The organism is Mesorhizobium sp. Root695, assembly GCF_001428185.1.
In the GTDB taxonomy this organism is placed as follows: Bacteria; Pseudomonadota; Alphaproteobacteria; order Rhizobiales; family Rhizobiaceae; genus Mesorhizobium.
On sequence record NZ_LMHO01000004.1, the window covers coordinates 1 to 115343 of the forward strand.

Annotated in this window: 102 protein-coding genes and 3 pseudogenes (1 of these 105 running past the window's edge); 42 read left to right on the forward strand and 63 right to left on the reverse strand. The window is 62.9% G+C overall.

The genetic code is table 11. The features are described from left to right. Positions 1-834 (forward strand): IS481 family transposase (locus ASD99_RS05850; RefSeq protein ID WP_057143089.1); only part of this gene is annotated, 834 nt, incomplete at both ends. A gap of 1 nt (position 835) precedes the next feature. Continuing rightward, positions 836-1097: pseudogene (locus ASD99_RS33130) on the forward strand (integrase core domain-containing protein); the annotation flags it as partial. A gap of 62 nt (positions 1098-1159) precedes the next feature. Here ASD99_RS33130 and ASD99_RS05855 read toward each other — a convergent pair. After that, positions 1160-2062, reverse strand: coding sequence for a GNAT family N-acetyltransferase (locus ASD99_RS05855; protein ID WP_057142999.1), 903 nt, complete (start codon positions 2060-2062; stop codon positions 1160-1162). Between the two features lie 240 nt (positions 2063-2302). On the opposite strand from ASD99_RS05855, the gene argE reads away from it, so the two are divergent. The 6 genes from argE (at position 2303) to ASD99_RS05885 (ending at position 8880) form a co-directional block, all read left to right on the forward strand. Beyond that, positions 2303-3427 carry an acetylornithine deacetylase gene (gene argE / locus ASD99_RS05860; RefSeq protein ID WP_057143000.1) on the forward strand — a complete coding sequence of 375 codons (1125 nt, stop codon included), beginning with the start codon at positions 2303-2305 and terminating at the stop codon, positions 3425-3427. An 11-nt stretch (positions 3428-3438) separates the two neighbouring features. After that, a complete protein-coding gene (locus tag ASD99_RS05865) occupies positions 3439-4362 on the forward strand; it encodes a 2-hydroxyacid dehydrogenase (RefSeq protein ID WP_057143001.1) in 924 nt (307 codons plus the stop codon). 22 nt (positions 4363-4384) lie between these two features. Then, on the forward strand, positions 4385-4738 hold the full coding sequence (locus ASD99_RS05870; RefSeq protein ID WP_057143090.1) for a cupin domain-containing protein: 354 nt from the start codon (positions 4385-4387) through the stop codon (positions 4736-4738). Positions 4739-4887: 149 nt separating this feature from the next. Beyond that, positions 4888-6351, forward strand: coding sequence for an aldehyde dehydrogenase family protein (locus ASD99_RS05875; RefSeq protein WP_056582418.1), 1464 nt, complete (start codon positions 4888-4890; stop codon positions 6349-6351). 10 nt (positions 6352-6361) lie between these two features. Beyond that, a complete protein-coding gene (locus ASD99_RS05880; protein ID WP_056582729.1) occupies positions 6362-7405 on the forward strand; it encodes a tartrate dehydrogenase in 1044 nt (347 codons plus the stop codon). A gap of 17 nt (positions 7406-7422) precedes the next feature. After that, positions 7423-8880: an NAD-dependent succinate-semialdehyde dehydrogenase gene (locus ASD99_RS05885; RefSeq protein WP_057143002.1), complete on the forward strand. Its 1458-nt coding sequence runs from the start codon at positions 7423-7425 to the stop codon at positions 8878-8880. 38 nt (positions 8881-8918) lie between these two features. Here ASD99_RS05885 and ASD99_RS05890 read toward each other — a convergent pair whose 3' ends face one another. Together ASD99_RS05890 and ASD99_RS05895 are read right to left on the reverse strand one after the other, a co-directional pair. Beyond that, positions 8919-10193 (reverse strand): NAD(P)/FAD-dependent oxidoreductase, encoded by a 1275-nt coding sequence (locus ASD99_RS05890; RefSeq protein WP_056582422.1) that lies wholly within the window; start codon positions 10191-10193, stop codon positions 8919-8921. A 16-nt stretch (positions 10194-10209) separates the two neighbouring features. Next, positions 10210-10878, reverse strand: a complete 669-nt coding sequence (locus ASD99_RS05895; RefSeq protein WP_056582424.1) for a haloacid dehalogenase type II — start codon at positions 10876-10878, stop codon at positions 10210-10212. Between the two features lie 319 nt (positions 10879-11197). Between ASD99_RS05895 and ASD99_RS05905 the strand changes: the two genes are divergently transcribed. The 7 genes from ASD99_RS05905 (at position 11198) to ASD99_RS05935 (ending at position 19596) form a co-directional block, all read left to right on the forward strand. Further along, positions 11198-12037, forward strand: coding sequence for a GNAT family N-acetyltransferase (locus ASD99_RS05905; protein ID WP_057143091.1), 840 nt, complete (start codon positions 11198-11200; stop codon positions 12035-12037). Positions 12038-12051: 14 nt separating this feature from the next. Continuing rightward, positions 12052-13425 (forward strand): aspartate aminotransferase family protein, encoded by a 1374-nt coding sequence (locus ASD99_RS05910; RefSeq protein WP_057143003.1) that lies wholly within the window; start codon positions 12052-12054, stop codon positions 13423-13425. A 267-nt stretch (positions 13426-13692) separates the two neighbouring features. Then, complete coding sequence (locus tag ASD99_RS05915; RefSeq protein WP_413813918.1) at positions 13693-14385, forward strand: HAD-IA family hydrolase; 693 nt, start codon at positions 13693-13695, stop codon at positions 14383-14385. 63 nt (positions 14386-14448) lie between these two features. Beyond that, complete coding sequence (locus ASD99_RS05920; protein WP_057143005.1) at positions 14449-16059, forward strand: ABC transporter substrate-binding protein; 1611 nt, start codon at positions 14449-14451, stop codon at positions 16057-16059. Positions 16060-16145: 86 nt separating this feature from the next. Then, entirely contained in the window at positions 16146-17096 is a 951-nt protein-coding gene (locus tag ASD99_RS05925) for an ABC transporter permease (protein ID WP_056582436.1), read from the forward strand. A 2-nt stretch (positions 17097-17098) separates the two neighbouring features. Then, entirely contained in the window at positions 17099-17944 is an 846-nt protein-coding gene (locus ASD99_RS05930; RefSeq protein ID WP_200950969.1) for an ABC transporter permease, read from the forward strand. Further along, complete coding sequence (locus tag ASD99_RS05935) at positions 17941-19596, forward strand: ABC transporter ATP-binding protein (protein ID WP_057143006.1); 1656 nt, start codon at positions 17941-17943, stop codon at positions 19594-19596. The genes ASD99_RS05930 and ASD99_RS05935 overlap by 4 nt, the downstream gene beginning before the upstream one ends. A 15-nt stretch (positions 19597-19611) precedes the next feature. On the opposite strand, the gene ASD99_RS05940 is transcribed toward ASD99_RS05935, so the two are convergent. Beyond that, the gene (locus ASD99_RS05940; protein ID WP_056582439.1) at positions 19612-20088 is read right to left on the reverse strand and encodes an Lrp/AsnC family transcriptional regulator; all 477 of its coding nucleotides are present in this window, start codon (positions 20086-20088) and stop codon (positions 19612-19614) included. A gap of 224 nt (positions 20089-20312) precedes the next feature. Here ASD99_RS05940 and ASD99_RS05945 point away from each other — a divergent pair, with 224 nt between their 5' ends. Then, entirely contained in the window at positions 20313-21638 is a 1326-nt protein-coding gene (locus ASD99_RS05945) for an NAD(P)/FAD-dependent oxidoreductase (protein WP_057143007.1), read from the forward strand. A gap of 44 nt (positions 21639-21682) precedes the next feature. Here the strand turns inward: ASD99_RS05945 and ASD99_RS05950 are convergent, their stop codons facing one another. The 5 genes from ASD99_RS05950 to ASD99_RS05970 form a co-directional block, all read right to left on the reverse strand. Next, the gene (locus ASD99_RS05950) at positions 21683-23050 is read right to left on the reverse strand and encodes an NAD(P)/FAD-dependent oxidoreductase (protein WP_057143008.1); all 1368 of its coding nucleotides are present in this window, start codon (positions 23048-23050) and stop codon (positions 21683-21685) included. Then, positions 23047-23349 (reverse strand): (2Fe-2S)-binding protein, encoded by a 303-nt coding sequence (locus ASD99_RS05955; protein ID WP_056582442.1) that lies wholly within the window; start codon positions 23347-23349, stop codon positions 23047-23049. Before ASD99_RS05955 ends, ASD99_RS05950 begins: the two co-directional genes overlap by 4 nt. Further along, positions 23346-25331: a hydantoinase B/oxoprolinase family protein gene (locus ASD99_RS05960; RefSeq protein ID WP_057143092.1), complete on the reverse strand. Its 1986-nt coding sequence runs from the start codon at positions 25329-25331 to the stop codon at positions 23346-23348. The genes ASD99_RS05955 and ASD99_RS05960 overlap by 4 nt, the downstream gene beginning before the upstream one ends. Before the next feature lie 5 nt (positions 25332-25336). Beyond that, complete coding sequence (locus ASD99_RS05965; RefSeq protein WP_057143009.1) at positions 25337-27415, reverse strand: hydantoinase/oxoprolinase family protein; 2079 nt, start codon at positions 27413-27415, stop codon at positions 25337-25339. A gap of 89 nt (positions 27416-27504) precedes the next feature. Continuing rightward, positions 27505-28410, reverse strand: coding sequence for a LysR family transcriptional regulator (locus ASD99_RS05970; RefSeq protein WP_057143010.1), 906 nt, complete (start codon positions 28408-28410; stop codon positions 27505-27507). A gap of 103 nt (positions 28411-28513) precedes the next feature. Here ASD99_RS05970 and ASD99_RS05975 point away from each other — a divergent pair, with 103 nt between their 5' ends. From ASD99_RS05975 to ASD99_RS33135, 4 genes are all read left to right on the forward strand, one after another. Further along, positions 28514-29632, forward strand: a complete 1119-nt coding sequence (locus ASD99_RS05975; RefSeq protein ID WP_057143011.1) for an NAD(P)/FAD-dependent oxidoreductase — start codon at positions 28514-28516, stop codon at positions 29630-29632. A gap of 578 nt (positions 29633-30210) precedes the next feature. Beyond that, a complete protein-coding gene (locus tag ASD99_RS05980; protein WP_056582447.1) occupies positions 30211-30744 on the forward strand; it encodes a sigma-70 family RNA polymerase sigma factor in 534 nt (177 codons plus the stop codon). Continuing rightward, positions 30731-31516: an anti-sigma factor family protein gene (locus tag ASD99_RS05985; protein ID WP_057143012.1), complete on the forward strand. Its 786-nt coding sequence runs from the start codon at positions 30731-30733 to the stop codon at positions 31514-31516. Before ASD99_RS05980 ends, ASD99_RS05985 begins: the two co-directional genes overlap by 14 nt. 905 nt (positions 31517-32421) lie before the next feature. Continuing rightward, positions 32422-32649, forward strand: coding sequence for a hypothetical protein (locus ASD99_RS33135; RefSeq protein WP_156388931.1), 228 nt, complete (start codon positions 32422-32424; stop codon positions 32647-32649). A gap of 270 nt (positions 32650-32919) precedes the next feature. Here the strand turns inward: ASD99_RS33135 and ASD99_RS05995 are convergent. Beyond that, a pseudogene (locus tag ASD99_RS05995) lies at positions 32920-34192 on the reverse strand (chloride channel protein). A 228-nt stretch (positions 34193-34420) separates the two neighbouring features. Here ASD99_RS05995 and ASD99_RS34565 point away from each other — a divergent pair. The 6 genes from ASD99_RS34565 (at position 34421) to ASD99_RS31865 (ending at position 39747) form a co-directional block, all read left to right on the forward strand. Continuing rightward, entirely contained in the window at positions 34421-34879 is a 459-nt protein-coding gene (locus tag ASD99_RS34565; RefSeq protein WP_244497630.1) for an FAD-dependent monooxygenase, read from the forward strand. Continuing rightward, positions 34876-35253 carry a hypothetical protein gene (locus ASD99_RS34570; RefSeq protein WP_244497632.1) on the forward strand — a complete coding sequence of 126 codons (378 nt, stop codon included), beginning with the start codon at positions 34876-34878 and terminating at the stop codon, positions 35251-35253. The genes ASD99_RS34565 and ASD99_RS34570 overlap by 4 nt, the downstream gene beginning before the upstream one ends. 1008 nt (positions 35254-36261) lie before the next feature. Beyond that, positions 36262-36750, forward strand: coding sequence for an invasion associated locus B family protein (locus tag ASD99_RS06010; protein WP_156388932.1), 489 nt, complete (start codon positions 36262-36264; stop codon positions 36748-36750). A gap of 822 nt (positions 36751-37572) precedes the next feature. Beyond that, positions 37573-37998, forward strand: a complete 426-nt coding sequence (locus ASD99_RS06015; RefSeq protein WP_057143015.1) for a hypothetical protein — start codon at positions 37573-37575, stop codon at positions 37996-37998. A gap of 325 nt (positions 37999-38323) precedes the next feature. Next, entirely contained in the window at positions 38324-38731 is a 408-nt protein-coding gene (locus ASD99_RS06020) for an SH3 domain-containing protein (protein WP_244482736.1), read from the forward strand. A 533-nt stretch (positions 38732-39264) separates the two neighbouring features. Continuing rightward, positions 39265-39747 carry a hypothetical protein gene (locus ASD99_RS31865; protein ID WP_244497634.1) on the forward strand — a complete coding sequence of 161 codons (483 nt, stop codon included), beginning with the start codon at positions 39265-39267 and terminating at the stop codon, positions 39745-39747. A 79-nt stretch (positions 39748-39826) separates the two neighbouring features. Here ASD99_RS31865 and ASD99_RS06025 read toward each other — a convergent pair whose 3' ends face one another. Next, positions 39827-40297, reverse strand: a complete 471-nt coding sequence (locus tag ASD99_RS06025; RefSeq protein ID WP_057143017.1) for a cupin domain-containing protein — start codon at positions 40295-40297, stop codon at positions 39827-39829. A 114-nt stretch (positions 40298-40411) separates the two neighbouring features. Between ASD99_RS06025 and ASD99_RS06030 the strand changes: the two genes are divergently transcribed. Further along, a complete protein-coding gene (locus tag ASD99_RS06030; RefSeq protein ID WP_244497637.1) occupies positions 40412-41974 on the forward strand; it encodes a winged helix-turn-helix domain-containing protein in 1563 nt (520 codons plus the stop codon). Between the two features lie 321 nt (positions 41975-42295). On the opposite strand, the pseudogene ASD99_RS31870 reads toward ASD99_RS06030, so the two are convergent. After that, positions 42296-42475, reverse strand: a pseudogene (locus ASD99_RS31870) (PDZ domain-containing protein); the annotation flags it as partial. 283 nt (positions 42476-42758) lie between these two features. Between ASD99_RS31870 and ASD99_RS06035 the strand changes: the two are divergent. The 5 genes from ASD99_RS06035 (at position 42759) to ASD99_RS06055 (ending at position 45146) form a co-directional block, all read left to right on the forward strand. Beyond that, positions 42759-43193, forward strand: a complete 435-nt coding sequence (locus ASD99_RS06035; protein ID WP_056582453.1) for an EF-hand domain-containing protein — start codon at positions 42759-42761, stop codon at positions 43191-43193. Positions 43194-43240: 47 nt separating this feature from the next. Beyond that, positions 43241-43624 carry a hypothetical protein gene (locus ASD99_RS06040; protein ID WP_057143018.1) on the forward strand — a complete coding sequence of 128 codons (384 nt, stop codon included), beginning with the start codon at positions 43241-43243 and terminating at the stop codon, positions 43622-43624. Positions 43625-43732: 108 nt separating this feature from the next. Beyond that, positions 43733-44317, forward strand: coding sequence for an RNA polymerase sigma factor (locus ASD99_RS06045; protein WP_056582455.1), 585 nt, complete (start codon positions 43733-43735; stop codon positions 44315-44317). After that, positions 44314-44748 carry a hypothetical protein gene (locus tag ASD99_RS06050; protein WP_056582456.1) on the forward strand — a complete coding sequence of 145 codons (435 nt, stop codon included), beginning with the start codon at positions 44314-44316 and terminating at the stop codon, positions 44746-44748. Before ASD99_RS06045 ends, ASD99_RS06050 begins: the two co-directional genes overlap by 4 nt. Then, the gene (locus ASD99_RS06055) at positions 44745-45146 is read left to right on the forward strand and encodes a periplasmic heavy metal sensor (protein ID WP_056582457.1); all 402 of its coding nucleotides are present in this window, start codon (positions 44745-44747) and stop codon (positions 45144-45146) included. The genes ASD99_RS06050 and ASD99_RS06055 overlap by 4 nt, the downstream gene beginning before the upstream one ends. Before the next feature lie 72 nt (positions 45147-45218). Here ASD99_RS06055 and ASD99_RS06060 read toward each other — a convergent pair whose 3' ends face one another. From ASD99_RS06060 to ASD99_RS06100, 9 genes are all read right to left on the reverse strand, one after another. Further along, positions 45219-46610: a family 16 glycosylhydrolase gene (locus ASD99_RS06060; RefSeq protein WP_057143019.1), complete on the reverse strand. Its 1392-nt coding sequence runs from the start codon at positions 46608-46610 to the stop codon at positions 45219-45221. Positions 46611-46786: 176 nt separating this feature from the next. Further along, complete coding sequence (locus ASD99_RS06065) at positions 46787-47623, reverse strand: sulfite exporter TauE/SafE family protein (RefSeq protein WP_082583163.1); 837 nt, start codon at positions 47621-47623, stop codon at positions 46787-46789. A gap of 127 nt (positions 47624-47750) precedes the next feature. Continuing rightward, positions 47751-48497 carry a pyridoxal 4-dehydrogenase, SDR-type gene (pldH, locus tag ASD99_RS06070; protein ID WP_056582459.1) on the reverse strand — a complete coding sequence of 249 codons (747 nt, stop codon included), beginning with the start codon at positions 48495-48497 and terminating at the stop codon, positions 47751-47753. A 38-nt stretch (positions 48498-48535) separates the two neighbouring features. Next, positions 48536-49714 (reverse strand): pyridoxamine--pyruvate transaminase, encoded by a 1179-nt coding sequence (gene ppaT / locus ASD99_RS06075; RefSeq protein ID WP_057143096.1) that lies wholly within the window; start codon positions 49712-49714, stop codon positions 48536-48538. A gap of 26 nt (positions 49715-49740) precedes the next feature. Next, the gene (gene pldA / locus ASD99_RS06080; RefSeq protein ID WP_056582461.1) at positions 49741-50547 is read right to left on the reverse strand and encodes a 4-pyridoxolactonase; all 807 of its coding nucleotides are present in this window, start codon (positions 50545-50547) and stop codon (positions 49741-49743) included. A gap of 47 nt (positions 50548-50594) precedes the next feature. After that, the gene (locus ASD99_RS06085; protein ID WP_056582462.1) at positions 50595-51530 is read right to left on the reverse strand and encodes a putative B6 ABC transporter permease subunit 1; all 936 of its coding nucleotides are present in this window, start codon (positions 51528-51530) and stop codon (positions 50595-50597) included. 3 nt (positions 51531-51533) lie between these two features. Continuing rightward, entirely contained in the window at positions 51534-52631 is a 1098-nt protein-coding gene (locus ASD99_RS06090; RefSeq protein ID WP_057143020.1) for a putative B6 ABC transporter permease subunit 2, read from the reverse strand. Further along, entirely contained in the window at positions 52628-54196 is a 1569-nt protein-coding gene (locus tag ASD99_RS06095) for a putative B6 ABC transporter ATP-binding protein (RefSeq protein WP_057143021.1), read from the reverse strand. Before ASD99_RS06095 ends, ASD99_RS06090 begins: the two co-directional genes overlap by 4 nt. 77 nt (positions 54197-54273) lie before the next feature. Next, the gene (locus ASD99_RS06100) at positions 54274-55302 is read right to left on the reverse strand and encodes a putative B6 ABC transporter substrate-binding protein (RefSeq protein ID WP_056582467.1); all 1029 of its coding nucleotides are present in this window, start codon (positions 55300-55302) and stop codon (positions 54274-54276) included. A 98-nt stretch (positions 55303-55400) separates the two neighbouring features. On the opposite strand from ASD99_RS06100, the gene ASD99_RS06105 reads away from it, so the two are divergent. After that, on the forward strand, positions 55401-55826 hold the full coding sequence (locus ASD99_RS06105) for a hypothetical protein (RefSeq protein WP_056582469.1): 426 nt from the start codon (positions 55401-55403) through the stop codon (positions 55824-55826). A gap of 37 nt (positions 55827-55863) precedes the next feature. Here the strand turns inward: ASD99_RS06105 and ASD99_RS06110 are convergent, their stop codons facing one another. From ASD99_RS06110 to ASD99_RS06150, 9 genes are all read right to left on the reverse strand, one after another. Continuing rightward, complete coding sequence (locus ASD99_RS06110) at positions 55864-56874, reverse strand: ABC transporter substrate-binding protein (RefSeq protein ID WP_056582470.1); 1011 nt, start codon at positions 56872-56874, stop codon at positions 55864-55866. A 39-nt stretch (positions 56875-56913) separates the two neighbouring features. Continuing rightward, positions 56914-57729, reverse strand: coding sequence for an ABC transporter permease (locus tag ASD99_RS06115; RefSeq protein ID WP_057143022.1), 816 nt, complete (start codon positions 57727-57729; stop codon positions 56914-56916). Next, the gene (locus ASD99_RS06120) at positions 57726-58556 is read right to left on the reverse strand and encodes an ABC transporter ATP-binding protein (RefSeq protein WP_057143023.1); all 831 of its coding nucleotides are present in this window, start codon (positions 58554-58556) and stop codon (positions 57726-57728) included. Before ASD99_RS06120 ends, ASD99_RS06115 begins: the two co-directional genes overlap by 4 nt. A 130-nt stretch (positions 58557-58686) precedes the next feature. Further along, positions 58687-59616, reverse strand: a complete 930-nt coding sequence (gene fhmpcd1, locus ASD99_RS06125; protein WP_056582741.1) for a 5-formyl-3-hydroxy-2-methylpyridine 4-carboxylate 5-dehydrogenase — start codon at positions 59614-59616, stop codon at positions 58687-58689. After that, positions 59616-60236: a glutathione S-transferase family protein gene (locus ASD99_RS06130; protein WP_057143024.1), complete on the reverse strand. Its 621-nt coding sequence runs from the start codon at positions 60234-60236 to the stop codon at positions 59616-59618. The genes fhmpcd1 and ASD99_RS06130 overlap by 1 nt, the downstream gene beginning before the upstream one ends. 26 nt (positions 60237-60262) lie before the next feature. Next, positions 60263-60670 carry a RidA family protein gene (locus ASD99_RS06135; protein WP_056582478.1) on the reverse strand — a complete coding sequence of 136 codons (408 nt, stop codon included), beginning with the start codon at positions 60668-60670 and terminating at the stop codon, positions 60263-60265. Between the two features lie 9 nt (positions 60671-60679). After that, the gene (locus ASD99_RS06140; RefSeq protein WP_057143025.1) at positions 60680-61837 is read right to left on the reverse strand and encodes an LVIVD repeat-containing protein; all 1158 of its coding nucleotides are present in this window, start codon (positions 61835-61837) and stop codon (positions 60680-60682) included. 54 nt (positions 61838-61891) lie between these two features. Continuing rightward, entirely contained in the window at positions 61892-63043 is a 1152-nt protein-coding gene (locus ASD99_RS06145; protein WP_056582481.1) for a cupin domain-containing protein, read from the reverse strand. A 290-nt stretch (positions 63044-63333) separates the two neighbouring features. Further along, positions 63334-64962 (reverse strand): GMC family oxidoreductase, encoded by a 1629-nt coding sequence (locus ASD99_RS06150; RefSeq protein ID WP_057143026.1) that lies wholly within the window; start codon positions 64960-64962, stop codon positions 63334-63336. Between the two features lie 204 nt (positions 64963-65166). Between ASD99_RS06150 and ASD99_RS06155 the strand changes: the two genes are divergently transcribed. Then, the gene (locus tag ASD99_RS06155; RefSeq protein WP_056582484.1) at positions 65167-65844 is read left to right on the forward strand and encodes a FadR/GntR family transcriptional regulator; all 678 of its coding nucleotides are present in this window, start codon (positions 65167-65169) and stop codon (positions 65842-65844) included. A 43-nt stretch (positions 65845-65887) separates the two neighbouring features. Then, positions 65888-67465, forward strand: a complete 1578-nt coding sequence (locus ASD99_RS06160; protein ID WP_057143027.1) for a GMC family oxidoreductase — start codon at positions 65888-65890, stop codon at positions 67463-67465. Between the two features lie 29 nt (positions 67466-67494). Here the strand turns inward: ASD99_RS06160 and ASD99_RS06165 are convergent, their stop codons facing one another. The 8 genes from ASD99_RS06165 to ASD99_RS33845 all read right to left on the reverse strand — a co-directional run bounded on the left by ASD99_RS06165 (position 67495) and on the right by ASD99_RS33845 (position 75901). Next, complete coding sequence (locus ASD99_RS06165; RefSeq protein ID WP_082525253.1) at positions 67495-68247, reverse strand: GGDEF domain-containing protein; 753 nt, start codon at positions 68245-68247, stop codon at positions 67495-67497. Positions 68248-68544: 297 nt separating this feature from the next. Then, entirely contained in the window at positions 68545-69216 is a 672-nt protein-coding gene (locus tag ASD99_RS06170) for a thermonuclease family protein (RefSeq protein ID WP_244497645.1), read from the reverse strand. A 66-nt stretch (positions 69217-69282) separates the two neighbouring features. Beyond that, entirely contained in the window at positions 69283-70482 is a 1200-nt protein-coding gene (locus tag ASD99_RS06175; RefSeq protein WP_057143029.1) for an ABC transporter substrate-binding protein, read from the reverse strand. 92 nt (positions 70483-70574) lie between these two features. Continuing rightward, positions 70575-71312, reverse strand: a complete 738-nt coding sequence (locus tag ASD99_RS06180; RefSeq protein WP_413813917.1) for a lytic transglycosylase domain-containing protein — start codon at positions 71310-71312, stop codon at positions 70575-70577. Between the two features lie 53 nt (positions 71313-71365). After that, positions 71366-71737 (reverse strand): hypothetical protein, encoded by a 372-nt coding sequence (locus ASD99_RS06185; RefSeq protein WP_057143031.1) that lies wholly within the window; start codon positions 71735-71737, stop codon positions 71366-71368. A 60-nt stretch (positions 71738-71797) separates the two neighbouring features. Next, positions 71798-73282, reverse strand: coding sequence for a type I secretion C-terminal target domain-containing protein (locus tag ASD99_RS33835; RefSeq protein ID WP_057143032.1), 1485 nt, complete (start codon positions 73280-73282; stop codon positions 71798-71800). After that, positions 73275-74030: a VCBS domain-containing protein gene (locus tag ASD99_RS33840; protein ID WP_057143033.1), complete on the reverse strand. Its 756-nt coding sequence runs from the start codon at positions 74028-74030 to the stop codon at positions 73275-73277. The genes ASD99_RS33835 and ASD99_RS33840 overlap by 8 nt, the downstream gene beginning before the upstream one ends. Next, on the reverse strand, positions 73982-75901 hold the full coding sequence (locus ASD99_RS33845) for a VCBS domain-containing protein (RefSeq protein WP_057143034.1): 1920 nt from the start codon (positions 75899-75901) through the stop codon (positions 73982-73984). The genes ASD99_RS33840 and ASD99_RS33845 overlap by 49 nt, the downstream gene beginning before the upstream one ends. 324 nt (positions 75902-76225) lie before the next feature. On the opposite strand from ASD99_RS33845, the gene ASD99_RS06205 reads away from it, so the two are divergent. Then, complete coding sequence (locus ASD99_RS06205; RefSeq protein WP_057143035.1) at positions 76226-77167, forward strand: transglutaminase-like cysteine peptidase; 942 nt, start codon at positions 76226-76228, stop codon at positions 77165-77167. Between the two features lie 25 nt (positions 77168-77192). On the opposite strand, the gene ASD99_RS06210 is transcribed toward ASD99_RS06205, so the two are convergent. From ASD99_RS06210 to ASD99_RS06265, 12 genes are all read right to left on the reverse strand, one after another. After that, positions 77193-77840 (reverse strand): ribbon-helix-helix domain-containing protein, encoded by a 648-nt coding sequence (locus ASD99_RS06210; RefSeq protein WP_057143036.1) that lies wholly within the window; start codon positions 77838-77840, stop codon positions 77193-77195. Then, entirely contained in the window at positions 77830-79119 is a 1290-nt protein-coding gene (locus ASD99_RS06215) for an HlyD family type I secretion periplasmic adaptor subunit (protein WP_056582501.1), read from the reverse strand. The genes ASD99_RS06210 and ASD99_RS06215 overlap by 11 nt, the downstream gene beginning before the upstream one ends. A 42-nt stretch (positions 79120-79161) precedes the next feature. Beyond that, on the reverse strand, positions 79162-81294 hold the full coding sequence (locus tag ASD99_RS06220) for a type I secretion system permease/ATPase (RefSeq protein ID WP_082525255.1): 2133 nt from the start codon (positions 81292-81294) through the stop codon (positions 79162-79164). Positions 81295-81333: 39 nt separating this feature from the next. After that, positions 81334-82782: a TolC family outer membrane protein gene (locus ASD99_RS06225; RefSeq protein ID WP_056582503.1), complete on the reverse strand. Its 1449-nt coding sequence runs from the start codon at positions 82780-82782 to the stop codon at positions 81334-81336. Positions 82783-83255: 473 nt separating this feature from the next. Then, positions 83256-83819 carry an invasion associated locus B family protein gene (locus ASD99_RS06230; protein ID WP_200950970.1) on the reverse strand — a complete coding sequence of 188 codons (564 nt, stop codon included), beginning with the start codon at positions 83817-83819 and terminating at the stop codon, positions 83256-83258. After that, complete coding sequence (locus ASD99_RS06235; RefSeq protein WP_056582507.1) at positions 83789-84250, reverse strand: DUF4189 domain-containing protein; 462 nt, start codon at positions 84248-84250, stop codon at positions 83789-83791. Before ASD99_RS06235 ends, ASD99_RS06230 begins: the two co-directional genes overlap by 31 nt. Before the next feature lie 37 nt (positions 84251-84287). After that, positions 84288-84953 (reverse strand): hypothetical protein, encoded by a 666-nt coding sequence (locus ASD99_RS06240; RefSeq protein WP_057143038.1) that lies wholly within the window; start codon positions 84951-84953, stop codon positions 84288-84290. A 13-nt stretch (positions 84954-84966) separates the two neighbouring features. Next, positions 84967-85524: an invasion associated locus B family protein gene (locus ASD99_RS06245; RefSeq protein ID WP_056582511.1), complete on the reverse strand. Its 558-nt coding sequence runs from the start codon at positions 85522-85524 to the stop codon at positions 84967-84969. 7 nt (positions 85525-85531) lie between these two features. After that, the gene (locus ASD99_RS06250; protein ID WP_057143039.1) at positions 85532-89725 is read right to left on the reverse strand and encodes a YadA-like family protein; all 4194 of its coding nucleotides are present in this window, start codon (positions 89723-89725) and stop codon (positions 85532-85534) included. A gap of 196 nt (positions 89726-89921) precedes the next feature. Continuing rightward, the gene (locus tag ASD99_RS06255) at positions 89922-90440 is read right to left on the reverse strand and encodes an AraC family transcriptional regulator (protein ID WP_056582515.1); all 519 of its coding nucleotides are present in this window, start codon (positions 90438-90440) and stop codon (positions 89922-89924) included. A gap of 223 nt (positions 90441-90663) precedes the next feature. Beyond that, positions 90664-91569: a helix-turn-helix transcriptional regulator gene (locus ASD99_RS06260; protein ID WP_057143040.1), complete on the reverse strand. Its 906-nt coding sequence runs from the start codon at positions 91567-91569 to the stop codon at positions 90664-90666. A 281-nt stretch (positions 91570-91850) separates the two neighbouring features. Then, positions 91851-92054 (reverse strand): hypothetical protein, encoded by a 204-nt coding sequence (locus tag ASD99_RS06265; protein WP_057143041.1) that lies wholly within the window; start codon positions 92052-92054, stop codon positions 91851-91853. A gap of 262 nt (positions 92055-92316) precedes the next feature. Between ASD99_RS06265 and ASD99_RS06270 the strand changes: the two genes are divergently transcribed. From ASD99_RS06270 to ASD99_RS06280, 3 genes are all read left to right on the forward strand, one after another. Next, on the forward strand, positions 92317-93780 hold the full coding sequence (locus ASD99_RS06270) for a phospholipase D-like domain-containing protein (protein WP_057143042.1): 1464 nt from the start codon (positions 92317-92319) through the stop codon (positions 93778-93780). Between the two features lie 112 nt (positions 93781-93892). Next, positions 93893-94741 carry an endonuclease/exonuclease/phosphatase family protein gene (locus ASD99_RS06275; RefSeq protein WP_082583164.1) on the forward strand — a complete coding sequence of 283 codons (849 nt, stop codon included), beginning with the start codon at positions 93893-93895 and terminating at the stop codon, positions 94739-94741. Positions 94742-94815: 74 nt separating this feature from the next. Then, positions 94816-95151, forward strand: coding sequence for a hypothetical protein (locus ASD99_RS06280; RefSeq protein WP_056582522.1), 336 nt, complete (start codon positions 94816-94818; stop codon positions 95149-95151). A 53-nt stretch (positions 95152-95204) separates the two neighbouring features. Here ASD99_RS06280 and ASD99_RS06285 read toward each other — a convergent pair whose 3' ends face one another. Next, the gene (locus tag ASD99_RS06285; protein ID WP_057143043.1) at positions 95205-95387 is read right to left on the reverse strand and encodes a hypothetical protein; all 183 of its coding nucleotides are present in this window, start codon (positions 95385-95387) and stop codon (positions 95205-95207) included. A gap of 250 nt (positions 95388-95637) precedes the next feature. On the opposite strand from ASD99_RS06285, the gene ASD99_RS06290 reads away from it, so the two are divergent. Together ASD99_RS06290 and ASD99_RS06295 are read left to right on the forward strand one after the other, a co-directional pair. Next, complete coding sequence (locus ASD99_RS06290; RefSeq protein WP_082583168.1) at positions 95638-96012, forward strand: hypothetical protein; 375 nt, start codon at positions 95638-95640, stop codon at positions 96010-96012. Between the two features lie 264 nt (positions 96013-96276). Continuing rightward, entirely contained in the window at positions 96277-97134 is an 858-nt protein-coding gene (locus ASD99_RS06295; protein ID WP_057143045.1) for a hypothetical protein, read from the forward strand. Positions 97135-97425: 291 nt separating this feature from the next. Here ASD99_RS06295 and ASD99_RS06300 read toward each other — a convergent pair whose 3' ends face one another. The 10 genes from ASD99_RS06300 to ASD99_RS06340 form a co-directional block, all read right to left on the reverse strand. Then, positions 97426-98940 carry an aldehyde dehydrogenase family protein gene (locus tag ASD99_RS06300; protein WP_057143046.1) on the reverse strand — a complete coding sequence of 505 codons (1515 nt, stop codon included), beginning with the start codon at positions 98938-98940 and terminating at the stop codon, positions 97426-97428. 185 nt (positions 98941-99125) lie between these two features. Further along, entirely contained in the window at positions 99126-100400 is a 1275-nt protein-coding gene (locus ASD99_RS06305; protein WP_056582535.1) for an RNA polymerase sigma factor, read from the reverse strand. Beyond that, positions 100397-100771 (reverse strand): YciI family protein, encoded by a 375-nt coding sequence (locus ASD99_RS06310; protein ID WP_056582537.1) that lies wholly within the window; start codon positions 100769-100771, stop codon positions 100397-100399. The genes ASD99_RS06305 and ASD99_RS06310 overlap by 4 nt, the downstream gene beginning before the upstream one ends. A 108-nt stretch (positions 100772-100879) precedes the next feature. Then, a complete protein-coding gene (locus ASD99_RS06315) occupies positions 100880-101986 on the reverse strand; it encodes a DNA topoisomerase IB (RefSeq protein ID WP_057143047.1) in 1107 nt (368 codons plus the stop codon). A 111-nt stretch (positions 101987-102097) separates the two neighbouring features. After that, complete coding sequence (locus ASD99_RS34575; protein WP_244482744.1) at positions 102098-102469, reverse strand: hypothetical protein; 372 nt, start codon at positions 102467-102469, stop codon at positions 102098-102100. After that, positions 102469-103035, reverse strand: coding sequence for a glycosyltransferase family 2 protein (locus ASD99_RS34580; RefSeq protein WP_244497639.1), 567 nt, complete (start codon positions 103033-103035; stop codon positions 102469-102471). The genes ASD99_RS34575 and ASD99_RS34580 overlap by 1 nt, the downstream gene beginning before the upstream one ends. Before the next feature lie 120 nt (positions 103036-103155). Next, positions 103156-104040: a transglutaminase family protein gene (locus ASD99_RS06325; RefSeq protein ID WP_057143048.1), complete on the reverse strand. Its 885-nt coding sequence runs from the start codon at positions 104038-104040 to the stop codon at positions 103156-103158. Between the two features lie 3 nt (positions 104041-104043). Then, positions 104044-106455: a circularly permuted type 2 ATP-grasp protein gene (locus ASD99_RS06330; protein ID WP_057143049.1), complete on the reverse strand. Its 2412-nt coding sequence runs from the start codon at positions 106453-106455 to the stop codon at positions 104044-104046. A 6-nt stretch (positions 106456-106461) separates the two neighbouring features. Beyond that, complete coding sequence (locus ASD99_RS06335) at positions 106462-109821, reverse strand: DUF2126 domain-containing protein (RefSeq protein WP_057143050.1); 3360 nt, start codon at positions 109819-109821, stop codon at positions 106462-106464. A 109-nt stretch (positions 109822-109930) separates the two neighbouring features. Further along, on the reverse strand, positions 109931-111127 hold the full coding sequence (locus ASD99_RS06340; RefSeq protein ID WP_057143098.1) for an acyl-CoA dehydrogenase: 1197 nt from the start codon (positions 111125-111127) through the stop codon (positions 109931-109933). 151 nt (positions 111128-111278) lie between these two features. On the opposite strand from ASD99_RS06340, the gene ASD99_RS06345 reads away from it, so the two are divergent. Then, on the forward strand, positions 111279-112190 hold the full coding sequence (locus ASD99_RS06345) for a LysR family transcriptional regulator (RefSeq protein ID WP_057143051.1): 912 nt from the start codon (positions 111279-111281) through the stop codon (positions 112188-112190). Here ASD99_RS06345 and ASD99_RS06350 read toward each other — a convergent pair whose 3' ends face one another. Then, complete coding sequence (locus ASD99_RS06350; protein WP_057143052.1) at positions 112191-114509, reverse strand: Tex family protein; 2319 nt, start codon at positions 114507-114509, stop codon at positions 112191-112193. A 128-nt stretch (positions 114510-114637) separates the two neighbouring features. Then, a protein-coding gene (locus ASD99_RS06355; RefSeq protein ID WP_057143053.1) for a serine hydrolase domain-containing protein crosses the window boundary here: on the reverse strand, positions 114638-115343 show its 3' portion. 476 nt of this gene lie beyond the right edge of the window; the window shows 706 of its 1182 coding nt (coding positions 477-1182); the start codon falls outside the window, past its right edge — the gene reads right to left on this strand; the stop codon is at positions 114638-114640.

Consider the following 115343-nt stretch of genomic DNA (forward strand, 5'->3'; position numbering starts at 1 on the left):
AGCGCCACGACGACAGAGGCAGTCCGTCGAGCAATACAGAATAGTGAAGAGAGCCTGAGAGCGCTTTCGAAGCGCTACGGCATCAATCAGAAGACCGTTGCCAAATGGAARAAGCGCACGTCCGTTGCGGATCTTCCGACTGGCCCGAAAGATCCGAAATCAACGGTCCTGTCGCTTGAGGAAGAAGCAGTCATCGTGGCTTTTCGGAAGCACACACTCTTGCCGCTCGATGATTGCCTTTATGCCCTCCAGCCGACCATCCCGAACCTGACACGCTCGTCGCTGCACCGCTGCCTGCAGCGCCATGGCATTGGACGCCTGCCGGATGTCGAGGGCGACAAGCCTGCAAAGAAGACATTCAAATCCTACCCGATCGGCTATTTTCACATCGACATTGCTGAAGTCCAGACCGCCGAAGGCAAGCTCTATCTCTTCGTTGCGATCGACCGGACATCAAAGTTCGCCTATGTCGAACTGCACGAGAAGGCGGGCAAGATGGCTGCGGCACAGTTCCTGCGCAATCTCATCGCAACCCTTCCCTATGCCATCCACACAGTGCTGACGGACAACGGCATCCAGTTCACCAACCAGGAACGGCATCGCTATGCCTTCGTCCACATCTTCGACCGTGTCTGCAACGAACATGAGATCGACCACAGGCTCACGAAGATCAAGCATCCCTGGACCAACGGCCAGGTCGAGCGCATGAACCGAACCATCAAGGAAGCGACCGTCAAACGCTTCCACTACGACGATCACGATCAACTGCGCAGACACCTGAATGACTTCGTAGCAGCCTACAATTTTGCTCGCCGCCTCAAGACCCTAAAGGGCNCCGACAGGCACAGCGAGCATAACGGCCAGGTCGAGCGCATGAACCGAACCATCAAGGAAGCGACCGTCAAACGCTTCCACTACGACGATCACGATCAACTGCGCAGACACCTGAATGACTTCGTAGCAGCCTACAATTTTGCTCGCCGCCTCAAGACCCTAAAGGGCTCACGCCTTACGAGTTCATATGCAAATCATGGACAAATGACCCGCAACGGTTCACCCTAAACCCGATCCAGCAAATGCCGGGACTGAACACTTAGGTTCTCCTTGCGCCACAAGAGTGCCTGTGATGGGCTGAATAGCCGCGCCTGCCTAGACTCGACTACCCGAGTGTTTGACTGGCAAGCGCATAGGTCACCGGTCCAGCTGAGCCGCCGACGGCAAACTCGTTGAGGGGCTTGCCCATCGACATGGTGAGCACCGTGTCGAAAACCGGCATTCCGCTGTGCGACAGAAAGGCTGCGAACTCGCCATTGTCCATATGGGTGTCGATGCGCAGGAAAGACCCCGAATGGTCGGCCACGTGCGGCCGGACGATCGCCACGGCGTCGGCGTCGCTTTCCGCCACGACCGGCCCCACGACATAGCCCCGCCCGAACGGCCGACAAAGCGCGAACGCGTTCAGCTTGTCACCCTTGAAAAGACCATAGCCGGCCGAGTGCGCGAAAAGTCTTTCGATGAGCGCCGCCCGCCTCACGCCAAATCCTGCCGCGTCGAGCGCGATTGCCGCGGGAATATCCCTTGCGTCCAAAGTCCGGACATCGCCTCGAATATCGGCCGGCCCAGCCATCGTCTGCATCCGGGCGATGCCCTGGCATTGATAAACGGTCTTCTCCGGCTGGAAGTCGAGCGAGAGATAGAGCCGTCTTGCCGCGCGCGTTGCATTAAGGCGCAAATCGTGCCCGGCGACCCTGTCGAAGACCCGCTTCATCAGCCATTGCCCCGCTCCCAGCGTCTGGAGTCGCGGCGAGGTGATGACCATCCCCACGGTGGCGAAATCGGCACCATGCGCGAACCACATAGCAGAACCGAGAACCCGGCCGATCTCGTCTAGCGCCACGAACCCCTCTCCCGATTCGCGCAGGAATTGCCAATCCTCGGCGCGATGCGGCCATCCCACGGAGAGCGAGAGTGCATGCAACCGGTCCAGCTCGACGCCTTCGATGTCGCCGATACGCATCGAGAAGGTATCGATTTTCAAGTTTCCGGACGGCTTCAAGTCCATGCCTCTGAAATATCCCGCAAATCGACCGGCAACACGCCGCAGCCGCCGTCTGTCAACCAACGCTAAACAAACAGGCCCGTACGATTTGCTCGAAAGCCCCCTGCCAACGCAAGATTCAACTGAAACATTTCCGCTTTCGGCACGCAATCGCGGGAGAACGCAGACATTCTCTGCGGAAATGTAGCAGCACACAATCGTCGGCATCGATCCCGGCGATCCCGATATGCTTTGAGGGCTGGAATGGACGTCTTCGACATCCTCGACCGTCTCGTCGCCTTCCCATCGGTCGCCGGCAAGCCGAACGGTGACATCGCCGACTGGATCGAGGCCTATCTCGCTGGGCACGGCGCGCAGGTCACGGTGCTGCCGGGGCCGGAAGGCGACCGTTCCAATCTTTTCGCGACGATCGGCCCTGTCGATGTCCCGGGCTACATCCTGTCCGGCCACATGGACGTCGTCCCCGCCGGCGAACCGCAGTGGAGCTCGGCCCCTTTTGCGCTGCGCCGGGAGGGCGAGCGGCTCTATGGACGCGGCACCACGGACATGAAGGGGTTTCTGGCTGCGGTGCTCGCGGCCGTGCCCACGCTGACGAAGCTGCGCCTTGCCAGGCCAATCCATTTCGCCTTCTCCTATGACGAAGAGCTGGGATGCCGCGGCGTGCCGCATTTGATCGCCCGCCTTGCCGAACTTTGCGCCAAGCCGCTCGGCGTGATCGTCGGCGAGCCAAGTGGCTTGCGCGCCGTACGCGGCCACAAGGGCAAGGCAGCCGCCCGCGTGACGATCAACGGGCGCTCCGGCCATTCCTCGCGGCCCGACATCGGCCTCAACGCCATCCACGCCATGGCCGAAACGCTGGCTGCGGTCGTGAGCGAAGCCGAGCGGCTGACGCATGGCCCGTTCGACCCGGCCTTCGCGCCGCCCTATTCCTCGCTGCAGGCTGGCGTGATCAAGGGCGGACAGTCGGTCAACATCATTCCCGACAGCTGCACGCTGGAGCTGGAGGCGCGCGCCATTCCGGGCGTTGACCCGGCCAGCCTGCTTGCACCGGTAAGGGCGAAGGCAGAGGCCTGTGAGGCCGACGGCTTTCGGGTCGAATGGACGCAGCTCAGCGCCTATCCGGCGCTGTCGCTGCCACAGGACGCGCCGGTGGCGGCGCTGCTGCAAGAGCTAACCGGCGAAACGCCGATCGCCGCCGTCAGCTACGGAACCGAGGCCGGACTCTACCAAGCCGCTGGCTTCGACGCAATCATCTGCGGCCCCGGCGACATCGGCCGTGCCCACAAGCCGGATGAGTACATTCTCACCAGCGAACTCATCGCCTGCCAGCGATTGGTCGAGGCGCTGGGCGCCCGCTGCGCGGCTTGAAGGGAATCGGAATGACATTCCTGTTCAATTCCGATGCGCGGCGCGGGGCGATCTTCGCCGAAGCCTTCGCCAAAGAACTGCCGGACGTCCGCTTTACCATCGATGCCACAACGGTCGATCCCGACGCGGTACGCTATCTCATTACCTGGACCGCGCCAGAAGACCTCGCCCGCTACCGGAACCTGGAGATCCTGTTTTCCCTGGGCGCAGGCGTTGACCAATTTCGCTTCGATGCCGTGCCGGCGAAGGCGAAGATCGTGCGGACGATCGAGGAAGGCATCGTGCGCATGATGCAGGAGTATGTGACGCTTGCCGTGCTCGCCCTGCATCGCAACGTGCCCGCCTATCTGGCGCAACAGCGCGCCGGCCAATGGCGCGACATCGGGCAACTCCAAGCCGGGTCGCGCCGGATCGGCGTGCTCGGCCTCGGGCAACTCGGCCAGGCCGTCCTCGATCGCCTGAAGCCCTTCGGCTTTCCGCTCGCCGGCTGGAGCCGCTCGCCGCGGCAGATCGAAGGCGTGACCTGTCATCATGGCGAACCTGGACTGGAGGAGATGCTCGTGGCCAGCGACATACTGGTCTGCCTGCTGCCATTGACGGAGGAAACGCGCGGTTTCCTCGATGCCGCCCTGTTCGCGAAGCTGCCCAAGGGCGCGGCGCTCATCCACACCGGCCGGGGGGCACAGCTCGATCATGAAGCACTTGCCGCCGCGCTCGACAGCGGCCACCTTTCGGCGGCGATGATCGATGTGACCGATCCCGAACCGCTGCCCGCGGGTCATCCTTTCTGGTCGCATCCGAAGATCATCCTGACCCCGCATGTCGCGAGCGTCACCCAGCCCGCGACCGCTGCGCGCGCCGTCATTGAAAACATCCGACGCCACCGCGCCGGCCTCGACCCCATTGGGCTCGTCGACCGGTCGCGCGGCTATTGAAGTCCAACTGAAAGGCCATCCCTTGTCCCTGCTCAAGACCGTCGAAACCAGCCCTGCCTTCCCGCCGCGCGAATCCAGGGCGCTGCCCGAACGGCTGATAGCCGGCGAGCCTGCTTTCAAGACCTGGGCGCAGGACGCGGCCAAGGGCGATCTCGTCCATACCGGCGTCTGGGAAGCGACGCCGGGCGAGACGCGCTCGATCAAGGGGGAGACTTTCGAGTTCTGCCATATCCTCACTGGCGCGATTGAAATCACGCCCGATGGCGGCGAGGCGGTGACCTACCGCGCCGGCGACAGCTTCGTTATGAAGCCTGGCTTCACCGGTGTCTGGAAGACCATTGAAACGGTGCGCAAGATCTACGTGACGGTAGGGTAATGGCGTGCGAGCGAGGTGCTGGCCCCGCAACAGATTTTGCCGTCCCTCATCGCCAGCACGCAACAATCATCCGCGACTGATCGTCGAACGGTGCATGCTGCGCTCCTGCTCGCGCTAGGCTCCCGCAGAATGCTGCAAGGTGGTCGCCTATGAAGTTGAGCTTCGATCCGGATACCGTGTCCCTTCCCATCGGCCATTTCATCGGCGGAGAGCTCATCGCGGCCGAGGGTGCGATCGAGATGCGCCGACCCTCGGATGGCAAGGCATACGCCGCCAGCCCCGTAGCCGACCTCGATATGGTCGACCGTGCGGTGGAGAGCGCCAAGGCGGCGTTGAAGGCCAGCAACTGGGGCGGCGTCCGGCCACGCGAGCGCACTCGGGCACTCCAGGCCTGGGCCGACCTGATCGAGGCGGAAGCCGAAACGCTGGCAAAAATCGAGGCGCTGTGCTCGACGCGGCCCGTCGGCCAGCTCGTTGCCGGCGACATCGCCGTGACCGCCGAGCAGATCCGCTTCTTTGCCGAATTCGCCGACAAGGAAGGCAGCGAACTGGTGCCCACGGACGATGCCACCCTTGGCATGATCATGAGCGAACCTTATGGCGTGGTAGGCGCGATCACGCCCTGGAATTTTCCTATCTCGATGGCCGGCTGGAAACTTGGTCCGGCACTGGCCGCGGGCAATGCGGTGGTGCTGAAGCCGTCGGAAATGACACCTTTCTCGGCCGTCTACATGGCAGAGCTCGCCGTCAGGGCTGGCCTGCCCGCCGGGCTGATCAACGTGGTGCTCGGCGACGGTCCGACGACCGGCACGGCGCTGACCGGTCATCCCGAGATCGCCAAGGTCAGCTTCACCGGCTCGACCCGCGCCGGCTCGGCCATCATGGAGAACATCGCCCGCACCGGCGTCAAGCCGATGACGCTGGAACTCGGCGGCAAGAGCCCGCAGATCGTCTTTGCCGATGCCGATCTGGAGAGGGCGGCGACAGCCATCGCCGGCAGCGTCACCTTCAACGCCGGCCAGGCCTGCGTCGCCGGCACGCGCCTGATTGTCGAGAGGAATGTGGCCCACAGGCTGACGGCCGCCATCCTGGACAAGATGAAGGCGGTGCGGCCCGGCCCCACCTGGAACGAGGCGACGCAGTATTCGCCGATCATCTCGGAACGGCAGCGAGCCCGTGTCGATAGCATCGTGCGGGCCTCCGTCGCGATCGGCGGCGAGTGCCTGACCGGCGGCGGCGCCATGGTCAGCCCCGGCTATTTCTACGAGCCGACACTGATCGCCAATGTCGACCAGGCCAACCCGGCGATCGTCGAGGAAATCTTCGGCCCGGTCCTGACCATCCAGACTTTCGAGACCGAGGAAGAGGCGCTGACGCTGTCCAGCCATCCGACCTACGGGCTGGCTTCCGGCCTGTTCACCTCCGACCTGTCCCGTACGATCCGCCTGGCACGCAAGCTCGAAGCGGGCACCGTCTGGATCAACCGCTACAGCCGCTCGCGCGACCATATCCTGCCAACTGGCGGCTACAAGCGCTCCGGTATCGGCAAGGATCTCGGCCGCGAGGCCTATCTCGCCAACCGCAGGACCAAGAGCGTCCTGATCAGCCTCTAGAGGGATGCCGATGAAGTCCTACTCGATCGCTTTGATCCCCGGTGACGGCATCGGCCGCGATGTGACCGCCGCCGCCTGGAGGGTGCTGGAAGCCACGGCCAAGAACTTCGGCTTTGCCCTGACGCGAACCGAGCTCCACTGGTCCTGCCGCTACTTCAAGGAAACCGGCCGCATGATGCCCGAGGACGGCATCGAGACCTTGCGCGGCTTCGACGCCATTCTTCTGGGCGCCGTCGGCTGGCCGGCGGAGGTGCCGGATTCGGTCTCCCTGCACGGCCTGCTGCTGCCGATCCGCAAGGCATTCTTGCAATACGCCAACATAAGGCCGCACCGCCTGCTGCCGGGCGTCACCGGACCGCTGCGGGCGGAAAACTTCGACATCCTCTGCATCCGCGAGAACACCGAGGGCGAATATTCGGGCGCGGGCGGACGCGTCCATCAGGGCACGCTGGACGAAGTTGCCGTGGAGACCTCGATCTTCACCCGCGCCGGCGTCGAGCGCATCCTGCGCTTCGGCTTCGAGCAGGCGCGGTCGCGCCGGCGCAAGCTGGCCTCGGTCACCAAGTCCAACGCGCAGAAATATTCGATGGTGTTCTGGGACGACATCACGCGAAAGCTGGCCGCGGATTATCCGGACGTCGACGTGACCAGCTATCATGTCGATGCGCTCGCCGCGCGCATGATCATGGCGCCGGAGAGCCTTGACGTCGTCGTCGCCTCCAACCTGTTCGGCGACATACTGACCGACATCGGCGCGGCGATCCAGGGCGGGCTCGGCTACGCCGCTTCCGCTAACATCAATCCCGACCGCTCGGCGCCGTCCATGTTCGAGCCTGTGCACGGCTCCGCGCCCGACATCGCCCATCTGGGCATCGCCAATCCGATCGCCACCATATGGTCCGGCGCCATGATGCTCGACCATCTCGGCGAAGCGGCCGCCGCCGGCCGGGTCATGCAAGCGGTCGAAGCGACAACCGCGCACGGCATTGGAACCACTCCTGGCAAAGACAGAACGGAGGCCATCACGGCCGCCGTCGTCGCAGCGCTCTCCTGATTGCAAGGTCGTTTTCGATGAAAAATCTCAAAGACAAAAGTCTGTTCCGCGAGGCCGGCCTGATCGGCGGCAAATGGGTCGCGGCCTCTTCCGCAAAGACGGTCGATGTCGTCGATCCGGCGACCCAGGCAACGATCGGCACGGTGCCCGACATGGCCGGTCCGGAGACTCGCGCAGCGATAGACGCCGCGGCTTCCGCCTATGGCGATTGGAAGAAGAAGACCAACGCCGAGCGCTCGGGCCTCCTGGAGACCTGGCATGGCCTGATGCTCGCGCATCTGGACGATCTCGCGCTGATCTTGACGACGGAACAGGGCAAGCCGCTGGACGAGGCCAAAGGCGAGATCCGTTACGGCGCGTCCTTCGTCAAATGGTTCGCAGAGGAGGCACGCCGCATCAATGGCCACACCATCCCCTCGCCCACGCCGGACCGGCGCATCATCGTGCAGAAGGAACCGGTCGGGGTGTGCGGCATCATCACGCCGTGGAACTTCCCCAACGCGATGATCACCCGCAAGGTCGCGCCGGCGCTGGCCGCCGGCTGCACGGTGGTGATCAAGCCATCCGAGTTCACCCCCTATTCGGCGCTCGCGCTCGGCGTGCTTGCCGAACGCGCGGGCATCCCCGCCGGCGTCATCAACATCGTCACCGGCATGCCGGCCGAGATCGGCAAAGAGATCATGGCGAACGAGACCGTGCGCAAGATCTCTTTCACCGGCTCGACGCGGGTCGGTTCGCTGCTGATGCGCGGAGCGGCCGATACCGTGAAACGGCTCAGCCTCGAACTCGGCGGCAACGCGCCCCTCATCGTCTTCGACGACGCCGATCTCGATCTCGCCGTCGAGGGCGCGCTTGTCTCGAAGTTCCGCAACGGCGGCCAGACCTGCGTCTGCGCCAACCGCATCCTCGTCCAGGCCGGAGTCTACGAAACCTTCGCCGCGAAGCTTTCCGCCCGCGTCAACGCCATGAAGGTGGGGCCGGGCACAGAACCCGGTGTCGTCATCGGGCCGATGATCAACATGGCGGCGGTCGAGAAGATCAACCGCCACGTCGAGGATGCGCTCGCCAAAGGAGCGGCGATCATCACCGAAAAGCCGGCGCTGCCGGAGGGCCCTCAGTATGTCGCGCCGCTGGTGCTGACCGGCGCCACAAAAGACATGCAACTCGCCGGCGAGGAAACGTTCGGCCCGGTCGCGCCGCTTTTCCGCTTCGAGACGGAAGAGGAGGCGATCGCGCTCGCCAACGGCACACCCTACGGCCTTGCCTCCTACTTCTACACAGAGAACCTGAAGCGCGCCTGGCGCGTCGGCGAGGCGTTGGAGTTCGGCATGGTGGGGCTCAACACCGGCTCGGTCTCGATGGAAGTCGCCCCCTTCGGCGGCGTCAAGCAGTCGGGCCTCGGCCGTGAGGGTGCGCAGGCCGGTATCGAGGAATATCTCGAGATGAAGAGCTTCCACATGGGCGGGCTCAGTTGAGGCAATTTGGCTGAAGCCCGACTACAACGGATCGACGATCACTGAATCCGATCGAGCGCCTTGTAGTAGAGGCCGACCATCGGAAGGAACCACGGCTTGCCGGAATAGCCGGGAATGGCAGGCCACTCGAACCCCTTCATCGGATTGCGATCCTCGCGACCGAGCATTGCATCGGCCATGATCATGCCGAGATGGGTGGAAAGCTGCGCGCCGTGACCGGAATAGCCCATCGCGTACCAGACACCGTCATGGTAGCCGGCCCGCGGAAAACGGTCCTTGGTCATGTCGACCAACCCACCCCAGCAATAGTCAATCTCGACCTTGGCGAGCTGCGGGAAGATAGCCGCGAGGCCGGCCCGCAATATCTGTCCGCTCCTGGCATCGGAGCGCTGGTCCGATGTCGCCGAAAAGCGCGCGCGACCGCCGAAGATCAGTCGCCTGTCCGGTGAAAGCCGGAAGTAGTTGCCGATGTTCATCGAGGTCACGCATGTCCGGTTGCCGGGCATGGTCGCGGCGATCTCGGCGTCGCTCAATGGCCGCGTGGCGATGATGAAGCTGCCGACGGAGATGATCCTGCGGCGAAAATAGCCGAAATTCGGCGTGGTATAGGCGCCGGTCGCTACCAGCACATTGTCGGCCTTGATCCGGCCGCGGGAGGTCGTCAGCTCATGCCTGCCACCGACCTGCTTGCGGTCGGTCACCGCTGCGTTCTCGTGGATGATGGCGCCGTGGCGGGCGGCGGCCGTGGCCAGGCCTGCCACATAGCGGCCCATATGCATCATGGCGCTCTTCTTCGACAGCATCGCGCCGTGGAAGGGCGAGCCGATCTCGGATTTGAGGTCGGCCGCCGACAGCAGCGCCGTATCCGGATCCACTTCCGCATGGAGGGCTTCGAAGTTGCGGGCGATCGCTTCGAAATGCTGCGGCTTGGAGGCGAGCTTCAGCTTGCCGGCGCGGCGGAAATTACAGTCGATGCCCTCTTCGGCAACCAGCGCCTCGATGGTGTCGACGGAGTCGTCGAGCGCGCGGTAGAGCGCGATTGCCCGTTCCTTCCCAAGCTCCGCCTTGGCCGAAAGATAGCTATGCGCGAGGCCGTTGTTCAGGTGCCCGCCATTGCGACCGGATGCGCCCCAGCCCACCCGCTCCGCCTCCAGCACCGCCACCTTCGCGCCGGCCTTCGCCAGTTGGCGCGCCGCGGCGAGACCAGTGAAGCCGCCACCGACGATGACGGCGTCATAGTGCCCCTCGACCGGGCCTTGCGCTCCGCCGGAAAAGACAGGGGCGGTATCGTGCCAGTAGGAGATCAGTTTCATCGGCAATCCGCCTGTTTCAAAGCCCGACCACGCCCGGAAGACCGGAAATGTCTGATATCTCGACATAGCCATAGTAAGGGTTTGCCGGTTCGTGGCCGCGATTGACCCAGACCTTGTTCTTGATGCCGAGATCGTGCGCCGACATCAGGTCGTAGCGGAACGAGGACGAGCAGTGAAGAATATCTTCCGGCCCGCAACCCAGCATGTCGAGCATGTACTCGAACCCCTTGAACCGGGGCTTGTAGGCCTGCGCCTGCTCGGCCGTATAGACGGCATGGAACGGCGCGCCGAGCTTCTCGACATTGGACATGATCTGCGCGTTCATGGCGTTGGACAGGATGACAAGCGGAATTTCCTTGGCGACCTTCGCCAGGCCTGCCGGGACATCTGCATGGGGCCCCCAGGTCGGGACACGTTCATAGACCATCCTGGCGTCGTCGGGGCTGAAGGCGACGCCGTTGCGCTTGCAGGAGCGTTCAAGCGCGTTGTGGACAACCTCGGCATAGGGCTTCCAGTCGCCCATGATCTCGTCGAGCCGATACGCGGCGAAGTTCTTGATGAACTCCTGCATGCGCGCCTCGTCCAGCCGGCTGCCGTAAAGGTCGCGCGCCGCTTCCGCCATCTGGAAATTGGTCAACGTGCCATAGCAGTCGAAGGTGATGTATTTGGGCCGGAAAGAAGCCATGTCTGTCGATCTCCCGTGGAAGCACACAAGCTTTGCGATGCACTTCATCATAAGTCGCCAGGCGACGAGCCACCTGACCGAAATGGGCCTCCCGAAAGCAGAAAGTTCCGTATCCGCCATCCGGTTTGGCACGCAGTGGCATCTTGACGGCCAATGAGAGTGCCTTTCGCGACCTAAGGCGCACTCATCGCGGAGGCCGCCAGCACAAGATGCGGCGCATCCCTTGCGCTACGGCGAAAGATACTGCCCAAGCCAGGACCTTCAGACGATCTGCGACGCGCCGATGGCCGAGACTGGCGTCAGACGGAAGGGATGCCTCATGCAGCTGAGCGAGATCCAACTCCAGGCGTTCGGGCCGGAACATATCGAGGGCGCAGTGGCGCTATCTCGCCAGGAGAACTGGCCGCATCGCCCGCAGGACTGGCAGATGGCGCTGCGGCTCTCAAGCGGCGCGGTCGCGCTCGACGACCAGGGCCGCGTCACCGGAACCATTCTGGTAACGCCCTACGGCGCGGCTTGCGCCATGATCAACATGGTGATCGTGGACAAGAACGTGCGAGGCAAGGGGCTTGGGCGCCGGCTCATGGATCAGGCCCTCGCTCTTGCCGGCGACCGTCCGCTGCGGCTCGTCGCGACGACGGCCGGCATGCAGCTCTATGAGAAGCTTGGCTTCGTGCCGTCTGGCACGATCCTGCAGCATCAGGGCAACGTTACAGAGCTTGGCGCGCCCGAGGGCGTGGACGCAGCGGGTGCCGATGATCTACCGACGATCAAAGCGATGGACCGCGACGCCTATGGCGCCAACCGTGAAGCTCTGATCGATGCGCTGGCCGAGCGCGGCCAATTCGCGATCATCCGCCGCAACGGCGCCATCGAGGCCTATGCGGCGATCCGCCCGTTTGGACGCGGCGAGGTGATCGGCCCGGTCATCGCCGGAAATGTCGAGGACGCCAAGGCACTCATCAGATTCTTCGCCACATCGCGCCCCGGCGCCTTCCTGCGTGTGGATACCGACAGCAGGGCCGGCATCGCCGACTGGCTCGGGGAGATTGGCCTCGCACATGTCGGCGGCGGCGTGACCATGGACCGTCCGTCCAGGAAGGACGCGGCACAGGCCCGGCCAAAAGTATACGCCCTCGCCAACCAGGCGCTCGGTTAATCCGGAGGACAACCATGCTCGCCAATTCCCTGATCGAACTGGACCGCGCCCATCTCATCCATCCGGTCTCGTCCTATCGCGGCCATGAGACGCTCGGTGTGCGCGTCTTGAAATCGGCGAAGGGCGCGACCGTGACCGACGCGTCCGGCAAGCAACTCGTAGACGGTTTCGCCGGCCTGTGGTGCGTCAACGCCGGCTATGGCCACGACAGCATCGTCGAGGCCGCAGCCCGGCAGATGCGTGAGCTTCCCTATGCCACCGCCTATTTCGATCTCGGCTCGGAGCCGGCCATCCGGCTCGCCTCGGAACTGGCCGAGCGCGCTCCCGGAGATCTCAACCACGTCTTTTTCACGCTCGGGGGGTCGGACGCGGTCGACAGCACGATCCGTTTCGTCCGCTACTACTGGAATGCCAGGGGCGAGCCGCAACGCGACCAGTTCATTTCCATAGAGCAGGGTTATCACGGATCGTCGGTGGTCGGCGCGGGCCTCACCGCGCTGCCCGCCTTTCACGCCGGTTTCGGCATTCCCTTCGAATGGCAGCACAAGATCCCTTCTCCCTATCCCTATCGCAACCCGGTGGGCGAGGACGGCAACGCGATCATCGTCGCATCGCTCGGCGCGCTGAAGGCCAAGATCGAGGAGATCGGACCGGAGCGGGTCGCTGCCTTCTATGCCGAGCCGATCCAGGGCTCGGGCGGCGTCATCGTCCCGCCGAAGGGCTGGATCAAGGCGGTGCGCGAGCTCTGCAGGGAGTACGGCATCCTGTTCATCGCCGACGAGGTGATCACCGGTTTCGGCCGCACCGGACCCCTGTTCGCCTGCACGGATGAGGACATCGTTCCCGATTTCATGACGACCGCCAAAGGGCTGACGTCGGGCTATGTGCCAATGGGCGCCGTATTCATGTCCGATCATGTCTACGGCGTCATCGCCGATGGCGCGGGCGCTTCTTCGGTCGGCCACGGCTACACCTACTCCGCCCATCCCGTCAGCGCCGCCGTCGCGCTCGAAGTGTTGAGGCTCTACGAAGACGGCCTTCTGGAGAATGGCATCAAGGCCGGCGCCCGCCTGATGGCGGGGCTGGCAGGCCTGAGCGACCACCCTCTCGTCGGCGATGTGCGCGGTCGCGGCATGCTTGCTGCGATTGAACTGGTGGTCGACAAGCAGAAGAAAACACCGCTTCCGGCGTCAGCCATGCCGGCGCGGCGCGTCTTCGACAGGGCGTGGGAAAACGGTCTGATCATCCGTGCCTTTGCCAACGGGGTTCTCGGCTACGCTCCCCCGCTCTGCTGCACTGACGACGACATCGATGCGATCATCGAGCGCACGCGCCGGACGCTCGACCAGACGCTGGCCGATCCCGATGTCCGCCAGGCTCTGGTATGACGGGCGACGAATACCGCGCGTTTCGAAATAGCGCCGGGGCAGACGATTTCGCAATTTTGTGCCGCCCCCTCACGCCTTTTCGGCGAATTCGGCGCGGGGGAAGTGCCAGACTGCAGTTAAGACAAGGCCAGAAAGCTCGGATCTCCGGGCCTTTGAAAAAGGCCGACGCCCCGGACAGCACGGAATTTTGTTCTGTTCAGCACATGCAATCCGGCCGCGCGCAGAGGAGAGCCAGTCTTGCCCAGGGGCTTTAGCGAATTCGAATACATGACCTTCGATGTCGTCGGCACGCTGATCGACTTCGAAGGCGGCATCACGACCTGCCTGGCCGGGATTGCAGCCGACGCTGGCGTTTCCATCGATGGCGAAGCCGCATTGGCCTTGTACCGGCAGGCCCGCTACATGCCAGATGCGGGCCTGTTTCCCGACGATCTCGTACGTGTCTATATGGTCATCGCGCCGCGGCTCGGCCTGCCGGCCGAGGAGAAATACGGCGCCCGCCTGCGGGACTCCGCCAGCGCCTGGCAAGGTTTCCCCGACAGCGCAGCGGCATTGGCCGAGCTTGCGAAATCCCACAAGCTGATTGCCATGACCAATGCCCGGCGATGGGCGCTCGATCATTTCGAGAAGCGCCTCGGATTGCCCTTCTTCGCTACCTTCACCGCTGACGATACCGGCACGGAAAAACCGGACCCGGCCTTTTTCCAGAAGGTCTTCGATTTCGTAGCCTCAAGGGGCGACAGCAAGGACGACATCCTGCACGTCGCGCAAAGCCAGTATCACGATATCGGCATATCCCGGGCGCTTGGCTTGACCAACTGCTGGATCGAGCGCCGGCATGCCCAGAAGGGCTGTGGCGGCACGATCGAGCCCGAGCGCTTCACCGTGCCGGACCACCACTTCACGTCGATGGCGGCCTTGGCGGCGGCCGTGCGGGAAAGCCTGAAGGAACGAACCTGAGCCCAAGCCCGGAAAGCCGCGTCAAGACGAGCAACCCGGAAAACAAACAGAAAGGGGAATGATATGACAGACAAGATCACGAACTGGACCAGCGCAGATGATGCCATGGTCGAAAATGCCATTCGGCGGGGCGCGAGCCGCCGCGAACTCCTCAAGATGCTGTTGGCCGGCGGCGCCGCGGTTGCCGCGGGCAGCATGGTGCTTGGCCGCGCCACCAATGCCGTCGCCGCCACGCCGGTTTCCGGCGGGAGTTTCAAGGCCGCCGGCTGGTCGTCCTCGACCGCCGACACGCTCGATCCGGCAAAGGCGTCGCTGTCGACCGACTATGTCCGCTGCTGCTCGCTCTACAACCGCCTGACTTTCCTCGACAAGGACGGCGTCACGCAGATGGAGCTGGCTGAAAGCTTCGACAGCAAGGACGCGAAGACCTGGACCGTGAAGCTGCGCAAGGGCGTCACCTTCCACGACGGCAAGGACCTCACCGCCGACGACGTCGTCTTCTCGATGACGCGCCATCTCGATCCGGCGGTCGGTTCCAAGGTCGCCAAGATCGCCGCGCAGATGACCGGCTTCAAGGCGGTCGACAAGTCGACCGTGGAAATCACGCTGGCCGATCCGAATGCCGACCTTCCGACCATCCTGGCGCTGCACCACTTCATGATCGTGGCGGACGGCACCACCGACTTCTCCAAGGGCAACGGCACGGGCGCCTTCGTGCTTCAAACGTTCGAACCGGGCGTGCGGTCGGTTGTCTCCAAGAACAAGAACTATTGGAAGTCGGGCAAGCCTTATCTCGACTCGTTCGAATTCATCGCTATCAGCGAGGACAGCGCCCGCGTGAACGCGCTCCTGTCTGGCGACATCAATTTCGCCGCCTCGATCAATCCGCGCGCGATGAAGCTCATCGGCGGCCAGCAGGGCTTCGAATTGTCGAAGACGACCTCGGGCAACTACACGGACCTCAACATCCGGCTCGACATGGATCCGGGCAGCAAGGCCGATTTCGTGGCCGGCATGAAGTATCTCGTCAACCGCGAGCAGATCGTCAAATCGGCATTGCGCGGCCTCGGCGAAGTCGGCAACGACCAGCCCGTCTCGCCGGCGAACATCTTCCACAATGCCGACCTCAAGCCGAAGGCCTTCGACCCGGACAAGGCCAAATTCCACTTCCAGAAGTCGGGCCTGCTTGGCCAGTCCATCCCCGTGGTCGCCTCCGATGCCGCGACCTCTTCGATCGACATGGCGACGATCGTCCAGGCCGCCGGTGCCGAGATCGGCATGAAGCTCGATGTCCAGCGCGTCCCGTCCGACGGCTACTGGGACAATTACTGGCTGAAGGCACCGATCCATTTCGGCAACATCAATCCGCGGCCGACGCCGGACATCCTGTTCTCGCTCCTCTACGCTTCCAACGCCCCGTGGAACGAAAGCCAGTACAAGTCCGAGAAATTCGATAAGCTGCTCGTCGAGGCGCGCGGCTCGCTCGACCAGACCAAGCGCAAGGAAATCTACAACCAGATGCAGGTCATGGTCTCCGAGGAGGCCGGCACCATCATCCCGGCCTATATTTCCAACGTGGATGCCCTCTCCAGCAAGGTGAAGGGTTTGGAAGCGAACCCGCTCGGTGGCATGATGGGCTATGCGATGGCGGAATATCTCTGGCTCGAAGCCTGAGAGGCGCCTGGCGGGGACCGGACCTTCGGTCCCCGGCACCCCATTGCGCAACATGGCTTGGCCGAACGCAACGCAGGAGCGCTTCCATGACGTCTGGGGTTCTCAACCTCGTGCTGAAGCGGCTGGCGATCGCGGCTGTCACGCTTTTGATCGTGCTGTTCGCCGTTTTTTTCGCCACCAGCATGCTGCCCGGCGACACCGCGTCGATCCTGCTCGGCCAGGCCGCGACTCCGGAAGCCGTCGCCGGCCTGCGCGAGGCCATGCATCTCAACGATCCGGCAATCCTGCGCTTCCTGCGCTGGCTTCTCGGCCTGCTCCACGGCGACCTCGGCACCTCCTATGCCAACGACATGCCGGTCGCCGCACTGATCGGCGGACGCTTCGTAAACACCATGAAGCTGGCCGGCATCACCACGCTGCTCTCGGTGCCGCTGGCGCTGACGCTCGGCATCACCGCCGCCATGTTGCGCGGTTCTCCTTACGACCGCACCGTCACCATTCTTTCGATCGGCATCATCTCCGTGCCGGAATTCATGGTCGCGACCCTCGCGGTCCTGCTTTTCGCCGTTTACCTCAAATGGCTGCCGGCGCTGTCCTCGGTCAACGAGGCGCATTCGCTGACCGACCTCGTGCGCATCTATGCAATGCCGGTGATCACGCTCACCTTCGTCATCTCCGCCCAGATGATTCGCATGACCCGCGCCGCGGTGATCGAGACGCTTTCCACACCTTATGTCGAGATGGCACTTCTAAAGGGCGCATCGCGCGGCCGCATGGTCCTGAGGCATGCGCTTCCGAACGCTCTCGGGCCGATCGTCAACGCCGTCGCGCTCTCGCTGTCCTATCTGGTCGGCGGCGTCATCATCGTGGAGACGATCTTCAATTATCCCGGCATCGCCAAGCTGATGGTTGATGCGGTCGCGACCCGCGACCTGCCGCTGATCCAAAGCTGCGCAATGATCTTCTGCCTCGGCTATCTCGCCCTCATCACGACCGCCGACATCATCGCCGTCATTTCCAACCCGAGGCTCAGATAACGATGGCGCGCGCCGCAGTCTCCCGACGGTCCTTCCTTGGTCACAGCTACAATCTCGTGGGCGTCGTGGCCGCGCTGGTCATACTGGCGTGGACGCTCGTCGCGATCTTCGCGCCCTACATCCTTCCCCATCCGATCGGCGAGATCGTCGACGACGACTATTTCGGCCCGATGCGCCAGGGGCTTTGGTTCGGCTCGGACTACCTGGGACGCGATATGCTTTCACGGGTTCTGATGGGCGCACGCTACACTGTCGGCATATCGCTTGCGGCCGTCTGTATCGCCTGCTTTTCCGGCGTCGTGCTGGGGATGATCGCGGCCGTCACCGGCGGCTGGCTCGACAGCTGCCTCAGCCGCTTCCTGGACGCCATGAACTCGATCCCCAGCAAGCTGTTCGGTCTTGTGGTCGTCGCCGCGGTCGGCTCGTCGATCCCGGCGCTGATCCTGACGCTCGCCGTCATCTATATTCCGGGCGCCTACCGCTTCGCGCGGGCGCTTGCTGTCAACATCAACACCATGGACTTCATGACCGTCGCTCGCGTGCGCGGCGAAAGCATCGGTTATCTCATCGGGTCCGAGATCCTGCCCAACATCATCCGGCCGGTGCTCGCCGACTTCGGGCTGCGCTTCGTCTTCATCGTGCTGCTGCTTTCCGGCCTCTCCTTCCTGGGGCTCGGCCTGCAGCCGCCGCTCGCCGACTGGGGCGCGCTGGTGCGCGAGAACATCGGCGGCCTGCCCTTCGCGGCGCCAGCCGTTATCGTGCCTTCGCTGGCAATCGCCAGCCTCACCATCAGCGTCAACCTGCTGATCGACAACCTGCCGCAGAAGATCAGGGACAGGAACGCATGACCAATCTCGTCGAGGTCAGGAACCTGAGGATCGAGGCGACGACGGACGCCGGACGGCTTGTCGAAATCATCAGGGGCGTCAGCCTCGACATCGCCGACGGCGAGATCGTCGCCCTTATCGGCGAGAGCGGCTCCGGCAAGACGACGGTAGCGCTCTCGCTCATGGGCTATGCGCGGCCCGGCTGCCGGATCACCGGCGGCGAGATCAATGTAAACGGCAAGAACATGGCAGCGCTCTCCGAAAAGGAACGCGCCAAGCTGCGCGGCACCGATATTGCCTATGTTCCGCAAAGTGCTGCCGCTGCCTTTAACCCCTCGTCGACGATCATGGAGCAGGTCATCGAGGTCACGCGAATCCACGGTCTGATGCCGCCCGAGAAGGCGCGCCAGCGCGCGGTCGAGCTGTTCCGGGCCTTGTCGTTGCCAGATCCGGAAGGGATCGGAGCGCGCTATCCGCACCAGGTTTCGGGCGGGCAATTGCAGCGGCTGTCGGCGGCCATGGCGCTCATCGGCGATCCCAAGCTGATGATCTTCGACGAGCCGACGACTGCACTCGACGTGACGACGCAGATCGACGTGCTGAAGGCATTCAAGTCGGTCATGCGGGCGGGCGGAATTGCGGGTGTCTACGTTTCCCACGACCTGGCGGTCGTTGCCCAGATCGCCGACCGCATCGTGGTGCTGAAAGGCGGCGAAGTGCAGGAGACCGGCACCACGGCGGCAATCCTTTCAGCCGCCCAGCACCCCTACACGCGCGAACTGCTGGCCGCCTTCGAACCTAAGCCGCGGCAATCACATGCAGACGCCGACGCCAGGACGAAACAGCTGCTGCGTATCGACAATGTGACGGCCGGCTATGGCGCGGTGCGCGATGACGGACTGCCGCTAATCCGCGCTGTCGATTCCGTCAGCCTCGTCGTGGAGACCGGGCGCAATCTCGGCGTCATCGGCGAATCCGGCTGTGGGAAATCGACGCTGGCGCGAGTCATCGCCGGCATCCATCCGGCGGCGGCCGGCGACATCGTCTTCGACGGCAAGCAACTGGAGCGCGCCGCCAGGAAACGCAGCCAGGACCAGCTGCGCGAGATGCAAATCGTGTTCCAATATGCCGACACCGCGCTCAATCCAGCCAAGCCGGTGGAGGACATCATCTCCCGCCCGTTGGCCTTCTATCACCGGTTAGACCGGCAGGCGCGCTCGAAGCGCGTAGACGAGTTGCTCGACATGGTGCGCCTGCCGCGAGGCCTGCGCTACAGACATCCATCGGAGCTGTCGGGCGGCCAGAAGCAGCGGGTGAACTTCGCGCGCGCTCTGGCGGCCGGCCCCAAGCTGATCATTTGCGACGAAATCACCTCGGCGCTCGACACGGTGGTGGCGTCCGCCGTGATCGAGCTGCTCAAGGAACTGCAACGCGAGTTGGGCCTTTCCTACATTTTCATCAGCCACGACCTCTCGGTAGTCGAAGCGATCTGCGACGAAATCATGGTCATGTACAACGGCGAGCGGGTGGAGCAAATCACGCCCGACAAGCTCAAGGCACCCACCCATCCTTATTCCAAGCTTCTGTTCTCCTCCGTGCCGAAGCTTGACCCAACGTGGCTCGATGGCCTCGTCCGCGACCCCGAGCTCGTCAGCCACTACGGCCATCGCTGACGAAACGGCAAAGCCTCACCTCGGAAACAGGCTGGGCAACGGCATGTGCGCCTTGACGATGGGAGACTTCAGCACCACGAAGCTGAAATACTTGTCGATGCCGATATCCATGTCGGTCAGACGCTCCATGATCGTCTGGTACTCGCCGATGCCGGCGGTCACGAATTTCATCAGGTAGTCGTAGCCGCCCGACACGAGGTGGCATTCGATGACCTGATCGATCTTCTCCACGACGGCGAGAAAGCGGGCGAAGTCCACCTGGCGGTGGTTCCTCAGGGTGATTTCGGTGAATACGGTCAACATCTGGCCGAGCTTGCCGATATTGACCTGTGCGGAATAGCCCTCGATGTAGCCTTCCGACTGCAATTTCTTGACCCGCATCAGGCACGGGCTTGGCGACAGATGCACCAGATCAGCCAGTTCCACATTGGTGATGCGGCCATTCTTCTGCAATTCGTGAAGAATTTTGATGTCGATCCGATCCAGTTTCACGGCTGCCTCCGCAGAACTCATGCCACAGCACAAAATGCTGCCTTGCCGATATCCGTCGACATTACCACAGCCCGCCTGCCTGTCCATCCGAACGGACAGTGCTTTAAAACGCATGGGCTCTCGAATTGCGCGGGCTGGTCGGAATATAATTCTGCCTCAGCCTCAACTGCAGCAGCGGCTGCCTGCGCAACGCGGTAGATTGGAACTTCAAAGGTAGAGGGACCATGCGCGCGCCGCTGCAGCAAATCGAGACATCCGGCGAACTGCCGCAATCCGCTGACGTGGTGGTGATCGGCGGCGGCATCGTAGGCATCTTCGCGGCGTATTACCTGGCACGGCGCGGCCTGAAGGTCGCGCTTGTCGAAAAGGGACGCGTCGGTGCCGAGCAGTCCTCGAGGAACTGGGGATGGTGCCGCCAGCAGAACCGCGACGCCCGCGAGCTGCCATTGGCAACCCGAAGCCTCGACCTGTGGGACAGCTTTGCGGCTGAAACCGGCGAAGACACCGGCTTTCGCCGCTGCGGCCTGCTCTACCTCAGCGATGACGAGGTCGAACTGGCCGGCTGGGCGCGCTGGCGTGACTTCGCCAGAACGGCCGGCGTCAAAACCCATATGCTCGACGGGACAGAGGCCAGCGAGCGAGCCCGCGCCACAAGCCGAACCTGGAAGGGCGGCGTCTTCTCGCCGACCGACGGCACCGCCGATCCGTCGCGGGCCGCACCCGCTGTCGCCCGCGCCATCGTCAAGCTCGGGAGCACCGTGCACCAGCATTGCGCCGCGCGCGGCATCGAAACCGAGGGCGGGCGCCTGAGCGGCGTGGTCACCGAAAGCGGAACGATCCGGACCAAGGCTGCGGTGCTGGCCGGCGGCGCCTGGGCCTCTTCGTTTTGCCATCAGTTCGGTTTCCGCTTCCCGCAGGCATCGGTCCGCTCCTCCATCCTGTCCGTCTCGCCCGGTGCGGAGGGCCTGCCGGATGCGCTGCACACGGCACGGATTTCGGCCACGCGTCGCGGCGATGGCGGCTACACGCTTGCCATAAGCGGACGCGGACGCGTGGACGTGACACCGCAGCTGCTGCGCTTCTCGTCGCAGTTCCTGCCCATGTTCCTTAAGCGGTGGCGAAGCCTCGGACCCGGCGGGCAGCAAGGCATGCGTTCGGGCCACGAAACGCTGCGGCGCTGGCGACTCGACCGGCCGACGCCGATGGAACGGATGCGCATCCTCGATCCGGTTCCCGATCAGGCGACCATCCGCCTGACGCATGCCCGCGCGATCGAGCTGCTGCCGGCACTGCGCCAGACCAAGATCAGCGCGGCCTGGGCCGGCTATATCGACAGCACGCCGGATGGTGTGCCCGCCATCGGCGAAATGCATTCCGTCCCAGGATTCTTCCTGGCCGCCGGATTTTCGGGGCACGGCTTTGGCATCGGGCCGGGCGCCGGGCACCTCGTAGCCGATCTGATGACCGGTTCGGAACCGATCGTCGATGCTACATCCTACGATCCGCGGCGCTTCGACGCTTCGGCCTGGGGCAAGGTCGCCGACTTCTGAGACGTGATCAATGCCGACATCCAGGCGTGGCTTTCGCAATCGCATCAGCCCTCCCGAAGAAAGGCGCCAATAGGAGCCGGCCGGACAGGAGCCTGTCCGCGAAACCGGCCGACAGCATCGGGCGCGCAGCCGGCTTGCGCCGCGATGAGTTCGACGGCGCCCAACTGACAATAGCGCCCCTGGCAGCGCCCCATGCCGACGCGAGACAGCGACTTCACCCGGTTGGCCTCACCGCTGCCGAGGTCCGCGCCCTCGCGCACGGCTGCGACACTCACGCTCTCGCAGCGGCAGACGATCGCTTCGTCCGGGAGCGCCCGCACCATCGCGGCGGGCCAGGGAAAGGCGCGAGCCAGACCACGGGCAAAGCGTTCGACCCGCGCGCGCTTGCGCAGATCGGCGCTGGCGACGGGCGCCTGATATCCGAGATCTGCAAGGCACGCCGCCGCAGCAAGGCTTCCCGCGATCTCGGCGCCATCAGCCCCGAGGAGACGGAGCCCATCGCCAGCCAGGTAGACGCCGTTGCCGGCCCGACCCATCTCGTCGGTCTTCGGCAGCCATTGTTGCCATTGCTCGTCATAGCCAAAGGCGCATCCTGCCAGGTCGGCCAAATGGGTTTCGGCCCGCAGGTGCCAGCCCATGCCGATCATGTCGCAAGAGGTGTGGCACTGCCGGCCGCCAGCATCCCGCCAGCACAAGGCTGCGACACCCTGCTCATCGGCCTCGATCCGCTCCAGCGTCACGCCCGCATGATAGCGGCGACCGAGCCGCGCCCGCAGAGCCAGGCCGCGCAGCGCGACAACCGGCCGGGCGGCAAGTCCCCAAAGACCCCGCATCTGCTGTCGCCAGGAGGAGGTATCCAATACAGCCGCCACGTCCGCCCCAGCCTTTACAAGTTGGGCGCCGACCAGCGTCAGCAAAGGCCCCGATCCGATCAACACGATCCGCCGCCCCAGTGCCACGCCCTGCGCCTTGAGTGCGATCTGCGCCGCACCAAGGCTGTAGACTCCGGTATTCTGCCAGCCGGGGACCGGCGCGACGCGGTCGGACGCGCCGGTGGCAAGGATCAGGCGGTCGTAGCTGGTCACCTGCACGCCGCTCTCCCCCAGCACGTGTAGCCGGCCCTCATGCATGGCGATGACCGAGCTCGCCGCGCAATGGATGAGCCGCCCCTCTTTGGCCAGCCGGTCGAAGAGCTCATGCAGCGCGCGCGCCTTCGCAGCCTCAGACCCGTAGAGCTGCTCCGGCATGCGGATGAACCCGTCAGGCGGACGGCGGTAGATTTGCCCACCAGCGCGATGCCCTTCGTCGATCACCACAGGCTGGAGCCCAGCCTCGACCAGCGTGGCGGCGGCCCTGATGCCGGCGGGACCGGCGCCCACGATCACGATCCGTGGCGATGATGTCTCAGTCACGGCCAGCTCTCCGGTGGCGTCGTGCGTAGCCGCATGCCCTCGGTGACTGGCGTCGAACATGCCCGCAGGCGCGGCCCCTCCTCCTGCCATAACCAGCAATCCTGGCAGGCTCCCATCAGGCAAAAACCGGCGCGCCGCTCAGGCCCGAACTCGGACCATCGCAAGGCGTGTCCGGAAGCCAGCGTCGCGGTCAGCACGGTGTCGCCCGCAAGTGCAGCGCGCATCTCGCCGTCAAGAAAGAAATGCACCTCTGCCCGGTCGCGCTCGGCCAGCCGGACGATGCGGCCGGCCGTGTTCATTCCGCTGCCTCCCGTATCGGGCGGGGACGTGGCAATTCGGGGAACCGTTCGCAGACCGCATCGAATGCCGCCTGGACGCCTTCTGGCCCCGAGCGCCCCTTCATGCGACGGAAAATCTCCGTCTTGGCGAAGAACCGCCAATGGATGGGCAAGGCGTCCAGCACGGCGTGGAGGCGGTCATAGGCCGCCGGCGTCCACTGCGTCTCGTAAACTTCGCGCTCTGGACCGAAATGGAAATGCGCGGCCGATGGCTCCTTGCCTGCGCGCAGCAGGTTAGTCGCCTGTTCATCGATCTCGCCGCCGCGGATGACAACGCCGTAGTCGCGTTCGGCCGCTGCGGGCGAGATATAGCCGCGCCGCGCGTCCTGCGCGACCCGCCAAGGCTCGCGCTGATGCGGATCGCCGCGCCCACCGCCTCCGGCGGAGCGGATTTCGAGCATGTCGCCGGGCTGCAGGACGGCGGTGTCGATGTTGCCCAGCCGCCGCTCGTGCGCGGTCCCCGGATTGACAACCATGTCCGACAAGCCCGCCGCCTTGCCGCCCAGCACGCCCCAGGGCCGGAAGAAGCTGCGGTCGCGGTTGCGCGCCGTGATCCGGGAGTCCGGCGCGAAGACGCGGAAGGCCATCTCGGTTGCCAGCCCGCCGCGCCAGCGGCCCGCTCCACCGCTATCCCGGGCGAGCCCGTATCTCACGAATTCGACCGGAGTCTCGGTTTCGGTAATCTCGATCGGCGTGTTCTTGAGATAGGCGGCATCGGCGCCCGATCCGTTGGTGCCGTCGCGATGCGGCATCGCGCCGCCGCCGCCCACCACGGGGTTCACCGCAGCGATGACGGTCCGGCTGGTGCGCTCGTCCGTCGTCATGACGTTGACGATGCAATTGTTGCCGGCCGGAGCAGCAGGCAGGCGCTCCGGAACCGCTTGCGAAAAGGCGCCGAAGATGACCGATCGCAGGCGGGCGCAGGTGAGCGAGCGCATGCCCACGGCGGCGGGATAGACCGGGTTCAGCACCGAACCTTGAGGGGTGATGCAGGTGAAGGGCCGGGTGAGGCCCGTGTTGAGCAGGATCTTCGGGTTGAGCGTATAGAGTACATAGTAGACGCCGACGAGCAGCATGGTGTGGCGCGGGTCACCGCCCGAGGGCACGTTGAGCGAGGAGCCGAGCTGCGGATCGGAACCGGTGAAGTCGAGCACGGCCTCGTCGCCCTTGATCGTCAGCCTCAACTTCAGCCGGCAGGGATTGGCCTCCACTGAATCCTCGTCGGCATAGTCAGCGAATTGCCATGTGCCGTCGGGCATGGAGCGCAGCACGTCGTGCGCCTGCGCCTCCGCATGGTCGAGAAGCGCGGCAACGCCTTCGACGAAGCCGGCCTTGCCGAACTTCCGCACCATCGCCTGGATCTTGCGCTCGCCGGTGTTGAGCGCGCCGACCAGCGCCTTGATGTCGCCGATGTTGAGATCTGGCTTGCGCACATTGGTGCTCATGATCCGCAGGATCATCTCGTCGAAGACGCCCTCATTCACGAGCTTCATGGGCGGAAAGCGGATGCCTTCCTGATGGATTTCGGTCAGCGCCCGGCTGAGCGAAGCTGGCACCGCACCGCCCATGTCGGTGTTGTGGATGTGCCCTCCGGTCCAGGCGACGATTTCGTCATCGACGAAGACCGGCTTCCACAGATGCGTGTCGGGCGCGTGGGTGGCAACGTGGCCGGAATAGGGATCGTTGGTGAAGGCAACATCGCCCGGACGGTAGTCGTCCACCATCGCGATCGCGCAGCGATACGAAAGCCCGGGATACCAGGTGGCGCCAAGTTCCATCGGGACGGCGAAGGTTGCCCCCGAACGGTCCATCAGCATCACGGTGAAGTCCTGCGTCTCCTTGACGAAGGCAGAGTGCGCGGTGCGGTGCAGCGTGTGGGCCATGTTCTCGGCGGCCGCGCGGGCATGGTTAGCCAGAACCTGCAGTTTTGTCCGGTCAAACAAAGGCATCACTCCGGGAAGGTTAGCAAAAGGTTGAGATGGCGGTCGACGCTTGCTTGCGCGCCTGCGGGAATAGCAAAGGTGGTGTCTTCCTGTACGACCACAGCAGGCCCCTGGAACGTGCTGCCCGGAGCGAGGGTCTGCCGGTCGTGGAGGTCGATGGTCTCGACATTCACGCCCGTATAGACCGAGAGCCGGCGCGCCGGAATGGCCGGGGCGGCGATCACGTCGATCTCGGGGAAGGAGAGTTTCGGCCCCGCGCCTACGGCGGAGAGCCGGACATTCACAAGTTCGATCGTGCCATACGGGTCGTGGAAATCGTAGAGGCGTTGATGGGTGAGGTGGAAGGCGTCCGCGATGGCAGCAGCGTTGCCGTTCGCCAGCCATTCCGGCGAAAGGACGACCTCGATTTCATAGCTCTGCCCGATGTAGCGCATGTCGCACGATAGATTGAATTGCGCGGCCGCGTTGTGCCCCTGCGCCACCAGCCAATCGCGGCCCTCTTGCGCGAGGGTCTCGAACGCCTCGCGGATTGCGGGTAGCGATGTGCCCGATAACGGGCTGAACATGGTGCGAATGAAATCGCCGCGCAGATCCGCCACCAGCCCGCCAAGCGCCGACACCACGCCGGGGCGGCGGGGCGCCATGACGCGCTTCATCCCGAGTTCGCGGGCAAGAAAGGCGCCAAGCATCGGGCCGCCGCCGCCAAAGGGCATCAGCGTGAAATCGCGCAAGTCGACGCCGGCTCGCGAGGCCAGTTTCTCGACCTCGACGAACATCTCCGACACCGCGATGTCGAGGATCGCCTGCGCGGTCTGCTCGACCGGGCGGCCGAGCCGGGCGGCAAGCTCGCCGACCGCGCGCTGCGCCAGTCCGGTATCGATGCTGAGCTGGCCATAGGCCATCTCGCTGTGGCCGAGCCATCCGCACACCACCATGGCGTCCGTCACCGTCGCGCGTTCGCCACCACGGCCGTAGCATGCCGGTCCTGGCGTCGAGCCGGCCGACTCCGGCCCCACCCGCAGCACACCTTGCGCATCGACACTGGCGATCGAACCGCCGCCGACGCCGATCGAGCTCACCGAAACGGAGGGGATATGGAGCGGAAATTCGCCGATCAGTTCGCCGGTGCCGAACTGCGGCTTGCCGTCGATGATGAGCGCGAAGTCGGCCGAGGTGCCGCCGATGTCGAGGGTAAGGATCCTGTCTTCGCCTGCCTGACGCGCTAACCACGAGGCGCCGATGACGCCGGAAGCCGTTCCTGAAAGCAGCATGTTGACGCAGGCGTGTTTGCCTTCGGCAGCGTTCATCAGCCCGCCGTTCGATTTCGTCAGCATGGGGCGGGCCGGCACGCCTTGGCCCTTCAGCCGCTCTTCCAGCGCCGTCAGATAGCCAGAGACACGCGGATGGACATAGCCGTTGAGAATGGCGGTGGAGCTGCGCTCGTATTCGCGAATGACCGGCCACACCTCGGCCGAGCAAAAGACGAAGAGCTCGGGCGCAAGATGCGCTATCGCGGCCTTCACGGAGGCTTCCTGCACGGCATTGCGCCAGGAATGGAGGAAGGACACGATGATCCCTTGCGCTCCATTCGCTTTCGCCACTGCCACCGCCCTCTCCACCGCCGCCATGTCCGGCGCCCGGGATTCGCTGCCATCGGCACGCATGCGGACCGGAATGCCGAACACCATGTCGCGCGGGATCAACGGGTCCGGCCGCGAGCAGAACAGCGAATACATGTCCGGCATGCGAAGCCTTGCGAGTTCGATAACGTCCTCGAAGCCGGCATTGGTGAACAGGGCCAGCGGCGCGCCCTTGCGCTGGATGATCGTGTTGATGCCGACGGTCGTGCCGTGCACGAAGCGCGTCATATGGGCAGGGTCAAAACCTTCGCGCTCGGCCAGCAGGGTGAGACCGGTCATCAGTTCGGCGCCCGGATCTTCCGGCGTCGTCAGCACCTTTAGCGATGCGAGGCGTCCGGAATTCGCTTCGAGCGCGCAGAAATCGATGAATGTCCCACCGATATCGACGCCGACCTTCCAGTCGGCCTCGTTCTGCGCCTCATCTGCCGTGATGACACCATCCATGATGCGTCCCTTCCTGTGTGCCAAGCAAAACTGGCACGACCGGATGGTGCAGGTCCAAGACGTATGACGGGCAAGGATATAAGTCCTGCTTATGCTTTCGCGCGATGCTCATTCAGGACGGCGGCACAGGCCGCGCGGATCTCATCGCGCATCATCTCATCGGCGCGTGAAAGGGCCCGCGTCCGCGAGGTGAGAAGCGCGATCGGAAATTCCGGCCCTGCCGTCAGCGGCCTGACCGCAAGCCCGGCAAACTGATGCCAAGGCAACAGCGCGTCGACCAAGCCGATGCCCAGACCGGCCTGGACAAAACCAACCGCGGAGATGGATACGTCGATCTCGAGCGACGGCGAAAGCGCCACACCTTGCGCGCGGGCAGCGTGGGCCAGTTCGTCGGCGGGGCGGGTGTTGCCGCGATATGATATCAACTCCTCCCCGACGAGGTCGGCGAGCGTCAGTTCGGCTTTCTTTTGCAGCGCGTGCCCGGCGGGCAGCAGGCATGCGAAGCCGACGCTGCCGATCACCTCCGCCTCGATATCCGGAGGGAGCCGGTCGTCCATGGCCACGCCAAGGCTGGCGTCGCCCGCACGCAGCATGTCGACGATGGCGGCGATCGGCGCGCTATGAGCACGCAACATGATGTTGGGGTGCAGGGCCCGGAATTTGGTGAACGCATGCGGCAAGATAGCCATGGCTGGCGGTGGTGAGGCGGCGACCCGCACCAGCCCTGCCCGACCCAGGCGTAGATCGGTGGTCTTGCGGCGCAAGCCTTCAAGGCCCGCCGACAACCTCTCGGCATCGGGAAAGATCTCGAGCGCCTCCGGGGTCGGTCGCAACCGGCCTTTCACCCGCTCGAACAGGGTGAAGCCGAGTTCGTCCTCGGCGTGGAGTAGGATCTGGCTGAGCGCAGGCTGGGAAATGTTCAGCATCCGCGCCGCGGCAGTCACGGTGCCCGCTCGCATGACGGCGATGAACACTTCGAGCTGCCGGGCCCGCATTGCCACTCCATAGGTAAAGCTTATGGCTTCTGTCTAAACCCATCTTTGACGCAATACCGTGGCGCGGACAAGATTGGTCAAGGATTCAATGCAAGAGGGCGCCATGGATGTGATCGTGCTGGGCGGCGGGCTGATGGGAACGGCTTCGGCCTATTTCCTCGCCCGGCGTGGCGCGCGCGTGACATTGATCGAGCGCCACCGGATCGGCACTGGAGCAACGGTCGCCTCCTTCGGCAACATCCGACGCACGGGGCGTCATCTGTCCCAGCTTCCGCTGGCCCATCGCTCGCTCAGGCTGTGGGGCGAGACCGAAAAAATGCTTGGCCGTGACCTGGAATTCCGCGCTACCGGCCACATCCGGCTGATCTTCGATGAAGATAGCCTCGCCGACATGCGGGCATATGCCGAAGCTGCGCTGCCCTGGGGGCTTGAGCTGGAGGAGCTCGGCCCGCGCGAGATTCGCGCCCGTTTTCCCGGTCTCGGTCCTGATGCTGTTGCGGCGTCGTTCTCGCCGCACGATGGCAGCGGAAATCCGCGGCTGATCGCACCGGCCTTTGCCGAGGCGGCCCGCAAGCTCGGCGCGGAAATCATTGAGGGAGCTGAGGTCGATAAGATCACCTACACGGGCTCCAGCTTCCTTGTCGCCAGTCCAAAAGGTGCATTCGCCGCTGAGTTTCTGCTCAACACCGCCGGTGCCTGGGGCGCGCGCATCGCCGCGCAGTTCCGCGAAGAGGTCCCGCTCGACGCCCGCGGCCCGCAGATGGGCGTGACCGAGCCGCTGCCGCATCGGATCCTGCCGGTGGTCGGCATCTGGACGCGCGACAAGGACCATGGCGCCTATCTGCGTCAGGTCGAGCGCGGCAACATCGTCTTCGGCGGAGCGGCCGAACGAGCTGTGGTGGACCTCGATCCAGGTCACGCGGCCGCCGACCCCATGAACCTGCCAACGCAGTTGCGCGCCGTAGCGCGACTGCTGCCGGCGATCGCGCAGGCTACGGTCATCCGCACCTGGTCAGGCTGCGAGGGCTATGTCAGGGATATGCTGCCGGTCATGGGGCGCTCGGCGACGACGCCAGGCCTGTTCCACGCCTTCGGCTTCAGTGGACACGGCTTCCAGCTCGGTCCGGGCGTGGGCGACGCCATGGCCGAACTCATCACAACCGACCATTGCGAAACGCTGCTCTACGATTTCAGGGTCGATCGCTTCAGCCGCGCCGCCTGAAGGAGCAACTTCCGACATCCGCGCAACGATGGCTCCTTTGGCCGCCAAGGGCGGGATAGTCAGTCTCGCCGGCGCCTTCGAGTATGAGGATCTCAAGCGGGCGTTGCGCGCCAGGTCGGCAGAATCATGAACGCCGCCAGGATGAATACGCTATCTCCAGCACCAGCCTTCAAATCATCGAACCTTGACGAGCCCCGGCGTCGCCGCTCACGGGCATTCTGGAGCCTGCTACGGACGTGCATTCCGCACAAGTCAAAGAGATCGTCTTTCGCCCTTTGACGAAGACGAGCGCCCGACCGTCCCCATCGGCCAGCTACGGGGACCTGTAGCCCGACGCTCGATGGCGCAGGAATTGGGTTGCCTCGCCATAGTCAAATTACCATATGGGAATATTACAGCCCAGTCCCTTGCGCGCTTTCGGCACAATGAACCCGGCGGCTGCGGCCGATGGGAGTTTCCAGGACGTCAACCTCCACGCCGCCAAGCGCCGCTGGCTTAACGGTGGTAAGCGCCTTACGGCAGTCCAAAAAAAGCAAATTGGGTTGGAATAGTTTCCCGCTGGTCCCAGTATACGGCATATGAAGGCGAGCTTCGACGTCACTCCTCATCTGGAGGATCTCTGGCGGTACGGTCGGGTGCTCACGCACAACGACGCAGACGCCGATGATCTGGTGCAAGAAGCGCTTGCTCGCGCCCTGACACTGGCTCGCAGCTACGACGGCTCGCGTCCGCTTATGCCGTGGCTGATCACCATCGTCCGGAATACGTTTCTGACAAGTGCAGTCCGCGCGGAGGCCGAGAGGCGCCGTCTTGCAGCCTATGCTGAACAGTCCAACCCGCAGCTTCTACCATCGCAGGAGCATAGCGCCGAGCTCTCCAATGTGCGGAAGGCATTGGCGGAATTGCCGACCGAGCAGGCCGAAGTCCTCCATCTGGTCGGCGTCCTGGGTTTCACTTATTCCGATGCCGCTGACGTGCTCGGCGTACCGCATGGAACTGTCATGTCACGCCTGAGCCGCGCTCGGTCCGCATTGAAACGCAATATGGAAAAATTGACCGACAGCGCACCTGTGCGGTTGAAAATCGTAGGAGGCCGCCATGTGGCCAAGTGACCGTATTTCCGAAGAAGAGATCAACCGCTTTCTCGACGGCGAGCTGACCCAGCCCCAGAGATCTGACCTCCAGGCCCGTCTTGCTCTGGAGCCGGAGCTGGCGGCGGACGTGTTTGCGCAGGCACAGCGCATGGAAGCTTTGCGCGTCGCTCAACCGCAGCGGCTTTTCCCACCGCGTGCCAGCGTGGACAAGGCAAAGCGACTGGAAAGTGCATTTCGGCGGCGAAGGATATTTAGTGCACTCAAACTGCAAACGGCAGCCGCCTTGCTCGTTTTGGTGGGTTGGTCGGCCAACTCATTGACCCTGCCTCTCCGGCAGGGAGGCCAAACCACAGATGAGAATTTCATTCTCGCCGCGCGTGATGCCTTGCGTGTCGCTCAGCTGAATGCCGGCCCGGAAAAAGGCAGTGAACCAAAGCAGGACAAGATCGAACGACTGGTCGGCGCAATGAACATCAGCATGCCGGATCTTCCAGCGACATGGAGGGTGAAAGATGTTCAGGTGCAGCCCTGGAACGGGCGGCAGAGCCTTGTCGTGACGGCCGACACGCCGAGCGTTGGCCGGATCACACTGGTTGCGGTCGCGATGAGCGGCGAAGACGCTGTACCGCCTACTCCCGCTACGGATGGCCGCGTGCCGACCGTCTACTGGCAATCGGGTGGCACAGCCTACGCTCTGATGGGTCCTGCCGCGCCAGATCGGCTTGAGAAAGAAGCTAAGGAAATCGAAGTTGCTACGCGGAGGAACGTTGCTTCCAAGAGAAGGGGCTGATGACCAAAACCACAAGCACTAGCCAGAGGAAGGTGAAGCTGCATGTCTGCTGAGCAAATTCAGAAACATTTCGTAAAATTTCTTGGTGCAGATGTGGGGGTATCGTTCAGTGATCCTGCGGATCCACGTGAGGTGGTTCTATACCGGCCAGACAGACTTTCTGAGACATTTGTGACGTGGGCGTTCGAAGAGCTCGAAAAGACCGCACCAAATATCGCAAGGAAGATTGACCGAGTGCTCGTATCCTATGAAAGTCGGCTTGGCCGCACTCAGCGTGGCGTGAATATGTCCTCAAGTAACAGGGCGCGTCACCCCCTAGATCCCGAGCCGCCTTCAAGGCCTGAAGCTTCGGGACAAGCAGCATGATACGGCTTCCGACGCCGACAACAGAAGCAATGCGGTACTACCCGTCGACGTGCCCAGTTTGCGCAGGAACTGCACTCGCAGCCGATATCATCCTGCGGAAAGTCGAATTCCAGTGCGCTCATTGCGGCGGATACGAGATCACCGTCGCTGCGCGATTGGCAATGAAAGGCATGTCGCAGGATCATTGCGAGGCGTGGCTTTCGCAGGCCCGGCAACAAACTTCCGATACTCGGGGAATTGCGCTCATAGCTTGTGCGAATGAAGATCTGACCGGCGGTGAATAATTGCAGTTTGGGAGATCAGCACCGAGTTCGTGTGAGTGTCCATGACAACACGAACGTCACGGTCTTCGACGAAAGGCGCGCAAGAATGATGCTGTTCGAGGACGCGCACCCGCGGGCGTTTCCTCGCGGCCCGGCATTTCCGGCGGGGTTGGTGCCGGGCCGATCTGCCCTGTTATTCAGAGCATTTGCGGAGCGATCCACGGCAAGGGAACGGGGCGGCGCAGGGGCGCTGGAACCAGCTGAAAGGGCATTCATGTGACGGATGGGGCTTCCGGGGGCGAGCGCAAAAATGCACGGCTTGCTGATCTGCGCGCAGCGACAATGCTACGCGAGACCGCCTATTTGTCGTTCGATGTGGCGACCGAAAATGCACTTTTAGCAATAGCCACCGAGATGAACATGAGCCGCCTGGATGTCATTCGGATGGCTTTGAGTGATTGGCTGGAATCTCGCAACGAGTCCCGTATGGCCGCGAATGAATAGCTGCGCTGGCGATCCCGCCCTGGTATTGTTTGCAGCGAACAGCCGTATGAGTAGCATGATTGGAATGGAAAAGGACTGGCTGAAAATCACCCTTTGGGTAATGCTGGCTACCTCAGTCTCGAATTGCATCTGCCCCCGGTTTTTTGCGCCGCCGAGGCCTGCATGGCGGGCCAAATGGATATGACCCTTCGGTAGCTTCCCGGCCATAGAGCAGGATCGACAAACTGCGAATTCCATCAAGTCGGCCAGCCAGATCGGTCGCTGCAGCTCCTACGCCTTGACGCCTTCAGTAGATTCCGCCCGCCGCCGCCGGATCGCCTCGGCGATGAAGACGCGCGACAGCGCGTGATAGAGCGGCTCATGCGAGATCAAGCGCGCCGTGCCGTAGCCCAGCATCGAGGCCAGCATCAGCGCGATGACATTGTCGTGATTGCCGGTCATCTCCAGGATGATGACGAAGGCTGTCATCGGCGCCTGCACCACGCCAGCGAAATAGCCGGCCATCCCGAGCAGCGCCGCCGCCCCTGTGCTGGCGCCAAAGAGGAGGCCAAGCGAACTGCCGATGCCGGCGCCGACCGCCAGCGAGGGCGCAAAAATGCCGCCCGGAATGCCAGAGATCATCGACAAGAGACCTGCCGGCAATTTCTCGGCGAAGAAGAACAATGGAAGCGGCGAGCCTTCTACCGCGCTACGCGCCTGAGCATAACCGGTGCCGAACGTGAGCCCCACCTGAAAGGATGCCGATTATCGCCACCGCCAGCCCACAAATGGCGGCCACCAGCAAGGTACGCCACAAGGGCTGCAGCGCGTTCCAGCGCCGGATTCGCCGCGTCGCCTTTAACGCCAACAGCGAGAACAGCGCGCCCAAACCGCCGCCAATGACGCCGCAGGCAAGCACCAGCGGCCAGGCGGCAGCGAGTGAGATCGTTTCCTTGGCAACGCCGAAATAAGTGTAGTTGCCGAGCAGCCCGAGCGACGCGATGCCTGCCAAAATCACCGCCGTTAGCACCAGCCCGTTGGTGCGCGCCTCGTAGGTGCGGCCCATCTCCTCGATGGCGAAGACGATGCCGGCGAGCGGCGTGTTGAAGGCGGCGGCGATGCCGGCAGCCGAACCGGCCAGGATCAGGCCGCGCGCCTGCGCCATGCCGCCCCAGCGCGCCACCTGCAGCATCAGCGACGCGCCCACCTGCACGGTTGGCCCTTCGCGGCCGATCGAGGCACCGCTGAACAGGCCGACGATGGTGAGTGCGATCTTGCCGACGACCAGTCGCAGCGAAAGGATGTGGCTGCGGTCTTCGTCATCGCGCAAGTGTCGTGCAGCGATCGCCTGTGGAATGCCGCTGCCCTGCGAGCCAGGAAAGAAGACGTAGGCAAGCCAGGCGCACAGGATGAAACCGAGTGGTGTCATGGCGAGCGGCAGGTAGCTGCGCGCGCCGCCACTGTCGCCAGTGATTTGATGGAACAGTGCCTGCGCTTGGTCCGCCAGAACAGCGAACAGCACGCTGATCAGGCCGATGGCAATGGCGCCGGCCCAGAACACCAGACGCGGCTGCCAAACGCGGCGCGAATCCTACATCGCGCGCGAACGGCGGACCATTCGGGACTTTGTAATCTGTCGGGTCACGGAAGGCTGTCCTGTTAGGCAAGGAGCACTACTAACACGAACCCCTGGCGAAACGACAACATCTCCGGCGGGGGCCGGGCGAAGAATGCGAGCTTAGCCTCGACTGACCTTTCTTTCCATGATGACCACTTCCGCTAACTCTTCAATATGACCGACCGAACAGTGTTGATTTCCGGCGGCGGGATTGCCGGGCCTGCTCTTGCCTTTTGGCTCAAAGAAGCCGGATTCAAACCAACCCTGGTCGAACGGGCGCCTCGATTGCGCACCGGAGGGTATGTCATTGACTTTTGGGGCCTTGGCTACGGTATCGCCGAGCGGATGGGGCTTGAGGCAGACATAAACCGCGTAGGCTATCATGTGCGCGAAGTGCGCATTGTCAACGATCGCGGAAAGCGCGTCGCAGGTTTTGGCACAGACGTTTTTGCCGAGTTGACCGGCGGGCGCTTTGTGACGCTCGGACGCGGCGACCTCTCGCAGCTGCTGTTCGAAAAGATCAAAAATACGACTGAAATCATCTTCGACGACGAGATCGTCGGACTTCAAGAGCAGTCAGCTGGCGTGCGCGTTCAATTCAAACTGGAAGCGAGCGCGCATTTGATCTGGTGATCGGCGCGGACGGTTTGCATTCCGGCGTTCGTTGGCTGGCCTTCGGACCACAGCACGAGTTCGACAAGAAACTCGGCTACGCAGTTGAGCTCTATTTCGACAGCGTCAGTCAGATCAGGATGAACAGTTGGTCGCAAGGGCGCATTGCCCTGACCGGCGATGCCGCGTTTTGCCTGTCCTTGTTAGCAGGACAAGGTTCAGCCTTGGCCATGATTTCCGCCTATGTGCTGGCAGGCGAACCCTTCAGAGCCGACGGCGGCATGGGGAGGAAGGTTTCTTGCGAGATTACATCCATACAAAGCAGCAAGGCGCCGAGCGATTTGCCACAGCCTTTGCACCAAGGACGCGACTTGGCCTGCTGTTGCGCAACCTAGTGATAAGGACATTCGAAATCCCCGGGGTGGCACGTCTGGCGATCGGGAGGGAAATTACCGACACCCTGCAGCTACCCGACTATCGCTGGCCAACCCCGATGAATTGACGGTCGCGAGGTCAGAATCTCGAAAGCAACGCCTCCTCTTCAGTATAGTCCCAAAACGCTCCTCCCGCATGGCGCGCAACAGCCACTCGCGCCAGCTTCCCGAAAAAATGCCCGTCAGGCTGGAATAGTTTCCCGCCACGCTCGGTATATGCCGCATGAGAGTGAACTTCGACGTGGCGCATCAAACCAACGGAGCCATCGTCCGATGCTGGGAGCGGCAGCGCCATCTTGGGAGCGCAGCGCGGGTGCTGATGATTTGCGACTACGTCAGCGCTTGCGATCGGGAGGAGCGCGCTCTCATCTGGCCCAGCGGTTACCCCCTGTCCGTAACCGCTGGGCCGTTCCGACTGGCCCCGTTCAACCCAAGCGATTGTTTCCTGCGGCGTGATCAGCGCAGTGAGCACACGCCACGCGCTGATTATAGGTGTTTTGGACTGCACACGAGGCAAACACTGATGCGGAAGTTGGAAGAATATGAGGAGATTGCGCTAATAGGCTACCCATACGACGGAGACTACATAGCTGTGGTGGATGGCATGGGGGACCGTGCTCGATTGCTCGGAGGGGCGTTGTGTGGACTTGATGGCGCGACGCTGACGCACCAAGCGGCGGCTTTGCCAAGATACTATCCGCAGGCATCCCATCTCGTTATCGCCACGATAAAGGGGGACCGGCTTGTTGCGATCCGGGATTATTAAAACGCAAAGGACGGGCTTCTACGATGGAGCAACAACGTCCAACGCCCCGACAAGGCGATCTGTTTGATGAAGCCGAGACACGGCCCGAGTTGACGACAATTACGAATTTCTGATGACCGCATTGAGAACCCGGCGACCAAATCTTGTTGGTTCGGAAAGCCATGTTGGCCAATGCTATGGCGCTACAGAGCAGGAAGGAAACGATGACCATCAAAGCAGTTGGTGTGACCGTCGCATCTTTGGCACTTTCCTTTACCTGGGCGCAGGCCGCCCCCACACTCCTCTCTCAGCACGGCGCCTGGGGCGTCTATTCATATCGCTCTGACACCACAAGGTGCTATGTCTTGAGTGTCCCCGTCTCCAAACTGCCCACAGATGTCGATCATGGCGAGAATTTTGTCATGGTCTCGCAGGCGCCAGACGACGAGCAACCCGAAGCCATCATGGGGTATCGGCTTAAACCAGGTTCGGACATCGATGTGGTGATTGCAGACCAGCGCTTCTCAATGTTTACCCAAGACAACAAGGCTTGGCTGCAGAACGCCGATGAGGATCGATCAATGGTTGATGCCATGCGGGCCGGCAGCAGAATGAAACTGTTCGCCACGTCCTGGAGAGGTACACACACCCAGTATGCCTATTCCCTAGTCGGACTTACCGCCGCCTTGAAGGCGAGCAAGACTTGCAAATAGAATGCTCAAACAAAAAGACCCTACACTGGACGAAGCGACAAACGCTCGCGCCTGAATTGTCGGCGGCACACCCATCCGATCGGATTATCGCGAGCGGCTGTCGTGCGGCAGCTCCTGCAACAAGGAAGCGCTGGCTGCGTTCTCCACATGGAGAAGCGCCAGTTGGATGGTTAGACGGCGCCCAAAAAACATGAGAGAGTTCGTCAACACCGCTATCATCATCGTATTGATAGCGATCGCTGTCGTCCTCCTTTTGCTGGCGCCAAAAGGCTTTCAGTTCGGTCCGCCGGATCCGATTGTCAGCTCGAGTGTTTCTGGCTTACCGCGAAGAGAGCCAGCACCTTTGTGCGCGCACCTTTGGCTCGAAGTGTTGCGTGAGGTAGTCCGGTCGCCGGTAGCTTTGCCGTGCCAACTTATTCGTCCCAAACCAAGCGAGGTTCCCAAATTCTCGCGGCGCCAATTTTCTCAGTCCGGCGCTTGCCGAAAAAAATGCTATCGGGCTGGAATAGTTTCTGATCCGTCTCGGTATATTGCTTATGAAGGTGAAGCTCGACGCCACTCCTCGTTGGAAGGTTTCCTTATGGCGGGGTGCCTACACGCTATGACTCCGACACTGGCGACTTGGTGCAAGAGGCCCCTTGTGTTCACCTTGCCCTCACGCACGCCTGTGACATCTCCGGCCCATTGCTCCCTTGGCTGATTGCCGCTGAGCGGAACCTATTAGTAAAGAGTGTCGCCTGTACCACGGATGGAAATCTTCGCTTCGGAAATAATGCCGAGCTGCGTTGAAATCTGAACTAGTCGTAGCGGAAAGGAAGTAGAATGGAAGACAATCAAAGCTTGTCCCAACGCTGGGACAACTATCAGCCGTCCAAGACACTCTGGTTCTGGTCGCTGGTCGGCGCCGCAGTATTGACCATGATCGTCGGCTTCACAGCCGGTGGCTGGACGACCGGGGGGACTGCGACGCAAATGGCGCAAACCTCCGCACGAGACGCGCGGGCCGAACTGGTCGCAAATCTGTGTGTCGAAAAGTTTATCAGCGCAGCCGATGCGAGCCAGAATTTGGCGAAACTGAAGGAAACATCGCCCTACCAGCGCGATAGCTTCGTCACCGATGGAGGCTGGACCAATCTTGCCGGCATGAAAAACAAAGCGCCCGGCGCGGCAGATCTGTGCGCAGATAAACTGGCGGCGATGGATGCGATCCCCGCGCGCACCGTTTCGCCGGCCCAAACCAGCGGCTGAGGAAAGGTCGATATTTCGTCAGCGAGGGCTGCATATCGGGACGGATAGTCACACAGCACTTGCAGATCGAGGCGAGGTGGTTCTTGGTGGTGCGTGCTTCGATACAGCAGGGTCGGCCCCGCTTGATGGCGACCGGTCACGCCTTTCCCGAATTTGCCGGCGGGGAAGTGTCTGAGTCGAAGCGGTTTCCATTTCTTAAAACCGCGGTGAAGTCTTGCATCGTTTGTCTATCGTGGGCGCGCTCGTTCGGTCAGTTCTCGCCGCAGCTCTGCTGGCCGCCTCTGCAACGACGACGGGATCGCGAGCCGAGACCAGCAGGATCCCTTTGCCGCGCTTCGTCTCGTTAAAGGTTTCACCCGCCAATCTACGCATTGGACCTGGTGTCGACTACAGCGTTGAATGGGTCTTCATGCGGCCGGGCATTCCACTTGAGATCTACCAGCAATACGGCAACTGGCGCCGGGTAAGAGATTGGACCGGAACCAACGGATGGATTGATGTGGCGCTTCTGTCGGCGCGCAGAACCGCAGTCGTCGCTCCGTGGAGCAAAGGCAACGTTGCACTGCGCAAGAAGCCTACACTGGATAGCCCTGTCACTTCCTGGCTCGAACCTGACGTTGGAGTCAAACTCAGGCGATGCGACGGACAATGGTGCAGAGTGGCGCTGAAGTCGATGTCCGGCTTCGTCAAACAGATCGACTTGTGGGGGGCTTATCCCGGCGAAGTTCTGTGAACAACAAGGTTTGGAGAAAAAAGCGTTGACGGGCACTCGAGCGCTGTCCGTTACCCCTTTTGACGCAGTCTTGGGAGTATTCACTTGGGCGAGTACGTAGCCTGTCCCTCACCGCTCTGACCTTCCCTGACATTAGTCCGGTCATCGTGCAGATAGGGCCACTTGCAGTCCATTGGTATACTACCCGTTTTGGGGCGCGAGTTGGGCAATTCCGACACGGTGGCCCGCAATCACGAAATTGTTCCTTTTGGCAATAATGCGTGATTTCTCATTGCCATTGTTGATTGACGCCAACTTGCCGTCGCCAAACGGAGGGCCCGATCCGGAGTATCTTCGTACACCGCATATTGAGCCAGCAATCTCTGCTATGCGCTTGGCAGATCGACGTCTCGTGCGCTTAACCGCATTGGAGAGCCCCGCGTGTCGGAAGCATGGAGACGTCGCCTTCTACGTCACGACCTCAGCCCATTGGACCTTATCTTGCCACAATCGGACAATGCGATAGATCAAGCGTCAACGATGGATTCAATAAATTGAAGATCACCGTAATCCCTGCAGCCGTGGCGCTCGTCGGTATGACGGCGCAGGCGTGGGCGGATACAGCATGTATGGCCCCAGCGGGACGGTTTGAGCTCGGGCAGTATGCCTGCTTGAGAGTCGGCGAGACGAGCCACCTGGCCCGCTGTGAAGTGAGCCTCAATATCTTGTCCTGGAAAGAGGTGCTTGATCATTGTCCGGGCGGCCCGGCACCAGGACCCGCTCTGGCTACATCTGTCTGCCGGGCCAACGACCAGTTCTTCCCGCCCAGCGGCTTCGCCTGTCTCATCGTAGACGGCAGCACGCACCTGGCGCGCTGCGACACCGTGCTCAACAATCCATCATGGACAAAGGTGCAGGAAGGCTGCCCCGGCGCGCCGCAACCTCATGTCATTCCAGATCCCCAGGTCCATCCATGGCTCGAGCATCCGTTGTCAGGTCCTCGCCGCCTTATTGAACGCCTGCGAGACGCGCTTTAGACCTCGCCGCTGCTCACTGGAAGTTTTCTACTTAACCCGTTTTAAGCTAGGTCTGCCAGAGGTTCTGCTTTGCTGGTCATTAGTCCTCGGAGGTGGTCTGGAGCGCCGAGATTTGCTCGGTATCATAGCGATGGCGAAGGTCTCCGACCGCCTTCGGGTCCGGTGGCCCAGATCGCGAGACCATCTCGGCAAGCTCCTCGAAATAGTGCTCGTGCCCAGGGGGCGAGACGGTCATGATCACCCGTGCCGGCCTGTCGGTCGTATTGGCGATGTTGTGCGGCACGCCCGGCGGGATGAACACGAACGTGCCGGAGGTGGCTTTGACGGTTTCATCGCCGATATGCCATTCGCACTCACCTTCGACAACATAGAAGGTTTCCTCCTGCACGCGGTGCACGTGCCGGCCGGTGGAGAACCGTGCGGGTATCGTCCAGTCGAACATGCTCGTGTATCTGGTGTGCCTACCGGTCACGAGGAAGGCCATAGGCTGGCCGGCGAGCGTAACGCCCGTAACGTCATTTGGCCGCCTGATCACTGCATTTGCGGGCATGGCGAAACTCCCTGTTTGCTGCAAGCTCCCTCATCGAGGAGCCGCCGATAGGGTGCATCGTGCCAGCTCGACATGTCGTGAAGGGCCTGCGAAAATGTTGCGAAACGTTTCCGAATGACAGTTGTTCGATCCATGTCAGCGATTTACGAATTCGGCCCGTTCCACCTCGACACCAGCCTCGGGATCTTGTTGCGTGGATCAGAGCCCACTGGAATCGGACATCGTGCGGCCGCCTTGCTTCAGTTGCTACTTGATCGGGCCACGCAACCGGTTGCCAAGGAGTTGCTGTTCCAGACCGCTTGGCCGGGACTCGCTGTCGAAGACAGCAACCTGACGGTCCAAATCGCCGCCATTCGCAAAGTCCTGGAAGAAGTGGGCGGTGCAGGGTGGATCGAGACTTTGCCACGCCGGGGCTACAGGTACGTCGGCCCGCCGGTCGTAACCCGCCACCCTGACGTTGGCACCACAGAGGCTCCATCTCTGGAGCTGCCGCTCAAACCATCCGTCGTCGTGCTTCCCTTTGCCAACCTGGGTGACGAACCCGAGCAAGCCTATTTTACCGACGGCATGGTCGACGACATCATCACTGGCTTGTCGCGCGTCAAATGGATGTTCGTGATCGGGCGCGGCACGACCTTCTTCTACAAAGGCCGCATGGTTGCCCCGCGACAGGTGGGCCAGGAACTCGGCGTGAGATACGTGCTGGAAGGGAGCGTGCGCAAGATCGCCGATCACGTTCGCATCAACTGCCAGCTTGTCGACGCAACGAGCGGTGCGCAGGTCTGGTCGGAGCGGTACGATCGCAAGCTAGATGATGTGTTCGCTCTGCAGGACGAGATCGCCTCGTCGGTCGTGGCCGCGATGGAGCCGGGGCTTCAGCGCGCGGAGATCGAGCGCGTCAGGCGCAAACGGCCGGATAGCCTCGACGCCTACGAGCTCGTCCTCAAGGCGCAACCTGACGTCGACTCAGGTATGCCGCAGCAGGTCACACGCGCACTCGTATGCCTTGAGCGGTCGTTAATTCTGCTGCCGACTTACGCTTTGGCACACGCGAACGCCGCCATGTGCCACCATTGCCTCTTCCTGCGCGTCGGCCTTAAGGAAGAAAACCGGGCAGCCTCGTTGCGTCACGCCGATGCCGCCATGACATTTGGCCAGGACGATGCTCGAGCTTTGACGCTTGCGGGCTTCTCCCTTGGCATGGACGGCCACGATCGCCCGGGCGCGTTCGCTGCCTTCGAGGCAGCACTGGCATTGAGCCCCTCGTGCGCGCTCACTTACATTCTCGGGAGTGTGGTGGCGGGTTGGGCGGGTGACGCTGAGCGCGCGATCGATTGGAGCGAGCGAGGCATCCGCCTCAGCCCATTCGATCCGTGGGCCTTTGCAGCCTACGACGCTCAGGCACTTGGCCATTTTCGTGGTGGTCGCTACCAAGATGCGGCCGATGCAGCCCACAAATCCATCCGGGCCAATCCCGCCCACAGCATCACCTACGTGCAGTTGGCAGCGGCGCTTGCCAAGCTTGGGCGCCTGCCAGAGGCTAAGGCGACCGCGGCACGGGTTCTCGAATTGCACCCCACGTTCCGTTACAGTCGGCAATTCTCCGGTGTCGACTGTGCGCCGGCTCTGGCGGTCTCTATGGCTGAGGCACTTAGCGCTGCCGGGCTACCGGAGTAGGACTGCCCATTCGGGCTTTTCGTCCCGAATGCCGCTCAGCGATCGCACGAATCACCGAATTGGCACGGATATCAGGCAAACCGCACTCGATCTATGAATAGGTCCTTAGGTGGCCGCCTCGGATTGGAACCGGGTGTGTGGGCGGAAAACCTGTGCGGCAGCGGGACGATGGGAGGCCCGCTGCCGCCGGGGGAGAGCACGATGACTGACTAACGCGCGCTCCTCCATGCTTTCCCGTGCGTCGGCTCGGGGGTGTTTGAAACTGCCGCACTGGAAAAGTCGAACGGCTTCCGAAACCGAACTCGGGTTCCGGAACTCTCATCAGCCCTTGGCGACGGGCAGCGCGACGAAACGATTGGTGTCGTCGCGGGTGATCTGCATCAGCACTGCCATGCGGCCGGATTTGACTGCATCGGTCATCGCCTTGGTGACGTCGTCGGTGCCGTTCACTTCGGTCGAATTGACAGCGGTGATGACATCGCCCGGCTGGATGCCACGATCGGGGCGGAAAAAGCCATGACGAACTTGTTCATGCTGATCTCCGCATTGCGTCGGACAGCCCGCCGCGGACCGTCCTTGCAGAGCCTTTTACGCAGCGCCTCCCGTGCCCCTACGCGGCGCGGGGTGACTTTTTTCAAGGTGCTGCCGGCGCAACGGCCGATCCCGCCGCGACAGAGATTGGCAGGTCCGGCAAAGAATCCTCCGCGTCGAGCGTAGGGTTCGGCCGCGTGCTGCGTATCGGTCAGCAGTCGCCCCCGCAACCCGACACGAAAGGACCACCATCATGAAACGCTCAGCACTCATTGCGGCCCTGCTTATCGGACTCGCACCGCTCTGCGCGGCGCAGGCACAGGACATGCCGGGCCAGCGCATCCTGCAACGGATCGACACCAACGGCGACGGCGCCATCTCCAAGGACGAGATGACGGCCGCCCGCGAGCGCCTATTCAGGAAGCTCGACCGCAATGGCGATGGCGTCGTCGACAAGAGGGAAATCGAGAGCGCCCGCCAGGCGATCAAGGACCGCGCCGAGGTGGCGCAGGCGCGAGTCGGCAACCGCTGGCGGCGCCTGGACAAGAATGGCGACGGCAAGGTCTCGGAACAGGAGTTCGCCGGCAGCATGCCGCTGTTCGAGTTGGCCGACCGAAACGGCGACGGCAAACTCTCTGCTGACGAGATCGCCTCCATCCGCAAGCTGATCGCCGAGCGTGCGAACTGATCTTCAATACCGATCGATCTTCCATCGGCCTCACCAAGGAGCATCACATGACCTTTCCAATGAAAATCCAGCTGTTCTGCCTCGGCGCCATCTTCCTCGCATCGGCAGCATCTGCGGCCTCGGCCGAGGAATGGAAACGGCCGACCGCGCATGGCGGCGAAATCAGCCGCAGCGTCGGCAAGGACGGCAACGTCTATACCGGATCAACCACCCGCACCGGCCCCAATGGCGGCACCTACACGTCCAGCTCAAAATGCGTCGGAGGCGTTGTTGACCGCTGTGCCCGCAGCTATTCTGGCACCGGGCCGAATGGGCAGACCTTCTCCGGCAAGCGGGTGTCGGCGCGCTGGCCGTTCCATGGCCGATCGGCCGGCAGCTTCACCGGCCCGAACGGCAATACGGTCCACGGCTTCCGCCGCTGGCGGCGCTGACATCTGGTGTGATGGACTTGAATCCGAAATTCGTTTCTGTGCTGCTCCTGATCGATGCGAATTTCGGATTCGCCGAACCAGCAGTCTCGCCCGTGGAAGCGCGCCGCCGTGCGACATGAGGAGCCCTGTGGCGAAGATGACCTTCTGGTACGCATCGCAGCAGGCAGCCAAAGCGCACTGTCCGAGCTCATCGCCCGCCATGGCCGTGGGCTGCGGATATTTGCCGCGCGTTATCTCGGCAATGCCGGCGACGCCGAGGATGTTGTGCAGGAGGTGTTCGTGACTGTCTGGAAACAAGCCGCTCGGTTTGATCCTGCCAGAGGGCGGGCCTCGACCTGGCTCTACCGGATCACAGCCAACCGTTGCATTGACCAGCGCCGGCGCAGGGCACTACGCAGCTTCATTGGGCTGGACGACATAAGGGACGAGGTCGCCTCGTCCGAGGCCGATGCCGAGACGACAACTGCAGCGCGGCAGGAACTGGCGATCGTGCGTGACGGGCTCTCGCGCCTGCCGGAACGGCAGCGCATGGCGGTGCTGCTCAGGGCCGTCGGCGACCTCGACATCGCGGCGATCGCGGAGGTGATGGGCAGCAGCGTCGGCTCGGCCGAGCAATTGCTTGTCCGCGGACGGCGCGCACTCAGGGATCATCTGGCAATGGCGGCCGTGGGCCGCGAAAGGAAGTCCTCATGACACGGGACGAATTCGAACGAAACAGGCGTCGCTTCGGCGACACCGTTGAAGCCTGGCCGGCGCCGTTCCGGCAGCAAGCGCGGAACTTGATGGCGGCGGAGCAGAAGGACGATCCGGATGCCGCGCTCGACCGCCTCGTGCTCGAGGCGGCTCTGACCGATGGCGACGACCAGGAACTGGCTAGCAAGGTGCTGGCCCGTATCGCAGCCGGCTCGGCACGCCCCTACTTGCTGCCGCGCCTCTTCCTGAGCCCGGCCGGGTTCGCGGCCTGCGCCGCTGCCGCGCTCGTGGCGGCGACGCTGGCAGGCTACCAGGTGGCGCGGCTGCAGGACGATCCGTCCGATACGGAGCTTCTGGCGCTGGCGTCCGGTTCGGCGGTGGCCGATGGCGGCGGTGTCGCGGCCGATCCGGAAGGGGAGGGCTCGCTTTGAAGCGTTCCTGGATATGGACGGCGACGCTGGTGCTGCTTGCCCTTTCGCTGGCCGTCAACTTCTTCCTGGTCGGTTATGCCATGCATGGCCTGCGGCAAGGCGCGGCGGCGCGTGTGTTCTTGGCGGATATTGCCAGCAGCTATCCGCCAGAGGTGAGGAAGGAGTTCCGCGGCGTGCTGCGCGACAACCGCGCGCGCACCTTCCAGGCGCTGCGCGACCTGCGCAGCGCGCGCGCCAATCTGGCGGCTACGCAGAAAGCCATGCCCTTTGACGAAGCCGCAGTGAAGGACGCGATGGCGGCGGTGCGCACCGCAACGACCAACCTTCAGGCGACCATGCAGGATTATCTCCTGACCGCGCTGAAGACCGTCAATTCGAAGCCCGCCGCGGGAGGTTGAGCAGCTGCGGCCCCACTGGCGGCACAATCGTCGCAGGCGATCGCCCACACCTCAGTGCTTCAGTTGTCGCGCCTAGATAACCCAATCGTTCAACGAATAGGCATGGATGTAGTCGATCTGCATTTCCGCGGGCGTCGCAAGCCCGTCGGCGGGCGCTCCCGCGATGCCGCCCACTGCCAGATCGACCAGCATATACATCGGCTCGTGCATGTCGGCAGGTGTCGCGGCGCGGGCAACTTCGACGTCGTCGAAATACCAGACGAGTTCGTCTTCCGTCCACAGCACCCCATACGTGTGGAACCCTCCGGTATCCGAGACAAAGGGAGTCGAGGCCGCTGTTGTATGAGTTCCCGTCTCGTTCGAGTGGCTTGTCAAAAGAAGCTTGTTCGGATCCTGACCGGTCATCTCTATGACGTCCAGTTCCGGTGGCCAAGAGCCGTCCGCCGGCAGAAGCCAGAAGGCCGGCCATGCGCCTTGTTTTTCGGGCATGTCGGCCCGAATTTCGAAATAGCCGTAGGTCTGTGCGAAGGATTCGTAAGTTGTCAGCAGACCTGACGTGTATTGGTAGTTGTTTATGTAGGGCTTGATGGCCTCAGCGGCTCGGGCGGCGGTAATCGTGAGAACACCGTCCTCGACGCTGAACGGGTTGACGGAACTCGTCGGGGCGTAGCTGGTATCGATATACCATTGCAGCTCGCTATTGCTCGTGAGCGAGCTGCCATTCGCGCCTCCCCACCAGAAGTTCGTGTCCCAGGTGCCGCTCGAGCCATTCCACAGGTTCAGTGTGTTGAACTCGTCCGAGAAGGTGAGTTCCAGATGCGACCTGTCCAAGGCCAGATCGAACTGGCTTGCGGTGAACTGCTCGATCGTCTTGTTGGCGAAGACGAGAAACTCGGTGTCGGACAGATCAAGTCGGACGTTCGCTCCCGACTGGACCATGTTGGCGTGCACCTGCTCGAAGGAGGTGAAGCCGTAGCTCCCGACGCGCACTGTATCCTCGGCGCTAAAGTCCAGGATCAGGTCACTGCCGTTGCCGGGGGCCACGACGAAAATGTCTGCCCCGGAGCCGCCCTTGAGAACGTCGTCGCCCTTTAAGCCGTCGATCGTCTGTTGGCCGGAGCCGCCGGTAATGATGTTGTTCAGCTCGTTTCCGAAAGCATAGCGTTTGTCGCCCGTGACCGTCAGGTTCTCGAAATGCGCCGGGAGCCTGTAGCTCATCCAGGTCGAGATGGTGTCGACACCCTCGTTGGCCAGCTCGACCGCCTTGTTCTTCGTGGAATACAGATAGTAAATGTCATCGCCCTTGCCGCCATACATCGTGACGCTGACGCTACTGTCGCCGTAGAGCGAGTCGTTATAGATGCTGCCATAAAGGGCCGGGCCGGAATTCGTCGCCGAGTACCACCTGGTCGAGGATCCGCTGTAGGGAAGTGGAACGCCCTTGGCGTTCAGGACAGTGGCCATGCTGGTCTCAGCTCCTTGGACTCGCCTCAATGTCGGCCCTAGCATCTATGGAGGACACCAGAAGCCAATGCCTTTTTGGGCCTTCGAGTTGTGTTCGACTTGTGAGGGTTACCAAGAACTTAACACGCAGGCGGTCCGGGCCGCCGCCATTGCCTCGAATGCATCAAGGTTGGGATTCAGGAAAGCAACATTCGCCCGGCCGTGATCGCCAGGAAAAACGCAAAGGCGAGTTTCAGGTAGCGCGGGTCAAGCGCGTGGGCGAGCTTGGCGCCCAAGGGTGCGAACAGGAAGCTCACGGGCGCTATGATGGCAACAGCCGGCAGGCTGACGTATCCCAGGCTGAGCGGAGGCCTGCCGGCAATCTCGAGACCCGACCAGATAAAGCCGGCCACCGCTGGAAGCGCGATAAGCAGGCCAAGCGCCGACGATGTGCCGACGGCCCGGTGGACCGGAAAGGAAAAGCTGGAAAGCGTCGGCACCGAGAGCGTGCCGCCGCCAATTCCCATCAGCGAAGAGACAACGCCGATGGTCGATGCGATCGCACGGTTGATCCAGCCGCTTTGCGGAAGGCGATCGGAGATCACGAGATGCTTCGGCAACGCCATGTTGACGGCCACCAGCAGGCCGACGACGCCGAAGACCAGCCGCAAGCCAGCACCCGGGATGAATTTCGACATGATGCCGCCGATGAGGGCACTGACGACAATCGCCGGTCCCCACAGATTGAGCAGAGGCCGATCGACATTGCCGCGCTTGTTGTGTGACCGCATCGATGAGATCGAGGTGGGAATGATAACCGCAAGCGACGTCGCGACCGCCAGATGGCTGGTCACATCAGGAGAGAAGTGAAACAGGCTAAGCACCCAGAACAGCACCGGGACGATGACGATGCCGCCGCCGACCCCGAGCAAGCCTGCCAACACGCCGGACGCAACGCCGGTTATCGCCAGACCGGCGACCAGCATTGCAATCGTCGGCCCGTCGAACATCGACGTGTCGAATCCGAAGTCCACTATGATTTCCCTTTGATTCGCCAACCGCGACACGGCCTTGCGGATACTTCGGCCGCGCTCATCCGCTGTTGCGACCCGATGCAGGGTCGCCCAGAAGTGCTGCAGCGGTTTTTGGGATGCGCTTTGGCTAGTGGCGCACCATCCCGGCGTCGACATTGAGCGTCTGGCCGGTGATCCAGCGCGCATCGTCGGAGGCCAGGAACGAAACCACATCGGCGATATGTTCCGGCTGCCCTTTGCCTTTCATCGCCTGAAGCATCTCGACGAAGCCGAACGCCTCATTGTGCGGGCTCGCCTTGACGCCGTCGCTCTCGATCAGGCCAGGCGTCACCGCGTTGGCGGTGATGTTGTATTTACCGAGTTCTGTGGCCAGCGCCCTGGTGAAGCCGATGACGCCGCCCTTGGCCGCGACATAGGCCGCCATGTTCGGCGTGCCGGCAAAGAAGGTGTTGGATGCGATGCTGATCACCCGCCCGGCCTTGCCCGCTGCACGCATCTGGTCCGTGCCGGCGCGGCTGACAATGAAGGTGCCGGTCAGGTTGACGTCGATGATCTTGCGCCAATGGTCGAGATCGACATCGTCCCAGGCGACGAACGGCACGATGCTGGCATTGTTGACCAGGATGTCGATGCCCCCGGTCAGGGCCTGGATCTCGGCGAAGAGTGCCTTGACCGATGCCGGATCGGAAATGTCGGCGGCGATCGCCCTCGCCTTTCCGCCTATCGCCGCGGCCGCCGCCTTGGCGCCTTCGGCATTGATGTCGCTGACGATGACGGTTGCCCCGTCAGCGGCAAGCCGCGCTGCGATCGCCTTGCCGATACCCTGCGCGGCGCCCGTAACCAGGGCCGTCTTTCCCGCAAGCCGTTCAGTCATGAAAATGCTCCCTCAATCCGTGATCTGGTGATGTCTGTTCAGGCGTCGGCGTCGACCACGGCCAGCGCCGCGTCGATCCCCTTGCCGATCGCCAGTTTCTGGCCGGCCGCGTTCATGGCGCCGCCAAGTGCCGTCAGCGCCGCGATCGCATAGATCGGATGGGCGGTCGGACCCATGTGACCGATGCGTGTGAGCTTGCCCAAGGTCTCGCCGCGGCCAGACGAAAACACCACGCCGTAGCGGGCGCGCGCGGCCTGCCGAAGCGCCTTCTCGTCGACGCCTTCGGGCGTGCGGACGGCTGTCGTGGTCGGCGACGCGATATTGTCGCTGGCGGCCCAGATCGACAGGCCCATTGCAGCAATGCCCGCCCGCATGGCCTTGGCGGTAAGCGCGTGGCGCGCCCACACCGCCTCCGGTCCCTCATTGAGATAGAGGTCGAGCGCGACATCGAGCCCGTTGATCTCCGAGACCGACGGCGTGAACGGAAACGGCTTGTCCCGCGACCACGCATGCTCCCAGTCGACGATGCTCAGCATCGACGCGCGGGGGGCTGCCTCGTTGCCGTTCATCTTGGCCCAGGCCCGCTCGCTGACGCCCATCATCGTGAGGCCGGGAGGCGCGCCCAGGCATTTGTTCGGGCCGGTGACATAGATATCGGCCTTGCAATCCTCCGGATGCGTCTGCATGCCGCCAAAGGACGAGACGGCATCGACGATGAGATAGCCGCCATGCGCCGAAACCAGCGCGCCGATGGCGTCGATCGGGTTGATGGTGCCGGACGGCGTGTCGTGGTGGCAGACTGAAACGACGGTGATTTCCGGATGCGCTTTCAGCATTGCCGCGACCGCCTGCGGATCGATCGCCTCATTGTAGGGCACCTCGATCTCGAGCAGATGTGGCGAATAGCGCTTCGCCCAATAGCCAAACCCCTTGCCGTAAACTCCGGAGGCAAGGTTGAGTACGACATCGTCGGGCGCGATCAGCGAGGCCGCGGCGGCCTCCAGGCCCAGCACCGGCTCGCCATGCAGGATGACCGGTTTGTTCGACAGCCGCATCGCCTTCTGCGCCTTGTCGACCACACCTTCGTAGAAGAGCTGGAACGCCGGGTCGTAGTCGTAGAGCACCGTGCGCCCGAGGCCGCGCAGCACTTCAGAGTAGGCGTTCACAGGCCCCGCGGTCAGGGTGATGACCGGATCGGCGTGTTCGAGATAGCGCATCGTCTTGTCTCCCGATTTGGCGGCCATCAGCCGTAGAATTGCGTGCCGGTCCGGTAGGTCTTGAAGTTGTCCATGTCGTGCGAGTACATCAGCTCGGCGCCATGGTCCTCGGCGAGTTTCTTCACCTTGCGCATCGAATTGACGCCCGCCACCGGATCGATGTGGAAGGCCGCCTGGCACAGCGTTTCAAGGCTCTTCTGCGTATAGGCCGCGTCGATCGTGAACATGATCGGCTTGCGCTTGGGAAACTCCACCAGCAGGCTGTAGTGGCCGATCGAATGACCGGGCGTCGAGATCAGCCGGACGCCCCTGGCAAGCTCGACGTCGCCATCGATGCCCTCGAAGGTCGAGTTGGCGCGCGTGGTGCCTTCCAGCAGTTGCGCCGTCGCGCCACGCGCCTCCGCCGCCTCCGCCGAGAAGCTCAGGTCCGAATAGCCGAGATGTTCGAAGGGCTGCGGATCGCAGGCCTGCGGCACCTCTGTCCGGTGACAGACCTTCTTGGCATGGGGAAAATATTTGTTGCCGCCGCAATGGTCGAAGTGGAAATGCGAATTGACGACGACATCGATGTCCTTCGGTTCAAGGCCGAGCAGCGCCAGGGCGCCGGGGATGGTCTGGTGCTTTTCCTGGATCGGCTTTTCGAACGGCAGCACCTTCATCACATGATCGTAGTCGTAGCCGGTGTCGATGAGGAACCGGCCCTCGGCATGTTCGATCAGGATCGAATAGACGGGGAAGCGCACTTCGCCGCCAGGGCCACGATTCCAGAACACATGATATCCGTCGAGAACGAGCGAGCCGCCGTCGAGCAGGTAGACCTTGGTATCCGACATTTCTTGCCTCCTTATTGGCGCGGGTCCCATCCGCGCATGAATTGTGGTCAGCGCGCGCCGCGCTCATATGGAATGCCGAGCGCTGCTGGCAGGCTGGCGCGCCGGCCGAACAGCACCAGCATGATCATCACCGCCAGGAACGGCAGCATCTGGATGATATCGGTCGGTATGTTGATGCCGGCCACCTGCATGGCCGTGGTCAGCGACAGGCAGACGCCGAACAGCAACGCGCCGAACAGCACCCAGATCGGTCGACCGCGCGCCAGCATGGCCAGCACGATGCCGAGAAAGCCCGCGCCGTTGGTGATGAACGGAATGAACAGCCCGGCCCCGACATTGGCGAGATAGGCGCCGCCGAGCCCTGCCAGCGCGCCGGTCGTCAACACGGCTATGGTGCGGGTCCGCACGACATCGATGCCGGCGACATCGAGCGCGGCCGGCTTGTCGCCTGCTGCCTGCAGGTTGAGACCCAGCTGCGTGCGCCGGTAGATGTAGCCCATGCCGAAAACCAGCGCGACCGCCAGATAGACGATCAGATGATGTTTGAAGAATGCGGGCCCGATGACCGGAATGTCCGAAAGCAACGGAATGACTGTCGCATCCGCCGCCGGCAGGCGCGGGTAGCTGCGTGAGAACTGGAAATGGTGGAGCAGTGCCGTCAGACCCTCAAGTCCGAGCGTCAGCGCAATGCCGATGACGATCTGATTCAGCCCTATGCGCACGCAAAGCAGCGCCATGACAACCGCCACCGCGGCACCCCCGGCGGCACCGGTGAGAAAGCCCAGCCACAGCGATCCCGAATAGAAAGCGCCGACAAAGCCGAGATAGGCGCCGGCCAGCATCATGCCTTCGATACCGATATTGAGCACGCCCGCCTTTTCGGAAATCTGCTCGCCGAGCCCGGCTAGCAGCAGCGGGATCGCCGCGGTGACGGCGCCGAACAGCAGCGCGCTCAGAAAGACTTCGCTGAAGAGCCCGGTCATCCGCTAGGCCCTCCGCGACTGGTTGTACCGGTGATCGAAATATTCGGCGAGCGCGAGCACGATCAGCACGATGGAAACCAGCACAAGCGTGAAATGATTGGGCACGCCGAGCCGCCGGGCCGCGCTCTCGCCCCCGATCGAAAGCACCGAGAGCAGGAACACGAAGCCTATTGCGGCAAAGCCGTTCATGCGGGCGAGAAACACGGCTGGAATCACAGCAAGCCCATAGGCGGGATTCCAGTCGGCGCGGACATTGCCCTGGACGCCGATGATGTCGACGGCGCCGGCAAGCCCGGCCAGCCCGGCCGAAATGGCAAAGACCGCAATGGTCAGGCCGGGGACGCCGAGCCCCGAGTGAACCGCCGCGCGTGGATTTGCGCCGACGATCCTCAGCTTCAGCCCGAACGCCGTGCGCGTCATCACCAGATGCACGATGATGATCGCCGCCAGTCCAAGCAGCAGGCCACTGGTGATGGTCGTTTCGAACAGGCGTGGCAGCCGGTCCTCCACCGGCAGCGTACGAGTCTGCGGCACGGTCGTGGCTGGATCGCGAAATGCCAGCTTGACCAGCACATTGGCGAGCGAGGTGCCAAGGAACGTCATCATCAGCGTGGTGATGATCTCGTTGACGCCCTGATAGGCACGCAGCAAGGCCGGCACCAGCGACCAGATCATCGCCACCACCATGGCGATGAGGAACGAGCAGGTCAGCGCCAGCCAGGCTGGCATGATCTGCACGAACACGGGAGCGCTGGCAGCAGCCGTCACCGCGCCGAGCAGGAACTGCCCATCGCCGCCGAGATTCCACATGCCGGCGCGAAAGGCAACGATCAGGCCGGCGGCAAGAAACAGCAGCGGCGCCATGCGCGTCAGTGTCTGCTGGATACCGAGCGGCGAGAACAGACCTTTTTCCAGCACGTAGCCATAATAGGCGAGCGGGTCGACGCCGACGGCAAGCAGGATACAGCCGGCTATGACGAGAGCGGCAAGGATCGGGCCGAGCGTCATCAGCAGTCGGTGCAGGATGTCGCGGCGCGTCACCGCCCCGCTCGTGGCATCGAGTGCGGTAGCACTGACCGTGGGTGCGGTGTCGATGCTCATGCGGCAAGTCCGATCATCAGGCGACCGACCTTGGTGCGGGCGTCGTCGGCATTCTCGACGGTGCCGACCAAAGCTCCATTTGCGATGACGGCGATGCGATCGCACATACCAAGCAATTCCTCGAGGTCGGTGGAGATCAGCAGCACGGCAAGGCCGCGCGCCGCCGTGTCGCGGATGCGCTGGCGCGACGCCAATGTGTTGGCAAGATCGAGCCCATAGGTCGGCTTGTTGAAAATGACCACCTTGGCGCCCTCTGCCAGTTCGCGCGCCAGAAGCACCTTCTGGATGTTGCCGCCGGACAGCCGCGCGACGGGCGTCTTCAGGCTCGGCGTCCGCACATCGTATTCGCGCACGAGCTGGGCGGCGCGCTTGTCGATCTCCGCGCGCTGCTCGACGCCGTTGCGCCAGAACGGGGCCGCGCCGACTTGCTTGAGGAAGAAGTTCATCGAGACCGGGAAGGTGCCGACGGTGCCCTCGCCCAGCCGGTCGTCGGTCAGGTAGCGAAGGCCGCGACGGCGGCGCTCGCCGACGCTCAGCGTCTCGATGGCGGCGCCGTCCAACCGCACCGAGCCGCAGGTGGCTATACGCTGGCCGGCCAGCGCTTCCGCCAGCTGCTTCTGGCCGTTGCCGTCGATGCCGGCTATGCCCAGGATCTCGCCTGGGCGGATGTCGAAGGAGATTGACGACAGGCCCGGCGCGTTGTCCGTCGGTGCCACCGTCAGATCCTCGACCTGAAGCAGCGGGGCCGCTCCGGCGCGGGCGGTGCGGACAGGACGCTCGACGGCTTCCGGATCATCCTTCTGCTTGCCAAACATCAATTCCACGATCTCCGAGACGATCTCCTGTTCACCCAGCGCGCGAAGCCGCTCGGGTGGGATCTCGCCGACCTTGCGGCCGAGCTTCAGCACCGAGATGCGGTCGCCGAACGCTGCCGCCTCCTTGAGCTTGTGGGTGATGAAGACGATCGCGAGACCCTGCTCGACGAGACGACGCATCAGCGCGCCCAGTTCGTCGATGCCTTTCGGCGTCAGCATGGAGGTGGACTCGTCAAGGATGAGCAACCGGCTGTTGCGCAGCATCGCGCGCAGGATCTCGACCTGCTGCTGCTCGCCGAGCGACAGCTCCGATACCTTGGCATGAAGCTTGACGGTGATGCTGAGCGTGCTGGTGATCTCGGCGACCCGCGCCGCCAGTTCTTCGGTCCTGGGACGCTGCCACCATGGCCCGCCAAGCAAGAGGTTTTCCGCCACCGTCAGCGTCGGCACCAGCATCATATGCTGGAACACGGTGCCGATGCCGAGCGCCAGCGCATGGCGCGGCGAGGTGATCGGGGTCGGTTTGCCGTCGACCAGTATGCGACCTTCGTCCGGCTGCTGCAGGCCGGACAACATGCCGATCAATGTCGATTTTCCAGCGCCGTTCTCGCCCAGCAGCACATGCACTTCACCCGGGCGGATCGACAGGTCGACGCTGTCATTGGCAACGATGCCGGGAAACCGTTTGCTCACGCCTTCAAGCGCGACGATGTCGCGCCTGTCGACGGACGATGAAGAAAAACCGCTCATGAAAGCCCAGCACTAAAAATTGGGAATCGACCGGAGGGGTGAACGGATCACCCCTCCGGCAGCTGACCTTAATCGCCTTACTGGGCGACGCTGGTCATCAATGCCCTGACGGCGGCCGCGTCATAGACCGGATCGACCTTGATCTTGCCGGAAATGACGTCTTCGCGCAGCGCCTGGATTTCCGTCCAGACATTATCCGGGATCGCGGCTGTCTTCAGCAGCTTGACCGAGTCGTCCTTGAGGCCGATCGTATAGTGTTTGGTACCGAACGTGTCAGCCTTCAGGTCGGCAATCATCGCCGCATAGACCGGCTCGATGTTCCACACCACCGACGACAGCAGGAAGCCCTTGTCGATCGGCGACTTGTCACCGATGACGTCGATGAAATAGACCTTGCCGCCATCGGCAGCCTTGGTCGTCTCGACCGCCTGCAGCATGCCGAAGCTCGAACCGTTGCCCTGGCCGAAGATGATGTCGGCACCTGATGCGATCACGCTTTCGGTGACGCGTTTGCCGCCGGCCGCATCGCTGTAGGCTGCCGGGCCGATCACCGCATAGGTGATCTTGACGTCCGGGTTTTCCGCCTTCACGCCCTGCGCGAACGCCGCCGACTGCGAATTCCACGAAGGCGGCTCGCCCGAGACGACGATGCCGACCGACTTGGAGCGCGACACCTTGGCGGCGAGACGGCCGGCGAGGTAAGCGCCCTCGTGGCCGCTCAGCGTGTAGTCGGCGACAAGGCCCTTCTCCAGGCCGGTCGGCGTGTCGACGATCGCCACCGGAACTTTCAGTTCCTTGGCGATTTCCGGAGCCGAGGTGTTGTAGCCGCTGGCATGCGCGATCAGCAGGCTGGCGCCGTCGGAGGCAAGTTCCCGCAAGGTCGGACGAACATCGCCATAGCCGAGGCCCTGGGCCACGACCACCTCGACGCCGGCGGCCTTGCCCGCCGCCTTGGCGGCGTCGATGCCTTGCTGGTTCCAGCCATAATCCGTGCCTTCTTCAGGCGTCAGGATGGCGATCGACTTGACCTCGCCGGCAAGCGCGCCGCTCATCAAGACACCGGTCAATATAACTGCACTTACACTGCTCTTAAGAAGCTTTAACATGTTACCCTCTCTGTTGTTTTATCAATCAATATTCTTATTGTTATTGCGCGAAAGCGAGATAGACTGCCTAGGAAAATTACATATGGAGCTCAGGCAAAGTGAAGATCCGTTATGCCCTTCCGGTGATGCTGGCGTTATCGTCCTTCGCCAACGCGGTTGAGTTGCACCATGTCACCGTCCGCACCGGCACTGACGGGCTCGACATGGTTCCGTTGACGATTTCGAATGCGGGCAGCGAAGGCCTCTCCTGCAACGCCGACTTCGCCCACTGGTATTCGGCCGGGATCGCAACGGTCGAACCGGGCAAGAGCGCTCGCATCGAACTCTGGTTCGATCCGAAGACCGGCACGTTCACGATCCTCAACGACAAGCGCGAGAACCTGCCCGTCGAGCGGCTTTGGTGCGGCCTCGAGGGCCGCGCATATGCCACCCGCGTGCAGGTTACGCTCGACCGCGCCGATGCGGCGAAAGGCGAGCGTGACGTGTCCTGCACCAAGGCGCAGGACAGTTTGGTCTGCCGGTAGGCGCTCATCGATCTTTCCGTTCGAACACCGCGCGCCCTTATTCTTTTGCCAGGAATGCGTCGGTGAAGACGTCGTCCGCCGACAGAGCCGCCTTGAGCACGCCCTGATCCGTCAGCGTCTTCAAGGTCTCTTCCCATTGTGTCTTCGTCATCCAGCCGAGACCGTGTTCCTTGGTGTCGGGGCTACTGAACGTCGATGCGATATCGGCGTTGATCTGCGCCAGCAGGACACCCTTCTTGTCCGCATAGCCGGGCGCTGCCTTGGCGGTGATCTCGGCAGCCTCTTCCGGATGCGCCACGACGTAGTCGAAGGCCTCCCTGTATGCCTTGACGAAGCGGCGCACGACGTCCGCCTTGTCCTTGATCATCGTCTGCGAGGTGAACAGACCCGAGCCATAGGCCTTCCAGCCATAGTCCGCCCCCATCATGATGCTGAGAGAGCCTGGGCCTCCAGCCTTCGCCTCCAGTTCGGGAACCTCCGCGTCGACATAGCCGACGACCGTCTGAACCCGGCCAAGCAGCAGGTAGCTTTCATAGGGCGGCGAGACGCTGTTCAGCGTCATGTCCTTTTCGGTCAGGCCGTTGGCGGCCAGGAAGCCCTTGAAGAAGATGTAGGTGGAGCCGGCAGGGTGAATGCCGATGGTCAGTCCCTTCAGGTCGGACGGCTTTGCGAGCTTCACTGTCTTGGCCAGCGAAATGATCCCCAGCGGCGAGTGCTGATTGACGGCCACCAGCGCCACGACCGGAACATTCTGCGACCGTGCGACGGCAAGCGTGGGAAGATCGCCGAACCCGAAATCCGCGTTCTCATTGCCCACCAGCCGCATCGCGTCCGGCGAGCCGGACCCCTTGCGGATCTCGGCCACATCGATGTCGTTCTTGGCGAAGAAGCCCTTTTCCTTGCCGACAAAGAACATGGCGTGATTGCCGCGCACCACCCAGTCGAGCTGGACGTTGACCTTGTCGGCCGCCAGAGCCGCACTGGAGAAGCCGAATGCTGCGACAAACGCCGCGAATGTAGCGGCCTTGATAAGTGAGCGTCTCAGCATTTTTTGTTCCCTTTTTTGACGTTGGTTGATCGAGCGGGCCTAGGACTGGCTGAATTTCGGCGCCCACGGCACCACGATGCGTTCGAGAATTTCGGCGGCGTAGTAGAAGGCGATGCCAAGCACGGAAACGAGCAGCAGCGCTGCGAAGACCAGCGCTGTGTCGAGCTGGGTCGAAGCGAACTGGATGACGTAGCCGAGACCGTCGGAAGCGCCGGCAAATTCGCCGACGATGGCGCCGATCACACTCAACGTCGCGGCGATCTTGGTTCCAGCCATCAGGTTCGGCAGGGAGTGCGGAACGCGGATCCTGAACAGGATCTGCGTCGGGCTGGCCCCGACGGAATTCATCACTGACAGCAGCGAGCGGTCGACCGATTGCATGCCCGCCAGCATGGAGAGCGTCACGGGGAAGAAGGCGATGACCAGGATCAGGCCGATCTTGGGCGCCAGCCCATAGCCGAACCAGAGGATGAAGATCGGCGCGAGCGCGACTTTCGGCACGTTCTGGAACAGCACCACCAGTGGATACAGCGCGCGTCCCAGCCAATCGAAGCGCACGATGACCAGCGCGATGGCAATCCCGACCACGACCGAGACCAGGAAGCCGAACAGGATCTCGCCCGCCGTCACCAGCGTCGCCTGCATCAGCGTGCCCCATTGCGCGACCAGCGACTTCGCGATCTCGGAAGGGGCAGGAATGATGAAAGTAGATATGGCAAAGATCCGCACGGCGGCTTCCCACACCACGATTGTCACCAGCAGCAGAATGACCGCCGGCAGCCAGCTGCCTGTCGCAGCGCTCCAGTTGGAGGCGAGGCGGGCCTCGGAAAGATCCGTGATGGGTTGGTCGCTCATGACGCGCCCCCCGGTTGATGGCTGGAGCGCAGCATCGTTCGCAACTGAACCACCAGCCTGACGAACTCCGGATCTTCGGTAACCGACAGGTCGCGCGGATAAGGCAGCGCAATGTCGAGGCTCTCGGTGATCCGCCCCGGCTTGATCCCCAGCACGTGAACATGGCGTGACAGGTGGATGGCCTCGTCGATGGAATGGGTGACGAGCACGATCGTCTTGCCGGTACGCTGCCAGATCTCCAGCAGCGACTGGCCCATGGAATCGCGGGTGATGGCGTCGAGCGCACCGAACGGTTCGTCCATCAGCAGCACGGCCGGGTCGAGCGCCAGGGCCCGTGCGATGGCGACCCGTTGCCGCATGCCGCCCGACAGTTCGTTTGGGCGCTTGTGGGCGCTGTCGCCCAACCCCACCAGTTCCAGCATCTCCTGCCCGCGCGCCCGCAGATCCGAGCGCGACAGCGACTTGTCGGCGATACCGAGCAGCAGCGAGGCATTGTCGACGGCACTTTTCCAGGGGAGCAGGTTGGCGTCCTGAAAGACGAGGCCGATCATGCGCTTGCGCGCCGCCTCGACCGGCGCGAGCCCGGCGATCGAAACGCTGCCCTGGGTCGGCTGCACCAACCCGGCCAGCACCTTGAGCAAGGTGCTCTTGCCACAGCCGGAAGGACCGATAAGGGAGACGAACGACCCCTTTGGCACCGAAAGATCGATATTCCTAAGGATCAACTGCCGGGCGATGACCACCGAAACGCCTTTGGCGGAGATCAGATCGTCATGGCGGATATGGGCCGGCCTGTCGCCGGCGGCTCGAATGGTTTCAATGCGCATGGCTTGTCGCCCCGCGCGCTGTTTTCTGCCGCACCCGCACCATCTTGATGGCGAAGGCGCCCTTCACACAAACAGCCGACCGGTGGAACTCCTCAAGCCGGCCTGCCCTCTGCGCTCCATGTGACATTGGCTACTCCCGGCCTTCCAGGATGCGCCGCACCGCGACAAGCTTGCGCGCCCGTTCGCCCTGCAGCACCTTTGTCTGCTCGAGCGTGTAGGCAAACATGCCCTCGCCCGACTTGATGCCGAACTTCGACGCAGCCGTCTTCTCTAGCACAATCGGCGCGACATCGTCGCGATTGGAGAGATCGGCATTCAGGAAGGATGAGACGGATTTGTAGATATCCAGCCCCGCCATATCGAGCAGCGCCATCGGGCCGATGACGGCGATCTTGTAGCCGATGCCCCACGACACGCAGGTGTCGAGATCTTCCGGCTCGATGACGCCGCGCTCGACGAGGTCGACCGCCTCGCGCAGCAGCGCATAGAGCACGCGGTTCTCGACGAAGCCCGGAACGTCCTTCTTCACCACCACCGGCAGCAGGCCGATAGAGCGAATGAGGTCGCGGATAACAGCCACGGTTTCAGGCGCGGTCTTTTCGCCGCCGATCACCTCGATCATCGGTATGATGTGCGGCGGGTTCGACCAGTGCATGCCGACCATCCGCTCAGGATGCGAGATATGCGCCTGCAGCGTGGTGATCGGGATGCCCGACGTGTCGGAAGCGACGATGACGGACGGGCCGATCAGCGGATCGATGTCGCGATAGGTCTGCGCCTTGATGTCGATATTCTCGGGCACATTCTCGATCACCAGTTCGGCGCCGTCGACGGCCTCGGCGATCGTCTCGACGAAACGTACGCTGCCGGTGCCTGTCACGGGCGCCTTGATGTCGAGACGGTCGAGCACGCCGCCGGCGAGATCAAGCATGCCGCGGGCACGCTCGACTGCCGCCTGCGAAACATCATACGCCGTGACATCGAGCCCACCGCGCGAAAGCCGCGCGGCGATGCCCGGACCCATCGTTCCCAGCCCGATGAGAGCGGCGCGCTTGATCATCATGCCGCCTTTGCGGGAGCAGCGGCGGTTGCCGCCTTGAAGGCCGGCCGGGCGGCGATCGCGGCCACCCAGCGCTCAAGATTGGGCATCGACGGCCGGTCGATCTTGAAATCGACGCAGCGCTTCAGGATCGGCGCGCAGGCGATGTCGGCAAGAGTCAGCTTGCCGAGCGCCAGGAAGTCCTTGCCGGCCAGGTGGCCATCGATGATCTTGAGCTGCGCGACAAGGTCCTTCACTTGTTCCTTGTATTCGGCGGTCTGTTCCTCGGGCGTCAGCTTGGCGCCCTTGAAGGCCGCCAGGTAGCCGGGATTGACCGCCGCCAGCAGGAAGTCCATCCAGCGTTCGACCTCGGTCTTTTCCGCCGGCGTGGCGCCATTCAACTGTTCGCCGCCGGATGCCGCGAGATAGCGCAGTATGGTGTTGGACTCCCAGATCACGGTGTCGCCGTCGACCAGCGTCGGCACCTTGGAGGTCGGGTTGAGCGCCTTGTACTCCGCCGTCTGGGTGTTCTCGAACTGGCGGCCGTAGTCCTCGCGCTTGTAGGGCGTCCCAAGCTCTTCGAGCATGAAGAGCACCTTCTGGACGTTGCCTGATGTCTGGCGGCCTAAGAGCTTGTACATGTCGTCTCCTCGATTGTGTCCAAGGCCTACTTGCCCGCCGGCAGCGGCTTATAGACGATGGCGTCCATTTCGATCTTGGTGTTGATGACCGCCTTTGCCTCGACGGTCGTGCGCGCGAGGACGGCGTCGCCGATACCTTCGAGGAACGCCTTGTTGTAGCGGCCGAAATCGCGCGTATCCTCAAGATAGGTGGTGATCCGCACGACATCCGACAGCGTCGCGCCTTCATGCGCGATGACGCGCGCGATGGTCTTCAACGTGGCCAGCGTCTCTTCCTCGATCGTGCCGCTGATCATGTTGTTGTTCTCGTCCTTCGGCACCTGGCCCGAGACGAAGATGAAATCGCCGGCACGCACCGCCGGATGAAACGGCAGGTTCGGGTTCTTGTTGCCGATGGCGTAGTGGCTGGCGGATTTTCGCGTGCTGTCGCTCAATGCCTGCTCCTAGAGAACGCTGGTTTCGATGATGTCGACACCACGGATGCGATCGATCAGGTAGACGATGCCACGGTCGTCGATGGTCACGTCGTTGGACGAGGAACGCTCCGCTCCCTCCGGCGCGTCGGGCATGAAATGGCCGACCTCCTTTGGTGCGAACGGGTCGGCGATGTCGACGAGGCGAAGCCCCTGCGCGAACCATGCAAACGGGATGATCGTGCCCTTGAACCGTTCGGAAGGCTGATGGCAGCCCGTCATCGGCGGTTGCGGCTCACCGTCCGGGTCGAGGCCCGGCACCTGGAACGTAGAGATCGGCAACGGGTTGGTCTCGTCGGTGATGTCGTAAATCCATGTGAAGGCCGGCGGTGATGGCCGAAGCTTGGCGACATCCTCGTCCGCCACCACCATGATGCTGCGACCCTTGAGCGGCTGTGGGATCGGCAGGCAGGTGTGGGTGGGATGCGGAAAGCTCGGGCTCGAATTGACGTGCGAGACCAGCTTCGGCTTGCTGATGTCCGAAATGTCGAGGATGAACAGGCCGTGATGCCAGTAGCTGACATAGAGCCGGTCGCCCATGCGCAGCGGATGGTGGCAACGCGGCGTGACATAGTCATGCCAGGGGTATTCTTCGCCACCGCCGGTCCACTGGCCGGGTATCCACCAGCGTCCGACCTCGACTGGCTTCGTGGGATCGATCAGGTCGAGGATCATCACGATATTGCCGACATAACCGTCGGCGGTCGGCGAGATGTAGACGTAACGGCCGTCGAAGTCGTAGCGGTGGACGCCCTTGCCTCCGGTTATCCATTTCGAGATGAGCTTGGGCTGTGCCGGCTTGGTGGTGTCGTAGAGCGCCAGTCCGCCACCGAAATCGGCGGGGCCGGCGTCGCCAAAGCGCTCGTGGTTGATGATCATCAGCCCGTCCTTGGCGCGCACCTTGTGCGAGTGCCAGCCGGGCGGAACATCGATCGTGGCTATCTTGCGCGGATTGCGTGGGTCGGAAATGTCGACCAGCGTCGTGCCGCTCGGCGGCCGCATATGGCCGATATAGAGGATGTTGCCGTCGACCCAGACCTGGCCGCCGCCTGGGCAGTCGACGTGGCCGATCTGCTTGGTGTTGAACGCCGAAACCAAATGCGTACGCCCTTGCTGCTGAAACGTCATTTCGATGCCCCCGCCGCCCTTGGCGGCGGGACAGTGCTTGCCGAAGGACCGGAATTAGACGAGGCGGAGCAGATCGCCGGCCTGGTTGCGGCCCCAGCGCTTGTAGAGGAGCAGCGCCTTCTGCGTCGGCGCATCGGTGGCGCCGAAAAAGATCACCGGCTCGCTTGAAGAGCCGTTGACATGTTCGACCCACGATCCGCCGGGTATGGCGATGGTGTCGAACTGGTTCCAGTCATAGCGTTTGCCGTCGATGATCGAATGGCCGTTGCCGCGGAACGGCGCCAAAAGCAGGCTGGCGGTCTCGCGCTGCGGCAAGGTCTTCTCACCGGGGCGCAGCATCTGCACGTAGAAATTGATGGTGTGAAAGACGGGGCCGCCGGTGGTCGGATCTACATAGTCGATGACGATGCCTTCATGAGGGTCGCCATCCCAATCCTTGTGGGCCTCGAGGACCGCTTCCATCTTCTCCCAGCGATAGACGTACATCGGCGACGACAGGCCGCCGCCGCGCTTGTGGTCGACGAAACGCGGCATCAGGCCGCCCTCGCCATAGATGCGCTGTGAGTAGTCGCTCGGATAGCGGGCGGTCTGCACCTTCTTCTCGACTTCCTTGCCGTCGACCATCTCGGTGTATTTGTGGTCGAAATGCACGGCATGCAGCGTCTCAACCAGCGGCAGGTCGAGCACCGACAGGTTGACCGCCTGCTCGCCGCCGACGGTGCCATGATTGTGCCAGGCGTCGTTGGGCGTCAGCACCATGTCGCCGGGGCCGAAGACTACGTCTTCGCCTTCGACGCCTGTGAAGTTGCCCTTGCCGGTCAGGCCGAAGCGGATGGCGCTCGGCGAGTGCTTGTGCGGCGGCATGATCTCGTCGGGATCATTCAGGCGGTAGGCCGTGTACATGGTGCTGACCGATGCGCGCTTGGGCGCAAGTCCAGGATTGACCAGGATCAGCGAGCGGCGCTCGCTGTCGTCCATGGTCACCAGTTCGGCGGCGCGCTGCAGCAGCGGCTCGATGTCCGAATAGGACCACACGAAGGGAACGGCCTTCGACGTCGCCATCAGTTGCTTGATCTCGTCATGGTCGACGCCTTCCGACGTCGCCCAGAACGGAAACATGTTCTTTTCGTAGAGAGCGTCATAGAGGCCCTTGAGTGCTGCCTTCTTGTTGGTGAGCACATCGTTAGCTGGTTGCGCCAGGGACATATCGGACACCTCTCGTCACGAAGAAAATGCTTCTAACCAACTCAACCGTATTCGCATTGGTTTTGCTCGACAATCCCCAAATTGCGAAATTTATAAGTTTTTGGTTGAAGTGCATTTTCGACAGGCAAATACCCAAAAATAGGCAGGAATGGCCAAAAATTCGCACAGAACATGCTCAGGAAAGCAGAGTGAAGCCTGTTCGTTACGGCCGTGCAGGCTCACACGGCAGTCCAACCAACGTAGATTTTAGTCCCGACCAAAAGATTTTGGTTGGGCTCCGGCAGCCACTATCAGGCCGCCACGCTCTGTTGAGCGCGGTTGCGGATCAGATCCACGGCCTTTTCGGCGATCATGATGACCGCCGCATTGATGTTGCCGCAGACGAGATCCGGCATCACGGAGGCGTCCACGACACGAAGTCCGGCAACGCCGCGCACCCGCAATTCCGGATCGACCACCGACTCCGCATCGATACCCATACGGCACGTGCCGGCCGGATGATGCACGGTGATCGACGTCTTGCGGATGTGCTCGTCGATCTCTTGGTCGCTCTCGCATTTCGGTCCGGGGAAGAATTCCGCGCCAACGAACGGGGCCATGGAAGGCTGGCTTGCAAGGTTGCGCGCAACACGAAAGCCGGCGCGAAGCGACTGCCAGTCACGCTGCGAGGACAGGAAGTTCTGATGGATCAGCGGAGCGGCGACCGGATCGCTCGACGCCAGCTTGACGCTGCCACGGCTCTCCGGCTGCACGGCGACGATACGGGTCGCAAAGCCGTCGGCGAACGGTGCCTTGAATGGCGACATGTAAGGCCATGCCCCAAGCGGTGCGGCGGTGAAAAGCAGCTGGACGTCCGGCAACGGCCGGCTTGCATCGCTTTTCAGGAATGCCACGACGCCGCCAGGCACATCTCCCGAAAAGCCCTTTCCGGTGAGATAGGTCTTGACGAAATCCAGCCCGATACGATCGGCCCGCATCATCTTGAGAAACGGTCCGGGCTGTTTGCGTCGATACATCAGGATGACCGAAACATGGTCCTGCAAATTCTTTCCGATCTGCGCACGATCAACCTTCGTCTCGATGCCATGCGCCGCCAGTTCGCCGCTGTCGCCTATGCCCGACAGCATCATGAGCTGCGGCGTGTTGATGACGCCGCCGGCAAGCAGAACCTCGCGCCGCGCGAGAACCTCATGGCTCGCCCCGCCTCTGGTGTAGGCAACGCCCGTTGCGCGCCCATCCTTCAGGAGGATCTTCGTCGCCATCGCGCCGGTCAGCACCTTGACGTTGCCGCGGCGCATGGCGGGCCGCAGATAGGCGGTCGCGGTCGAGCAGCGCCGGCCGTTCGCAATTGTCATCTGCAAACGGCCGAAGCCTTCCTGGACGGCGCCGTTGTAGTCTTCGGTCTGCGGGTATCCGGCGTCACGGCTGGCCGTGGCGAAGGCATCGATCAATTCATCCTTGTAACGGCAGAACTGGGTGTTCAGCGGCCCGCTGCCGCCACGATACCGGCTTTCGCCCGCTTCCCAGCGCTCCTGCTTCTTGAAGTAGGGCAGCACCCTGTCGAACGACCAGTCCGTCAGGCCGCTTGCCGCCCAGCGATCGTAATCGCCGCGATTGCCGCGCACATAGGCCATTGCGTTGGTGGAAGAAGAGCCTCCGATAACCTTGCCGCGCGCGCATTCGACCTTGCGCCCGCCGACATTGGCCTCGGGCTCGCAGAAATACATCCAGTCGTGGCGGCGCTCGGTCAGTATCTTGCCCCAACCAAGCGGGATGTGGATCATCGGATCGCGGTCCCAATCTCCCGCCTCCAGCAGAAGCACCGACACCGCGGGGTCTTCGCTCAGCCTGTTCGCCAGCACGCAGCCGGCCGATCCCGCACCGACAATGACGTAGTCAAAGGTTTCGCCAGCCGGCATGCGTCATCCTCGGGAGAAAGACGGCCCGCCGCGATGGCAACCGTCGACGGAGGCAGTCAACCATCGCGCAACTGGTGTTGTCAACCATTGCGTACAGTTGTAGATTGGTTGAATTGGTTGAGTGCCGTCGAACAGGTTTTCGTGTCACAATATGATGTCAGGACGTTGAGTCGGCGGTCTGCCGATCGGACAGGAGATTTGGTTTTGAGCGCATTCGAGCCGCAGGTAGGACCATCGGATCTCGACGACATCATTGCCGCGGTCCGCCAGTTGCAGCAGGGCGGCGGCAAGCTTCCGTCCGAGCGCGATCTTGCGGAACATCTGAGCGTAAAGCGCCATCAGCTTCGCAAGGCGCTTGAAGTGCTGCGCCACTCAGGCGATCTCAAACCGGCGCGCGCCAGGCGGGCGCCGACCGCCCTTCCAAGATATGGCGAGGAACTGGTCAGGGTAACCAATCCGATCGAGATTCTGGAATTGCGCCTGCTCATGGAGCCGGGCCTTGCTCGGTTGGCGTCGCTGCGCGCCTCCTCCTTCGAGACGGCGCGGATCCTCGACGCGGCAACCACGCCGGAGAATGCTCCGTCGGGTGAGGTCGACTTCGCCTTCCATCTCGCGATCGTCGCCGCCGCCCGCAACCATCTCGCCGCGGAATTCTACAAGATGCTGCGTCAGGTCGGGGTCGATGCGCGGGTGAAGGTTGCGCGCACCGCGGCGCCCACCTGCCCCAAGCGGATCGCCCAGCGCGACGGCGAGCATCGCCTGATCGCCGAAGCGATCTCGCAGCGCGATCCAGAAGCGGCGGAGGCCGCAATGCGCGCGCACCTGCTGTCCGTGCAGAGACAGATCATGGAACGGTCGAATGCCGGCGCCTTTGCCGCGTGATCTTATCAGCTTCTGATATCGAGCCTGTGCGGGGAATTTCAAATTGAAACGTCATTTCGACGTGCTGGTCATCGGCGCGGGATCCGCCGGCTCGGTCGTTGCCAGCCGGCTCAGTGAAGACCGGTCATGCCGGGTCGGCCTCATCGAGGCAGGGGCGATGCCGGCCGATCCCGACATCGCCGACCCGCTGAAATGGACGATGCTCCAGGGCCGCGCCTACGACTGGGCCTACCGGACCGTACCCCAGCCTTTCACCGCCAACCGCATCCATGAATGGCCACGCGGCAAGATCGTCGGCGGCTCGAGCTGCCTGCATGCAATGGCCTATGTGCGCGGCCATCCCGATGATTTCGAATCCTGGGCACAAGCCGGCGGCGAGCGCTGGTCCTATCGGGGATTGTTGCCGGGCTTCATCCGCAGCGAAGCCTTCACCGCCTTCGACGGGCCGGCACGCGGCAGGAGCGGCCCGCTGGACGTCTATCTGCCGGACGCCGAGGTCAGTCCGGTCGTGCGTGCCTACATCGCCGCCGGACGGGCCATGGGTGCTCCTGCCCTGACCGACCACAACAGTGGCGAACTGGTCGGCACCAGCCCCAATTCACTCAACATACGCGACGGTAAGCGCCTCAGCGTCGCCGACGCCTATCTGCCGCCGCAGGTCATGGCGCGGCCGAACCTGACCTTGCTCACCGGCCACGAGGTCGAGCATCTGGTGCTGGACAGCCACAAGGTCACGGGCGTGAGCGTGGTGTGCGAGGGCGAGACCGGAGCGCTCTCCGCCGACCGGATTGTCCTTTGCGCCGGCGCAGTGTCCACGCCGCTCATCCTCATGCGGTCGGGCATTGGCTGTCCGGATACTCTGAAGCAGGCGAGGATACGCTGCCTTGCCGATCGACGCGATGTCGGTCGCAATCTGCAGGACCATCTGCTGGCTCTTGGAAATGTCTACGCCGCGAAAAAGCCGGTGCCGCCGTCCCGCCTGCAGCACTCCGAATCGCTGATGTACCTCCATGGCGACGACCCGACCCGTTCCACGGGAAGTCCCGACATCGTGCTCGCCTGCGTCGTCGCTCCGTCAGTGGCCGAGGGCCTGAATGCCCCGCCCTACGGCTCCGCCTTCACGATCCTGTGCGGCGTCACCCATCCGACAAGCCGCGGGCGCATTGCCCCAGGCGGGCCGGGCCGCAACGACACGCCCGTCATCGATCCGCGTTATCTCGAAACCGAACACGACCGCACGGCCTTCAGGATGGCCTTGAAGCGGGCGCGCATGGTCGGCCATCATGCGGCTCTGGACGAATGGCGCGATGCGGAGATCCTGCCGGGCGCACCGGTTCAGTCCGACGACGAGCTCGATGCCTTCATCGCCAGGGCCGCTTCCACCCATCATCATCCGGCTGGCACATGCCGGATGGGTCGTGATGCCGAGGCTGTCGTCGATCCTGACTTGCGGTTGAACGGCTTCGACAACATCTTTGTCGTCGACGCCTCGGTGATGCCGGCGATCCCGAGCGGACCGATCAATGCCGCAATCGTTGCCATCGCGGAAACCTGGGCGGCGTCTTCACGGGTTACCGCCTCGACAGCGGCCGATGCGCCTGACAATTCCCCTGGGGTTTGAATGGCCCTCGCGCTGGCGCCCGGCGGTAGTCAGCTGTGGAGATGCGTCAATTCAAACGTGGCTCCGTCCCGGATGCCGGCCATGCGCTGCTCGGCCGACCGGAACATGTCCGCGAACTCCGCCTCGTTTTCGAACACAACGCCGCCGACTTTGACGGTCAGGGCATCTTCGGTTCCTTTTGGCGCGAAATAGACTTGCGCGATACGCGCCCGGATACGCTCGCCAATTTCCCTGGCTTCTGCCTCGGTGGCGCCTGAGAGGAAAACCCCGAACATCGAAGCCCCCATGCGTCCAACCAGATCCTCCTCGCGCACCGATGATTTTATGGTTGAGGCAACGAGCCGCAACGCCTCATCGCCCCATTCAAGGCCAAAGCGCAGGTTGATGGACCGCAAATGTTCCGAATGGATGACCAGGAAGGCACCCGATCTCGGACCAGGCGCCGCTGGCCTTGCTGTTCTTTTTTCGACCATCGACGTGAAGACCGCTCCGTTCAGGCAGCCTGTCATGGTGTCGAAGGTTGCCGACTTGTCGAGTTCTCGGCGATAGCGACGCAGCTCGATCTGCTTCAAGCCAACGAACAGAAAAAGCGGAACACCAAGGATGACAGGCAACAGGATTGCCGTGACCATGCTGCGCCCAAATGGCGTCAGCGCCTCCGAGAACAGGAGCAGATAGTTGAGGCCGACGGAAAGGGCCAGGATTCCCGTGGTTCCCAGAAAGGTCAGCCAAGCGACGCCTTTCCATGCCTGGGCGGTGGTGGTCCCCATAGTCTTTGTCACTGGCCGATCTCCTGTGGATGGGCTGGTATAAGGCCGGTGTGTTGCAATTTCAGTTTCAAGGAACCTTGCAATTTAATCGATTGCGCGATGACCCCATCAAGACTGCGGACGAAATTGGCTTGTTCCCAAATGCATGTCGCCCAAAAGGTGACCTCGGTTTTGGGAAAACGACATGCATAGAAAACAAAGACCTAAAGCGCGTCGCCTGAATCCGTTAAATGGATTCAGGCGACGCGTTTTAGGGAAAGCTGCGCCCGTGACGGTTAACAAACAAAATATCAGGAGCTGAACGACCAGCTATTGTGCCGGGCCGAATATGCCCATCTCCGCGTCCCTGGCTGTCGCCTCCGCTTTGCCATAGATGCCGCTTGGCAGCGCCGTGGCCCAGCCATTGGAGACAAGCCAGGCGCCGACATCCTGCTTGCCCAGGCTGCACGTCGCGGCGATGGCAAAACGCTCGACGTCCGGCGGCACGAAACATTTCAGTGCGCGTCCCCTCAGCCAGGAATTGAAAGCGGCGCGTGCGCGCTGACCGCAAGGCCACGTAACGTCTTGAAACGAGCAGGAGCTGTCGACATCGACGCCTTGCACCCCGCTGATGACCACCTTCCGACCCATGGATTCGAACATCGCCGACGATGTGGCAATAGGGCGGAAGAGCAAGACCTCCCGCCAGTCCCTGGCCATCGGCGTTTTCGGGGGCACGGCGAGACCGAGCTCGCTGAGTGGCGGACGGGGCTCCGCCCGTTCGATCTCAGCTGGATCAAGCCGTGGCGGAGCGATCAGGTCTTGAGCAACCTTGCGCGCCGGTTCCGGGCGTTGTGCGTCGGTAACCGGGGCAACCGGCCGGATTGGCTGCGTATCGTCAACAGCCTTCGAAGGGGCAAGGACAGGCCGATCGATCGAAAGCAAAGCACCGGCCTGAATGATCAGCAGGACTCCGGCCAGAAGCAGGAGGCTTCCGAGCACGATCGCCAAGCGGCTGCGGCCCGGCCTGCCCATCAGGTTGCACAGCTTCTCAAAAGGGCTCGCCGGTCAGAAACCCGACGTCGATTTGGCAACCAGTTTGAGAGCACCTTTTTCAATCCGGTAGAACGGCATCGATCGTTCGCTGGATCCGTCAGCCCGAAACCGGAACAGACCTGTCGACCCACGAAACCCGTTTGGATTCTCGAGAACCTTTTTGCTGAAGCCATCAGGCCCGACCGCGCTGGCAATCCCTGCAGTCAGGGCAACCATATCATAGGCGTAGGCCACATTGACATCGGCCGGATAGTTGTATGCCGTCCTGAAGCGGTCGGCGATCGGCCCGGTTTCACTTGGATCGAGCGTGGCGATATATGCCCCTCCAAACAGTGGGTCCATGGGGTGTTCCAGCCAGCGGTTCGTTCCGACGACGGAAATCGTCTTTCCCGGAATGCCCTTTGATTTGAGGGCGGCGAGGATAGGCGACGGGCTGTCATTGCCGCTGGCAACGATGACGGCGTCGGGATTGTCCACGAGTGAGCCCATTTCGTCGACTGCCTTCGCGCCACCGTCACCGGCCGAATACGGGAGAGTAACCGCGAGCGTCGCGCCATAGATGCTGAGGCTGTTGGCGACCCGCTTCTCCATGGCGCCGGCGTTTGGGCCCTCCGCGACAAACAACACGAACTTCTTGCTGCCTTTCGCCGCCAGCCCCGCGGCGCCCGCCGCGGCGCTGTCCGCTTCGCCAAGGAGCACGGCATAGACCCCGGCGCCGCCTGCGAAATTATCGGCAAGCGCCAGGACCGGTGGCCGCTTCGATCCAGACAGCGTGGCAATATGCTGGGCTGCCGGCAGTTCGGTCGGGCCGATCACGGCCTTCGACCCCGTCGTTATGGCCGTTATCGCCAGTTTGCTGGCCAGTGCGCTGTCGCCTTTGGTGTCTTCCACCGTCAGCGTAAGCAATCCATTGCCAATATCCGTCATCGCCAGCTTGGTCGCATCCAGCATCTTCCTGCCGTTTTCCCCAGCCGTTCCTGGGGCGGACAACGGCAACAGCATCGTGATCTTTGTCGAACCGGTGCCCAGCGACTGGGTCGCCTGGACGGGACCGGCACCAGCGGCGCCATTCTGCGCGGCAGGCACGGTAACCGCCGCCGGATCGAGCACTTCGGAAACGCCGCCTTTCGACTGGCAGCCCGACACGATCACGGCGAGCGCCAAGGCGATTGCCCATGTCCGCGGACAGTGGACCTGTCGGCCAGCTTCCATGAATGCTCCACCCTCTGTGTCGCCGGGTATTTCTTTCCGGTCTGATCTTCAAGTCATGTTACGGCGGACTTGCCGTGCCGTCTGCAGTTCTTTTAGCTGCCGAAAAGCCTGGCTCTGAGCGCCTTGATCTGCCTCGCTTGCCCGGCACTTCGATAGTCGGCGCATTTCATGTATCGTGGGCCGGGCACGAACACGCGGCGCACGCAAACGCCCTTTCCCTGGGCAGGAACTCCACCCTCTCCTCCTGGCGAAAATGCGGAAAACCCGAATGTCGCCACCGGCAAGGGCCCGGTCACTTCAATCCCTTCCCTTGCCAGGATTGCCCGCGCACGCTGGCAGTAGCGGACCGAAAGGGCCGAGAACCGGCTCTCATTGTGCCCGGCGCGATACTTCATGACGGTGGTGCACAGATCGCCCGCGGCGAGCCTGTTGGCCTGTGCGAGATATTTGACCCCAAGGGCGATGTTGGTCGCCGGCGCGCTCAGATCGTCCAGGGAGCCTCGAAATCCAAGCATCCTGGCCGTCGCCGGCATAACCTGCATCAGGCCGACTTCGCCATCGGCGCCCTGCACGCCGGGATCGAACCCGCTTTCGATTTCCATCACGGCATGCGCCAGCATCGGCTCCAGGCCATAGATCGATGCCTGGCAACTGGCAAACGCCTTGAATGTCTGCCGGGTCCACTGCGTGGCAGCGTCACAGTGCACCGCCCGCGTCAGGCCGGACGACTGCCGTTGGTCCACGGACGGTCGTTCCAGCCAGTTGGCGTGGGCGAGCGTGACAGTGAGGCCAAGGCCGACCAACGCGATCGCGCCTGCGATCGCCTTCAAGAATGATCCGTCGGCTGTCATGATGGCCAACAGGCGTGGGTTCGCCTATCCGGTCAGTGCATGTACTCGACCATGCGATCGTGAAAACACTCGCATTTGTTGAGGTAGTCTTCGTCCTTGTAGTTCGTCTTGAGGTAGCCATAGGCCTTGCCGCAAGCGACCTTGGCCTCCGATGCCCAGACGAAGACGGGCCGCGACGAGTGAATCCACTCCGAGTTGTTGGCGACGGCGACCGACTCGTCCATCAGCTTCACCACCTGCTCCCTGAGATCGACGATGTTGTCGTTCAGCACCAGGTTGGAGGTGCCGACGACACGGCAATAGTCGCCGGTTGGACCATCGATGATGTCGGCGGCGTAACCCGTCGACCCGACTGCCAGCAACAGCGTCGCAGCGGAAACAAGCAGTCTTGCAGAACGTTTCATGTTGAGCTCCCCTAGATATTAGCGGTGTATAACATAATCGCGTGGCCACGCGCCATGGCGTTAACCCACCAGATTTGCCGTCGTCGTGTGCTGGGTAACGCCGTCGTCGTAGAGCAGCGTGATCGTGTTGGCAGCGGGGTGGTTCACGAGTTCCGCCACTTGGACAAAATTGGCCGGATCTCCCGAACCGCTCGTGTCGACACTCAGCACGCCGGTCCCCGCATCGTAGTTGACGAAGTTGCCGACATTCGCAGGAGCCGAGTCGAACAGGGCTGTCAGATCGATCTTGTCGCCGTCGCCGCCATTGAAGTCGGTGATCAGATCCTTGATGTCGAGGTTCTCAAGTCTGAACGTGTCGGCGCCCGTCCCGCCGGTGAGCGTGTCACTCCCGGCACCACCGACCAGCAGGTCGTTGCCGGCGCCGCCGATCAGAGTGTCGGCGCCGCCTTCGCCTCTGAGCATGTCGTTGCCCAGTCCGCCGGCCAGGTAATTGGCGCCGGAGTTTCCGAACAGATAGTCATCGCCTGAACCGCCAATCAAACCTTCAATGCCAGTCAGGGTATCTCCCAAGGCGTCGCCACCGGTGATGTTGCCATCACTCGGATTGCTGGGGGTGCCGTGAACACCGGACGCGCCACCGGCATCGGTCAGGTTTATCGAGACGGCCGCGACGCTGCCGGTGTAATCGGCAATGTCGGTTCCGCCCCCGCCCGAGATCGTGTCGGTATGCATGCTTCCGGCGATGACGTCGTTGACCGTTCCCGCAAAGCCTGGGAGCGAGAAGGATCCGCCCGAACTCGCAGCTACCTGATGGATGTCCAGGGACTGGGTTGCACTGACGTCTCCGTCGCCATCGACCGCACTGACTTGGAAATGCAAGGTGGTATCAGCTGGCAGTATCGTTTGCGAGATGTCGACGGCAGACAACCTCATTTTCGAACCGGGATCGCCAGTTATGGAAATCAGGTTGAAGTCCATCGAAGGGTCGATAACCAGATGTCCACCTACGACCGTCGCCGTCCCGTTCTCGGTTTCGCCGGTCACGGAGTTGGTCGCGGTCCAATGAACAGAACCAGAGCCGTTGTTCACACTAAAATTGAGGCTACCGATGAGTTTTGGGTTCAGCGTCGGAGCATCGTTGCCTGCGGTAGCGGAGGTATGGAACTCCATGGTGAAGTTCTCACCATTCTCGACAAACTGATCGGCGACCCCGAAGCCCTGCGTCGAAGAATTGACGCCGGTGCCACTGCCGGTGAACTCGATCAGGCCATCCGGAGTTTCGAGGAAAGGAGTCGGGCCACCCGGCGACAACCCCGAGAGCGTTTGGGTTACAGTTGTCGCCGCATCCGGCGTGATAAGCGCAAAGGCGTAGGTGCCATCTGGATGCAAGGTGAGTGAATAGATATCGGTCCCCGTGGAGGTTTCGGCCAGCAGCACTGTCGTTCCGTCAGCCTGGACTGTCGTGCTGTAGCTAACCCCCGTGATCGCCGGTCCCGTTATGTTGAAATGGTTGACGCCGTCGGCTCCCGCCACGAAGTCAAACAAGCCGTTGACGGATCCGACCTCGTTGGGGATCGTACCCGGCGTGAAAGCTCCAAGCGTCGGCACGTCGTCGGTGACGTCGATGGTGATGGTGTTGGTGATCGTGTTGCCGTTGGCGTCGGTGGCCTGGTAGGTGAAGGTCTCGACATTGTTGAGCGTCGGCGCCGTCGACCGGCGAGGTCAGCGTGTAGCTGTAAGTGCCGTTGGCATTGAAGGTCAGCGTGCCGTGTGCGCCGATGGCGTTGCTCACCAGTGCGTAGGTATAGGGTCCGGTGCCGCCCGACACATTGTCGACGACCGTTCCGGCGATGGTCTCGGCGGTGCTCGACGGGTTGCTGCCGATCGGCAGCGCCGCCTCGTTGACCGTCAGGTCGTCGTTGGAGGCGGCAAGGCCGCTGTCCGACAGGTTGATGGTCAGGGTCGTCGTCGACAGGTCCCCGTCACCGTCCATGATGGTGTAGACGAAGGTCTCCGTCGCGCCTGCCGGCGGGACCACGTTGGGCAGGCCGTCATAGCTGTAGCTGCCGTTGGCCTGCAGCGTCAGCGTGCCGAAGCTGCCGTTGATCACCGTGTTGACGCCCGTCGTCACCGCCGTCGTGGTGTCGCCGCCCGCAACGCGAACCCCGACAACGCCGCCGCCCGCCGCCGCACCGTCGGCGCCGAACACGTCGGCCGTGCCGTCGCTCAGCACGTTGCCGAGCACTATCCCGCCCTCGACAACGCTGTTGGTGTCGGCATGTGCCGTCGGCACGTCGTCGCGACGATATTGACGGAGAGCGTGGCGTCGGTGCTCTGCAGATCCTGGTCGGTCAGCGTGACAGTGAAATTCTCGAACGTGCCGTTGGTGCCCTGAATGGGATCATGCGCCTCGTTGTCGACCAGCGTGTAGGTGTAGCTCACCTGGCCGGTGGCAGCATTGTAACCCGTCACGTTGAGTGTGTTGCCGAGCGCGGTGGTGAACGAGCCCGCCGTGAACACGCCGTCGGTGATGAAGGCGTTGCCGTCGATCGCCAGCGAGTGGATGCCGTCGGGCGAGGAGACGGTGAAGGTGCCGGCGGCGGCCTCGGCCGTGCTTGCAGGATCGGACCCAGGTCCGCCCGGCGTGCCGACATTCAATGCCGCTTCGTTGACGATGACGTCGCCGCCATTGGCCTCCGGCGTCAGGTCGGTGATCACAGGCGTCGAGTTGCCGATCGAAATCGTCAGCGTGGTGTGCGAGGTGTCGCCGTCACCATCCTTGATCGTGTAGGTGAAGACATCGGCGACGCCACCGGGTGTGCCGGCATCGCGCACGTAAGTATAGCTGCCGTCGCTGTGCAGCGTCAGCTTGCCGTATTCGCCCTGGACCGGTGTGTTGAGTGTAGCCGCGCTGTCCAGATCGACATTCGTCGTACCCTTGGTAACGCCCACCACCGTCGCGCCGTCGGCGCCCTGGGTGTCGGCAACGCCGTCCGTGGTGTTGGCGTCGACCGCATCCGTTCCGCCGACAAGCACATTGCCTGTTGCGGGGCCAAACTGGCCGGCTGCAATGCTGTCCGTATCGGCAATCGCCGTCGGCACGTCGTCGACGATGGCGACGGCAAAGGTCGTGCTGGCCGAATCGCCGTCGACATCCGTGACAGTGATGCTGAAATTGTCCGGAACCGTGTCGGTGGGCTCGAATCCGTTCGTCTGATTGGGATGAGTGACCGATTCGGTGACCGTGTAATTGTATTGGATAGCACCAGTGCTCGGATTGTAGGAGACGATCGTCAGGAAGCCGAAATCGCCCGGGATCGGCTGGCCGACGCCGGTGACGGTGACGCCGTTGATGACGATCGACCCAATTCCATCCGGTGCGGTGATGTTGATCGTTCCGATGCCGGAGGTTTCAGAGCTGCTGGGCGCGTCGCTGCCGGGTGATTGAGCCGGACCACCGTCAAGGCCGGTTTCGCTGGCAGCCTGGTCCGGGCTGAGCAATGACGTGGCCACCACTGAAACCGGTCTGTCGACGATAGATGGGAACAGTTCGCGCCGCTCCAGAAGCCCAAACTGCAAGGCAGTCGGCGGCAACAGCGCCGACAGGTCGAACCCGTCGCCGATGCCGCCGGGGGGAACCGAGAAGTCTCCGCCTGCACTCGAATTCGAACCGCCCGGGCCGGCCGACATGGAACCGTCGGCGCCGAAGGCGACATCGACATGGCTGGCTTCCAGCGCTGCCAGCAGCGCGACGCGCGGCACCTCGACGTCGCCAATGATGAAGGTCGGCACGTTCAAGGCGCCGTCCTTGATCACGATCACCGTGCCGTCGGCCTGTTCGAGCAAAAGGTTGTGGCCGTCGACCTTGATGTTGTCGATCGAGACGTTGGCCGGAAGCCTTACCACGTGGCTGGCGTCGGCCACATATTCGTGCGGCGCAGCTGCCGGCGGTGCCTTTGCTTCCGCGGGGGCTTCTGGTTTGACAGGCGCTCCGCCGCCGACATCGACCGGCACGGGTTCGGACGCTGCCGGTGCGGCCTGCTGCGTCGAATTTGCTTGTGCGACCTGCATCTCTGCTGGCGATGTCTGGCTGTCGTGTTCATTGGACGCGGAATGCTCGTTCAAGGAACCCGAAAAACTGTCCAAATCGATATTGGTGGTCATTGCTGAAACCCCTCCGGTATTTCCCGGAAAGAGACAGTGACCGCCTCTACTTTGCAACAGTCCCGTAAACTGTTTCATATACTCTGATATGCATGGCTTGGCATTTTTTACACGTGGTAAACCGCGATAATATAACTGGATATATGTTGGCCTCCATGCGGCTTGCTTGACCGATGGCAGACCAGGGATTTCTGATAAATGAAAGTATAAAATTGAATAAAATTTTATGGAAAATAGATGTAGTGATTTGTGAGAAATTTATCCACCTTCCTTTCCAATAATTTGAGACAAGATTGGTAGCGTCCACAGTCAAAGGTGGGCGTTATGAAAAAAGAAAACTCCCTGGGAAAAACCAGGCTCAAGGTGCTCTTGCTGGCAATCGGGCTTGTCGGCCTGGCGGGGCCATCCTTCGCGGATGCCGTTTCCAGCGAGGTCGCCGCACCCGGCACGGCTCTGGACAAGGTCCAGACGCCGCCCAGTCTCGGCGGTGTTTCGCTGGCGAGGCCTCTGCCATGGCAGCCTTCGGCCCCATACCGGATCGGCATGGTTTTCGGCAGCTATGGCGCCGCGGTTGTCGACCGCGGGGATGGCTCGTCAGTGGGACAAGGTGAGGCCGGGATAGATCCGGTGCAGACGGCGTCGATCATTCCGGGTGTGTTCGGATCGGTTGCCTTGTCCATGCGCAATTTTCCCGTCGCGGCGCGCTGGGCGCCCGTCTACCGGGCCATCACCGCCTGCTCGGCAGGCAGCCCCTGCGAGCGCAAGAGCGCGGCCTTCGCCAGCATGATCTCCGCCGCTCAAGGCAAGGGATTCAGTGAGAAACTATCCTTCGTCAACAGCAGCGTAAATCGGCTGATCGCCTACAGGAAAGACAGCGTCGTCTACGGCAAACTCGACTATTGGGCAAAGCCTTCAGAGATTCTCGAGCGGCGAGCCGGCGACTGCGAGGATTTTGCCATCCTCAAGATGACGGCCCTGCTGCGGGCCGGCATTCCAACGCAAAGCATGGCGCTGGTTGTCCTCCAGGACCGCAAGCGAGGCTTCTTTCACGCTGTGCTGTCGGTGAGCACGGGCAGCGGCACCTTCATTCTCGACAGCCTCAGCAACAGCGTTGTGCGCGATAGCGATCTCCCGGATTACGTTCCGCTCTATTCGTTCAGCACGGACCGGGCCTGGATCCACGGCTCAAGACCGGGCGGAGCCCAGATGGCCGACATCAAAGGCGGTTTCGCAACCGTTGCACCTGGCGAAGGTTTTCAGCCATAGGTTCTCGTTAGGCTTGGCGGCGCATTCAGCCGCCGAAGACGAACGCCATCAGCAACTCCGGTTCGAGCACTGGGGCCCGCACCGCATTCAACTGACCCCGGTATCGACGCTCACCGGCGCCGATGACAAAACCGGTAGCCACCGGCGCTTCGCCATTGGCATCGAGCCGCGCGAAGATGTCGGCCACATTGAGGTCCAGCGCCAGCTTGAGGTCGTGCCGGGCATCATCGCTTGGAACGATCGGCAACTGACGCTTGACCAGTTGCTGGAACGGCGCGTTGAACGTCAGGATCTTCTTCGATGAAGCCAGGGCAAAGGCCGGTGACGGGCAAGCAAGCAGTATGGCGCTGATGGTATTGATCGACGCAAGCCTTCGCAAAGTCAGGTTTTCGTCCGCCAATCCACGCATGCAAGCCACCCTGATCGCGGATGTCAGGTTACCTGTCTGCGCCTGGCTTTCGGCGATCTCATCGATGAGCATGCCGATCGTGCATTTCCTGCGTTCGGCCATCTGCTTCAGCGACAACCAGAATGTCCGTTCCAAGCGGATGCCGCGTCGTATGCCGCCGCGCGCCACAACCCGAAATTCCAGTCCGAAATCCTCGGCCGCAACTGGAGGAAGCAGCCGCTCGCGATCCGCGCGATCAGAATGAGAGCTGGCGCTACCGCTCACTCATCGCCTCCTCACGCGCTTTGTTAATCGGCTTCAAGAGGTAGTGCAGGATCGTCTTGCGCCCGGTCTTGATGTCGACCGAGCAGATCATTCCGGGGATGATCGAGTAGGCCTTGCCATCCCTCAGAAGAGTCGATTTGTCCGTCGACACGCGCACCTGGTAGTAGGGCTCCCCTGTCTTCTGGTCGACCAGGCTGTCGGCTGTGATGTTCGCGACCTTGCCCTCGATGCCGCCGAAGATCGAGAAATCATAGGCGGTGACCTTGATAAGTGCTTCCTGGTCGGGGCGAATGAACGCGACATCCCGTGGCGAGACCCGTGCCTCCACCAGCAACGTCTCCGAGGTTGGCACGATGCCGGCCACCACGGCACCAGGCTGGACGAAGGCACCGACCGTGTTCAGCTCCAGCGTGTTGACAATGCCGTCCACGGGAGACCGGATATCGGTGCGCGCGACCTTGTCGGTGGCCCCCCTTATGGTTTCGTCCACCACCGAAAGGTCCGCCAGCGCCTGGGTAAGGTCATCCAACGCCTCCTGCTGGAGTTGCAGGCCTAGTTCTTCGACCTGAAGCTGGGCTTCGGTGATCGCGGCCTTGGCTTTCTTTATTGTTTCGCCCGCTAGGTTCAGCTGACCGTTGAGTTCGGTCTGTTCGCGCTCCACCCGGAGCTGCTCGGTCCTTGCCATCAGGCCTTTCTTGACCATCGCGTCGACCAGTTTTGCCTCCTGGTCGCTGACGGCCAGGTTCTTGGTGAGGCGGTCGGAATTGGCTATCGCCTCGGCCAGCTCCTTCTCGCGCTGGTCAAGGCGTGACTTGAGCACGGACAGCTTGTTGTCGAAGTTCTCGCGCCGGGCGATGAGCAGCTTCTGTTCATTGTCGCAGATTTGCGGAGCTATAGACTGAATGTCCGGCGGGCACGGAAATGGGCCCGAGAGGTTGCCGCCCTGTTCGTATTTCAACCTTGCTATGCGCACTTCCAGCGCGCGCGCCTTGGCCTGCTGCTCGCCAAGGCTGGACGTGTTGAGCGTATTGTCCAGGCGAATGATGAGATCGTTCTTCTTGACGATCTGGCCAATCGTCACGGCGATCTCCTGAACGACGCCGGCTTCGCTCGCCTGAATGATCTGTGTCTTGGAAGCGGGTATGACCTTGCCGTCGCCGCGTGCGATCTCATCGACTTCGGCAAAGGACGCCCAGGCGACAAAAACGACAAAGAGCGCTCCTATGATGAATATGGACGCCGACGCAAACAGCGGCGGTCGATCTTCCCTGGCAAGCATTTCCCACGCCCCAACGCATTGGATACAGCAATATCTGTTTTGTCAGGCGCTTGTTTTCTGCAGCGCCTGTATGACTTGGTCCTTCGGTCCGTCGGCTACGATTTTGCCCTGTTCGATAACGATCAGGCGGTCGGCCAGTTCAAGCATGCTGAAGCGATGTGTCGAGACGATCAGCGTGGTGTCGCGGTCAAAGGCGACTTTGAGCTGCTTTATCAACTGGCGTTCCGATGCGAGATCCATCGAGCCCGACGGCTCATCCAGAAAGACGATTTTCGGTTTGGTCAGCAGCAGGCGTGCGATCGCCACCGTCTGCCTCTGCCCGCCTGAAAGATTGGTGCCGCGCTCGCCGACATTCATGTCGTAGCCGCGCGGGTGGCGTGAGACGAAATCGTCGACGCCGGCAGCCTTAGCCGCTTCGATGATCTGGTCGTCGGTAGCCTCCGGGCATGCCATCAGGAGGTTTTCCTTGATGGTGCCCGAGAACAGATCGCCAGCCTGCGCAACGATGCCGACCGCGGCGCGAACCTCGGACGGGTGATACTGGCGAATATCGATCCCATCCAGCAGCAGCTCACCGGAGGTCGGCAGGAAAAGCCTGCCGATCAGCCGGCCCATCGTCGTCTTCCCCGATCCTATGCGGCCGATGATGCCGATCCGCTCACCCGGCTTCACCGAGAAATTCAGGCCGGTCAAAACCTCGTTTTCCGAGCCGGGATAGACAAACCCGACATTTCTGAACACCATTGCCCCCTTGCGAATGGGGCGGTTGACGAAACCCACCGTGTCCGGCCGGTCTTCTGGTTGAGCCATGATCGAGTTCACCATTCTCAACGAGAGCATGGCCTGGCGAAACCGGGACAGGGTGATGGCGATCTGGCCGAGCGGCGCCACGGCCCTGCTCGCCAGCATCACCGTTCCTATGATTGCTCCCGTCGAAACATGCCCTTCCGAGAAGGCATAAGCGCCGGCCACGACCAGAGCGACGGTCACCAACTGTTGTATGGACTGGGTTATGTTGCCCGCGGCCGCCGAAAGCTGCTTGATCTTCTCGGACGTGTTGGCGGCGTTCTTGGAGTGCTCCCCCCATTTGCGCAGCAGATACGCCTCGGCGCGCAGCGACTTGATGGTCTCCAGCGTGGAGATGGATTCAACCAGCAGGGCCTGGCGTTGCGAAGCTTCGTTCATCGAGGCGGCGACGCGCTTGCCGATGCGGCGCTGGGTGATCAAGCCGACGATGACGGACATCACGAAAGCCAGCGCCGGTATGATCACCAGCCAGCCGCCTATCGCATAGATGACAAGAAGAAAGACGAAGACGAATGCCGTGTCGATAAACACGCTGATGGTGTTCGAGGTGAAGAACTCCCTGACGAACTCGTATTGCGTGACCCTGTTTGCGTATTCACCGGTCGAGCCGGGACGCGCCGACAGCGACGAGTTCAGCACTTTTTCGAACAGGAGATAGGATATCCGAAGATCCGCTTTGCGCCCGGCATAGTCGATGAGAGAAGCCCTGGCCGTCTTCAAAAGCAGGTCGAACAGGATGACGGCGCCAATGCCGATTGCCAGAACCCACAGTGTCGATACTGCCTTGTTCGGCAGGATCCTGTCGTAGACGTTCATGGTGAAGATCGGCGAGGCTATGGCAAGCACATTGATGAACACCGCCGCCAGAACGACCTTCGAATAGGTGCGCCAGAAGGCGCCCATCGTTCCGGTCAGCCAATGTCTCCGCTCGATCTTGGCTGCCGAGCCGATCGTCATGCCTTCGGCGGCGTTGGCGTAGGTTATCGAGAACGATACGCCGCCGCTGATGTAGCTGGCGGCGAGTTCCGATCTGTCGATTGCGGTGCGGCCGTCTTCCTGCGGGGCGGTGATATACCCACCGCCTTCGGTCTGGGCGAGCAGGGCGACTGGCAACTGGCTGACGCGAAAGACGATGGCGGGAAGATCCACGCGTCCTCTCAGAAAGTCGCGGTGGCCGAACTCGGTGACCTCCAGGCCAATGCGCTCTGCAAGGTGCCTGATGTCGTCGACTTCAATTCGCGTGTCCGAGAGCGGCACGCCGGCGAACAGCACGGTCTCCGCGCTCGGCCTGCCGAGATATCCAGCAACCGCCGAAAAGCAGGCCTTGAACGCCTCCTTGGGGGAGAGAATGTTGGGTTGCTGGTTCACGATCTGCCCGTCAGGACTCTCGCTGGACCTTGCGTCGTCTTATTGCTTCCTCACTGGGGCGAGAATATCGAAAGGCAGGTCGTTCTTCTGCTCCGATGGCGTCCGCGCATAGGTTTCAGTGTCTGCGGTTTCCGGTGCTGCAAACTCGGCTCGTGCATAGGCCGTCGCTTGCTTTGCCGGCTGAAGGTTCATCGTTTTCAGCAACTGTCCGGTCGCGGCCAGAAGCCGGTACTGGGCAAACAGCGATGCATAGGACGCCGTGTCCGCCAGCGTTGCCGTGTTGAACCGCGTATTCTGCGCATCGAGCACGTCAAGCAGCGAGCGCTGTCCGACTTTGAACTGCTCGCGATAGGAAGCGACCAGCTTCTCATTGGCGGCGGCTTGTTGCCTCAGGGTCTTTGCCAGATCGGCTTGCCGGAAACGGCGATCCCATGAGGTGCGAACGGCTTCCTCGATTTCGCGCTGGACCTGATGCAGCGCGAGACGCTGTTCGCTGGTACGGCGGATCTGCTCCTGCTCGTTGGCCTTGTCGATGCCACCGCGGTAGAGGTTCCAGCGCAGGACCAAGCGCGCCTGCAGGTCGGTGGTGTCGCCATCGTCACCGTCAATGTCGGTTCCCGCCCGGGCGCGACCTTCAGCGATGATGGAGGGGCCAAATTTTGCCCGCGCGGCGTCCACGAGGGAGGCCGCCGCATCGATGTCGCTGTTGGCCATGTGCACGCGCGGATTGCTTTCCCGTGCCAACCCTATTGCCTCGTCGAGCGAGCGCGGGAGTGCGGCCGAGACATCGCCTGGCCTCGAAGGGCTGGTCAGTGGCTTTCCGACAGTCTTGAAGAAGCGGATCTTGGCCGCTTCCAGTTCCTCGGTCGCCTCCTGCATGCGCGCCTTGGCGGCGAACAGCCGTTCCTCGGCCTGTTGCCGGTCGGCCTCGTTCAGCGCGCCGCCCGAGATGCCTTGCCGGATGTCGCCGAGAATTCCTTGGTGGAAGCCGAGATTTTTCTTGGCTTCGGCAACGATCGAGGCCTGCAGCATGTATTCCAGGTAGTCCTGGACAACGGACAGCCCGATGAATTCGGACCGTTCCAGCACCCGGAACGAAGCGCCATCGACGCGCGATGCCTGACGGTTCAATTCGGCCCGCCTTGCGCCGCTGTCATAGAGCGTCTGCGAAACGGTAAGATCCGTTTCAGCCGGATAGAGCGCGTCGTCTTGGATGGAAAGCGAGCGCCGGGATGGATTGTCGAGTCGGCGAACGCCAGCCGATGCCTCGACATCGACACTGGGAAGATAAAGGCCCTTGGCCTGCCGCAACTCGAACTCGATTGCTTCGCGGTTTTCGATTGCCTGTCCAATCTCGGGATTGGATTCCACCGCAACGGCCATCGCCTCCTTGAGCGTGAGCGCATGAGCGCTCGCGCAGGTCAGCATGGTTGCCGCCATCAAGAGACCAAGGCGCTTGCCTATGGTCGACACGTTTGTCGTGTTCATTTTACCCACCCTAACGTTTCCCCAACGCCTTTCCACAGCGCTACAACCAAGCCCAAGGGCCTGCCGTTGGAGAACTATCCAACAGATTCACGAAATATGTGAGTGATTATTAATTTAGATACCGCTAAAAGGGCGGATTCGCGCTACAAGGCTGCGAGATGTAGCAAAAATAGCACATAAATATCGACCCGCTGCGGTTGCACCCGGACGCTGTCACGTGTGGGAAAGCACAAGAAACTGAAGGGTCGTTAGGCAACCAGGCAGAATCATAGCAGGCGCGAACATCCGCTATTGACGACTGGACCCGGAGTTGGATTGCTGTTTCGGACAGCGCGACCCGAAGTGCCGCGTCGAAAAAATACACCATCGGCGGCGGCCGGTGTGCGTGTCATGCCGCAGGCATCGCCCGTTACAGCCTCATGGCCGGGCAGCCGCGAACCCGCTCCGGAAGGTTGCGAGCTGACCCGTTCCCCTCAATTTGCGCTTAACGCCACCATGCGGTCGAGCGCCGCGGTCAGGCCGTGCAGCGACACCGGGAATGTCAGCGGGGTCTTGGCGTCGGTCGTGACGTTGAGCTTCAGCACCGTGCCTCCCCTCATCTTTCCAAGTGTCGGCCGATCAATGGCAAAGACCGCGATGCAACCCGTTGGCAGGCAGGTCCTGAAGCGCTGCGGGGACAAGGGCGGCTGATCGTCGATCTGGAGCGTCACGCCCGGATCGAGCAAGATGCCGAAGGGCAGAAGCAATGTAGCCATCGTCGACCCGTCCGCGCGTCTCTGTATCTCAACGGCAAGCAGCCTTTGGCCGTTCTTTTGAACCTGGTCCTGCGAAAGCGAGCAGACCCTCGCATTCTCCTGGACAGAGCAAGCCACGCTCCAGTCCTGATAGACTTCGCGCAGAGACGACGGTCCATCCGGGACAGCCGCCACCTGTTGCTGCGCCGACGCCGGCGACATCAATGAAAATAGGATTGCCCCACATGCGGAGACGGCGTTTGGGCCAAACTTCATGTGCAGACCCACTCGCGGATCTTGCATTTGCTTCCCGCCGCCTCGCAGGCCTGCAAAGCGAGGTCTTCGGCTTCCCGGCGGGTCTCGGCCGAATTCACGCCCCAGGGCGTGAAACGGTTCTCGGCTTTGTCTGCCACGGCGAGCGCACCGCAGTGCTTGTAGGGAAAGCCGGTCTCGTCGTCATCATTCCAATGGCGATGGTTGCGGAAGACGGCGACGACGTTGCAGGCCTTTCCGCCCGCATTCTCGCAATATTTCTGCGCGATGTCCTTCGCCTCCTGCCGCTTGTCGGCGCCCCAGAAGAAGCCGTATTTGCTATCGGCCTGCGAATAGGCGATGGCCGCCCAGATGCCTTTTTCCTCCTGCTGCGGCTCCGGCGGCGCCACCAGGTCGGCCGAGATAACGTGTCCGCTCCACAACAAGGTCAAGCTCAAAACTGCCAAAGCCCGCAATCTCATGGTCGGCGCCCCTTTCCTTAATCCCATTCGCTTCGCCTTACTTCGCCGCCGAAGCGACGGAGATCACCACGCAGCTTTTGCCCGTCGGCAGGAGAAGGGCTTCCCCGGCGTTGCCGCCAAGTTCGTACACCTCGACCTGCCCAAGATGGTCGGTGATCTTGCTGCCCTGCGGAAGAATGGACGGGATGTCGGCACACGGGCTGGCGAATGGCGCAACCCGCACCATCGCCCCTTCGCAACCCGAAGCGGTGGGCGATGCGAAAACGACGCCGGCAGCCGGCCCGCTATAGCGTTCCGATGCATAATCCATGCCGACAAAGGCCTGGACGGCATGCTTGTCGGCGGCCTGGTCGTTCCACAACGATTTGACGCTGTACTTCGTGCCGGTCGTCAAAATCTGTCCAAGCACAGGAAAGATGGTCGAACAGGCCTGCACGCCGGCCTGCTTGACGTGCTCGAGGAAAGGCGTGTCCGGAAGTGCCGGCGACGGCGTCGAAGCCTGTGCTGCCGTCGCGCCGCCGACCAGATTGGCGATCGCGGCATAGTTGCCGGCGGCGAAGCCAAAGCCCGCCACGACAAGCCCCAACAGTGAAAATCCGACGACGCGCGGCCATCGCCGCCGGGCGGGTTCGACGAGCCTCTGTCGATCCGCCTCGACGGTCGGAGTGCGTTTTGCGGACGTGAACTGATCCTGCTGGCTCATGGTGGTGCCCCGGTTATTTGAGTGGTGAAAGGGCCTCTGACAGCCCCTTGAGCGTTGCGGCCACGGTGATCGTCTTGCCGTCGACGGTAGGGTAGGAGATCGCCGGCGTCGCGTTCTGCGAGATCTGCTGACGCATGACCGGCCCGACCGGCAACATGCCGACGCACACCATCTCGTTGCAGCCGTTCAGGTGAACGTCGATCGCCTGTCCCCGCCCATCGAACTTCAGCGACACCACGCCGTCGCTCCTGGCGTTCGGAGCGGTGCGCAGGATCATGTAAGGCTTGCCGTCCTGAGTGGCGGCAAGCGACCAGCTGAAGGCCATTTTGCCGGACGCGTCCTCGATGATTTGCGAGACATTGCAGACCTTCTTGCGCGCTTTGAGGTTCTCGTCGCAGATCAGCGTCCAGTTCGCGAACGGGCGGATGGTGCGCTGGTAGTCTCCGAGCTTCACCTCGGGCGGCACCACCACGTCCGAAGGCTTGATCCTGTACGGCGAGGCAACCTGCCCGGCAGCCGGCACGAGGCCGCCGCAGAGCGCCAGGCAGGTCAGGGCAACAAGTCCTTTCATTCCTGCCTCAGTTCAACGTGAAGCTGATGCCGGCGCCGACGCCGACATGACCGCCAGCGGCCGTGCCCGACACGTTGCCGCGGATGCGGCCGTCCTCGCTCGTGTACCCCGCGCCGAAGGCCAAGGCGCTCGAATCCCGCCAGAAGCCGCCGCCGGCCGCAACGCTCAGCTTGCCAGGCCGGTCGTCGTAGCGCAGCGAGGCTGTGGCAAGGCCGATCGCCGCCGCCTGCCGGGCTTCGTCGCGTATGCCGCTCATGTCGGTATTGAGCTGGCTGAGCTTCTGGTCGGTATAGTTGTTGGCCTGCTGCAAGGTCGTGGCGGCCACCTTGTCGGTGTAGCTGTTGGACGTGTTGATGGCGTAATCCACGCGGTTGTTCATCTGGGTGACGTTGACCGCATCGGTGCCGGCAACGCCGGGACCGACATTGGAGATGACGACCGGCGCGTTGACGTCGCCGCCTTGCAGCGTGATGCTGTTCTTCTTGCTGCCGTCTGGATTGGTGTCATAGGTCACCGCATTCTGGGTGAGCGATCCGAGGCCCGATTTCAAATCCTCGACCGCCGTGTTGGTGGCGTAGAGCTGCGAGCCGTTTATCGCATCGGTGCTGCCGGCGTTGACCCGTCCGGCGGCGACATTGGTGATCGTCCTCTCGGCCCCGGCATCGCCGACGCTGACGGTTCCGGTCGGAGTCGTCCCGGCAAAGGCGTAGGTTCTGCCGTTGATGACGGTGCTGGAGGTGCCGACCGCGGCCTGCGTCACCGAGCCCGAACCCAGCGCCACATCGTTGGCGTTGTTGGCCTTGGCGCCCTGGCCGAGTGCCACCGCGCCTTGGCCCGTGGCTGTCGAGCCATTGCCGGCGGAAAGGCTGTTGGTGCCGCTGGCCACGCTGGCCGGTCCGATCGCCACGCTGTCGGTGCCGCTGGCGGTGGAGTCGGCCAGCGTCGAATTGGCGTGGAAATACTTGATGCCGCCGCCATTGCTGATGTTGGTCAGCGCGTTGTTGACGGCCGTGAACCCGTCATAGACGGTCGAATAATTGTTGCCCTGGATGGTATAGGTCGGGCCGGTGACCGAGCCGTCGGGATTGACCGTCGTGCCGCCGCCGAACAGGTTCGTGACGTTTTGCGTCACGCCGCGCAACTGCGAGACGTTGACGCCGTCTGTATCGGCCGAACCCGCCGCGACATTAGTGAGCTTGCGTTCGGCCCCTGCGGCGCCGATCGACACCTCGCCGACCGAGGTCTGTGGGCCTGCGAGCGCAAAGGCCGTGTAACCGGCCTGCGCGCCGACCGAGGTGATGGACTGAGCGCCCAGCGCGACGCTGTTGATGAAGGTGCTTTGGGCGCCGGCGCCGAGCGCCACCGACTGGATGCCGGACGCCAGCGAATTGGTGCCGAGCGCAAGGCCATCGGCCAGCATGACATGCGCGTTCTGACCGATGGCCGTGCCGCCCGGTGCGGTCTGGTCGACGATGGCGCCATTGCCGATGCCGACGCCGTTGTCACCGTTGACGACCGTCGTCGGGCCGACCGCGACCGACTCCGCCCCGACCGCAAGCGAGTCGCCGGCCGTCGAATTGGCGTGGAAATACTTGGTCGACGTCGCAGAGACCGAGGCGATCACCCCCTGCAGCTGACGGACGGTGACAGCATCCTGCGCCTGCGTGCCGTCCGCGACATTGGTGATCTGCCGGTAGGAGGTGGCGGTGCCGACCGAAACGGCGCCGAGCAGCGTCTTGTCGGTGGTGTTGTACTGGATGAAGTTGGATGGGCCGGCGGGCAGTTGCCCGGTAGCGGGAGCGATCGCGCGATCGGAGACCGAACCCGAGCCGAGCGCCACGCTGCCGTCGATGCTGGCGTTGCTGTCGCGGCCGAGCGCCAGCGCGCTGATGCCGGTCGCGGTCGCCTGGTAGCCGACGGCGGTGGAGCCGACCCCTTGGGCGAAGGAATCGGTTTGCGCCAGCCCGGCCTCGTTGGTGCGGGCGTAACGGATGCCTATGCCATTGGCGTCGGTATAGGCGGTCGAGGTGTCGCCGGCGATGTTGTTGATGGTGTTGCCGAGATCAGTCACGCCAGTGCCGATATTGGCAATGTCGGTCGTGTTCTGCGTCACCTGCTGGTTGGTGGCGAAGAGCTGCGAGCCGTTCACCGCGTCGGTCGAGCCGCCGTTCAATTGTCCGGCCGCGACATTCTGGATCTGGCGCTCGGCTCCAGCCGAGCCAACCGAGAAGGCGCCAGCGGGCGTGGTGCCCGCGAAGGTGTAGTTCACGCCGCCGATCGTCGCGCCGCCAACGGCGGTTGTCACACCCGACGCCGAATTCAGGCCGATTGCCACATCGCCGGCATTGTTGGCCACCGCGTTCGGGCCGACAGCGACGGAATCGGCTCCCAGCGCCTGGGAATCCGCCAGCGTCGAGTTGGCATGGAAATACTTGATGCCGCCGCCGACGTTGATGTTGTTGACGACGGCGCCGATGGCGTCGACGGCCTGGTTGGTGGCGAAGAGCTGGGAACCGTTGACCGCGTCGGTCGAGAGCGCGCTGATCCGCCCCGCTGCCAGATTGGTGAGGGTGCGCTCGGCACCGGGCGCGCCGATGCTGACCGTCGAGGTCGGCGTGGTGCCCTGAAAGACGTAGGTCGTGCCGTTGATCACGGCGCTGGGCGTGCCGACAGCCACGGCGGTCACTGAGCCCGAGCCGAGCGCCACGTCGCCGGAACTCGCCGCCGCCGTCGCGCCATTGCCCAGCGCGACATTGCCCGCAAGGCCGGCGGCACCTGCCGTGGAGCCGTTGCCCAGCGCCACCGAGCCTTGCCCGATGGCCTTGTTGTTGTTGCCGATCGCAACAGCACCGTTAGCCATATTGGCCGCGGTGGCGCTCGCCGTGCCGTCGCTGTTGGCGATGTTGTTGGCGCCGCCGGTGAAGGCACCGGTGCCGCTGGCATAACTGGGATCGCCGATGGAGACCGCGCCGTCGCCATAGGCGGTGTTGCCAGAACCGATGGAGACGGCCTTGCCGCCGGTCGCCACCGCATTGGTGCCCATGGCGATGGCCTCGGCCGAATCGGCCTTGGCGCTCGTACCAAAGGCGATGGCGTCCTGCGCACTCGCATTGGCCGACTTGCCGATCGCGCTGGCGTTCACGCCACTCGCCGTGGCGCCCAATCCCAGCGCGGTTGCGCTCGCGGCGGTCGCCGAGGCGTTGTTGCCGAGCGCCGTGGCGGAGACGTCCGTGGCCTGGGCGCCCGAGCCCGCTGCCACCGAGCCGACTCCACTCGATACAGCCTGGTTGCCCAGCGCCAATGCGAAATCAGCCGAGGCATTGGTGCTGGAGCCGAGCGCTGTCGCGTTCAGCCCTGTCGCGCTGGCCGACTTGCCCATGGCAACAGCACTATCCTTGCTGGCGACGGCTCCCCAGCCTGCGGCCGTGGCATAGTTGCCGCTGGCTGCGGAGCTGGTACCGAGGGCGGTGGAGTTCCCTCCCGAAGCAACGGAGAAAGTGCCCAAGGCGTTAGCACCGGCTCCGGTAGCATTGGCCTGAACGCCGAGCGCGACCGAATTGACGCCGCTTGAAATCGTGCCTGAGCCCAGCGCCATCGCGCCGCCGGCGCCTGTGGCCTTCGCTTGCAGGCCGAGAGCCACCGAGTATTGCGCCGACGCAACGGCTGAACGCCCTATCCCGATGGCGTCGACCTGCGAAGCGGTGACATCCGTGCCAATGCCGATGGCGCTCGTGGCAGTGGCACCCGTCCCCGCTGCGGTGCGCGAGCCAAGATAAATGGAGTTGATCTGGGTCGCGAGCGACTGGAAGCCGACCGCGACGGCATTCTGGCTGCCCGCATTGGCATTGGTGCCCTCGGCTATTGAATCGGCTCCGTTTTGCACGGCTCCGGATCCAAACGCGATACCGCGCACTCCGTTTGCCGTACCGCCACCGCCGAAAACCTGTGCTAATGCCGGCGTGGCGATGCCGCCCAATGCGATCGCACCCAGTGCCGCTGCCAGACACCTGCCAATGCCGAGCATGCCGAGCCCATGTCCCTGGCGGCGCATGCCGAGCACCCGGTGCGCCATACGCAGGACCGCCATCAGGCGTCGGCGCAGCGAGCGACAGCCGAAATCGGCGCCCGAGATCCAGTGCCCGGCGAAATGCGCCGCGCGACGCTGAACAAACGAGCCGCTCGAAATCTGATTGTCGGTCATGGTTCCCTCTCCGCTGGCCGGCACGAAATGTCTGACAATTCCGATCAACGACAGGAAGACATGATTCCCGCCTGCGGTATTTCATGAAATTGCTGTCTTGTGAGAAAAGAGCGGAGCAACCCCACAGAGGTTAACGGCCAGTTACTTTAGACATTGCTTTAAAACCAAAAGATCAAGCAACTCTGTAAGCAATGCTTCATTTGACCTTCGCGTTAAGATTGTCAATCCGAGCCTGCAACGGCGTCATCTGCCGGTATTTCTTCATCACGGTGGTAAAATGGCTCTGGCTTGAAAAGCCGCTCAGATGAGCGATGTCGGCGATCGTCATGCGGCTGTCGACAAGCAGTCTTTCAGCGAAATCCAACCGCAGATCGAGGACATACTGATGCGGTGGCACCCCGAACGTCCTCGAGAAAGCCCGCACGAAGTGATAGGGCGAAAGACCGCAAACAGCGGCCATCTCGGCAAGCGCCAGCTTGCGCGTGAAGTTCTCGTCCAGGAACTCCTGCACACGGCGTGTGCTGCGGACCGAAAGCCCGCCTTTCGCATTGAGAGTTGGCTGCCGCGCCGAATTGGTACCGAAAGCCGAGCCGGGGAAACCATCATCACCCGGCATTTTTTGGCCTCCTGATACGTCCCAGATGAAGTTCAATCCGAGGCCTCCCTCCCCGTTCCCCCGCAAAACAATTCGTGATTGATCGAGCCGCCCCTGCATCGCCAGTCCAGTTCATTTCATCGATCCGGCCACGTGGCGGATAATGTCGAGGCTGCGTCATATTCCGAATGGCTCCCACGCAGGCTTGGGCATGTTCGTGGCGGATGTATTTTGGAAAATACCGGAAGCTTTGTAGGAAATTCCGATCTTTGATCATGCATTGGTGATGCATCAGCAGGGCGGTCCCTTTGCCGTACCTTGAACTCTCTTTTTTGACCGAAGCCTATCCGGCCCTGGTCGGCGTCCTTCCCCTGTACTTCTTCATGGTCGCGGCCAGATGGCTCTGATCAGAAAACCCCGCGAGGTAGGCGACTTCGGCTATCGCGAACTCGCCGCCGACGAGCAGCTTGTCGGCAAGGTCCAGGCGCAGATTGATCAGATAGCGATGCGGCGGCATTCCAAATGTCCTGGCGAACCCGACTATGAAATGATTGGGGGAAACCCCCGCCACCGACGCAAGTTCGGCGACCATTATTTTCCGCACGAAATTCTCGTTGAGATACTCGCGCACGCGTCGGGCGCCAACGGGAGAGAGCCCGCCCTTGGGCGATGCTGTCTGCCTGTTGCAGCTTGTGTAGGTGCGCAGCAGGTGAACACCGAACACCGTGAGCAGCGAGTCCAGGTAAAGTTCGTTTGGAGGCAGCATCCCGGTCAGTTCGGCAGTGATCATCTGCGCAATATTGAGCGCCCTCAGGTCGACCGTGCCGAACGCGGGCGGCTCAAGCTCTGCGTCGGCGAGACCGGACTCGTGAGCTGCCAATTCCGACAATGCTTCCGGAGATATCGAAACGACAGCGTTTTCCCTGGTCTGCGACCAGGCGAGAGTACTGTCGACGCCTGCGGGATTGATGACCAGGCATCCGACCGGCGCATCGTATTCGGTGATCCTGTCGCTGCCTAGCGAGGCTCTCAACTTGCGGACGGGCCTCAGCACAATTCCCGTGGAATGCTCCTTGGCCAGAAATGTCTGCGATCCGGGACCACGAACGGAATGTATTACGCTGCCCCGCGCGGTGGCCCTTCTGGGCCCGGCACTTTCGGGAATTATGTCCAAGACATATCGAGCTGTCCGGTCCCCATCGACGCCTCGGGAATCGCCGCTTTCCCGAGCCTCGTCCGCATTCTTCATCGCCTGGCCTCAGCCGCTCTGCCCGCCGCCTGAAATGCCCCTTGACCCGACCCGAACCCAGCGTAACGCACATGCTGCGGATAGTGAATAACATTCGTGCGCAAAGAAAAAATTTTGTTCGGGATAAGAAGAAAAAATATGGCCGACAAAGGAAGTTCTAGAACATATTTTCCTACTCGATGGAGAGCCCCTCCATCAACGCAGCGCACCCATTGGGCTTGGGTATAATTCGGCCACTTCGGCGGGCCATGCAACAAGCCGACGCAGAGCTACCGGGTTGGTCATTGCAGATCATCTCGACGATTCTCGTACAAACCCCATGCAAGTTCCACAAAGGCCAAAAGAACATCCTCCTCGTTCCACCCGGCAGCGACTGCCGCCTGAACGATTTCACGGATGAGAGGCAGCAATTGGCGTTGGCATTCGGCCGATGTGTCGACAGCTGCGTTATCCACAGGAGGCCCATCGAAGTTGAACTTCACCATTCGGCGCCCCCCTCGCCATCAATCAAAATGTTACATCGTTAGTTTTAGTCCTGCTGATATATATTACATCCAGGACCAAAGCATAGGAAGCCTTGAAGAACCAACGGCGGCGAAGGACAACGCGCCGAAGCAGCCGCACATGCATGCCGCGCGGCGGCGTTATGCGCTAGCGAGTTCGGCTGGGCACACACAGGTCCGCACAGTCCGGCGACATGATCCGGCCGCATTGCCTTCTGCAACCGCTCGCTGGATAGTCTCGGCCATGTTGGAGACCCTGGCGACTCACTGGCCGCGAATTCTCGCCGTCATCTCGGTGGTGATGGCGACCGCTGGCATCGCCCACGCCGTCATGACCAAGGAGGATGTCCGCGCCGCCACCGGCTGGGTCGGCATCATGGTGCTGTCGCCGATCCTCGGCGTGCTGATCTATGCTGTCGCCGGCATCAACCGCATCCGTCGTGCCACGATCACCGCCCAGCGCCCGCTTGCCGGTGATGCTGTGTCCGCCAAGCACGAGCGCGACCTTGCCGCCGAAGAGGCCCTGATCGTCGAGCGGTACGGCCAGCGCTTCACGGGCTTGAGAACACTGGGCGACAGGGTGGCGCGGCGCGCGCTCAACCCGGGAAATGCAATCGATGTGCTGGAAACAGGTGACGAGGCCTATGCCGCCATGTGCGCGGCGATCGATGGCGCCGAGCGCAGCATCCTGCTGGAGACCTATATCTTCGACAATGATGCCGTCGGCCTGCTCTTCGTCGAAGCGCTGGCGGGCGCTGTCCGGCGCGGCGTCACCGTCCGCGTGCTGATCGACGCCGTCGGCGCCCGCTACTCCGTGCCGAGCATCCTTGGGCATTTGCGCGAGGCCAACATCACCGCCGATGTCTTCAACGGCAACATCGTCATGGGCCTGCGCCTGCCCTACGCCAATCTCAGGACCCACCGGAAGATACTCGTGGTCGACGGCATGGCCGCCTTCACCGGCGGCATGAACATCCGCAAGGGCTTCTCGGCCGAATTCGCCGGCTCCAACAGTGCCAGGGACACACATTTCCGGGTGACCGGTCCGGTCGTCGCCGACCTCCTGTCGGTCGCCGCCGAGGACTGGCGCTTCGCCGCCAACGAGGCGCTGAAGGGTGATGCCTGGCGGATTGCCCCGCTGTCACCGTCGCCCGGCGTGCCTATGCTGGTGCGGGCGGTCGCTTCCGGCCCGGATGCCAGCAACGAGACCAACCACAAGCTGCTGATCGGTGCATTCTCCGTTGCGCGCAAGTCGATCCGCCTGATGTCGCCCTATTTCCTGCCGGATCGGGAACTGGTCAGTGCGCTGATCACCGCCGGCAGACGCGGTGTCGAAATCGACATCGTCGTGCCGGCCGTGAACAATCTTTTCCTGGTCGACCGTGCAATGACCGCCCAGTTCGATCAGGTGCTGAAACATTATTGCCGCGTCTGGCGTACCGAGGGACCGTTCGACCATTCGAAGCTGCTTTCGATCGACGGTGTGTGGGCCTACGTCGGCTCTTCCAATCTTGACGCCCGCTCGCTGCGGCTGAATTTCGAGATCGACCTTGAGGTCCTCGACGCCGGCTTTGCCAGCGAGATCGAGGCGCGGATCGGGTCGGCGATCGCCTCCGCCGCGCCGGTGACGCTGGAAGCCTTGCGAGCCCGGCCGTTTCTTATCCGATTGTTCGACCGGGTCCTTTGGCTCGGTTCACCCTATCTCTAGGGCGGAGGTGCGTCGTTGTGGAGCTCGTCTGTCATGGAACATACGCCGACATTGCCTATTTTGACTGTATCCAGCTTCTGAATTGAAGCCAGCGAGGACGAGCAGCACTGATATGCAGAGAACTGGACGCAGCCTCCCGGCAAGCATGCTTCTGTCCCTTCGTGACCGCCGGATGCAGAAGGCAAACGCCGCGGCACACAAGACGACGGCCACCACTGGCACGCTGGTAGCCTCCTATAATGTCCACAAATGCATCGGCGTCGACAGGAAATTCGACCCGGAGCGGACCATCCGCGTCATCCGCGAAATCGATCCGGATGTCATTGCGTTGCAGGAAGCCGACAACCGTTTCGGCGACCGTGATGGGCTTCTCGACCTGCCCCGGCTCGAGCGGGAAACAGGCCTGGTTCCGGTGCCTATTTCCGCGACCGGCAAGGGCCATGGCTGGCATGGCAATGTCTTGCTGTTCAAGAAGGGCGTCGTTCGTGACGTGCATCAGATCAAGCTTCCGGGACTGGAACCGCGCGGCGCGGTGGTGGCGGAGATCGACCTCGATGGAAGCCAGACGCTGCGCATCATCGCCGCCCACCTTGGCCTGCTGCGCCGCTCGCGCTCCCAGCAGGCACGTGTCGTGCTCGACCTGATGAACAGCCCGGACGAAAAGCCGACCTTGCTGCTCGGCGACCTCAACGAATGGCGGCTCGGCAACCGCTCCGCGCTCAACACGCTGCATGCGACGTTCGGCCCGCAGCCGCCGGCGGTCCCCACCTTCCCCTCAAACCTGCCGCTGCTGGCGCTCGACCGTATCATGGCCAACAGGCACGGCATGATTGCGGCCGTCGACGCACATGACACGCCGCTTTCGCGCATTGCCTCCGACCACCTGCCGCTGACGGCCTTCGTGCGTTTGGAACGTGTCTCCGATAACGCCTTGATGTCTCCGGCGTCGCAAAGCGTGTAGATTCAAAGTGGAACGCCCGGTTCTTCCGCGAGTTGATACGTCGAGTTCATGTCTTTGACTCGCAGGAGAATGAAATGAAGAAACTGATTTTTGCTTCCGTGTTGGCATTTGCCGCGACTGCTGCGGTCATCGCGCCAACGCAGGCCGCAAGTGTGATTATCCAGTCCGACGACAACAACCAGTATTCACCGGACGATCAGTCCGACAACGGCGAAATTGTCGTTCGCCGCCATCACCGGTATAACAACGATAACCAGTATGGTGACGATCAGAACGGCAGCGTTCAGTTCGGTGATTACCAAGGTGGCGAATATCGCCGCCACCACCGGCATCACCGCTGCCACATCGAATTGGTCAAGCACTGGCGCCACCACCACAGGGTGATCGAGGAGGTCCGCGTCTGCGGCTGATCCTGGTCAGACCAACCGGCCGGCGAAAGCCGGCTGGCTTCATTTGGGCGTGATCAGTTGACGAAATAGCGCTGCCACTCGAAGTCGGTGATGTGCGACGCCTGCCAGGCGTCGAATGCCGCCTGCTCGGCTCGCCGGCTCCCGGCATAATTGTCGCGGAAGGCCTCGCCGAAGGCATCGGCGCAGAAATCGGATGTGGCGAACGCCTCGATCGACGGCAGCCTGCTGATGCGCATGTAGCCAGTTGCCGCAGGCCATGGTCCAGACCGCGACCCTCAAGCTTGAGAATTGCCAACTCTCTCAGCGATCACAATCTGTCAACTTTTCGTTCAATGCCACCATCCCAGGGATTCGAACGCCCCTATATGGATGTTGCGGGCCACGAACCGCCGGCGATTACAGGATCACCGCGACACGACGGAGCGGATTGCCCGTGTCCGGAAAGCGATATCCATACCGCTTTTCCCGTTGAAGGGAGGCGCGACCATGCGCAATTTCACAACGAGGATCATAACAATCGCATCGCTACTGGCGGCGATGCCGTTATCGAGTGCATACGCGGCACACCGCCACAGGGTCAAACCGCAGGCCATGTCTGTCGAGGCAAGAGCGGTCCTCGACCAGTTGCAGGGCGTGAAACAGGGGATTGTCGAGGCAAGGGATGCCAAGACGATCACCCCTGAGCAGGAGCACGATCTGATGATGAGGGCCGACAGCATCCATCGGTCGGCCACGGGCGGTGGCGCATACCAAGGTTTGCTCAGCCAGATCGAGAACCTGGATCAGCGACTGAAAGACGATTCAGGCGGCGGCTTCTACATCGGCGACGGCGCCGATGGCGGCTATTATCCCAACGGCTGACGCAGGCAGACAATGATCGCGCCTCCAGCGATTTTCGGGGGCGCCGGCTTTTCCGATGGGAGATAGAGAAGGCAAACACCTGCTGGACCGACGCGGCGTCTCCTATGCTCTGGTCATAGCAATCAGTTAGCACGCTGCGTCATGGACTGGCCGCTATCCGACAGGGCCTCTTCTCCAACTTTGGTACCCTCTGGACACAGCTGTGGAAGGCTGAAAAATGTGGACGCAACTCCGTGTTTGGAGTTGAATCGGAACATGAGGAGGATGGCGCTGAATCTGGAAGACATTGCCGGCCATCCGGCGCTGCATCGCTATGTTCAGGCACAGTCCCTGGCGCTGATCCGGATCTATGAAAAGAGCCCTCGACTGGCTTCCATTTTCGCCACGCAGCAGCGTTGGCTGATGGGCCATGTCGGCCTTGCCATGCATTTCAGGCGCGACCCGAACGACCGCCGCAAGGAACTGACGGTATCGCGTTTCATCGAGTTCGTGCACCAGCACGCGGTGGCCAGCCGCAACACGGCGGACGCTTTCATCAAGGAGATGCTGCACTACCACATTGCTGAGTATGTGTCGGGCGGGGACGGCCGTACGCACCCCTTGCAGCCGACAGCGGCCACCGTGCAGACTTTTACCGGTTGGGTCCTTGCCCATCTGCAGACGCTGGATCGTCTCGACGGTGGCGACAGGCTGGCCAGGTTCCTGGAGCGGCCCCAGATGGTTGCCAGGCTGCAGCCTCTGGTGGCGGACGGCCTGCTTGCCTCCAAGCCGGTGCGCGAGCCCAACCAGACCTTCTCCCTGTTCATCTGGCTCAACAATGGCGGCATCGTCATGGACTGGCTGATGTCGGGCATCGACCCCGATCATGCCGGCCTGGACCGGATTCCGACCAGCGTGGTTTCGATCGGAGATTTCGCCAAATGGCTGAAGCTCTCGCGGACCCACCTTGCCCGCAAGCTGCGCGCCGCCGAGGAACTCGGCAGCATCGGCTGGCTCGGCCAGCGCGGCCATTCGGTGATGTGGGTGTCGAGCACCTTCTACCAGGAGTACATGACCGTCCAGGCCGCCAAGCTGGCCATTGTCGATGCCGCCTTCGACGCCTGTTTTCCGCCGACTGGCTGAAATTGGGCCGGGGAGATTGCATCTGCGCAAGAAAATCGCCGCCCCTGCGTCCGGACACAGTAGCCAAAGGCTGAAAATGCGGTTGCGTCGTCGCAGCCGCGAGGCTGAATCGAAGCGTGGAGAGTGCTTGCCCGCCCAAGCCGTCGAGTTGGCTATCATCGATGCCGCCTTCGAGACGTGCCTGCCGCCGGCCGGTGCCGGCGATTGACTGCTGCCGGCGTTGTCGCATCCCGCGCGGGAGATGCGACAACGTGGAATGGTTTCCGCCGGGCGATCAGACCTCCGGCGTTCTCAGTCGATATCGAACGAAACGCCCTGGGCGAGCGGCAGCGCCTTGGAATAGTTCACCGTGTTGGTGGCGCGGCGCATATAAGCCTTCCACGCATCGGAGCCGCTCTCGCGGCCGCCGCCGGTTTCCTTTTCGCCGCCAAAGGCGCCGCCGATCTCGGCGCCCGAGGTGCCGATGTTGACATTGGCAATGCCGCAGTCCGACCCGTCGACGCCGAGGAAGCGCTCGGATTCCTGCAGGTCGCGGGTGAAGATCGACGACGACAGGCCGGCACCGACCGCATTGTGCTCGTCGAGCACGGCGTCGAAATCCGAATATTTCATCACATAGAGGATCGGCGCGAAGGTCTCTTCCGTGACCGGAGCCACCTGCTTCGGCATTTCGACCAACGCCGGATGCACATAATAGGCATCCGGATGACCATTCTCGACCCGTGTGCCGCCGGTCAGCTTGCCGCCATGGGCGGTGGCTTCCTTCAGCGCCTTCTGCATATTGTCGAAGGCCGCCTTGTCGATCAGCGGGCCGACCAGCGAAGCGGTCTCGAGCGGATTGCCGACCGATACGCTTTCGTAAGCCTTCTTGAGACGCGGAACCAACGTATCATAGACGCTGTCATGGACGAACAGGCGGCGCAGCGTCGTGCAGCGCTGGCCGGCCGTGCCCATCGCTCCAAAGGCAATCGCGCGCAGCGCCATGTCGAGATCGGCGGTCGGGCAGACGATACCGGCATTGTTGCCGCCAAGTTCCAGCACGGCACGGGCAAAGCGCTTGGCCAGCCGCGGGCCGACATCCCTGCCCATGCGGGTCGATCCGGTGGCCGAAACCAGCGCCACCTTCGGGTGATCGACCAGGATCTCGCCGACGGCGCGGTCGCCGATCAGCACCGGCGCCAAGCCTTGCGGTGCGTCCGCGCCGAAACGCTTGACCGCACGCTTGAAGATGGCCTCGCAGGCGAGCGCCGTCAGCGGCGTCTTCTCCGACGGCTTCCACACCACCGCGTCGCCGCAGACCAGCGCCAGGGCCGTGTTCCACGACCACACCGCGACCGGGAAATTGAAGGCCGAAATGACGCCGACGACGCCAAGCGGATGCCAGGTCTCCATCATCCGATGGCCCGGGCGCTCGGTGGCGATGGTCAGGCCGTACAATTGCCGGGAGAGACCGACGGCGAAATCGCAGATGTCGATCATCTCCTGGACTTCGCCGAGGCCCTCGGACGGGATCTTGCCGACCTCGATCGACACCAGTCGGCCAAGCTCAGCCTTGTGCGTGCGCAGCTCCTCGCCCAGCAGCCGTACCAGCTCGCCGCGCCGCGGACCCGGCACCATCCGCCACGCCTGGAACGCCGTGTGCGCGGCATCGATGGTCTTTGCCGTCTCGGCCGGCGAGATCGTCTTTAGCGCCGCGATCTGTTCGCCCGTCACCGGGCTGCGCACGATCAGGTCGCCGCCGACAAGCGTCTCCTTGGCCACACCCAGTTTCGCCAGAAGCTCGGTTGTTTCCTTCGCTATCGTCATTTTTGTCCCTTTCAGATCCCGTCGCCATCATATGGCGCTGGGTCAAGCCTTCGCCGTGTCGCCCGCGTACCGAAAGGTACTTCAGGCACAGTCATGGCGTGGCATTACTCGTTTCAGGGAAGAATCGCCACCCCGGTATGGTCCAAGGTCGGCTGACACGATTAAGCCAGATGGGCAGACGGCGCTCAGTTTGCCTTTTTCGCCGGCGGGCGCACGGCACCGTCCTTCATCAGCCGATCGATATGCATGCGGATATGGGCCGCTTCCGCCGCTGTGTTTGCCAGCGCAATGGCACGGTCGAAGGCGACACGCGCCTCCTCGCCCCGGTCAAGCTGCATCAAAAGGCCACCCTTGAGGCCGAAGAAGTGGAAATAGCCGGAGAGCCGGTCCTCCAGCGGCTCGATCATGGCGAGCGCCTCTGCCGGACCACGCACCTTGGAGACCGCGACGGCCCGGTTGAGCGTGACCACCGGTGATGGCTGCATCTGCTCGAGCAAGCGGTAGAGCAGGTCGATCTCGTTCCAGTCGGTGTCCTCGGCCTTTTCGGCCCGCGCATGCAGCGCGGCAATAGCCGCTTGCACCTGATAGGGGCCGGGCTTGCGATGGCGCAGCGCCTTGTCGACAAGCGCCAGCCCCTCATCGATCATCTTGCGGCTCCACAGGCCGCGATCCTGATCCTCGAGCAGTACGATCTCGCCGCTCTCGTCAAAACGAGCCGGTGCCCGTGCATGCTGCAGAAGCAGCAGTGCCGCCAGCCCCATGATCTCCGGCTCGGTCTGGAACAGCCGCAGCAACAGCCGTGCCAGCCGGATCGCCTCCTCGCACAGCGGCGCGCGAGCCGGTGCCTCGCCGCTGTTGGTCGAATAGCCCTCGTTGAAGATCAGGTAGACCATGGCGGCGACAGCGGCGAGCCGTTCCGACCGCTCGACGGCGCCTGGGGTCTCGAACGGCACGCCGGCGTCCGCGATGCGCGCCTTGGCGCGGGTGATGCGCTGCTCCATGGCGCTTTCGCCGACCAGGAAGGCGCGCGCGATCTGCTTGACGGTGAGGCCCGAGACAATGCGCAGCGCCACCGCGATCTGCTGCGTTGCCGGCAGATCGGGATGGCAGCAGATGAACAACAGCCGCAGAATGTCATCGCGGTAATGCGCCCCGTCCAGCCGCTCGGCGATATCGCTCTCGGCGTCCTCCAGGTCGGAAATCTGGTCTTCCTCCGGCATCGGCGCCTGCTTGGCGCGCTTGCGCACCGCATCGATGCCGCTGTTGCGGCCGACAAAGATCAGCCAGGCCGCGGGGTCACGCGGAGGCCCGTTCTGCGGCCAGTTCTTGATGGCCCTGAGGCACGCATCCTGGAAAGCTTCCTCCGCCGTATCGAGATCGCGGAAATAGCGCAGCAGCGCGCCCATCGCCTGCGGACGGGCGGCGCTGATCGCCGAGCTGATCCAGGCGAGTTCGGTCATGCGGAAACCTTGGTGGGGTTGAAGACGGAGACCGGCCGAATCTCATAGGAGCCGCCACTCGGATTGACCTCGGAAAGCTCGCGAGCGAACTCCACGGCCTCATCGAGATCGGCGCATTCGAGCGTGTAGAAACCGAGGAACTGTTCCTTGGTTTCGGCAAACGGCCCGTCGATGACAACCGATTCGCCCTTGACTTTTCTCAGCGTCGTCGCCGCCGTGGTCGGTAAAAGCCGCGCCACCGGGCCAAGCCGGCCGGCCTTGGCATACTTGTCCTGGACGTCGAGGAGATTAGCCATGACCTCGTCGTCCTGAGCCTTGCTCCAGGAGCAGACGACGTCTTCGGAAGCATAGCAGAGGATTGCGTAGAGCATGGCTGGTCCTTTTCTCTGTCAAAGGACGAAACAGTAAGACCGATCCCGACACGACGTCGATAAAAAAATCCCGATGCCGTGGATTTGACGGCGGCCGGTGGTCGCTAGTCAGCTTTCGCGCATCTTCAGCCATCGCAGCACGAGAACTTCCTCGTCATCGAGACCATCGATCGCGCGCTTGCGCTTGTTGGCCTGAGCCATTTCGTCCAGCAATCGCCCCTCTGACCAGGCGTCGAAGACCTGCGGATGGATGTAGCATTTGCGGCAGACGGCGCGCGTGTTGCCCAGCCGCTCGGCAACCTTGTCGATGACGCTGTTCATCACCCGCTTTTGCTGCGCCTGGCTTTGCGGCAATTCCGTCTGTGCAAACAGCGAGGCTGCATGGATGGTGCCGCCCCATGTGCGGAAATGCTTCGAACTGAATGCATCCCCTAAGGCCTCGCGGATATAGCGGTTGACGTCCTCGGAACGGACCGGCCGCCTGCCGCCGTCCTCAGCGAGATACTGGAAAAGCTTCTGGCCAGGCAGGTCCTGCGCGCCACGCACGATTCCAGCGATGCGGCGGTCGATCAGCTTCAGCTTCCACTCCTTGCCGGACTTGCCCTTGAAGGCAAACCGAAGGCTTGAGCCGACGATATCGACGTGGCGGTCGCGCAATGTGGTCAGCCCGAAACTCTTGTTTTCGCGGGCGTAGGCGGCATTGCCGACCCGGATCATCGTGTTGTCGAGCAGCCAGACGACCGTGGCGACGACACGCTCGAGCGGCAGGCCACGACGGCGCAGATCGCTGTCGATCCTGCGCCGCAGGTTCGGCAGGCTTTCGGCGAAGGCGACAAGGCTCGAATATTTGGCGCTGTCGCGTTCTTCGGCCCATTGGGGATGGTAGCGGTATTGCTTGCGTCCGCGCTCGTCCCTACCCGTTGCCTGGATGTGGCCGTCGGCTTCGGGCGAAATCCACACATCCGTCCAGGCCGGCGGAATGACGATCGCATCGATGCGCGCCCTGATAGGGTCCGGAACCACCCGCCCGTCCGGCCCCTTGTAGGAAAACCCCTTGCCTGTCTTCAGTCGCCGAATACCGGGCTCGGCATCGCTGACATAGGTAAGCGACGCATGATCGGCCGAGCTTTGCGCCCCGTTCTTCGGCTCGCTATTTTTCGGCACAGTATCTTCCTCAGCCGAGCGGCTGGGCGACAATCCGGATTTTTGCAGCATGTCAGCTCCACGCAAATATCCGTAGATAAGCTACTGGCCGATTGCTGGTTCCACTCGCGTCCGAAAAGCCTGTGCGACGATATAGTGTCGGTCCCGGCGGAACTGGCGCGCCTACAGAGCGCCCTGTAGCTGGATCAACGACGCGGACAAACGCCGCCGCGCTGCGAGCTGGAACTTGTAGCGCAGACAGCGCCAGGCTTCCGAGCGTCGCTTTGGGGCTGCCGCGGCCACCGCCAGGAAGCGTGCCGCGGTGTCCAGATCGCCGCGCGCATAGTGGACCCGGGAGATCTTGAGGGCGACAAGCCCTTCCCTGGCCTTGAGCGCCGAGATCAGGATGTTACAGTCGGTAAGCGTGCGCAATTGTCGGCGCCAATCCAGGAAGCGCCTTACCGGATTGATCGCAAAGCGGTCGCCGGAACGTTCCGGCGAAACCTCGCAGACCATGACGGGTTGCGAAACCATGGCCAGCGATGCCTTGCTCATCAGCCGCGCCCAGAACAGCGTATCATGTCATAGGCCAATCCGACCGGGAATCTCGTCTCGCCGATCAGGGATCGGGATTCCAGAACGCTGCCCACGGCGACCGAATGTATGTCGCCTTTCGCATAGGCCGAAGCATTTGCCAGGCACACGGCCCGATAGCCGTTTGGCACCTTGATCTGTCGATCCTGGCCGTTCACCCGTCGCCGGTAGGCGCTTACGATCATATCGGCGTTAGGCTGCTCCTCCACCTGCCGGAGCAGCAAGCGCAATCCGCCTTGCAGGTGCAGGTCGTCGGCGTCGATCAGGTATACCCAGGGATGGACCGCCTCCGCCAGCGCCACATTGCGGGCACCGCCGGCATCGCGGCAACTGGCCGGCAGCACGCGCAACGGCAACGACAGTTCCGCCGCGGCCTGCCGCGCCACAGCCGCCGTGCCGTCTGTCGATGCATCGTCGACCAGCAGTATCTCGCCGATGATGTCGGCCTCGCTGCGAAGCGACGCCAGCGTTGCCGTGATGGTCGCCGCCGCGTTGCAAGCAGGAATGACGACACTGATCGCTCTCAATTACAAAACCCCGCGCCTCGCGCTTGAGGATACAATTATCGTCCACCTTGAAATGAATGCAGATTAGCGATCACGTCGTTGTTTGAGAGTCTTGTCTGCCAGCAATTGCAGCGGATGCTTTCAGGTCTTTTCGAGCACGACTGGAATGACGTCGACAGCTTGCTCGCCGACCTGTCCCCCCGTTGTCTTGAGCACGCCGACGATCGGCGCCACGTCCGAATAATCACGGCCGTAACCGACGGTGATGTGGTCGTTACTGGCCCGCATGCCGTTGGTCGGATCGAATTCCTGCCAGCCGGCATCGCGCCCGCACCAGACCTTGACCCAGGCATGCATGGCATCGGCGCCTTCCAGCCGGGGTTTGCCCTTAGGCGGGCTGGTGCGCAGGAATCCGCTGACATAACCCGCCGGAATGCCCAGACCGCGCAGGCCGGCGATCATGATGTGCGAAAAGTCCTGGCAGACGCCGCGCTTCAGCTTGAAGGCATCGCTAGCCCGGGTTCGCACCGTGGTCGCTTCGTCGTCATAGGTAAAATCGCGATGGATCCGATTGCACAGGTTCATGGCCGTGCCGGCGGCGGAGCCGGCGATGCTGTCCCGTGCGTAGGTGGTGATCGCAGCATCGATACCGGCGTGAGTGCTGGCCGTCAGAAAATGGTGCGGTGCGTCAGGCGCCAGCGACCGCACCGCGGCGAGTTCCTGCCTGAGCCGGCCGATATCGGGCGACACGTCGAGCCCGGGCTCGGGCCGCGACACCGATATGCGTGCGCTCATCCTTATGTCGAGCGCGTCATGCGCATCGCGAAAGGCGATCGAGGTGACGTTGTTGCCGAAGAAATCTGAGAAGTCGGAGCGCTCGTTGGGCGCCGGTGCAAAGGACAGAGATGCGGCGATGACGCGCTGCACGCCGGAAATCGTCGACGGCAGCACGTGGATCTGATGGCGGCCGCCGCCGGCCGCCGCGGCATAGTCGTAGTGGAGATGAAGCCTGATGTCGTAAAGCATGCTTTATCCAAAATAGGCTTTGGCGAGGCTGTTGTAGAGGCCGCCGATTTCGTAGGCGAGCTCGTCCAGCGCCTTTGCCGTCATGTCCGAAGGCTCCTTGATGGCGATCTGGGTGTTGAGCTGCAGGATCTCTTTCGCCGCCGGCGACATGTGCCCCTCGCCGCCGACCAACGGCAACAGGCCGATCTCGGCCTTCAGCCTTTCGAGCTGGAACAGGATGGAGCGCGGATTGAGCGGATCGAGCGCCAGCAGGTCGATCACCGTGTGCCCGCCGGCCTGCACCGGATATTGCCGGCGGTGGGTCATCACGCTGTCGCCGATCTCCAGCATCATGTCGAGCGCGCCGTCCGGCGCCTTGGCGCTGGTCAGCCGCGACAGGGTGCGGGCGATCTGGATGCCGCGCTCCAGCCGGCGGCCGATCTCGAGGAAACGCCAGCCGGCGAAGCGGTACATGTTCTCGTGCAGCAAGCCGGAAAAGCCGGCGAGCTTGCGCAGGATGACCGTCATCGCCCGGGTCGCGTCGTCGCCGGGCGCCACCGTCGTTGCAAACTGATGGATGGTCTTCGACAGGTCCTTCAGGGCCAGCCAGCCATCGGGCGAGAAGCGGTCGCGGATCTGCCCGGCGCTGTAGACCGCGCTGTCGAGCGTGCCGATCAGCCCCGACGGGATCGCCGCCTCGACGTCGACACCGAACGGTTCGAGATAATCCCTGATGTCGGCGAGCAGCGGCATGTCCGGGTCGGAGGTCTCGGCCAGCCGCACATGATAGGCGCGCAGGATGCGCACCGTGTCTTCCGACCGCTCGATGTAACGGCCGAGCCAGGTCAGGTTCTCCGCCGCGCGGCTGGGCAGGCTACCAGGCCTAGTGCGGGCAAAGCTGTCGCCTTCTTGCGGCAACAGCGTCTCGCGCTCTACCGGTTTGTCGCTGACAACCCAGACATCCGCTGCCTGGCCGCCACGCTGCATCGCGATCGCCGTCGGGTCGAGCGACAGGCCGACGCGGGCAAAACCGCCCGGCATCACCGTCCAGCCGTCCGGCGTGCGCGCCAGATAGACGCGCAGGCTCGCAGGCCGCGGCTCCAGCCAGCCGCCGACATAGACGGGCGTCGTCGAAAGCGTCACTGCTTCCTGGCCGACGAAGTCACCGCCATAGCGTTCGATGCGCGCCACCAGCTCCGCCCGCTCGCCGGCGGACAGCGCCGAGCCGAGCTTCGTCTGTTCGTCATCCTCGAAGGCAAGTCTCGTCGACAGCGCCGGCCCGATAACCATGCGATCGATATTGGCCAGCACATGCGCGCGTTCGGTTGCTTGCCCACACCACCATGTCGCGACACTTGGCAGCAGCAATTCCTCGCCCCGCAAGGCACGCGAAATCTTCGGCAGGAAGGCGAGCAGCGCGCGCGTCTCCATCAGACCGGAGCCCAGCGCATTGACCGTCGCAACCGCGCCATGGCGGATCGCCTCGACCAGGCCCGGCGTGCCGATCTGCGAATCCGCGCGCAGTTCGAGCGGGTCGGCGAAGGCGGCATCGAGCCGCCGCCACAACACGCTGATCGGCATCAGGCCGGAAACCGTGCGAACCATGAGCCGGCCGCCTGAAACGGTCAAATCCTCGCCTTCGAGCAGCATGATGCCGAGATACCGGGCGATATAGGCGTGTTCGTAATAGGTTTCGTTGAGCGGCCCCGGCGTCAGGATGGCGGCGCGGCCGTCGGTTTCCTTGGCCATGCCGATCAGCGCATCGCGAAAACGGCGGAAAAAGCCCGCAAGGCGATGCACATGCATCTCGCCATAGATGTCGGACAGCGCGCGTGTGGTGGCGACGCGGTTTTCCAGCGCAAAGCCGGCGCCGGACGGCGCCTGGGTGCGATCGCCCAGCACCCACCACTGGCCATCAGGCCCGCGGCCGAGCTCGAAGGCGCAGAAATGCAGGAAATGGCCACCGGCCGGCCTGGTGCCAACGACTGGCCGCAAATATTCCGGACTGGCCGCGATCAGTCCCGCCGGCAGGATAGCTTTTTCGACCAGCCGGTTGGGCCCGTAGATATCCGCAATGGTTTCCTCGAACAGCTCGGCGCGTTGCACGAGGCCGGCGCTGATCGCAGCCCACTCGCTCTCCTTGATGAGAACCGGGACATGCGCCAGCGGCCATTCGCGCTCATTGGCGCCAGCCTTGTCGTAGACGCGGTAGTAGACCCCGGCATCACGCAGATATTGGTCGGCGCGGGCGAAACGCTGGCCGAGCTTTTCAGGCCCCAACTCGTCGAGCGCTTCGATGAAGTGCCTCCAGACCGGGCGGGGATTGCCTGATGCATCGACCATCTCGTCGACGACGCCGTCGATCGGCTGGTAGTGCTCCAGCAGGCTGTGTATCTGCGGCTTGCCGCGTACCCTCTTGTGATTCCCCTTTGCCATCGCTGATCAGAGTCTTGCCGGCCGCCGAAGGTCAAGGGTCATCGGGAAATCTTCCGCCGGTTGTTCCTCACGCAGTACATAGGCGGATGGCGTATGACCGCGCGGCTCGAAGCGGGCGAGCCGCCGGGCCTCCGCCTCGTTGCCATTGACCGGGAAGGTGTCGTAGTTGCGGCCGCCAGGGTGGGCGACATGGTAGACGCAGCCGCCGACCGCCCGGCCCGACCAGCGGTCATAGATATCGAACACCAGCGGTGTGTTGACCGGCAATGCCGGATGCAGGCCCGATGCCGGCTGCCAGGCCTTGAAGCGCACGCCCGCCACCGCGACCTCTCTGTTGTCCGTGACCTTCATCGGCACGATACGGCCGTTGCAGACCACCGCATGGCGTTCCGGATTGAGACCTTCGGTCTTGACCTGCAGCCGTTCGACCGAGGAATCGACGAAGCGCACGGTGCCGCCGATCGCGCCCTGCTCGCCCATGACATGCCAGGGTTCGAGCGCCTGCCGCAGTTCCAGCTTGATGCCGGCGTGCTGAACCTCGCCGCAGAACGGGAAGCGGAATTCGAGCTGTGCGTCGAACCATTCGGGCCTGAATTCGAATCCGTTGAGCTTGAGGTCGTCGAGCACGTCGAGAAAATCGGCCCATACATAGTGCGGCAGCATGAAGCGGTCGTGCAGCAACGTGCCCCAGCGCACGAAGCGGCCGTCGAGCGGGCTCTTCCACGCGCGGGCAATGATCGCCCTAACAAGCAGTTGCTGCGCGAGGCTCATACGCGCATTGGGCGGCATTTCGAAGCCGCGGAACTCGACCAGCCCCAGCCGGCCGGTCGGTCCGTCCGGCGAGAACAGCTTGTCGATGCAGATTTCCGAACGGTGCGTATTCCCGGTGACGTCGGTCAACAAATTGCGGAACAGCCGGTCGACCAGCCACGGCAAGGGAGCCGCGCCCTGGTCCGGATGCGGCACCTGCGCCATCGCGATCTCGAGTTCGTAGAGCGAGTCGTGACGCGCCTCGTCGAAGCGCGGCGCCTGGCTGGTCGGGCCGATGAACAGGCCCGAGAACAGGTAGGATAGCGAGGGACGCCGCTGCCATTGCAGCACCAGGCTCTTCAAAAGGTCCGGCCGGCGCAGGAACGGGCTGTCATTGGGCGTCGCGCCGCCGACCACGACATGGTTGCCGCCGCCAGTGCCGGTGTGGCGGCCGTCGATCATGAACTTGTCGGCGCCAAGCCGCGTCTGCCGCGCCTCCTCGTAGATCGCCGTCGTCGTCGCCACGCAATCCTGCCAGTTGGACGCCGGATGGATGTTGACCTCGATGACGCCGGGATCGGGCGCCACGCGGATAACGTTGAGGCGCGGATCATGCGGTGGGCCATAGCCCTCGATGTGCACGGGAAGACCGATCGCCTTTGCCGCGTTCTCGGCCGCCGCGACCAATTCCAAATAATCTTCCAGAGCCTCGACCGGCGGCATGAAAACGCACAGCCGCCCGTCGCGCGGCTCGACCGAGAGTGCGGTGCGCACAGCGCCGCCGATCTCGGTGATCTCTTGCTCGACCCGGTCCTGCTGGCCGGTCGCCGCCGTGAAGGACACCGCCTGCTGACGGCGCGCCATCTCATCGGCGCCTTCCAGTTCGGCCGGCGCCGGCTCGGCCAGTATGGCTTCACGCGCAGGCAGCGGGCCGCGTGGCAGTGACGGATCGACCGGCACGATGTAGGGGAATTGCTCCGGCGGCACATAGGGCAATGTACCCAGCGGCAGGCGATAGCCGACCGGTGAATCGCCCGGCACGAGGAACAGCCGGCCACGCCGCGTCTTCCATATTTCCGAGCGCCAGCGTGGTCCCGACGCCTGGCTGTTCCAGCGCTGAACGGGAAGCACGTAGCCGGACGGTTTGGTCAGCCCGCGTTCGAACACCTTCGCCATGCGGCTGCGTTCTTCCGGATCCTCCAGCTTGGAGTTGGAGGGATCGACATTGTCCGGCAGCTTGCCTTCCTTAAGCAGCCATTCGGCCGGATCCTCATAGGCTTCGCTGACCATGGCCTTGTCGATGCCAAGTTCGCCGGCGATCGCGGTGAGCAGGCTTTCGGCCTGCTTCGGCCCGATATCGGCCTCACTCTTTTCGCGCGCGATCAGCGACGGATCGCTCCACACCGGCTGGCCATCGGCCCGCCAGTAGAGCGAAAAGGTCCAGCGCGGCAGGCTTTCGCCCGGATACCATTTGCCCTGGCCGTAATGGAGAAAGCCGCCGGGCGCAAAACGCTGGCGCAGCTTCCGGATCAGGGCATCGGCCTTCTCGCGCTTGGTCGGGCCGACGGCAGCGGTGTTCCACTCGGCCGACTCGAAATCGTCGATCGACACGAAGGTCGGCTCGCCGCCCATGGTCAGCCGCACATCGCCGGCCGCGAGTGCTGCATCCACCTTGTTGCCCAGCGCATCGAGCGCTTGCCAGCTTTCATCGGAGAATGGCTTGGTGATGCGCGGATGCTCGGCGATGCGGTCTACCCGCATCTCGAAACCGAACTCGACATTGGCGAAGCTCGCCATGCCGGAAATCGGTGCTGCGTTGCGGAAATGCGGCGTGGCGGCGAGCGGCACATGGCTTTCGCCGGTGAGCAGGCCCGAGGTCGGATCGAAGCCTATCCAGCCGGCACCGGGAAGATAGACCTCGCACCATGCATGCAGATCGGTGAAGTCGACCGCGGTTCCCGGCGGGCCGTCGAGCGCGACGAGATCCGGCTTGAGCTGGATCAGGTAGCCGGAAACGAAGCGCGCGGCGATGCCGAGATTGCGCAGGGTCTGCACCAGCAGCCAGCTTGAATCCCGGCACGATCCCTTGGCGGCGGCCAGCGTTTCCTCCGGCGAGAACACGCCGGTTTCCATGCGCACGATATAGGCGATCTCACGTTGCAGCCGGGCATTGAGGTCGACGAGGAAGTTGACGGTGTTCTTCGGGCTGGTGTCGATGGTTTTCAGGAAGGCCGACAGCAGCGGCCCGGCCGGCTCGGGCGTCCGGTAGATCGTCAGATCATCGCGTATCTCTTCCGGGTACTCGAACGGAAACGTCTCGGCCGATGGCTCGACGAAGAAATCGAACGGATTGTAGACCGTCATGTCGGCGACGAGGTCGACCTCGATCTTCAACTCGGTCACCGGTTCGGGAAAGACGAAACGGCCAAGGAAATTGCCGTAGGGATCCTGCTGCAGATTGACGAAGTGGTTCGCCGGCTCGACCTTGAGCGAATGGCTGAGCACCTTGGTGCGCGAATGCGGTGCCGGCTGCAGCCTGATGATCTGGGGCCCGAGAACCACAGGCCGATCGTATTTGTAGTGGGTCAGGTGATAGACGGCTGCCAGAATTGCCATGGTGCCCCGGAAGTCGGCGTTTCAATCCGCCGAACCCTGACACATCTGGCGACCATTCTCCAAGCAGAGATGTTGCGGTGCACCTAATTTAAGCAGCTACCGCTCCGCCTTAAAAGAATGCCTGTATCCCGGTCTGCGCCCGTCCCAGGATCAGCGCATGCACGTCATGCGTGCCCTCATAGGTGTTCACGGTCTCCAGGTTCTGCGCGTGGCGCATGACGTGATAGCCGATCTGGATGCCGTTGCCGCCATGCATGTCGCGGGCTTGGCGAGCGATATCCAGCGCCTTGCCGCAATTGTTGCGCTTGACGATCGAGATCATTTCCGGCGCCATCTTGCCTTCATCCAGCAACCGCCCGACACGCAGGCTAGCCTGCAACCCCAGCGCGATCTCGGTCTGCATGTCGGCGAGCTTCTTCTGGTAGAGCTGCGTGCCGGCCAGCGGCTTGCCGAACTGCTTGCGATCAAGGCCGTACTGGCGGGCGCGGTGCCAGCAATCTTCCGCGGCTCCCATCGAGCCCCAGGAAATGCCGAAGCGGGCCCGATTGAGGCAGCCGAACGGGCCTTTCAGCCCGGAAACATTGGGTAGCAGCGCGTCCTCGCCAACCTCGACGCCTTCCACCACCACTTCACCGGTGATCGACGCCCGCAGCGACAGCTTACCGCCGATCTTCGGCGCCGAAAGCCCCTTCATGCCCTTTTCCAGCACGAAACCGCGGATCTCGTCCTTGCCGTTCTCGCCCTTCAACTTCGCCCAGACGACGAACACATCGGCGACCGGCGAATTGGAGATCCACATCTTCGAGCCGGAGAGCCTGTAGCCGTTGGCGGTCTTCTCGGCGCGCGTCTTCATGCCGCCCGGGTCGGAGCCGGCATCCGGCTCGGTCAGGCCGAAACAGCCGATCCACTCGCCGCTGGCAAGCTTGGGCAGATACTTCTTGCGCTGTTCGTCCGAGCCATAGGCATAGATCGGATACATCACCAGCGACGACTGCACTGACATCATCGAGCGATAGCCGGAATCGACGCGCTCCACTTCACGCGCCACCAGCCCGTAGGTCACATAATTGGCGCCAAGCCCGCCGAATTCCTCGGGGATATTGATGCCGAGCAGGCCGGCCTCGCCCATTTCGCGGAAGATCGCGGTGTCGAAGGTCTCGTTGAGATAGGCGTCCTCGATCCGGGGCGCCAACTTGTCGGCGGCGAAGGCCGCCGCGCCGTCACGCACCATGCGCTCGTCTTCCGAAAGCTGGTCCTCGATCAGGAACGGGTCTTCCCAGACGAATGCATTCTTGTCGGCGGCCATGACGTTCTCCCAAACCATGCATGTCCCCAAAAAATATTCAGCGGCTTGGGATGACAGGCATCAAGCAAAATCTTGGCCCGGCTTATCGGCCTGTGCCTCGAAAAAATCAAACGAAATTGCTTCACCGATCAATGAGCGTTAGGAATGAATCATGCGTGTCCAGCGCCGCCTTTTGCCCAACATCAGCGCCCTTGCCGCCTTCGAGGCGGTGGCTCGCCTTGGCTCCTTCACCGCCGCCGCCCAGGAGCTGGACCTGACCCAGGGCGCGGTCAGCCGGCAGATCAGATTACTGGAAGATCAGTTTGGCCGCCGGCTGTTCGAACGCGACAGCCGCAATGTCAGGCTGTCGACGGCGGGCGAAATCTACGCCGAGGCGGTGCGCTCAGCGCTTGGCCAGTTGCGCGACGCCGCTCTTGGATTGATGAGCAATCGGCATAGTGGCATCCTGAACCTTGCCATTTTGCCGACCTTCGGCACGCGCTGGCTGATGCCGATGATCCCCGATTTCGTCGAAAACAACCCTGACATCACCATCAACTTCGTCACCCGCGTCGGTCGCTTCGACTTCGCCAGGGAGAGGCTGGATGCCGCCATCCACTATGGCCTGCCGGACTGGCCCGAGGCCGACTCGACACTGCTGGTGCGCGAAACGGTGGCCCCGGTGGTGTCGCCCGAATTCCTCGCCGGCCGCGCCATCGCCTCGCCGGCCGATATCGGCCGCCTGCCGCTGCTGCATATGGCGACCCGCCCTGGCGCCTGGACCGAATGGTTCGAGCATCAGGGCCTGAGCGCACCGACGGGACCCGGCATGCAGTTCGAACAGTTCGGCACCGCTGCCCAGGCCTGTATGGCTGGGCTCGGCGTGGCGCTGTTGCCGTTGATCCTCATCGCGGGCGAATTGCAGCGCGGCCAGCTTGTACTTGCGCCCGGCCAGCCCATGCAAAGCCGCAGCGCCTATTATCTCGTCGTCCCGCACGACAAGCGCGGCCATCCGCCGGTGGCAAGTTTCCGCGACTGGCTGCTGGGCCAGGTTGAGAAGGAACCGGCTGTTCTGGCTTGGTAGCTACTTCCGCTTCAGCGCATCCGCCAGTGCCGCGCCGAACGCACCTTGCTGCGCTGGCCGCTCCGGCTGGCGCTGCGGCGCCGGCGAACGCGGCGTGCCGCCACCATTGTCGCGCGGTCCGCCGCGTGGTGCGCCACCCTCGCCGCTATCCTTGCGCATGGAGAGCGCGATGCGCTTGCGCTTGATGTCGACATCGACGACCCGCACCTTGACCACGTCGCCGGCCTTGACCACCTCATGCGCGTCCTTGATGAACCGGTCGGCCAGCTGCGAGACATGCACCAACCCGTCCTGATGGACACCGATATCGACGAAAGCGCCGAAGGCGGCGACGTTGGTAACGGTGCCTTCGAGCAGCATGCCGGGCTTCAAATCCTTGATGTCGTCGATGCCGTCGGCGAAGGTCGCCGTCTTGAACCCGGGGCGCGGATCGCGGCCGGGCTTTTCCAGCTCCGCCAGTATGTCGCGCACCGTCGGTAGGCCGAAACGTTCGTCGACGAAGACGCGCGGATCGAGCGCCTTGAGCGCGGCGCTGTCGCCCATCAGCGAGCGCACATCACGCCCGCAGGCGGCGACGATCTTCTTCGCCACGCCATAGGCTTCGGGATGCACCGACGAGGCATCGAGCGGCTCGCTGCCATTGGCGATGCGCAGGAAGCCGGCGGATTGTTCGAACGCGCGAGGTCCGAGGCGGGGAACCTTCAGCAAGTCCTTCCGGCTGGCGAAGGGACCGGTAGCATCGCGATGCGCGACAATCGCGTCGGCCAGCGATGCGCCGAGACCGGAAACACGCGCCAAAAGCGGCGCCGAGGCGGTGTTGAGATCGACGCCGACGGCATTGACCGCATCCTCGACCACCGCTTCCAGCGAGCGGCCGAGCCGATACTGGTCGACATCGTGCTGGTATTGGCCGACGCCGATCGATTTGGGTTCGATCTTGACCAGCTCAGCCAAGGGATCCTGCAGCCGACGGGCGATGGACACCGCGCCGCGCAGCGACACGTCGAGATCAGGAAATTCCGCCGCCGCCGTCGCCGATGCCGAATAGACCGAGGCGCCCGCCTCGCTGACGATCACCTTGAGTGGCTTCGGACCACTATCCGCCGGCATGTCGGACAGCATGTCGGCGACAAGCTTCTCCGTCTCGCGGCTGCCGGTGCCGTTGCCAATCGAGATCAGTTCGACCTTGTGCAGGCGGATGAGCTTGGCGAGTTCCGCCTGCGTACCGCGCACATCGTTCCTGGGCGGAAACGGATAGACCGTCGTCGTTGTCAGCACCTTGCCGGTGCCATCGACCACCGCCACCTTGACGCCGGTGCGGATGCCGGGGTCGAGCCCCATCGTGGCGCGCGAACCGGCGGGAGCCGCCAGCAGCAGATCCTTCAGATTGCGGGCGAAGACGTGGATCGCCTCTTCCTCGGCCCGCTCGCGCATATCCCGCATCAGGTCAAGCGTCAGATGCAGCGACAGTTTTATCCGCCAGGTCCAGCCGGCGACCTCCATCAGCCAGCGGTCTCCCGGCACGCTGCCGCCGATGGCATAGGCGTTGGCGATCATCCGTTCGACCGGCTTTACCGGCGAGGTGTCGTCGGCATCGACCTCGATGTCGAGCGACAGCACCTCCTCGTTGCGGCCGCGCAGCATCGCCAGCGCGCGATGACTCGGCACGTTTGCCCAGCGCTCGACATGGTCGAAATAATCGGAGAATTTCGCGCCGGCCTCCTGCTTGCCGTCGACCACCCTGGCCCGCATGAAGGCGCGTTCTTTCATGTAGGTCCGCAATTTGCCGACCAGATCGGCATTCTCGGCGAACTGTTCCGACAGGATGTCGCGCGCGCCTTCGAGCGCTGCCTTGGTATCGGCGACCTCCTCGGTGACATAGGCCAGCGCCAGCTCGGCAGGCACCAGAGCGCGGTTCGCGAGAATGGCCTCTGCCAGCGGCCCCAGCCCGCGCTCCCTGGCGATCTCGGCCTTGGTCCGGCGCTTGGGCTTGTAGGGCAGGTAGATGTCTTCCAGCTCCGCCTTGGTGGTGGCGGCAACGATCTTGCCCTCGAGCTCCGCGGTCAGCTTGCCCTGTTCGCGGATGGAGCCAAGGATGGTGTCGCGGCGCGCGTCGAGCTCGCGCAGATAGGCAAGCCGTTCGGCAAGGTCACGCAATTGCGTGTCGTCAAGCCCGCCGGTGACTTCCTTCCGGTAGCGCGCCACGAACGGCACCGTCGCGCCCTCGTCGAGCAATTCGATCGCCGCGGCCGCCTGTTCGGGCCGCGCGCTGATCTCGGCCGCGATGATGGCTGCAATGCGCTTGATGTCGGATGCCATGTCGTTCCTGCTCTCATCCAAAGAGCGGCGACCATAGGCGCAGACGTCCGGTCCGCCAACCGCCGCGCTTTGATCAGACCGGCGGGTCCACAGGAAAGCGTGGCCTAGTGTGGCGGCTCGGGCCCAGTCTAGACCATGCAGCTCAGCGCTTCGAAAAAGGTGACGATCTCGACATCGAGCGGATCATCGACCGGCTCGGGCTGCGACGACATCTTGGCGATCACCACTTCGGTCCTGGGATCGACATACAGCCACTGGCCATGGATGCCGATGCCGCAATAGGCGCCGCTCTCGTGTCCAGTCTGGTACCATTTGTTGCGGTAACGGCCCTTGGGAAACAGCGGCAGCATCGTGCCGCGCTGCCAGGCGTCAGCACTGCCGCCGGTAGCAGTGGTATCGCGCACCCAGGCCTCCGGCACGACGCGGCGGCCGTTGGCCATGCCACCTTGCCGCATCATCTCGCCGACACGCGCCAGATCGCGCGGCGTCACCGAAATGCCGCCGGCGGTGCGGGCCGTGCCTTCCATGTCGACGCCGATCGAGGCTTCGCTGACGGCGCCGAGCGGCAGCCACAGCTTCTCGCGCATCAGGTCGGCGAAGCGCTGGCCGGAAGCGCGCTCCAGCAGCAGGCCGAGCAGGTCGGAATTGGGCGAGCGGTAGCGGAAGGTCTGGCCGTGCGGCTCGGCCAGACGCTGCAAGGTCAGAATGAATTCGCGCAGGCTCTCCGTGCCGCCACCCGGATTCCACAGCGTGGCGCGGCGATAGCGGGCGAAGGCGCTCTCGGGATCGAGATAGGCCTCCTCGAAATCAAGGCTGACGCTCATGTCGAGCACA

Coding starts and splice junctions, on each gene's coding strand:
- ASD99_RS05890 (WP_056582422.1), bottom strand. CDS start 10,193: ATGAAACTGATCTCCTACTGGCACGATACCGCCCCTGTCTTTTCCGGC.
- ASD99_RS05895 (WP_056582424.1), bottom strand. CDS start 10,878: ATGGCTTCTTTCCGGCCCAAATACATCACCTTCGACTGCTATGGCACG.
- ASD99_RS06270 (WP_057143042.1), top strand. CDS start 92,317: ATGTTGGAGACCCTGGCGACTCACTGGCCGCGAATTCTCGCCGTCATC.
- ASD99_RS05880 (WP_056582729.1), top strand. CDS start 6,362: ATGAAGTCCTACTCGATCGCTTTGATCCCCGGTGACGGCATCGGCCGC.
- ASD99_RS06230 (WP_200950970.1), bottom strand. CDS start 83,819: ATGCAAGATCCGCGAGTGGGTCTGCACATGAAGTTTGGCCCAAACGCC.
- ASD99_RS06205 (WP_057143035.1), top strand. CDS start 76,226: ATGAAAAAAGAAAACTCCCTGGGAAAAACCAGGCTCAAGGTGCTCTTG.
- ASD99_RS06275 (WP_082583164.1), top strand. CDS start 93,893: ATGCAGAGAACTGGACGCAGCCTCCCGGCAAGCATGCTTCTGTCCCTT.
- ASD99_RS06030 (WP_244497637.1), top strand. CDS start 40,412: ATGACAGTTGTTCGATCCATGTCAGCGATTTACGAATTCGGCCCGTTC.
- pldH (WP_056582459.1), bottom strand. CDS start 48,497: ATGACTGAACGGCTTGCGGGAAAGACGGCCCTGGTTACGGGCGCCGCG.
- ASD99_RS05855 (WP_057142999.1), bottom strand. CDS start 2,062: ATGGACTTGAAGCCGTCCGGAAACTTGAAAATCGATACCTTCTCGATG.
- fhmpcd1 (WP_056582741.1), bottom strand. CDS start 59,616: ATGATCAAGCGCGCCGCTCTCATCGGGCTGGGAACGATGGGTCCGGGC.
- ASD99_RS34565 (WP_244497630.1), top strand. CDS start 34,421: ATGACCGACCGAACAGTGTTGATTTCCGGCGGCGGGATTGCCGGGCCT.
- ASD99_RS05920 (WP_057143005.1), top strand. CDS start 14,449: ATGACAGACAAGATCACGAACTGGACCAGCGCAGATGATGCCATGGTC.
- ASD99_RS05930 (WP_200950969.1), top strand. CDS start 17,099: ATGGCGCGCGCCGCAGTCTCCCGACGGTCCTTCCTTGGTCACAGCTAC.
- ASD99_RS33845 (WP_057143034.1), bottom strand. CDS start 75,901: ATGACCACCAATATCGATTTGGACAGTTTTTCGGGTTCCTTGAACGAG.
- ASD99_RS05970 (WP_057143010.1), bottom strand. CDS start 28,410: ATGCGGGCCCGGCAGCTCGAAGTGTTCATCGCCGTCATGCGAGCGGGC.
- ASD99_RS06025 (WP_057143017.1), bottom strand. CDS start 40,297: ATGCCCGCAAATGCAGTGATCAGGCGGCCAAATGACGTTACGGGCGTT.
- ASD99_RS06265 (WP_057143041.1), bottom strand. CDS start 92,054: ATGGTGAAGTTCAACTTCGATGGGCCTCCTGTGGATAACGCAGCTGTC.
- ASD99_RS34575 (WP_244482744.1), bottom strand. CDS start 102,469: ATGAGCAAGGCATCGCTGGCCATGGTTTCGCAACCCGTCATGGTCTGC.
- ASD99_RS06290 (WP_082583168.1), top strand. CDS start 95,638: ATGCGCAATTTCACAACGAGGATCATAACAATCGCATCGCTACTGGCG.
- ASD99_RS06305 (WP_056582535.1), bottom strand. CDS start 100,400: ATGACCGAACTCGCCTGGATCAGCTCGGCGATCAGCGCCGCCCGTCCG.
- ASD99_RS06130 (WP_057143024.1), bottom strand. CDS start 60,236: ATGTACAAGCTCTTAGGCCGCCAGACATCAGGCAACGTCCAGAAGGTG.
- ASD99_RS06100 (WP_056582467.1), bottom strand. CDS start 55,302: ATGTTAAAGCTTCTTAAGAGCAGTGTAAGTGCAGTTATATTGACCGGT.
- ASD99_RS06295 (WP_057143045.1), top strand. CDS start 96,277: ATGGCGCTGAATCTGGAAGACATTGCCGGCCATCCGGCGCTGCATCGC.
- ASD99_RS05935 (WP_057143006.1), top strand. CDS start 17,941: ATGACCAATCTCGTCGAGGTCAGGAACCTGAGGATCGAGGCGACGACG.
- ASD99_RS06300 (WP_057143046.1), bottom strand. CDS start 98,940: ATGACGATAGCGAAGGAAACAACCGAGCTTCTGGCGAAACTGGGTGTG.
- ASD99_RS06240 (WP_057143038.1), bottom strand. CDS start 84,953: ATGAGCCAGCAGGATCAGTTCACGTCCGCAAAACGCACTCCGACCGTC.
- ASD99_RS06350 (WP_057143052.1), bottom strand. CDS start 114,509: ATGGCATCCGACATCAAGCGCATTGCAGCCATCATCGCGGCCGAGATC.
- ASD99_RS06255 (WP_056582515.1), bottom strand. CDS start 90,440: ATGCAGGGGCGGCTCGATCAATCACGAATTGTTTTGCGGGGGAACGGG.
- ASD99_RS05975 (WP_057143011.1), top strand. CDS start 28,514: ATGGATGTGATCGTGCTGGGCGGCGGGCTGATGGGAACGGCTTCGGCC.
- ASD99_RS06185 (WP_057143031.1), bottom strand. CDS start 71,737: ATGAAACGTTCTGCAAGACTGCTTGTTTCCGCTGCGACGCTGTTGCTG.
- ASD99_RS05875 (WP_056582418.1), top strand. CDS start 4,888: ATGAAGTTGAGCTTCGATCCGGATACCGTGTCCCTTCCCATCGGCCAT.
- ASD99_RS06035 (WP_056582453.1), top strand. CDS start 42,759: ATGAAACGCTCAGCACTCATTGCGGCCCTGCTTATCGGACTCGCACCG.
- ASD99_RS06060 (WP_057143019.1), bottom strand. CDS start 46,610: ATGGCCACTGTCCTGAACGCCAAGGGCGTTCCACTTCCCTACAGCGGA.
- ASD99_RS05985 (WP_057143012.1), top strand. CDS start 30,731: ATGTGGCCAAGTGACCGTATTTCCGAAGAAGAGATCAACCGCTTTCTC.
- ASD99_RS06330 (WP_057143049.1), bottom strand. CDS start 106,455: ATGGCAAAGGGGAATCACAAGAGGGTACGCGGCAAGCCGCAGATACAC.
- ASD99_RS06335 (WP_057143050.1), bottom strand. CDS start 109,821: ATGGCAATTCTGGCAGCCGTCTATCACCTGACCCACTACAAATACGAT.
- ASD99_RS06215 (WP_056582501.1), bottom strand. CDS start 79,119: ATGCTTGCCAGGGAAGATCGACCGCCGCTGTTTGCGTCGGCGTCCATA.
- ASD99_RS05915 (WP_413813918.1), top strand. CDS start 13,693: ATGACCTTCGATGTCGTCGGCACGCTGATCGACTTCGAAGGCGGCATC.
- ASD99_RS06110 (WP_056582470.1), bottom strand. CDS start 56,874: ATGCTGAGACGCTCACTTATCAAGGCCGCTACATTCGCGGCGTTTGTC.
- ASD99_RS06145 (WP_056582481.1), bottom strand. CDS start 63,043: ATGTCCCTGGCGCAACCAGCTAACGATGTGCTCACCAACAAGAAGGCA.
- ASD99_RS06140 (WP_057143025.1), bottom strand. CDS start 61,837: ATGACGTTTCAGCAGCAAGGGCGTACGCATTTGGTTTCGGCGTTCAAC.
- ASD99_RS06010 (WP_156388932.1), top strand. CDS start 36,262: ATGACCATCAAAGCAGTTGGTGTGACCGTCGCATCTTTGGCACTTTCC.
- ASD99_RS06150 (WP_057143026.1), bottom strand. CDS start 64,962: ATGCCGGCTGGCGAAACCTTTGACTACGTCATTGTCGGTGCGGGATCG.
- ASD99_RS05905 (WP_057143091.1), top strand. CDS start 11,198: ATGCAGCTGAGCGAGATCCAACTCCAGGCGTTCGGGCCGGAACATATC.
- ASD99_RS06015 (WP_057143015.1), top strand. CDS start 37,573: ATGGAAGACAATCAAAGCTTGTCCCAACGCTGGGACAACTATCAGCCG.
- ASD99_RS05955 (WP_056582442.1), bottom strand. CDS start 23,349: ATGAACACGGCCGGCCGCATCGTCCGGCTGGCCGAGCGCGACCGGGCA.
- ASD99_RS06050 (WP_056582456.1), top strand. CDS start 44,314: ATGACACGGGACGAATTCGAACGAAACAGGCGTCGCTTCGGCGACACC.
- ASD99_RS06040 (WP_057143018.1), top strand. CDS start 43,241: ATGACCTTTCCAATGAAAATCCAGCTGTTCTGCCTCGGCGCCATCTTC.
- ASD99_RS06120 (WP_057143023.1), bottom strand. CDS start 58,556: ATGCGCATTGAAACCATTCGAGCCGCCGGCGACAGGCCGGCCCATATC.
- ASD99_RS06285 (WP_057143043.1), bottom strand. CDS start 95,387: ATGCGCATCAGCAGGCTGCCGTCGATCGAGGCGTTCGCCACATCCGAT.
- pldA (WP_056582461.1), bottom strand. CDS start 50,547: ATGTCGGATACCAAGGTCTACCTGCTCGACGGCGGCTCGCTCGTTCTC.
- ASD99_RS06280 (WP_056582522.1), top strand. CDS start 94,816: ATGAAGAAACTGATTTTTGCTTCCGTGTTGGCATTTGCCGCGACTGCT.
- ASD99_RS06085 (WP_056582462.1), bottom strand. CDS start 51,530: ATGACCGGGCTCTTCAGCGAAGTCTTTCTGAGCGCGCTGCTGTTCGGC.
- ASD99_RS05910 (WP_057143003.1), top strand. CDS start 12,052: ATGCTCGCCAATTCCCTGATCGAACTGGACCGCGCCCATCTCATCCAT.
- ASD99_RS06245 (WP_056582511.1), bottom strand. CDS start 85,524: ATGAAAGGACTTGTTGCCCTGACCTGCCTGGCGCTCTGCGGCGGCCTC.
- ASD99_RS05945 (WP_057143007.1), top strand. CDS start 20,313: ATGCGCGCGCCGCTGCAGCAAATCGAGACATCCGGCGAACTGCCGCAA.
- ASD99_RS06115 (WP_057143022.1), bottom strand. CDS start 57,729: ATGAGCGACCAACCCATCACGGATCTTTCCGAGGCCCGCCTCGCCTCC.
- ASD99_RS06225 (WP_056582503.1), bottom strand. CDS start 82,782: ATGAACACGACAAACGTGTCGACCATAGGCAAGCGCCTTGGTCTCTTG.
- ppaT (WP_057143096.1), bottom strand. CDS start 49,714: ATGCGCTATCTCGAACACGCCGATCCGGTCATCACCCTGACCGCGGGG.
- ASD99_RS06235 (WP_056582507.1), bottom strand. CDS start 84,250: ATGAGATTGCGGGCTTTGGCAGTTTTGAGCTTGACCTTGTTGTGGAGC.
- ASD99_RS05865 (WP_057143001.1), top strand. CDS start 3,439: ATGACATTCCTGTTCAATTCCGATGCGCGGCGCGGGGCGATCTTCGCC.
- argE (WP_057143000.1), top strand. CDS start 2,303: ATGGACGTCTTCGACATCCTCGACCGTCTCGTCGCCTTCCCATCGGTC.
- ASD99_RS05965 (WP_057143009.1), bottom strand. CDS start 27,415: ATGGATGGTGTCATCACGGCAGATGAGGCGCAGAACGAGGCCGACTGG.
- ASD99_RS06340 (WP_057143098.1), bottom strand. CDS start 111,127: ATGGCCGCCGACAAGAATGCATTCGTCTGGGAAGACCCGTTCCTGATC.
- ASD99_RS05925 (WP_056582436.1), top strand. CDS start 16,146: ATGACGTCTGGGGTTCTCAACCTCGTGCTGAAGCGGCTGGCGATCGCG.
- ASD99_RS06345 (WP_057143051.1), top strand. CDS start 111,279: ATGCGTGTCCAGCGCCGCCTTTTGCCCAACATCAGCGCCCTTGCCGCC.
- ASD99_RS06090 (WP_057143020.1), bottom strand. CDS start 52,631: ATGAGCATCGACACCGCACCCACGGTCAGTGCTACCGCACTCGATGCC.
- ASD99_RS06095 (WP_057143021.1), bottom strand. CDS start 54,196: ATGAGCGGTTTTTCTTCATCGTCCGTCGACAGGCGCGACATCGTCGCG.
- ASD99_RS05980 (WP_056582447.1), top strand. CDS start 30,211: ATGAAGGCGAGCTTCGACGTCACTCCTCATCTGGAGGATCTCTGGCGG.
- ASD99_RS05885 (WP_057143002.1), top strand. CDS start 7,423: ATGAAAAATCTCAAAGACAAAAGTCTGTTCCGCGAGGCCGGCCTGATC.
- ASD99_RS06310 (WP_056582537.1), bottom strand. CDS start 100,771: ATGCTCTACGCAATCCTCTGCTATGCTTCCGAAGACGTCGTCTGCTCC.
- ASD99_RS06260 (WP_057143040.1), bottom strand. CDS start 91,569: ATGAAGAATGCGGACGAGGCTCGGGAAAGCGGCGATTCCCGAGGCGTC.
- ASD99_RS06250 (WP_057143039.1), bottom strand. CDS start 89,725: ATGACCGACAATCAGATTTCGAGCGGCTCGTTTGTTCAGCGTCGCGCG.
- ASD99_RS06315 (WP_057143047.1), bottom strand. CDS start 101,986: ATGCTGCAAAAATCCGGATTGTCGCCCAGCCGCTCGGCTGAGGAAGAT.
- ASD99_RS06175 (WP_057143029.1), bottom strand. CDS start 70,482: ATGGAAGCTGGCCGACAGGTCCACTGTCCGCGGACATGGGCAATCGCC.
- ASD99_RS06325 (WP_057143048.1), bottom strand. CDS start 104,040: ATGCTTTACGACATCAGGCTTCATCTCCACTACGACTATGCCGCGGCG.